111 protein-coding genes and 1 tRNA gene (1 of these 112 only partly in view) are annotated in these 113,573 nt (G+C 61.6%); 50 read left to right on the forward strand and 62 right to left on the reverse strand.

Annotated elements, in window-relative coordinates:
- The first annotated feature begins 126 nt into the window (after positions 1-126).
- Together A4A58_RS00290 and A4A58_RS00295 are read left to right on the forward strand one after the other, a co-directional pair.
- A complete protein-coding gene (locus tag A4A58_RS00290) occupies positions 127-1,143 on the forward strand; it encodes a Fe(3+) ABC transporter substrate-binding protein (RefSeq protein WP_068728758.1) in 1,017 nt (338 codons plus the stop codon).
- Between the two features lie 164 nt (positions 1,144-1,307).
- Positions 1,308-2,948 carry an ABC transporter permease gene (locus A4A58_RS00295; RefSeq protein ID WP_068728760.1) on the forward strand — a complete coding sequence of 547 codons (1,641 nt, stop codon included), beginning with the start codon at positions 1,308-1,310 and terminating at the stop codon, positions 2,946-2,948.
- A gap of 5 nt (positions 2,949-2,953) precedes the next feature.
- Here the strand turns inward: A4A58_RS00295 and A4A58_RS00300 are convergent, their stop codons facing one another.
- The 3 genes from A4A58_RS00300 to A4A58_RS00310 form a co-directional block, all read right to left on the reverse strand.
- Entirely contained in the window at positions 2,954-4,018 is a 1,065-nt protein-coding gene (locus A4A58_RS00300; RefSeq protein WP_068728762.1) for an AI-2E family transporter, read from the reverse strand.
- Positions 4,019-4,163: 145 nt separating this feature from the next.
- Entirely contained in the window at positions 4,164-4,814 is a 651-nt protein-coding gene (locus A4A58_RS00305; RefSeq protein ID WP_068728764.1) for a 3-oxoacid CoA-transferase subunit B, read from the reverse strand.
- 28 nt (positions 4,815-4,842) lie between these two features.
- Positions 4,843-5,547 carry a CoA transferase subunit A gene (locus A4A58_RS00310; protein ID WP_068728766.1) on the reverse strand — a complete coding sequence of 235 codons (705 nt, stop codon included), beginning with the start codon at positions 5,545-5,547 and terminating at the stop codon, positions 4,843-4,845.
- 265 nt (positions 5,548-5,812) lie between these two features.
- On the opposite strand from A4A58_RS00310, the gene A4A58_RS00315 reads away from it, so the two are divergent.
- On the forward strand, positions 5,813-7,741 hold the full coding sequence (locus A4A58_RS00315; protein ID WP_068728768.1) for an AsmA family protein: 1,929 nt from the start codon (positions 5,813-5,815) through the stop codon (positions 7,739-7,741).
- A 9-nt stretch (positions 7,742-7,750) separates the two neighbouring features.
- Here A4A58_RS00315 and A4A58_RS00320 read toward each other — a convergent pair whose 3' ends face one another.
- The 4 genes from A4A58_RS00320 to A4A58_RS00335 form a co-directional block, all read right to left on the reverse strand.
- Positions 7,751-8,566 (reverse strand): ABC transporter permease, encoded by an 816-nt coding sequence (locus A4A58_RS00320; protein ID WP_068728770.1) that lies wholly within the window; start codon positions 8,564-8,566, stop codon positions 7,751-7,753.
- A complete protein-coding gene (locus A4A58_RS00325) occupies positions 8,566-9,477 on the reverse strand; it encodes an ABC transporter permease (RefSeq protein ID WP_068728774.1) in 912 nt (303 codons plus the stop codon). Before A4A58_RS00325 ends, A4A58_RS00320 begins: the two co-directional genes overlap by 1 nt.
- Positions 9,474-10,640: an ABC transporter ATP-binding protein gene (locus tag A4A58_RS00330; RefSeq protein WP_068728776.1), complete on the reverse strand. Its 1,167-nt coding sequence runs from the start codon at positions 10,638-10,640 to the stop codon at positions 9,474-9,476. The genes A4A58_RS00325 and A4A58_RS00330 overlap by 4 nt, the downstream gene beginning before the upstream one ends.
- A 65-nt stretch (positions 10,641-10,705) precedes the next feature.
- Positions 10,706-13,375, reverse strand: coding sequence for a sensor domain-containing protein (locus tag A4A58_RS00335; protein WP_068728778.1), 2,670 nt, complete (start codon positions 13,373-13,375; stop codon positions 10,706-10,708).
- Between the two features lie 190 nt (positions 13,376-13,565).
- On the opposite strand from A4A58_RS00335, the gene A4A58_RS00340 reads away from it, so the two are divergent.
- A complete protein-coding gene (locus A4A58_RS00340; RefSeq protein WP_068728780.1) occupies positions 13,566-14,669 on the forward strand; it encodes an NAD(P)/FAD-dependent oxidoreductase in 1,104 nt (367 codons plus the stop codon).
- Between the two features lie 168 nt (positions 14,670-14,837).
- Here A4A58_RS00340 and A4A58_RS00345 read toward each other — a convergent pair whose 3' ends face one another.
- Entirely contained in the window at positions 14,838-15,023 is a 186-nt protein-coding gene (locus tag A4A58_RS00345; protein ID WP_068728781.1) for a YdcH family protein, read from the reverse strand.
- 249 nt (positions 15,024-15,272) lie between these two features.
- Here A4A58_RS00345 and A4A58_RS00350 point away from each other — a divergent pair, with 249 nt between their 5' ends.
- The 3 genes from A4A58_RS00350 to A4A58_RS00355 all read left to right on the forward strand — a co-directional run bounded on the left by A4A58_RS00350 (position 15,273) and on the right by A4A58_RS00355 (position 16,161).
- Entirely contained in the window at positions 15,273-15,479 is a 207-nt protein-coding gene (locus A4A58_RS00350) for a YdcH family protein (protein ID WP_068728782.1), read from the forward strand.
- Positions 15,480-15,751: 272 nt separating this feature from the next.
- Positions 15,752-15,901: a hypothetical protein gene (locus A4A58_RS30660; protein ID WP_158005628.1), complete on the forward strand. Its 150-nt coding sequence runs from the start codon at positions 15,752-15,754 to the stop codon at positions 15,899-15,901.
- A gap of 8 nt (positions 15,902-15,909) precedes the next feature.
- Positions 15,910-16,161, forward strand: a complete 252-nt coding sequence (locus A4A58_RS00355; protein WP_068728784.1) for a hypothetical protein — start codon at positions 15,910-15,912, stop codon at positions 16,159-16,161.
- A 26-nt stretch (positions 16,162-16,187) separates the two neighbouring features.
- Here A4A58_RS00355 and A4A58_RS00360 read toward each other — a convergent pair whose 3' ends face one another.
- The gene (locus A4A58_RS00360; RefSeq protein WP_244499615.1) at positions 16,188-16,802 is read right to left on the reverse strand and encodes a GGDEF domain-containing protein; all 615 of its coding nucleotides are present in this window, start codon (positions 16,800-16,802) and stop codon (positions 16,188-16,190) included.
- On the opposite strand from A4A58_RS00360, the gene A4A58_RS31235 reads away from it, so the two are divergent.
- The 3 genes from A4A58_RS31235 to A4A58_RS00370 are packed head-to-tail and all read left to right on the forward strand — an operon-like array spanning position 16,801 to position 18,571.
- Entirely contained in the window at positions 16,801-16,980 is a 180-nt protein-coding gene (locus A4A58_RS31235; RefSeq protein WP_170849526.1) for a hypothetical protein, read from the forward strand. The genes A4A58_RS00360 and A4A58_RS31235 overlap by 2 nt on opposite strands.
- Complete coding sequence (gene purE / locus A4A58_RS00365) at positions 16,977-17,465, forward strand: 5-(carboxyamino)imidazole ribonucleotide mutase (RefSeq protein ID WP_068728790.1); 489 nt, start codon at positions 16,977-16,979, stop codon at positions 17,463-17,465. Before A4A58_RS31235 ends, purE begins: the two co-directional genes overlap by 4 nt.
- 8 nt (positions 17,466-17,473) lie before the next feature.
- Complete coding sequence (locus A4A58_RS00370; RefSeq protein ID WP_283804884.1) at positions 17,474-18,571, forward strand: 5-(carboxyamino)imidazole ribonucleotide synthase; 1,098 nt, start codon at positions 17,474-17,476, stop codon at positions 18,569-18,571.
- Between the two features lie 26 nt (positions 18,572-18,597).
- On the opposite strand, the gene aqpZ is transcribed toward A4A58_RS00370, so the two are convergent.
- A complete protein-coding gene (gene aqpZ, locus A4A58_RS00375) occupies positions 18,598-19,320 on the reverse strand; it encodes an aquaporin Z (RefSeq protein ID WP_068728793.1) in 723 nt (240 codons plus the stop codon).
- Positions 19,321-19,602: 282 nt separating this feature from the next.
- On the opposite strand from aqpZ, the gene rpsU reads away from it, so the two are divergent.
- Both rpsU and A4A58_RS00385 read left to right on the forward strand, forming a co-directional pair.
- The gene (rpsU, locus tag A4A58_RS00380; RefSeq protein WP_068728794.1) at positions 19,603-19,899 is read left to right on the forward strand and encodes a 30S ribosomal protein S21; all 297 of its coding nucleotides are present in this window, start codon (positions 19,603-19,605) and stop codon (positions 19,897-19,899) included.
- A gap of 170 nt (positions 19,900-20,069) precedes the next feature.
- Entirely contained in the window at positions 20,070-20,729 is a 660-nt protein-coding gene (locus A4A58_RS00385; protein ID WP_068728802.1) for a tetratricopeptide repeat protein, read from the forward strand.
- A gap of 84 nt (positions 20,730-20,813) precedes the next feature.
- Here A4A58_RS00385 and A4A58_RS00390 read toward each other — a convergent pair whose 3' ends face one another.
- The 3 genes from A4A58_RS00390 to A4A58_RS00400 all read right to left on the reverse strand — a co-directional run bounded on the left by A4A58_RS00390 (position 20,814) and on the right by A4A58_RS00400 (position 23,228).
- Positions 20,814-21,653: a hypothetical protein gene (locus A4A58_RS00390; protein ID WP_068728804.1), complete on the reverse strand. Its 840-nt coding sequence runs from the start codon at positions 21,651-21,653 to the stop codon at positions 20,814-20,816.
- Between the two features lie 166 nt (positions 21,654-21,819).
- Positions 21,820-22,107 carry a cupin domain-containing protein gene (locus A4A58_RS00395; RefSeq protein ID WP_068730343.1) on the reverse strand — a complete coding sequence of 96 codons (288 nt, stop codon included), beginning with the start codon at positions 22,105-22,107 and terminating at the stop codon, positions 21,820-21,822.
- A gap of 20 nt (positions 22,108-22,127) precedes the next feature.
- A complete protein-coding gene (locus A4A58_RS00400) occupies positions 22,128-23,228 on the reverse strand; it encodes a calcium:proton antiporter (RefSeq protein WP_068730344.1) in 1,101 nt (366 codons plus the stop codon).
- Positions 23,229-23,400: 172 nt separating this feature from the next.
- Between A4A58_RS00400 and A4A58_RS00405 the strand changes: the two genes are divergently transcribed.
- Complete coding sequence (locus A4A58_RS00405) at positions 23,401-23,793, forward strand: VOC family protein (RefSeq protein WP_068728806.1); 393 nt, start codon at positions 23,401-23,403, stop codon at positions 23,791-23,793.
- 61 nt (positions 23,794-23,854) lie between these two features.
- On the opposite strand, the gene A4A58_RS00410 is transcribed toward A4A58_RS00405, so the two are convergent.
- From A4A58_RS00410 to A4A58_RS00450, 9 genes are all read right to left on the reverse strand, one after another.
- Positions 23,855-25,261 carry an NAD(P)(+) transhydrogenase (Re/Si-specific) subunit beta gene (locus A4A58_RS00410; protein ID WP_068728808.1) on the reverse strand — a complete coding sequence of 469 codons (1,407 nt, stop codon included), beginning with the start codon at positions 25,259-25,261 and terminating at the stop codon, positions 23,855-23,857.
- 10 nt (positions 25,262-25,271) lie between these two features.
- Entirely contained in the window at positions 25,272-25,586 is a 315-nt protein-coding gene (locus A4A58_RS00415; RefSeq protein WP_068728810.1) for a proton-translocating transhydrogenase family protein, read from the reverse strand.
- Positions 25,587-25,597: 11 nt separating this feature from the next.
- Positions 25,598-26,728, reverse strand: a complete 1,131-nt coding sequence (locus tag A4A58_RS00420; protein WP_068728812.1) for a Re/Si-specific NAD(P)(+) transhydrogenase subunit alpha — start codon at positions 26,726-26,728, stop codon at positions 25,598-25,600.
- Between the two features lie 82 nt (positions 26,729-26,810).
- Complete coding sequence (locus A4A58_RS00425; protein ID WP_068728814.1) at positions 26,811-26,963, reverse strand: aa3-type cytochrome c oxidase subunit IV; 153 nt, start codon at positions 26,961-26,963, stop codon at positions 26,811-26,813.
- A 108-nt stretch (positions 26,964-27,071) separates the two neighbouring features.
- The gene (locus A4A58_RS00430) at positions 27,072-27,464 is read right to left on the reverse strand and encodes a type II toxin-antitoxin system death-on-curing family toxin (RefSeq protein ID WP_068728816.1); all 393 of its coding nucleotides are present in this window, start codon (positions 27,462-27,464) and stop codon (positions 27,072-27,074) included.
- Complete coding sequence (locus tag A4A58_RS00435; protein ID WP_068728817.1) at positions 27,461-27,721, reverse strand: AbrB/MazE/SpoVT family DNA-binding domain-containing protein; 261 nt, start codon at positions 27,719-27,721, stop codon at positions 27,461-27,463. The genes A4A58_RS00430 and A4A58_RS00435 overlap by 4 nt, the downstream gene beginning before the upstream one ends.
- A 72-nt stretch (positions 27,722-27,793) precedes the next feature.
- Positions 27,794-29,704: a M3 family oligoendopeptidase gene (locus A4A58_RS00440; RefSeq protein WP_068728819.1), complete on the reverse strand. Its 1,911-nt coding sequence runs from the start codon at positions 29,702-29,704 to the stop codon at positions 27,794-27,796.
- A gap of 25 nt (positions 29,705-29,729) precedes the next feature.
- A complete protein-coding gene (locus tag A4A58_RS00445) occupies positions 29,730-30,167 on the reverse strand; it encodes a hypothetical protein (protein WP_068728820.1) in 438 nt (145 codons plus the stop codon).
- Positions 30,164-30,493, reverse strand: coding sequence for a helix-turn-helix domain-containing protein (locus A4A58_RS00450; protein WP_081421641.1), 330 nt, complete (start codon positions 30,491-30,493; stop codon positions 30,164-30,166). The genes A4A58_RS00445 and A4A58_RS00450 overlap by 4 nt, the downstream gene beginning before the upstream one ends.
- A 35-nt stretch (positions 30,494-30,528) precedes the next feature.
- Between A4A58_RS00450 and A4A58_RS00455 the strand changes: the two genes are divergently transcribed.
- The 5 genes from A4A58_RS00455 to A4A58_RS00475 all read left to right on the forward strand — a co-directional run bounded on the left by A4A58_RS00455 (position 30,529) and on the right by A4A58_RS00475 (position 37,740).
- Positions 30,529-30,945 (forward strand): hypothetical protein, encoded by a 417-nt coding sequence (locus A4A58_RS00455; protein ID WP_204378153.1) that lies wholly within the window; start codon positions 30,529-30,531, stop codon positions 30,943-30,945.
- A 140-nt stretch (positions 30,946-31,085) separates the two neighbouring features.
- Positions 31,086-31,739: a TerC family protein gene (locus A4A58_RS00460; protein WP_068728822.1), complete on the forward strand. Its 654-nt coding sequence runs from the start codon at positions 31,086-31,088 to the stop codon at positions 31,737-31,739.
- 62 nt (positions 31,740-31,801) lie between these two features.
- On the forward strand, positions 31,802-33,304 hold the full coding sequence (locus tag A4A58_RS00465) for a sigma-54-dependent transcriptional regulator (RefSeq protein ID WP_068728823.1): 1,503 nt from the start codon (positions 31,802-31,804) through the stop codon (positions 33,302-33,304).
- A gap of 314 nt (positions 33,305-33,618) precedes the next feature.
- Entirely contained in the window at positions 33,619-35,808 is a 2,190-nt protein-coding gene (locus tag A4A58_RS00470; RefSeq protein WP_068728825.1) for a L,D-transpeptidase family protein, read from the forward strand.
- 273 nt (positions 35,809-36,081) lie between these two features.
- Positions 36,082-37,740 (forward strand): DUF882 domain-containing protein, encoded by a 1,659-nt coding sequence (locus A4A58_RS00475; RefSeq protein ID WP_081421716.1) that lies wholly within the window; start codon positions 36,082-36,084, stop codon positions 37,738-37,740.
- 172 nt (positions 37,741-37,912) lie between these two features.
- Here A4A58_RS00475 and A4A58_RS00480 read toward each other — a convergent pair whose 3' ends face one another.
- Both A4A58_RS00480 and A4A58_RS00485 read right to left on the reverse strand, forming a co-directional pair.
- Positions 37,913-38,188 (reverse strand): DUF2312 domain-containing protein, encoded by a 276-nt coding sequence (locus tag A4A58_RS00480; protein WP_068728829.1) that lies wholly within the window; start codon positions 38,186-38,188, stop codon positions 37,913-37,915.
- A gap of 188 nt (positions 38,189-38,376) precedes the next feature.
- On the reverse strand, positions 38,377-38,679 hold the full coding sequence (locus tag A4A58_RS00485; protein ID WP_068728832.1) for a DUF1244 domain-containing protein: 303 nt from the start codon (positions 38,677-38,679) through the stop codon (positions 38,377-38,379).
- 177 nt (positions 38,680-38,856) lie between these two features.
- Between A4A58_RS00485 and A4A58_RS00490 the strand changes: the two genes are divergently transcribed.
- Both A4A58_RS00490 and pyk read left to right on the forward strand, forming a co-directional pair.
- Positions 38,857-39,465 carry a DUF1036 domain-containing protein gene (locus tag A4A58_RS00490; protein WP_068728834.1) on the forward strand — a complete coding sequence of 203 codons (609 nt, stop codon included), beginning with the start codon at positions 38,857-38,859 and terminating at the stop codon, positions 39,463-39,465.
- A complete protein-coding gene (gene pyk, locus A4A58_RS00495) occupies positions 39,462-40,895 on the forward strand; it encodes a pyruvate kinase (RefSeq protein ID WP_068728836.1) in 1,434 nt (477 codons plus the stop codon). The genes A4A58_RS00490 and pyk overlap by 4 nt, the downstream gene beginning before the upstream one ends.
- A 59-nt stretch (positions 40,896-40,954) precedes the next feature.
- On the opposite strand, the gene A4A58_RS00500 is transcribed toward pyk, so the two are convergent.
- From A4A58_RS00500 to A4A58_RS00510, 3 genes are all read right to left on the reverse strand, one after another.
- Complete coding sequence (locus A4A58_RS00500) at positions 40,955-41,383, reverse strand: OsmC family protein (protein WP_068728838.1); 429 nt, start codon at positions 41,381-41,383, stop codon at positions 40,955-40,957.
- Between the two features lie 42 nt (positions 41,384-41,425).
- On the reverse strand, positions 41,426-42,388 hold the full coding sequence (locus A4A58_RS00505; protein WP_068728840.1) for an alpha/beta fold hydrolase: 963 nt from the start codon (positions 42,386-42,388) through the stop codon (positions 41,426-41,428).
- A gap of 74 nt (positions 42,389-42,462) precedes the next feature.
- Positions 42,463-43,197: a DUF3750 domain-containing protein gene (locus tag A4A58_RS00510; RefSeq protein WP_244499617.1), complete on the reverse strand. Its 735-nt coding sequence runs from the start codon at positions 43,195-43,197 to the stop codon at positions 42,463-42,465.
- Between the two features lie 13 nt (positions 43,198-43,210).
- On the opposite strand from A4A58_RS00510, the gene A4A58_RS30665 reads away from it, so the two are divergent.
- Entirely contained in the window at positions 43,211-43,357 is a 147-nt protein-coding gene (locus A4A58_RS30665) for a hypothetical protein (RefSeq protein WP_158005629.1), read from the forward strand.
- A 28-nt stretch (positions 43,358-43,385) separates the two neighbouring features.
- Positions 43,386-43,568, forward strand: coding sequence for a hypothetical protein (locus A4A58_RS00515; RefSeq protein WP_068728843.1), 183 nt, complete (start codon positions 43,386-43,388; stop codon positions 43,566-43,568).
- 14 nt (positions 43,569-43,582) lie between these two features.
- Here the strand turns inward: A4A58_RS00515 and A4A58_RS31730 are convergent, their stop codons facing one another.
- The 7 genes from A4A58_RS31730 to A4A58_RS00545 form a co-directional block, all read right to left on the reverse strand.
- On the reverse strand, positions 43,583-43,951 hold the full coding sequence (locus tag A4A58_RS31730; RefSeq protein ID WP_349509561.1) for a hypothetical protein: 369 nt from the start codon (positions 43,949-43,951) through the stop codon (positions 43,583-43,585).
- On the reverse strand, positions 43,902-46,220 hold the full coding sequence (locus A4A58_RS00520) for a mechanosensitive ion channel domain-containing protein (protein WP_068728844.1): 2,319 nt from the start codon (positions 46,218-46,220) through the stop codon (positions 43,902-43,904). Before A4A58_RS00520 ends, A4A58_RS31730 begins: the two co-directional genes overlap by 50 nt.
- A gap of 215 nt (positions 46,221-46,435) precedes the next feature.
- Entirely contained in the window at positions 46,436-47,080 is a 645-nt protein-coding gene (locus A4A58_RS00525; RefSeq protein ID WP_068728845.1) for a tetratricopeptide repeat protein, read from the reverse strand.
- 101 nt (positions 47,081-47,181) lie between these two features.
- Positions 47,182-47,307 carry a type B 50S ribosomal protein L36 gene (gene ykgO, locus A4A58_RS00530; RefSeq protein WP_055038661.1) on the reverse strand — a complete coding sequence of 42 codons (126 nt, stop codon included), beginning with the start codon at positions 47,305-47,307 and terminating at the stop codon, positions 47,182-47,184.
- A gap of 240 nt (positions 47,308-47,547) precedes the next feature.
- Positions 47,548-48,519, reverse strand: a complete 972-nt coding sequence (locus A4A58_RS00535) for a Bug family tripartite tricarboxylate transporter substrate binding protein (protein ID WP_068728846.1) — start codon at positions 48,517-48,519, stop codon at positions 47,548-47,550.
- A 63-nt stretch (positions 48,520-48,582) separates the two neighbouring features.
- Positions 48,583-49,023: a MaoC family dehydratase gene (locus tag A4A58_RS00540; protein WP_068728848.1), complete on the reverse strand. Its 441-nt coding sequence runs from the start codon at positions 49,021-49,023 to the stop codon at positions 48,583-48,585.
- A 20-nt stretch (positions 49,024-49,043) separates the two neighbouring features.
- Entirely contained in the window at positions 49,044-49,520 is a 477-nt protein-coding gene (locus A4A58_RS00545; RefSeq protein WP_068728850.1) for a MaoC family dehydratase, read from the reverse strand.
- A gap of 106 nt (positions 49,521-49,626) precedes the next feature.
- Here A4A58_RS00545 and A4A58_RS00550 point away from each other — a divergent pair, with 106 nt between their 5' ends.
- From A4A58_RS00550 to A4A58_RS00560, 3 genes are all read left to right on the forward strand, one after another.
- The gene (locus A4A58_RS00550; protein WP_068728852.1) at positions 49,627-50,397 is read left to right on the forward strand and encodes an IclR family transcriptional regulator domain-containing protein; all 771 of its coding nucleotides are present in this window, start codon (positions 49,627-49,629) and stop codon (positions 50,395-50,397) included.
- A gap of 89 nt (positions 50,398-50,486) precedes the next feature.
- Positions 50,487-51,362 carry an amidohydrolase family protein gene (locus tag A4A58_RS00555; RefSeq protein WP_068728853.1) on the forward strand — a complete coding sequence of 292 codons (876 nt, stop codon included), beginning with the start codon at positions 50,487-50,489 and terminating at the stop codon, positions 51,360-51,362.
- Complete coding sequence (locus A4A58_RS00560) at positions 51,359-52,576, forward strand: O-antigen ligase family protein (protein WP_068728854.1); 1,218 nt, start codon at positions 51,359-51,361, stop codon at positions 52,574-52,576. The genes A4A58_RS00555 and A4A58_RS00560 overlap by 4 nt, the downstream gene beginning before the upstream one ends.
- 18 nt (positions 52,577-52,594) lie before the next feature.
- Here the strand turns inward: A4A58_RS00560 and A4A58_RS00565 are convergent, their stop codons facing one another.
- Positions 52,595-53,332 (reverse strand): glycosyltransferase family 25 protein, encoded by a 738-nt coding sequence (locus A4A58_RS00565; RefSeq protein ID WP_081421642.1) that lies wholly within the window; start codon positions 53,330-53,332, stop codon positions 52,595-52,597.
- Positions 53,333-53,490: 158 nt separating this feature from the next.
- Here A4A58_RS00565 and A4A58_RS00570 point away from each other — a divergent pair, with 158 nt between their 5' ends.
- The 3 genes from A4A58_RS00570 (at position 53,491) to A4A58_RS00580 (ending at position 55,798) form a co-directional block, all read left to right on the forward strand.
- Positions 53,491-53,988, forward strand: a complete 498-nt coding sequence (locus tag A4A58_RS00570; RefSeq protein WP_068728856.1) for a YbaK/EbsC family protein — start codon at positions 53,491-53,493, stop codon at positions 53,986-53,988.
- 432 nt (positions 53,989-54,420) lie between these two features.
- On the forward strand, positions 54,421-54,942 hold the full coding sequence (locus tag A4A58_RS00575; protein WP_068728858.1) for a hypothetical protein: 522 nt from the start codon (positions 54,421-54,423) through the stop codon (positions 54,940-54,942).
- A gap of 70 nt (positions 54,943-55,012) precedes the next feature.
- Positions 55,013-55,798 carry a FadR/GntR family transcriptional regulator gene (locus A4A58_RS00580; protein ID WP_081421643.1) on the forward strand — a complete coding sequence of 262 codons (786 nt, stop codon included), beginning with the start codon at positions 55,013-55,015 and terminating at the stop codon, positions 55,796-55,798.
- A gap of 1 nt (position 55,799) precedes the next feature.
- Here the strand turns inward: A4A58_RS00580 and A4A58_RS00585 are convergent, their stop codons facing one another.
- The 3 genes from A4A58_RS00585 to A4A58_RS00595 all read right to left on the reverse strand — a co-directional run bounded on the left by A4A58_RS00585 (position 55,800) and on the right by A4A58_RS00595 (position 58,796).
- On the reverse strand, positions 55,800-57,092 hold the full coding sequence (locus A4A58_RS00585; RefSeq protein ID WP_068728859.1) for a TRAP transporter large permease: 1,293 nt from the start codon (positions 57,090-57,092) through the stop codon (positions 55,800-55,802).
- A 40-nt stretch (positions 57,093-57,132) separates the two neighbouring features.
- Entirely contained in the window at positions 57,133-57,708 is a 576-nt protein-coding gene (locus A4A58_RS00590) for a TRAP transporter small permease (RefSeq protein WP_081421644.1), read from the reverse strand.
- Between the two features lie 83 nt (positions 57,709-57,791).
- Entirely contained in the window at positions 57,792-58,796 is a 1,005-nt protein-coding gene (locus A4A58_RS00595) for a TRAP transporter substrate-binding protein (RefSeq protein WP_068728860.1), read from the reverse strand.
- 348 nt (positions 58,797-59,144) lie between these two features.
- Between A4A58_RS00595 and A4A58_RS00600 the strand changes: the two genes are divergently transcribed.
- Complete coding sequence (locus A4A58_RS00600; protein WP_068728862.1) at positions 59,145-60,368, forward strand: bifunctional alpha/beta hydrolase/OsmC family protein; 1,224 nt, start codon at positions 59,145-59,147, stop codon at positions 60,366-60,368.
- 19 nt (positions 60,369-60,387) lie between these two features.
- Here A4A58_RS00600 and A4A58_RS00605 read toward each other — a convergent pair whose 3' ends face one another.
- Both A4A58_RS00605 and A4A58_RS00610 read right to left on the reverse strand, forming a co-directional pair.
- Positions 60,388-61,158 (reverse strand): esterase/lipase family protein, encoded by a 771-nt coding sequence (locus tag A4A58_RS00605; protein WP_068728863.1) that lies wholly within the window; start codon positions 61,156-61,158, stop codon positions 60,388-60,390.
- Between the two features lie 180 nt (positions 61,159-61,338).
- The gene (locus tag A4A58_RS00610) at positions 61,339-62,625 is read right to left on the reverse strand and encodes a DUF445 domain-containing protein (protein ID WP_068728866.1); all 1,287 of its coding nucleotides are present in this window, start codon (positions 62,623-62,625) and stop codon (positions 61,339-61,341) included.
- A 186-nt stretch (positions 62,626-62,811) separates the two neighbouring features.
- Here A4A58_RS00610 and A4A58_RS00615 point away from each other — a divergent pair, with 186 nt between their 5' ends.
- Positions 62,812-63,078, forward strand: a complete 267-nt coding sequence (locus A4A58_RS00615) for a hypothetical protein (RefSeq protein WP_068730348.1) — start codon at positions 62,812-62,814, stop codon at positions 63,076-63,078.
- Positions 63,079-63,134: 56 nt separating this feature from the next.
- On the opposite strand, the gene A4A58_RS00620 is transcribed toward A4A58_RS00615, so the two are convergent.
- Positions 63,135-64,469, reverse strand: coding sequence for a dihydroorotase (locus A4A58_RS00620; RefSeq protein ID WP_068728867.1), 1,335 nt, complete (start codon positions 64,467-64,469; stop codon positions 63,135-63,137).
- A gap of 150 nt (positions 64,470-64,619) precedes the next feature.
- Between A4A58_RS00620 and A4A58_RS00625 the strand changes: the two genes are divergently transcribed.
- From A4A58_RS00625 to A4A58_RS00675, 11 genes are all read left to right on the forward strand, one after another.
- A complete protein-coding gene (locus tag A4A58_RS00625; protein WP_068728869.1) occupies positions 64,620-65,504 on the forward strand; it encodes a YgfZ/GcvT domain-containing protein in 885 nt (294 codons plus the stop codon).
- A complete protein-coding gene (locus A4A58_RS00630; RefSeq protein WP_068728871.1) occupies positions 65,501-66,127 on the forward strand; it encodes a DNA-3-methyladenine glycosylase I in 627 nt (208 codons plus the stop codon). Before A4A58_RS00625 ends, A4A58_RS00630 begins: the two co-directional genes overlap by 4 nt.
- Positions 66,128-66,154: 27 nt before the next feature.
- Positions 66,155-66,769: a YfbR-like 5'-deoxynucleotidase gene (locus A4A58_RS00635; RefSeq protein WP_068728873.1), complete on the forward strand. Its 615-nt coding sequence runs from the start codon at positions 66,155-66,157 to the stop codon at positions 66,767-66,769.
- Between the two features lie 75 nt (positions 66,770-66,844).
- Positions 66,845-67,351, forward strand: a complete 507-nt coding sequence (locus tag A4A58_RS00640; protein ID WP_068728876.1) for a tyrosine phosphatase family protein — start codon at positions 66,845-66,847, stop codon at positions 67,349-67,351.
- A gap of 137 nt (positions 67,352-67,488) precedes the next feature.
- Complete coding sequence (locus tag A4A58_RS00645) at positions 67,489-70,179, forward strand: DUF2339 domain-containing protein (protein ID WP_068728877.1); 2,691 nt, start codon at positions 67,489-67,491, stop codon at positions 70,177-70,179.
- A gap of 143 nt (positions 70,180-70,322) precedes the next feature.
- The gene (locus A4A58_RS00650) at positions 70,323-71,831 is read left to right on the forward strand and encodes a flavin-containing monooxygenase (protein ID WP_068728879.1); all 1,509 of its coding nucleotides are present in this window, start codon (positions 70,323-70,325) and stop codon (positions 71,829-71,831) included.
- A 184-nt stretch (positions 71,832-72,015) separates the two neighbouring features.
- Positions 72,016-73,707: a thiamine pyrophosphate-dependent enzyme gene (locus A4A58_RS00655; RefSeq protein WP_068728882.1), complete on the forward strand. Its 1,692-nt coding sequence runs from the start codon at positions 72,016-72,018 to the stop codon at positions 73,705-73,707.
- A 197-nt stretch (positions 73,708-73,904) separates the two neighbouring features.
- Positions 73,905-74,687, forward strand: a complete 783-nt coding sequence (locus A4A58_RS00660; RefSeq protein WP_068728885.1) for an ABC transporter ATP-binding protein — start codon at positions 73,905-73,907, stop codon at positions 74,685-74,687.
- A complete protein-coding gene (locus A4A58_RS00665) occupies positions 74,684-75,541 on the forward strand; it encodes an ABC transporter permease (protein ID WP_068728887.1) in 858 nt (285 codons plus the stop codon). Before A4A58_RS00660 ends, A4A58_RS00665 begins: the two co-directional genes overlap by 4 nt.
- A 32-nt stretch (positions 75,542-75,573) precedes the next feature.
- Positions 75,574-76,542 (forward strand): ABC transporter substrate-binding protein, encoded by a 969-nt coding sequence (locus A4A58_RS00670; protein ID WP_068728888.1) that lies wholly within the window; start codon positions 75,574-75,576, stop codon positions 76,540-76,542.
- Between the two features lie 71 nt (positions 76,543-76,613).
- Positions 76,614-77,951 (forward strand): amidase, encoded by a 1,338-nt coding sequence (locus A4A58_RS00675; RefSeq protein WP_068728889.1) that lies wholly within the window; start codon positions 76,614-76,616, stop codon positions 77,949-77,951.
- Between the two features lie 45 nt (positions 77,952-77,996).
- Here the strand turns inward: A4A58_RS00675 and A4A58_RS00680 are convergent, their stop codons facing one another.
- Positions 77,997-78,527: a cupin domain-containing protein gene (locus tag A4A58_RS00680; RefSeq protein WP_068728890.1), complete on the reverse strand. Its 531-nt coding sequence runs from the start codon at positions 78,525-78,527 to the stop codon at positions 77,997-77,999.
- Positions 78,528-78,692: 165 nt separating this feature from the next.
- Here A4A58_RS00680 and A4A58_RS00685 point away from each other — a divergent pair, with 165 nt between their 5' ends.
- The 3 genes from A4A58_RS00685 (at position 78,693) to A4A58_RS00695 (ending at position 80,164) form a co-directional block, all read left to right on the forward strand.
- Positions 78,693-78,908, forward strand: coding sequence for a CsbD family protein (locus A4A58_RS00685; RefSeq protein WP_068728891.1), 216 nt, complete (start codon positions 78,693-78,695; stop codon positions 78,906-78,908).
- Positions 78,909-79,146: 238 nt separating this feature from the next.
- Positions 79,147-79,944 carry a rhodanese-related sulfurtransferase gene (locus tag A4A58_RS00690; protein ID WP_081421645.1) on the forward strand — a complete coding sequence of 266 codons (798 nt, stop codon included), beginning with the start codon at positions 79,147-79,149 and terminating at the stop codon, positions 79,942-79,944.
- The gene (locus A4A58_RS00695; RefSeq protein WP_068728893.1) at positions 79,937-80,164 is read left to right on the forward strand and encodes a SlyX family protein; all 228 of its coding nucleotides are present in this window, start codon (positions 79,937-79,939) and stop codon (positions 80,162-80,164) included. Before A4A58_RS00690 ends, A4A58_RS00695 begins: the two co-directional genes overlap by 8 nt.
- Positions 80,165-80,346: 182 nt before the next feature.
- On the opposite strand, the gene A4A58_RS00700 is transcribed toward A4A58_RS00695, so the two are convergent.
- Complete coding sequence (locus A4A58_RS00700; protein WP_068728894.1) at positions 80,347-81,885, reverse strand: class I adenylate-forming enzyme family protein; 1,539 nt, start codon at positions 81,883-81,885, stop codon at positions 80,347-80,349.
- A gap of 221 nt (positions 81,886-82,106) precedes the next feature.
- Positions 82,107-82,712: a nuclear transport factor 2 family protein gene (locus A4A58_RS00705; RefSeq protein WP_068728895.1), complete on the reverse strand. Its 606-nt coding sequence runs from the start codon at positions 82,710-82,712 to the stop codon at positions 82,107-82,109.
- An 83-nt stretch (positions 82,713-82,795) separates the two neighbouring features.
- Here A4A58_RS00705 and A4A58_RS00710 point away from each other — a divergent pair, with 83 nt between their 5' ends.
- Positions 82,796-84,895 carry a S9 family peptidase gene (locus A4A58_RS00710; RefSeq protein WP_068728898.1) on the forward strand — a complete coding sequence of 700 codons (2,100 nt, stop codon included), beginning with the start codon at positions 82,796-82,798 and terminating at the stop codon, positions 84,893-84,895.
- A 116-nt stretch (positions 84,896-85,011) separates the two neighbouring features.
- Here the strand turns inward: A4A58_RS00710 and hemC are convergent, their stop codons facing one another.
- The 5 genes from hemC to A4A58_RS00735 all read right to left on the reverse strand — a co-directional run bounded on the left by hemC (position 85,012) and on the right by A4A58_RS00735 (position 89,699).
- Positions 85,012-85,995: a hydroxymethylbilane synthase gene (hemC, locus tag A4A58_RS00715; RefSeq protein ID WP_192855872.1), complete on the reverse strand. Its 984-nt coding sequence runs from the start codon at positions 85,993-85,995 to the stop codon at positions 85,012-85,014.
- 109 nt (positions 85,996-86,104) lie between these two features.
- On the reverse strand, positions 86,105-87,592 hold the full coding sequence (mctP, locus tag A4A58_RS00720) for a monocarboxylate uptake permease MctP (RefSeq protein ID WP_068728900.1): 1,488 nt from the start codon (positions 87,590-87,592) through the stop codon (positions 86,105-86,107).
- Positions 87,582-87,767, reverse strand: coding sequence for a DUF3311 domain-containing protein (locus A4A58_RS00725; protein WP_068728902.1), 186 nt, complete (start codon positions 87,765-87,767; stop codon positions 87,582-87,584). Before A4A58_RS00725 ends, mctP begins: the two co-directional genes overlap by 11 nt.
- A gap of 255 nt (positions 87,768-88,022) precedes the next feature.
- Positions 88,023-89,135 (reverse strand): NADH:flavin oxidoreductase/NADH oxidase, encoded by a 1,113-nt coding sequence (locus A4A58_RS00730; RefSeq protein ID WP_068728904.1) that lies wholly within the window; start codon positions 89,133-89,135, stop codon positions 88,023-88,025.
- Positions 89,136-89,381: 246 nt separating this feature from the next.
- Complete coding sequence (locus tag A4A58_RS00735) at positions 89,382-89,699, reverse strand: hypothetical protein (protein ID WP_068728906.1); 318 nt, start codon at positions 89,697-89,699, stop codon at positions 89,382-89,384.
- 389 nt (positions 89,700-90,088) lie between these two features.
- Between A4A58_RS00735 and A4A58_RS00740 the strand changes: the two genes are divergently transcribed.
- Positions 90,089-91,891: a carbamoyltransferase family protein gene (locus tag A4A58_RS00740; RefSeq protein ID WP_068728908.1), complete on the forward strand. Its 1,803-nt coding sequence runs from the start codon at positions 90,089-90,091 to the stop codon at positions 91,889-91,891.
- A 40-nt stretch (positions 91,892-91,931) separates the two neighbouring features.
- On the opposite strand, the gene A4A58_RS00745 is transcribed toward A4A58_RS00740, so the two are convergent.
- The 10 genes from A4A58_RS00745 to A4A58_RS00790 all read right to left on the reverse strand — a co-directional run bounded on the left by A4A58_RS00745 (position 91,932) and on the right by A4A58_RS00790 (position 108,013).
- Positions 91,932-93,611, reverse strand: coding sequence for a methyl-accepting chemotaxis protein (locus A4A58_RS00745; protein ID WP_068728910.1), 1,680 nt, complete (start codon positions 93,609-93,611; stop codon positions 91,932-91,934).
- A 291-nt stretch (positions 93,612-93,902) separates the two neighbouring features.
- Positions 93,903-95,594, reverse strand: a complete 1,692-nt coding sequence (locus tag A4A58_RS00750; RefSeq protein WP_068728912.1) for a methyl-accepting chemotaxis protein — start codon at positions 95,592-95,594, stop codon at positions 93,903-93,905.
- 54 nt (positions 95,595-95,648) lie between these two features.
- Positions 95,649-97,409: a methyl-accepting chemotaxis protein gene (locus A4A58_RS00755; protein ID WP_068728913.1), complete on the reverse strand. Its 1,761-nt coding sequence runs from the start codon at positions 97,407-97,409 to the stop codon at positions 95,649-95,651.
- Between the two features lie 526 nt (positions 97,410-97,935).
- Positions 97,936-99,936 carry a methyl-accepting chemotaxis protein gene (locus A4A58_RS00760; protein WP_068728915.1) on the reverse strand — a complete coding sequence of 667 codons (2,001 nt, stop codon included), beginning with the start codon at positions 99,934-99,936 and terminating at the stop codon, positions 97,936-97,938.
- A 281-nt stretch (positions 99,937-100,217) separates the two neighbouring features.
- Positions 100,218-102,221, reverse strand: coding sequence for a methyl-accepting chemotaxis protein (locus tag A4A58_RS00765; protein ID WP_068730349.1), 2,004 nt, complete (start codon positions 102,219-102,221; stop codon positions 100,218-100,220).
- Between the two features lie 88 nt (positions 102,222-102,309).
- Positions 102,310-104,340: a methyl-accepting chemotaxis protein gene (locus tag A4A58_RS00770; RefSeq protein ID WP_139069762.1), complete on the reverse strand. Its 2,031-nt coding sequence runs from the start codon at positions 104,338-104,340 to the stop codon at positions 102,310-102,312.
- Between the two features lie 316 nt (positions 104,341-104,656).
- Positions 104,657-105,388 (reverse strand): amino acid ABC transporter ATP-binding protein, encoded by a 732-nt coding sequence (locus A4A58_RS00775; RefSeq protein ID WP_068730351.1) that lies wholly within the window; start codon positions 105,386-105,388, stop codon positions 104,657-104,659.
- Positions 105,389-105,438: 50 nt separating this feature from the next.
- A complete protein-coding gene (locus A4A58_RS00780; RefSeq protein WP_068728918.1) occupies positions 105,439-106,131 on the reverse strand; it encodes an amino acid ABC transporter permease in 693 nt (230 codons plus the stop codon).
- A gap of 3 nt (positions 106,132-106,134) precedes the next feature.
- Entirely contained in the window at positions 106,135-106,866 is a 732-nt protein-coding gene (locus tag A4A58_RS00785) for an amino acid ABC transporter permease (protein ID WP_068728920.1), read from the reverse strand.
- Positions 106,867-107,095: 229 nt separating this feature from the next.
- On the reverse strand, positions 107,096-108,013 hold the full coding sequence (locus A4A58_RS00790) for an amino acid ABC transporter substrate-binding protein (protein WP_068728922.1): 918 nt from the start codon (positions 108,011-108,013) through the stop codon (positions 107,096-107,098).
- Positions 108,014-108,174: 161 nt separating this feature from the next.
- Between A4A58_RS00790 and A4A58_RS00795 the strand changes: the two genes are divergently transcribed.
- Positions 108,175-109,593: an MFS transporter gene (locus tag A4A58_RS00795; protein ID WP_068728924.1), complete on the forward strand. Its 1,419-nt coding sequence runs from the start codon at positions 108,175-108,177 to the stop codon at positions 109,591-109,593.
- Here A4A58_RS00795 and A4A58_RS00800 read toward each other — a convergent pair.
- The 3 genes from A4A58_RS00800 to cpdR all read right to left on the reverse strand — a co-directional run bounded on the left by A4A58_RS00800 (position 109,553) and on the right by cpdR (position 111,111).
- A complete protein-coding gene (locus tag A4A58_RS00800; protein ID WP_068728926.1) occupies positions 109,553-110,374 on the reverse strand; it encodes a gamma-glutamyl-gamma-aminobutyrate hydrolase family protein in 822 nt (273 codons plus the stop codon). The genes A4A58_RS00795 and A4A58_RS00800 overlap by 41 nt on opposite strands.
- Before the next feature lie 174 nt (positions 110,375-110,548).
- Positions 110,549-110,623, reverse strand: a tRNA-Val gene (locus A4A58_RS00805).
- A 128-nt stretch (positions 110,624-110,751) separates the two neighbouring features.
- On the reverse strand, positions 110,752-111,111 hold the full coding sequence (gene cpdR / locus A4A58_RS00810; RefSeq protein WP_015669438.1) for a cell cycle two-component system response regulator CpdR: 360 nt from the start codon (positions 111,109-111,111) through the stop codon (positions 110,752-110,754).
- 292 nt (positions 111,112-111,403) lie between these two features.
- Here cpdR and A4A58_RS00815 point away from each other — a divergent pair, with 292 nt between their 5' ends.
- The 3 genes from A4A58_RS00815 to hisN form a co-directional block, all read left to right on the forward strand.
- A complete protein-coding gene (locus A4A58_RS00815) occupies positions 111,404-112,291 on the forward strand; it encodes an N-formylglutamate amidohydrolase (protein WP_068728928.1) in 888 nt (295 codons plus the stop codon).
- Positions 112,292-112,519: 228 nt separating this feature from the next.
- Positions 112,520-112,684, forward strand: a complete 165-nt coding sequence (locus tag A4A58_RS00820) for a Flp family type IVb pilin (protein WP_068728930.1) — start codon at positions 112,520-112,522, stop codon at positions 112,682-112,684.
- 622 nt (positions 112,685-113,306) lie between these two features.
- On the forward strand, positions 113,307-113,573 hold the 5' end (the start) of the coding sequence (gene hisN / locus A4A58_RS00825) for a histidinol-phosphatase (RefSeq protein WP_068728932.1). 516 nt of this gene lie beyond the right edge of the window; only the first 267 of its 783 coding nucleotides appear in the window; it begins with the start codon at positions 113,307-113,309; the stop codon falls past the right edge of the window.

Genomic DNA, 113,573 nt, shown 5'->3' on the forward strand with positions numbered 1-113,573 from the left:
TGCGGCCCACTTAAATCTGGAATCAATCTAATCTTTTGTCCACGCGACGTTCAGTCACTGACATTCGAACGCCCACTGCGCTACTCCACCTGACATTGTAGATACGCCCCTTGCCGGAGCCATTTCATGATCAAGCATCACGCCCTTGCCACCGCCGTCCTCTTCGCCGCCCTTGGCTCATCCGCGCTCCAGGCAGCGGAAGAAGTCAACGTCTATACCTATCGCGAAACCAAGCTCGTGCAGCCGATCTTCGAGGCCTTCACCAAGGACACCGGCGTGAAGGTCAATGTGATCTCGGCGAGCTCAGGCCTCGAGCAGCGCATGAAGGCCGAAGGCGTCAACAGCCCGGCGGACGTACTGCTGACGGTAGATATCGGCCGCATCGATGAAGCCGTGCAGGCGGGCGTGACGCAACCGATGAAATCCGAGGTGATCGAGAAGGTCGTGCCGGCGCAATATCGCGATCCCGACGGCCACTGGGCCGGCATTTCGATGCGCGCTCGCGTGATCTATGCGTCGAAGGATCGCGTCAAGCAGGACGCCATCACCTATGAGGAACTGGCCGATCCGAAGTGGAAGGGCAAGATCTGCATCCGCTCCGGCCAGCACATCTACAATAACGGGCTGTTCGCCGCCTATGTCGCCAAGCACGGCGAAGCCAAGGCCGAGGAATGGCTGCGCGGCGTGAAGGCCAATCTGGCGCAGAAGCCCTCGGGCGGCGACCGCGAAACCGCGCGGGACGTTGCGGCCGGCAAATGCGATCTCGGTATCGGCAACACCTATTACTGGGCGCTGATGATGAATGCCGATCCCGACAAAAAGCCCTGGGCGGAAGCCACCAAAGTGATCCTGCCGACCTTCGAAGGCGGCGGGACCCATGTGAACCTGTCCGGCGTGCTGCTGGCCAAACATGCGCCGAACAAGGCCAACGCCATGAAACTAATCGAATGGCTCGCCGGCGAGCATGCCCAGCAGGTCTATGCCGACGCCAATTATGAATATCCCGTGCGCGCCGGCATCACTGTGAACCCGACGATCGCGGGCTATGGCAAGCTCAATGCCGATCCGATGCCCATCGCCAAGATTGCCGCCAACCGCAAAGCCGCGTCGACGCTGGTGGACAAGGTCGGATTTGATAATTGAGGGTCACTGTCCACGTCGTCCCCGCGCAGGCGGGGACCAATAGTCTCCGAAGTAAAAATGAATCACTGGAACGGCCACAACGTCGAACCGAACCTTCGGTGTGTATGGGTCCCCGCCTGCGCGGGGACGACATGCGGAGAAAACCTGCGTAGCTTAATTCTCCCGTGACCCTCTCCCGCACCGAACTCACAGCAATCCTCATTGCACTCGCGACCACGCTCCTCGTGGCTGCGCCTGTCATCAGCATCGCGCTACTGGCGCTGCAGCCGGAGCCTGAGCTTTGGCAGCATCTGATCGCCTATGTATTGCCGCAGGCGCTGCGCGACACCGCAGCCCTCCTGATCGGCGTCGGTATCGTTACGCTCGCGGTCGGTGCCGGCACCGCATGGCTGGTCTCGGCGCACGATTTCCCCGGCCGCGCGCTCATGCTCTGGCTCTTGCCGCTGCCGCTGGCGATTCCGACCTATCTCGCCGCTTACGTCTATGTGGACCTGTTCGAGCCACTGGGTCTCGTCCATCGCGCATTGGCAACGGCAATGTCGTTGCCCGGCGCGATCGCGTGGCTGCCGAGCCTGCGTTCGTTGCCCGGCGCCGTCTTCGTGATCGGCATCGTGTTGTATCCTTACGTCTATCTCTCGGCCCGCGCGATGTTCCAGCATCGCAGCGCCGATTTTGCTGAAGCCGCGAAGATACTCGGTGCGGATCGCTGGACGACGTTCCGCCGTGTCTCGCTACCGATGGCGCGCCCCGCCCTCGCTGTGGGCCTCGCACTGGTATCGCTGGAAACGCTGAACGATATCGGCGCCAGCGAATATCTGGGCATTCGCACGCTCACCGTCTCGGTTTTCACGACCTGGCTCAACCGCGGCAGTCTTGCAGGTGCTGCGCAGCTGTCATTGTTCATGCTCGCCATCGTCGGGGTGCTGATCGCCATCGAGCGCTTCGGCCGCCGCGAAGGCAGCGTGGAATTCTCTTCGGAGAATCCGCGGTTGGCACCGCGCACGCCTTTGACGGGCGCATACGGATGGCTTGCTTTCACCGCCTGTCTCATCCCTGCCCTGCTCGGCTTCGCCGTGCCCTTGCTCTATCTGCTGCGTGAGAGCCTGCGCCGCGGTCTGCTATCGATGGAAACGACGGTTTGGCGCGATGCCGGCCACACCATAGCGCTGGCCGCAATTGCCACGGGAGCCGCGCTGCTTCTCGGGCTCGTGGTGATCGTCGCTCAGCGCTGGCGTGGTTCGCGGCTGACCAACCTGTCGGTCGCTGTCGCCCAGACCGGCTATGCGCTGCCCGGAACGGTGCTGGCGCTGGGTCTGCTGACGCCGGTGCTGTTCATCGACAATGGATTCAGCAAGCTCGCCGGATGGCTCAGTCTCGCATCGCCCGGGCTTGTCATGGTCGGCTCCGGCGCCGCCGTGGTGATCGCCTATGTGATCCGGTTCCTGGCGGTGCCGACCGGTTTCATCAAGGCCGGCTTCGAGCACATTCCCGTCGATTACGACGACAGCGCCCGCGCCGCCGGCGCGCCGGCAATCACCACACTGCGCGTGATTCAACTGCCGCTATTGCGTCCGGCATTGTTCGGCGCTGTCATCGTCGTCTTCGTAGATTGCCTGAAGGAATTGCCCGCAACGCTGTTACTGCGACCGCTCAATGTCGAAACGCTGGCGACTTCGATCTATCAATATGCGAGCCGTGGCAGCTTTGAAGAAGGCGCCCTGGCCGCACTTCTCATCGTCGCTGCCAGCATCGGCCCGGTGGTCTGGCTGACACGCTTTGCAGATGTGCCGCAGGGGCCAGTGTAACGCGCTTACGCAATCGGGACCTGACCGCTTTTGCGTGACTCCGCAAAGATCGCCCAGGCCGCCACGAACATCGCTGCAATGACGGGACCGACGACAAAGCCATTGAGGCCCAGCGCATCGATGCCCCCAAGCGTCGCGATCAGCACCAGATAATCCGGCAGCTTGGTATCCTTGCCCACCAGCATCGGCCGCAGGATGTTGTCGACCAAACCAATGACGAGAAATCCATAGGCAATCAGGATCACGCCCTGAACGACCGAGCCCGTAGCCAGCAGATAGAGCGCGACCGGCATCCAGACGAGGCCAGCGCCCACCGCCGGCAACAGCGACAGGAACGCCATCAACACGGCCCAGAGCAGCGCGGCGTTGATGCCAAGGATCGAGAAGATCAGCCCGCCGAGCGCACCCTGCGCCAGTGCGACCAGAATGCCGCCCTTCACCGTGGCCCGAATGACCACCGTGAACTTCTCCATCAGATCGTCACGTAACTCCGGCCGCAGCGGAATCGCATTCTTCACACGCTGCGACAACGCCTCGCCATCCTTGAACAGGAAGAACAGCAGATAGAGCATGATGCCGAGATTGATGATGAAGTCGAACGTGCTTTGGCCGATGTTCAGCGCCTGGGTGGCGATGTACTGACTGCCCTGGACCAGACCGTTCGAGATTTTCTCCTGTAGGCCGCCGAGATTGGCAATCCCGAAACGGTCGAGCAGGCTCTTGGCCCATTGCGGCGCTGCATCGAGAATCTGCTGCAGGAATCGCGCGAGATTGAATTCGCCTGATTTCATCTTGCCGACGACAGCCGCCGCTTCCTGCGCCAGCGATGCGCCAACCACTGTCAGCGGCAAGATCACGATCAGCACGATCAATCCCACGGTGAGCAAGGCGGCCGAGTTTGGATGCTTTGGCATCCGGCGCTCCACCCGCCGATGCATCGGCGCGAACATGATCGCGATGACGACGCCCCACAGGATCGCGCTGTAGAACGAGCTCATGATCCAGCCGAAGGCCAGCGTGACCACGACGATCAGAAGCAGGAAGAAACGGTCCTCGAGACTGGCGCGCATGTCGGCTTCCTAGAGCATGATCCGGAAAAGTGGAAACCGGTTTTCCGAAAGATCATGCTCAACTAAAGAGATGAGAAGGCAGATACTAACACGAATGCCCGGCACGAGGCCGGGCATCAGGTCAACGTTCGGAGCGCGCGATCGTTCAGGTGTTGGTCAGCGCGACCCGGAATTCAGCTTCGGTATTGGCCTTCACCTCATCAAGCGTCACGCCATCGGCGAGTTCGATCAGGGCCATGCCGTCATTGCCGTGCTTGTCGATGGTGAACACCGCCAGATCGGTCACGACCATGTCGACGACGCGCTCGCCGGTCAGCGGCAGGTTGCAGCTCTTCAGCAGCTTGGCGCCATCCTTGGCAGAATGTTCCATCACCACGACGACGCGCTTCACACCAGCGACAAGGTCCATCGCCCCGCCCATGCCCTTCACCATCTTACCGGGGATCATCCAGTTGGCGAGATCGCCATTCTGGGCCACCTGCATGGCGCCGAGGATCGACAGGTCGATATGGCCGCCGCGGACCATGCCGAAGGAATCCGCCGATGAGAAATAGCTGGTCTCCGGCAGTTCGGTTACGGTCTGCTTGCCGGCATTGATGAGGTCTGGATCTTCGTCGCCCTCATATGGGAAAGGGCCCATGCCGAGCATGCCGTTCTCGCTCTGCAGCTGAACGTCGACGCCTTCGGGAATGTAGTTTGACACCAGCGTCGGAATACCGATGCCGAGATTGACGTAATATCCGTCGCGCAGTTCTTTAGCCGCGCGCGCTGCCATTTGATCACGGGTCCAAGCCATCGTTCTCTCCTGTTTTTGCTTTTGGCGGTTACGCGGGACGCTGACGCGAGGTGACTTTTTCGATCCGCTTCTTGCCGGTACCAACCTCGACAATGCGCTTCACGAAGATGCCCGGCGTATGAATATGATCCGGATCGATTTCGCCAGCCGGCACCAGATGCTCGACTTCCGCAATGGTGATCTTGGCGGCGGTCGCCATCATCGGGTTAAAGTTGCGGGCGGTCTTGCGATAGACGAGGTTGCCTGCGGTATCGCCCTTCCAGGCGTGCACGATGGCAATGTCGGCAAACAGACCACGCTCGAGCATGTAGGTCTCGCCATTGAATTCCATGGTCGGCTTGCCTTCCGAGATCAGCGTGCCAACGCCGGTCTTGGTGTAAAAGCCCGGGATGCCCGCACCGCCGGCACGGATGCGCTCGGCCAGCGTACCCTGCGGGGAGAATTCGAGTTCCAGTTCGCCGGCCAGATACTGCTGGGCGAACAGCTTGTTCTCGCCGACATAGGACGAGATCATCTTCTTGATCTGGCGGGTTTCCAGCAGGCGAGACAGGCCGATGCCGTCAACGCCGGCGTTATTGGACACCACGGTGAGGTCCTTGACCCCGGAATCGCGCAAGGCGTCCGACAGGTCCTCGGCAATGCCGCAGAGGCCGAAGCCGCCGGACATGATCATCATGCCGTCCTTGAGAATGCCGTCGAGTGCCGATTTGGCGTCGGGGTAGACCTTGTTCATGGGAATCGACCTGATGCAGGAATGCGCTGAGAACCCAGCGGGCGCGGGCGGCTATGTCGTGGATTATTAGGCGGAAACTCCGCGGCAGGTCAATCGCGGGGGACTGCGACCCCATCACCCCCGCTATGGCCTTGAAAGCGTCAAGAAAACCCTTCAAATTGAGGGCCTTGGACGTGGGCGCACATGGATGCCGCCCCGCTATGTGTGACCACCAACCAACCCGGATAGTTCATTGACGAGTGCCCAAGGAATAAGACGCCTGGGGATGCCGATTGCGGCGCTCCTGGGTGTTGCAGTGATCGGGCTGTTTGCCATGTCGTGGCTGCTCAACCGCGATACGTTGCGTCATGCCGTGGAGGCACAGATCCGTGCCGTGACCGGGCTGGACTTCGTCGTCAACGGCGCGGTGGATGTCTCGGTCTTTCCGGGCAGCTATGTCTCGTTTCACGATGTCGGCCTGAAAGGCGGCGGGTCGATCGATCCCGCTTTGACGGTTGATGTGCTGACGGCCAATCTGCGGCTATTGCCGCTGCTGCTGCAGCGCTTCGAGATCGCCGACATGATGATGCTGCGGCCACGTATCCGCGTGATCCGCGAGGCCTCCGGCGAAAGCAACTGGACGCCATTCATCGAGTCCATCGCCCGCACCATGAGGCCAGGCGCTGAACAGCCACTATCCTTCTCCGAGATCCGCATCCAGGACGGCGTGCTGCATTATCAGGACCCGCATAACACCGAGCGTCTCGGCGACATCGACCTCTCACTGGCCTGGCCATCGATCTCGCGCTCATTCGCTGCAACCGGCCAGTTCGACTGGCGCGGCGAACGCATCGACGGCAGCCTCAGCGTCAGCGACTTCATTGCCGCACTGTCCGGTGAGCGCTCCGGCGTCAAGGCACGCATCGCCGGTGCGCCGATCAAGCTGGCCTTCGACGGCACCGTCGCCAACAAGGCCAGTCTGGTCATGGAAGGCACGCTGACCGCTGACAGCATGTCGCTGCGCAATGCGCTGCGCTGGGTCGGTCAGGCACCGCCCGGCTCCGGCGGTTTCGGCCGCTTTGCCCTGAAAGCGCGTGCCAGCCTGGTCGGTCCGTCGATCGCGCTGACCAACGTCAATGTCGAGCTCGACGGCAACAGCGCCGAAGGCGTCATGACCTACAGCAACACCGGCCGTCAGACGCTGCAGGCCACGCTGGCCGCCGGTGCGCTCGACTTCACACCCTATGTTTCGACAGTGCGACTTCTGGCGTCCGGCGCGCGTGACTGGAACCGGCAGCTGTTCGATCTGAACGCGCTGTCCACCACTGATCTCGATATGCGCCTGTCGGCCGCCAAGGTCACCGTCGGCTCCTCAGTGCTCGGCCGCACCGCGCTCGGCGCCAACCTGCGCGGCGGTACACTGGCGCTGTCGGTGGGTGAGGCGCAGATGTATGGCGGCATCGTCCGTGGTTCGTTCAACGTTGCCCATTCCGATGCCGTGGCCGATGTGAAGGCCCAGTTCCAGTTCAGCGATGTCGACCTGCAGGCCTGTGCCAGCGATCTGTTCGGCGTCAACAAGCTCACCGGACGCGGCAATCTCAGCATGATGCTGGAGGCCTCGGGCTCATCGCCCTTCGGCCTCGCGCAATCACTCGACGGCACCGCAACGCTGACGGGCCATGACGGGGCGATCAGCGGCTTCAACGTCGAACAGCTTTTGAAAAGGCTGGAGCGACGTCCGCTGTCCGGCGCCGGCAATTTCCGCTCGGGTTCGACGCCGTTCAACACGCTCAACATGTCCGTGAAATTCAACGACGGCATCGCTACCGCACAGGATATCCGGATCGATGGTCCCGCTGCGAAACTGACGCTGACCGGTACCGCGTCGGTGCCGTCGCGCGAATATGACCTCAAGGGCATTGCCAGTCTCAATCCGGCAACCAACGGCACAGGCGGCTTCGAGCTGCCTTTCGTGATTCAGGGCCCATGGGACGATCCGCTGATCTTCCCAGATCCGGAAAGCCTGATCCGTCGTTCGCCGGGAGCGGCGCCTTTGCTGGATGCGGTGAAGGATCGCAAGACCCGCGACGCCGTACGCTCGGTGATCGAGCGCTTTACGGGTGTGCCCAAACAGGCGCCGGTAGCAGAGCCGGATAAGCCCGCCGATGCGCCTAAGGCGGCAGCACCTGCGGATGCAGCACCGAAGGCGAATTAACTTTTCGCCTTACAACGGCGCAGCGCTTTCGCCCCGGGCGCTCGACAGTTTCGACACCAGCGATGCCAGCACGATAACGACGGCGATGAAACCGACGATCAGCGTGCAGATGGCGTTGATCTCCGGTTTCACGCCAAGACGCACTTCCGAATAGATCCGGATCGGCAGCGTTGCCGAGCCCGGCCCGGTTGTGAAACTGGCGATGACGAGATCGTCCAGCGACAGCGTGAAGGCCAGCATCCAGCCCGCTGCAATGGCCGGCCAGATCAGCGGCAACGTAACGGCTATAAATGCACGGAGCGGATCGCGGCCGAGATCCATAGCCGCTTCCTCGAGGCTGCGATCGATGCCGGCGAGACGCGACTGCACCACGACAGCGACAAAGCACATGGTGAGTGTGGTGTGGGCGATGGTCACCGTGACAAAGCCGCGCCCGGCATCCAGCGCCACGAACAAAAGCAACAACGACAGGCCGGTAATCACCTCGGGCATCACCAGCGGCGCGTAGAGCATCCCGGACATCAGCATGCGACCGCGAAATCCCGTGCCACGCGTCAACGCTATCGCGGCCAAAGTGCCGAGCAGCGTTGCGAGCGTTGCCGACACGACCCCCACGCGAAGACTCATCCAGGCAGCATCGAGCATCGCACGGTCGTTGAAGAATTCGGTGTACCAGCGCGTCGACCAGCCGCCCCACACGGTCACGAGGCGAGACGCGTTGAATGAATAGATGACCAGAATGACGATCGGCAGATAGAGAAACGCCAGGCCGAGCACCAGCGACGTGACGTTAAAGCGCGACAGGCGGAGCGGATGCACGGCCATCAGCGCGCTTCCAGCTGCCGGCGCTGCAGCCGGTCATAGACCAATAACGGGATCAACAGCAGCCCGAGCAACACAATCGCGGTAGCCGACGCCACCGGCCAATCCTTGTTGGTGAAGAATTCGAGCCACAGCGTCTGGCCGATCATCAGCGCATTCGATCCGGCGAGCAGATCGGGAATGACGAATTCGCCCATGATCGGGATGAAACACAGCAGTGCACCGGCGCCGACGCCGCGCAGGGACAACGGAACTGTTACCAGCCAGAAGGCGTCGATGCGCGAGACGCCGAGATCTGCCGCGGCTTCGATCAGCGACGGGTCCTGCTTCGCCAGCGTGGCATAGAGCGGCAGGATCATGAAAGGCAGATAGGAATAGACGATGCCGAGATACATCGCACTGTCGGTGGACAGCCACACGACTGGCGTCGATACGACGTGCAGCGCAAGAAGGACCTTATTGAGCAAGCCGTCATGCTGCAGGATGTTGATCCAGGCATAGATGCGGATCAGGAACGAGGTCCAGAACGGCACGATCACCAGCATCATCGCGATACCCTGCCAGCGTCGCGGCAGACGCGCCATGCCATAGGCGATGGGATAACCGACCGCGAGCAAGATCAGGGTCGATACGACGGCGACGAGGACGCTGCGCAGATAGGATGCGAGATAGAGATTGTCCGAAACGAGCAACCGAAAATTATCCAGCGACAGCGCGGCAAACGACGCTTTCAGTCCATCGATCCCCTCGGACAGCCCGAACACCGGCATATAAGGCGGCTGCGCAATCGCTGTCTGCGACAGGCTGATCTTCAGCACGAAACCGAACGGCACCAGAAAGAACAGCACCATCCAGACATAGGGCGGGATCGCAGCGAGCCGCGCCGGCGCCGTGAAGATGCGGCGCGCGCTCATTGAACCAGCACCACGCAATCATCGGGAGCAAACCATGCCGCGACGCGCTCCCCCATCGAATAGGCATCGACATCGAGCCGCGCCGTGTTGGCGAGAGCGACCCGCAATGTGGCTCCGCGGTCGAGCTTCACCTTGTAGAGCGAGCGACCGCCGAGATAGCCGACGTCGGAGATGACCCCCTCAAGGCTGTTCATGGCGCCGCTATTGACGAGGTCCGTCGCCGGCCCGCGACGCGACAACCGGATCTTCTCCGGGCGGATCGCAACGCAGATGACCGCATCGCCGACGGGCTGGCGCGGCTCGATCGCAAACAGGGTTCCTACATCGCGGCCTGCAATGGTCAGGCGATGACTGTCACGGTGCGTGATCCCGCCCTCGATGATGTTGATGTCGCCGACGAACTCCGCGACCCAGCGCGATGCGGGCGCCTCATAAAGCTGTCGCGGTGTCGCTACCTGTTGCAGGCGACCATCATTCATGACGCCGATGCGGTCGGCCATGGTCATCGCCTCCTCCTGATCGTGGGTGACGATCACGAAGGTGGTGCCGAGCTGACGCTGCAGCGCCATCAACTCGACCTGGGTTTCCTCGCGCAGTTTCTTGTCGAGAGCTGCCAGCGGCTCATCGAGCAGCAACAATTGCGGATGCCGCGCCAGTGCCCGGGCGAGCGCCACGCGTTGTTTCTGGCCGCCCGACAACTGATCCGGTCGGCGTTTCTCCAGTCCCTGGAGCTTGACCAGCGCCACCATCTCGGCAACCCGCGTATCGATGCCGAGACGCGTCAGGCCAGCACTCTTGAGACCGAAACCGATATTGTCGCGCACGTTGAGATGGGGAAACAGCGCGTAGTTCTGGAACATCATGTTGACGGGCCGCTGATGCGGCAAGACCGCGGCGATATCCTCGCCGTTCAACTCGATCTTGCCCGTGTCCGGCGCTTCGAAACCGGCCAGCATGCGCAGTAACGTGGTCTTGCCACAACCGCTCGGGCCGAGCAGCGCGAAGAATTCACCGGCCTTGATGTCCAAGGAGAGATCGTCGACTGCGCTATGCGCGCCGAATTTTTTGGTGACGCCGTCAATCCGCAGCAAGGGCGTGGGATAGGCGATGACCGGCGCATCGCTGGCCGCCGGATCCGCGACTGTCGCAGTGAGATTCGTCATAACCGCAAGCTAGCCGCGGAACGTCGCGGGCTCAACAGCATCAGCACTTCGCAACGGTCTGTCGCTCAACCGACCATGCGCGCGGCGGGCGTAGCGGCGGCAATCCGTCCGACCAGCGCAGCATATTGCGCAATCGGGGCAGGACGCCCGATGAAGTAGCCTTGTACGCCGTCGCAGCCTTCGCTGGCGAGGAAGCAGAGTTGCTCGTGGGTCTCGACGCCTTCCGCAACGATCGCGACGTCGAGGCCATGGCCAAGCCCGATGACCGCGCGCACGATGGCGGCGGACTGCGGATTGAGCCCCAGATTGATCACGAAAGCGCGGTCGATCTTGATCTTGTCGAACGGAAATGCCTGCAGATAGGTCAGCGAGGAATAGCCGGAGCCGAAGTCGTCCATCGAGATGCGCACACCGAGCGCCTTCAACCGCCGCAGCAACGCGACACCACGATCGAAATCCTCGATCAGCACACCCTCGGTGATTTCCAGCTCAAGGCGACCGGGCTGCAGGCCGGTTTCGAGCAGGATCGAATGCACGAGGCCGACGAGATCGCCGTGCATGAACTGCGCGGGCGACAGGTTGACCGCGATCTGCAGCGGTACCGGCCACGAGGCGGCCTCAAGGCAGGCCCGGCGCAGGATCCACTCACCCATCTCGACGATCAGGCCACTTTCTTCAGCCAGCGGAATAAAGTCTCCAGGCGGCACGAAACCGCGCGTCGGATGAATCCACCGCGCCAGCGCCTCGAAGCCCGTAATGTCGGCATCGACGACGGTCTGGCCGGCGCGTGCCTGGGGCTGGTAGTGCAGCGACAATTCGCCATTGCGGATCGCGGCCGAGAGGTCCTGATGCAGCACGCGGCGATCGCGCAGTTGCTGGTCCATTTGGGGCTCGAAGATGCTGATCGAACCGCGCGACTGCGACTTGGCACGGAACAGCGCCGCGCCGGAATTCGCCAGCAACGCGGCCGGGTCATGGCCGTCGCGCGGGAACAGCGAGATGCCCGTGGTGACGCCTGTACGCACCGATTTGCCCTCGATCGGGAATTCCTCCGCAAGGGCCGCGGCGATCCGCTCTGCGATCAACAGCCCGGCCGCGGGCTGCGCGCCGTCGATGATCACGCCGAACTCGTCACCGCCGAGCCGCGCCACAACTCCGCCGCCCACGGCTGCATCGACACGACGCGACACTTCGATCAGCAGCTTGTCACCGATGGCGTGACCGAAGACATCGTTGACCTCCTTCAGGCCGTCGAGATCGATCGACAGCACCGCGAATTCCTCGGAGGTCTCGCCGCAGGCATCGATCATCTGCGACAGAGCCTGCAAAAAGGCCGGGCGGTTCGGCAGATCGGTCAGGCCGTCGTGATAGGCCATATGCGCCATCCGCGCCTCGGTCTGGCGGCGGTCGGTGACATCTTCGTGGGTCTTGATCAGATATTGCGGCTCGCCTGCTTCGTCGAGGACGGTGACCCGGCGGGTCAGGAACAGCCGCAATCCGTCGCGCGTGCTGATCGGATGCTCTTCCGCAATCGGTGTTCGGCCCCTGATCGCAGCCTGATCGCGACTGACAATCAGCTTCGCTTCTTCCGGGCGAAGCATTTCGGGAACGGTCAGACCGATAGCGTCTTCGCGTTTGCGACCCAGAATGACTTCTGCGCCGCGGTTGGCAAACAGATAACGGCCGGTGCTGATCTGCTGCACCATCAGCGACACAGGAATATTGTCGAGTACGGTCTCAAGGAATTTCTTGGCGTTCTCCAGTTCCTTGGACAGCGACTTGCGGTCGGTCACATCCTCGAACAGCGCAATCAGGAATGCCGGCTCATTGCGTTCGTTAAAGGCAATCACGCGATTGCTATCCAGCGTGCGGACGTCTGAACCAATCTCTACATTGAACTCGCTGCGACACTGACTGCGTGTTTCCACTGCCAGGGCATCGGCTTCGGCAATCGCTTTCGCAGACTGTGCGGAGAATATCTGATCCGGTCGCTTGCCGACGATCTGATCGCGCGAGAGCCGAGAGAAGGTCTCGAAAGCCCGGTTGGCGAAGATATAGCGGCCATCGTCAATGGTCTTGGCCGCGACGCAGATCGGGACGTGATCAAGGACAGATTCGAGGAACTGCTTGGTGGTCGCAAGCTCGCGCTGCAGGAAACGCTGCTCGGTGCAGTCCTCATGAATGCCGATGGCGCCGCCATTGGGAAGCCGGCTGAACTTGACGTGAACGGATTGCCCACCGGGCATTTCAGCAATGTACTCGCCGGCGGAAACAGTCTGCTCGTAGAAGCTCTGGGTGGCCAGATCGAGCTTGCCACGCTGGCGGCGTAACTCACGCAATCCTGGACCGGTAATATCCTTGGTGATGTCGGCGCGCGTCAGGTCGTAGATCTCAAGATAGCGATCATTGCAAAACACGACCCGCTTCTGGTCGTCGAGCATCACGATGCCTTGGCCGAGATGATTGAGGGCAGAACCGACAAACGCATTGCGACGCTGCTGCTCGCGACGCACATTGCGCAGTGCCGAGGCGACCCACAGCACAATGGCGGCGAGAAATGCCAGCGCGACAAACCCACCGATGAGAATCTGCCAGATCATTTGCGGGTCGAGTTCGCTGATATAATGAACCGCCGGGGATTCTGCATGGGCTCCGGTAGTGCAGCCAAGAAGGCACGCGACCGCGATGACGGACACTGCCGCCTTGCTGTCTGATCGCCCGATCTTGCCAGTCATTACACACCCGCGTATTCGCAGCGTGAGTGTTTGGTTACAGGTATGTGGATCAGGTAAATGCGTATCGTCGCACCTGCGGAATGCGGCGAAATTTGGTGGTAATTAGCTGTGATGCTTAATGTTTTACTAATGCGCCACATGCGCAAGGTCGAACCGCGGATGACCGGCGCAGCAAACTATCGGACGCGACATGGACAAGGTTGAATGCGTGGTGGTGGGCGCCGGCGTCGTGGGTCTTGCGATCGCCCGGCGACTGGCGGAAGCGGGACGCGAGGTCATCGTGCTGGAGGCTGCGGACGCGATTGGTACCGTAACCTCGTCGCGCAACAGCGAGGTCATCCATGCCGGCATCTATTATCCGGCCGGCAGCCTGATGGCGCGGCTCTGCGTCGCTGGAAAACAGGCTCTCTATGATTATTGCCGGGATCGCGGCATCCCACATCGCAACTCCGGGAAACTGATCGTCGCCACACGTCCGGAGGAGATCGCCAAACTGGCGTCGATCAAAGCGCATGCCGAAGCCAATGGCGTCGCCGACCTCAAGCAATTATCCGGGACAGGGGCACGGGCGCTGGAGCCCGCACTGGCTTGCGAAGCCGCGCTGTTGTCCCCCTCCACCGGAATCGTCGACAGCCACAGCTACATGTTGTCGCTGCGCGGTGAAGCGGAAGCCGCCGGCGCGGCCTTCGCATTCCTCGCGCCGCTGGAACGTGGCCGGGTCACCGCCGACGGTTTCGAACTGGATGTCGGCGGTGAGGCTCCGATGACACTCAGCTGCGACATGCTGATCAATTCCGCAGGCCTGTCCGCAACCGCGATCGCCCGCATGCTCGACGGCATGCCGCTCGACCTGATACCGCCCGCTTATCTGGCGAAAGGCTGCTACTTCAGCTGCAATGCGAAAGCACCGTTCTCGCGGCTGATCTATCCCGTGCCGGAACCGGGCGGCCTCGGGGTGCATCTGACGCTCGATCTGGCCGGTCAGGCGCGTTTCGGCCCTGACGTCGAGTGGGTGGATCATATCGACTACACAGTCGATCCGGCACGCGGAGAGAGGTTCTATCCGGCCATCAGGCGCTACTGGCCGAGTTTGCCGGACGGCGCATTGATGCCAAGCTATTCCGGAATGCGGCCGAAGATCGTGCCGCCCGCAGTCGCGGTGCAGGATTTCATGATCCAGGGTGCCCAGACCCATGGCGTGCCGGGCCTTATCAACCTGTTCGGCATCGAGTCACCGGGGCTGACATCATCGCTGGCCATCGCGGACTACGTGGCTGAGATGGCGGGACATTGAACGCGAAAGGTTGCAGGCGAAGTGATCCAGGCCAACCGAATACTGGAGCTTCGTCGCAAACCTATCGCGGGATGAGGGGAAGACGTCATCGCACCTACGCAAAAGCAGTGACGTAGACGGCGATGTCGATGCTGTGATTTATCGTTCGCTGATCAGTGCAGCCGTTGATCAGTGCACCGTTTCGCTGGCCCCGTTTTTGAGACGCTGGATTTCGTCCCTGACCATCAGTTTTCGACGCTTGAGTTCGACGATGCGGAGATCGTCGGTAGACAGGTGCACGAGCGCTTCGTGCAATTCGCTTTCGAGAACTTTGTGCTTGCGTTCCAGTTCGACGAGATGCGCCTGTAGTGCCATTCGAAAACTCCTCGGTAGGATTGAACCTCAGGATACGTTCGGTTGGACGATGAATTCTACATGACAGTGGACATCTGTCGATGGGTATTGAAAAGTGTATTTTGAGTTTCGGGTATCGTCTGAAACGAATCGTGACCTGATTGCGCCGCAAAAACCTGGAACCGGACGGCTTGCGTGGTGCGCCTGCACCGGCGATAGTCATTCTAGAAATCCCTCGCAAATGACTTGCGAATCCAGTCAGCTAGAAACATGAACGACGACGAAGATCGCGAACTCCCGTTAGAACTCGCCCGATTGCAGCAGGAACATCGCGACCTCGACGCCGCTATCGATGCCTTGCAACATTCACCGGCACCCGATCTTTTACGACTGCAACGGTTGAAGAAGAGGAAGCTTCAACTGAAAGACCGGATCTCCTTCATCGAAGACCAGATCACCCCGGATATTATTGCCTGAGACAACGCGTCGCGCTGTGGCTGTGGGTTGAAGAACGACCAGGGCTGCGAACTCAACGCGTGACGATCAATGGATCGGCTTTCTTTGCCTCGCGGTGAATGCAGCGGGCGGAGCGTTGAAACTGGCCCATCATCAAAATCCAGCTTCGCGACCGGCCGGCATCGCGATGTGGCGCGGCGGAAGTTTGCGCGTGCGCGGCACATCATTCCACGCCTGTTGCTTGTATCGTTCGCCAACATCTTTGCCTGGATGGGCTGCGCGAATTGATCGCGATGACGCTCACGCTGGGCGGCCTGACGCCGGCGCAGCGCAAGCCGGCTTCGGCGGATCAAGACGCGCGACGGGAAGATCGCCACAGGGCGCCGAACTTGACAAAAGAACAAAATAAGAACAAACTTGCGCCGAGATCAATCGACTCGTGAGGGGCGCCATGGCCGATATCACCTATTATGTCGCACTGCCCTTCCTGCACGACGACTCTGGTTCGCCGGCCGCCGGTGCTGCCGAAGAATGTCAGAGCGCGTCCGGCGCCATCCGCCGCGCCGAACTATTGTCCCGTGCGCCGGGCTCGATCGGCGCACTGGCCTTCAGCCGCACCGGCGATCCGATGATCGGCGAGTTCGGCGACGCCCAGGTGATCCGCGCCTTTGGCGAAGTGCCAAGCGACCTCAGCGCATTGTAAGGGCGCCAACGCCGACGATCGGCTAACTACACTTTCGCACGTCGCGCGGTCTTGCGCACATACATCGCCTTGTCGGCCTGAACCAACGCGGCTTCACCATCGGCCTCAGGACCCAGCAGTGCGACGCCTGCGGAGGCGCCGGCCGACACGTTGATGTCGCGGAAGACGAAAGTGAGCTGGTCGATCGCGGCTTCCAAAACCTGCGCCTTGGCGCGTGCATCAGCCTCGCTGACATTCCACAGCAGCAGCACGAATTCATCACCACCCAGTCGCCCGATCACGTCGGATGCGCGGACATGCCGCCGGAGCACGCCAACCACAGCCTTGAGCACGATGTCGCCGGCCGCGTGACCGAAGGCGTCGTTGATCGGCTTGAGGCGGTCGACATCGAGCACAATCAGTGCACCCGTCGCGCCATAGCGGGCGATGAAGGCCACGGCGCGGGTCAGCTCGCGGGCAAAGCCACGGCGGTTGAGAATGTCGAGCAGGAAGTCGGTTTCCGCCGAAGCGCGCAATTCGGCAATCTTCGCCTGCGCCTCCGTGAGTTGCACCTCCAGCCGCCGGATCGTCAGCGCGGCCGCCGGCCCGCGGCTTTTCGGCAGCGACACCAACGCCTTGGAACCGCGCAACGCCAGCTTCATGGAGCGTTTGACCGACTTTGCAGCAGGCGTTCGGGTTTTCTTTTGCATGGGATTTGTTACAAGGCTTGCCAGTCTTCACCAAGACGAGATCATGTTTGCCACGCTCCTTGCCACGCAAGGGGACGACATTGTATTTCCAGCCTATCTTTCTGGATTCGCGAAAGAAAATACGGAATGACCGCGCCCGTCGCCATTATTATGGGAAGCCAGTCGGACTGGGAAACCATGCGCCACGCCGCCGAAACGCTGACCGCGCTCGGCGTATCCCATGAGGCGCGCATCGTCTCGGCCCACCGCACGCCGGACCGGCTGGTCGCATTCGCCAAAGGCGCCAAGGCAGCGGGCTTCCAGATCATCATCGCCGGTGCCGGCGGCGCTGCGCATTTGCCCGGCATGGCCGCGGCGCTGACGGAGCTCCCGGTGTTCGGCGTGCCCGTGGAATCCAAGGCGCTGTCCGGCGTCGATTCGTTGTATTCGATCGTACAGATGCCGGGCGGCGTGCCCGTCGGCACGCTGGCCATCGGCAAGCCCGGCGCTATCAATGCGGCACTGCTCGCGGCGAGCGTGCTGGCGCTGCACGACACGGCACTGGCGACAAAGCTCGCCGCCTGGCGCAAGGCGCAGACCGATGCCGTGGCTGAAAAGCCGGAAGGTGCGGCGTGAGCGCTGTGGTGACGAAGGTTCTCAAGCCGGGCGATACGATCGGCATTCTCGGTGGCGGCCAGCTCGGTCGCATGTTGGCGATGTCCGCAGCACGCCTCGGCCTCCGCTGTCAGGTTTTTTCACCGGATCCGGATTCGCCGGCTTTCGATGTGGTGCAGAACGCAACTTGTGCTGAATATGCAGATGTCGAGGCGCTCGAACTGTTCGCCAGTGATTGCGACGTCATCACCTACGAATTCGAGAACGTGCCGGCCGCCACCGCGATGATCCTCGACGCGCGGCGCCCGGTGCTGCCGGCACAGGCCATCCTGCAGACCACGCAGGACCGCCTGGCCGAGAAGGATTTTGTAACGTCACTGGGTATCGGCACGGCCGGTTACGCAGGCGTTGCGAATGCTGGCGAGCTTCATGCAGCGGTCAAGAAGATCGGTCTGCCAGCTGTCATCAAGACGCGTCGCTTCGGTTATGACGGCAAGGGCCAGGCAATCATCCGCGAGGGTGACGATCTCGATCAGGTCTGGAAGGATCTCGGCACCAACTCCGCGATCCTTGAAGCCTTCGTGCCATTCGAACGCGAGGTCTCGGTCATCGCTGCACGCGGCGCCGACGGCCATGTCGAATGTTTCGAAGTCACCGAAAACGAGCATCGCGATCACATCCTGAAATTCTCCTATGCGCCCGCGCACATCTCCGACGCGCTTGCCGCGAAGGCACGCGAGATCGCCGAGAAGATCGGCACTGCGCTGGGCTATGTCGGCGTCTTTGCCGTCGAACTGTTTGTCGTGCCAGGCCCAAAGGACGCCATTGACGGCGCGACGCTTGTCGTGAACGAAATTGCGCCGCGCGTGCACAATTCCGGCCACTGGACGCTCGATGGCGCCTCGGTGTCGCAATTCGAACAGCACATCCGCGCCATCGCCGGCTGGCCGCTCGCCAAACCCGTCCGCCACGGCCAGGTCACCATGATCAACCTGATCGGCGACGACATTCTCGATTATGGCAAGTGGCTCACCGTCCCCGGCGCCACCGTGCACCTCTATGGCAAGGGCGCACCGAAGCCTGGCCGCAAGATGGGCCATGTGGTTGAGGTGAAGCCGGCGACGTAACGCCGCCGGCTTCACCGCCTCATTCGTCAGGTGGCCGACTTACCTTCCACCACACCGGCGGGCTCGTCACTCAGCCAGCGATAGATCGCGCCGCCGAGAACACCGCCAACCAGCGGCGCCACCCAGAACAGCCACAACTGCTGCAGTGCCCAGCCGCCGACAAACAATGCCGGCCCGGTGCTGCGCGCCGGATTCACCGACGTGTTGGTGACTGGAATGCTGACGAGGTGGATCATCACCAGCGCAAGCCCGATCGCCAGCGGCGCGAAGCCCGCAGGCGCCTTGCCATGTGTGGAGCCCATGATGATGAACAGGAACATCATGGTCATCACCACTTCCATGATGAAGCCCGCCACCATGCTGTATTTGCCGGGCGAATGATCGCCGTAGCCGTTCGAGGCAAAGCCCTTGGCAAGATCGAAACCGGCAGCGCCGCTGGCGATGACATACAACACGGCCGCCCCCGCTATCGCACCGACGACCTGCGCAATCACATAAGGGAGAATCTGGCCGGCGGGAAAACGTCCACCCGCCGCAAGGCCCACGGTGACCGCAGGATTGAGATGGCAGCCCGAAACGTGGCCGATGGCATAGGCCATGGTCACGACGCTGAGGCCGAAGGCGAGCGAGACCCCGACGAGACCGATACCAACCTGCGGAAATGCTGCCGCGATTACGGCACTGCCGCAGCCTGCAAATGTGAGCCAAAAGGTGCCGATCAGTTCGGCCGCGTATTTTTTCCCATTCATGATGCTCTCCGGTCGTAATCGGCGTCCCGGCTGAGTCGCCGCGGGAATTATGCGTCCGTGCTCCAATACCTGTCGAGACAGGGAACCTGCCCTATCCCCACCCGAGAAAATTCGAAAAAACACGCTATTTTCCCGGCCCAAGAGGTTAAAATGACGGCGCCGCAAGGTGGACATTCACCATTTCATCTGGTACATCGGCGCCCTTGAGGTTAAGGGCATGGCTTTTGTCGGCCCTTCGCTTTACCGAAATTCAAATCCGATCAATTGAAAAGAGGATGCCGCGTGCAGGTTCTCGTTCGCGATAATAACGTCGATCAGGCTCTCAAGGCGCTGAAGAAGAAGATGCAGCGTGAGGGTATTTTCCGCGAGATGAAGCTCCGCGGTCACTACGAGAAGCCCTCTGAGAAGAAGGCTCGCGAGAAGGCTGAGGCCGTGCGTCGCGCACGCAAGCTGGCTCGCAAGAAGCTGCAGCGCGAAGGCCTGCTGCCGATGAAGCCGAAGCCGGTGTTCGGCGCGGGTCCTGGCGCCGATCGTGGCGGCCGTCCCGGCGCAGGCGCTGCTCCGCGCACACCGCGCTAAATTCGCGTCATCATTTGAGTTCGATAACGCGGGCCCAAGCCCGCGTTATTTTTTTTGCGCAGTTGCTTTTGCGCGAGCTACTCCCTTGGCGCGCTGGTCTTGATCAGGTGCATTTTGCCCGATGTCGCGCTACCAATAGGTCATTGGTCGCTGCGTGAGATTTGCCCTGCATGGAATGTCCCGTCCGCAAGTGCTCGTCCCGCTTCGGCGCCCGCGGCCTTACCGCGATTGCCCTTGTCGTTGCGGGTCTGTGCGGCACCGGATGCTCGTTCAACCTGTCGTCACTGACACCCGGGTCTGACAAGGACGAACCGAAGACGACGGCTCTGGCGCCCCCGCCGCCCGCGAATGCCGGCAAGACCAATCCGCAGGATGCACAGATCCACGCTGCACGCGCGCAGGCGCTCGCACAATCCGGCAAGCCCGATGACGCGCTGCTGGCCTTCAGTCAGGCACTCGACCTCGATCCGCACAGTGCGCAGACCTTCTACCAACGCGGGCTGCTTTATCAGTCCGAGAAGAAGTATGAATTCGCCATCGCGGATTTTACGTCAGCCAACGGCCTGACGCCGCAGCAGGCGGATCCCCTGCTCGGCCGCGCGCAATGCTATCTCGCCCTCGGCAAAAACCAGGAAGCCGCAGCGGATCTCGACGAGGCTTCGCAGGTGGCACCGGGCAATGCGCAGGTCTGGCTGACCCGCGGCGCGACCTATGAGAAGCTTGGCGACAGGGCCAGGGCTGCGGACTCCTACAGCCGCGCTGTCGCACTCCGTCCGAAGGACAACGCCGCGCGGAGCGGCCTCGCCCGCACGGGTGGACGCGCGGGCTAGCTAAAGCTGGCAAGGGTCAGGCTGATAGCAATACGGCGTCGCCCTGCATACGTGAGAGCAACGCTCGGACGATCCACGCTTCCCTTAGCGCTCGAACGGGCGCGGAATCACCGAATTGAACACCGACTTTGCCGCAGACAGCACGTCTTCGGCCACGTTAGTGCGCTCAGATCGCGGTGTGCCAGCAGCATCCGCCTGCAGGTCCATCGGCTGCGGTGCCGGGATCTCGCCGGGCGGACGCATGCGCCGCGCTTCGGAACGCTCAGAGTGCGGCGAAGGCATAGGATCGAACTTCTCGACGCTTGGCGTCGCCACCACGATCGGCGGCGGCAGCTGCTGCATCGACGGAGGGGAAACAGTCCGTGCGGCTTCCTGCACCCGCGGCGCCTCCGGTGCACGCGGAGTCTCAAGCGCACGGGCAGCTTCCTGGGGTCGCGGTTCGCTGCGGTTCAGGCGCTCGATGGCAGCACGGGCGAGATCGTTGGCGTCGCGGCGTTCATCCGCGCTGGCATTCGCCGCCGGCGCGGTGCCCACGGTGGCAAGGACGGGCGCAGGCGCGGCCGGAGCCGGCGCGGGTTTGGCAGCTGCCTTCTCGCGCAATGCCGGCTGATGGCGGCGCGGCTCGGGTGTCGTGGCCGCCTCAGGCTTTTCGATGCTGGCCTTCTCGACCACCGGCTTGTCGCCGGCCTTGGCCGGGGCCGATTCGGGCAGATTGGCGAGGTCGGCAGAATTCTCGGCGGGCTTGGCTGTCGCTGCCTTGGTGTCAGGCTTCGGCTCGGCAGGCGTCGATGCGACAGCCGCAGCGGGCCGATCCGGGCTCGCCTTCGGGATGATGTAGTGATTGACGATATAGGCACCCACGATCGTCGCCAGAATCGATGGCAAGATATCGATGGTGAACTTCGAGAGATACTTGTGCAGCATGGACCGGCCTCTTCCGCAAGCTGCTTCATGCTGGGAGTTTGAGGCTGATTCAGGGATCAATCGCGACGGATCGAAGGCAAAGTTCCAATCCGTCGCATTGAATTGTTTCAGGTGGTCCTCAGCAGGCTAAACACAATGAACCGGCAGCCGCTGGAGGCAGATAAGGTTAAGCTTTCTTAACCTCGACCTCGAGAAACACGATTTCCTTGTCGGTTTCATTCAGAACGTCATGCTCGACGCCTGCCTTGCGGAAATAGGATTTGCCGGTCGTGATCGGCGCCTGCGAGCGGGTGCCGTCCGGCGCAACGATGGTCATCACGCTCGTGGTGATCGGAACGATCACATAGTCCATCCCATGGGTGTGGTGACCAGTCGCCGCGCCAGGCGCGAGTCGCCATTCGGTGACGCGAACTTCGGGCGTGTCCTGCTGAACGTCGGACTGGGCAGCGAGCATCGTCTCATTCTCCAAAGTGGTCACGGCACAAACACCATGAAGATGAATACCGCAAACACCACCAAATGGACCAGCCCGAACAGGATGTTCGTGCGCCCGGTGCCAAAGGTCAGCATGCTCAGCACGAAGGTCATCACCAGCAGCACCATCTTCTGCGCACTGAGACCGAGCACCAGTTCCTTGTCTAACGCATAGGCCGCCACTGCAACCGCAGGGATCGTCAGTCCGATGGTGGCGAGCGATGAACCAAGTGCGAGGTTGATGCTCTTCTGCAGATCGTTGCCACGCGCGGCAGAAATGGCGGCGACGCTTTCCGGCAGCAAGATCAGCAGCGCCACGAGGATACCGGCAAAGGCTTCCGGCGCGCCGATCCGTTCAATGCCGGCATCTACCACCAGCGAGAATTTCTTCGCCAGCAGCACCACCGCCAGCAACGAGACCAGCAGCAAAATGGCGCTGATGGCCAGAAGACGGTTGGAAACATGCCCGCCTGCGGCACCTTCGCTACTTCCGTCTGCGACGAAGTAATCCTGATGTCGGATGGTCTGTGTGTAGAGAAACACCGCATAGAGCATGATGGTGGCGACGCTGACAAAAGCGAGCTGTGCGTTCGAATAGAAAGGTCCCGGAGTGGTCAGGGTGTAATTCGGCAGGATTAGCGTGATCGTCGCCATCACAATCAGTACGCTGAGATAAATATTCGACCCCGTGACCTGAAAATCCTGCTCTCGGTAACGTAACCCTCCGACGAGGATGCAGATGCCAACCAGACCGTTGCAAACGATCATCACCACCGCGAAGACGGTATCGCGCGCCAGTGTCGGAACGGCCTTGTCACCCAGCATGATGGAGGCGATCAGCGCCACCTCGATGATGGTCACGGCCAGTGTCAGCAACAGCGTGCCGAACGGTTCGCCGATCTTGTGTGCGATGACTTCGGCATGATGCACGGCGGCGAACACCGTGCCGAACAGGATGACCAGCAGAACAACCGCGAACACAATGCCAGCAGTCGTCTCCGTGAATCCGATCCCGAGCGAAGGAATCGACGTCGCGATAAAAAGCAGAACGGCCAACGTGGGGAAAATCCAGGACGATCTGGGCATGGGATGTGCTGACATCAAGCAAGTGTCCTGATTGAAAACGGGTTCGGCAGCAAGCGACACGCCGCCATTGCAGACCCACAAGAGCGATTGCGCGGCAGGGTCATGCCGTCTCGCCAAACTGCATATGATGCGTATAGTTGCGTATCACCTGAAGGTGAGTTTGCAAGAAACCGGGAGAGGAAGCGAGATGTTTTCACATGTCATGATCGGCACCAACGACCTCGAAGCCGCGAAGTCGTTTTATGACAAGCTGCTCGGCACACTGGGCGTCCCGCCCGGCGCCGTCGATCGCCACCGGGTTTTCTACCGCACCAAAACCGGCACTTTCTCGGTGTCGAAGCCGATCAATGGCGAGCCGGCCACGCCCGCCAACGGCGGCACCATCGGCTTTCTCGCCAAATCGCAGGACGAAGCCGAAGCCTGGCACGCCGCCGGCATCGCCAATGGCGCCACCACCTGCGAAGAGCCGCCGGGCATCCGCGAAGGTGGCGTGAAGCTCTATCTCGCCTATCTCAGGGATCCCGATGGCAACAAGCTGTGCGCGCTATATCGCTTGCCGAAAGAGGATGCTGCGAGCTGACCTTCCAAACGGAAAACGCCCGGCTTGTAGCCGGGCGTTTAATGAGATCCATGCGGGCCAGTTACATCGCCTTGACGATGTTCTCGGTGACCTTCTTCGCGTCACCCAGCAGCATCATGGTGTTGTCGCGATAGAACAGCGGATTGTCGATGCCGGCATAGCCCGAGGCGAGCGAGCGCTTGATGAACATCACGGTGCCGGCCTTCCACACCTGCAGCACCGGCATGCCGTAGATCGGTGAGGTCTTGTCGTCTTCCGCCGCCGGATTGGTGACGTCGTTGGCGCCGATCACGAAGGCGATGTCAGCCTGCGCGAATTCCGAATTGATGTCCTCGAGTTCGAACACCTCGTCATAAGGCACGTTGGCTTCGGCGAGCAGTACGTTCATGTGGCCGGGCATACGGCCGGCGACCGGGTGAATGGCATATTTCACCTCGACGCCTTCCTTCTTCAGCGTGTCGGCCATTTCGCGCAGCGCATGCTGTGCCTGCGCCACCGCCATGCCATAGCCGGGCACGATAATGACCTTCTGCGCATTCTTCAAAATGAAAGCTGCGTCGTCGGCCGAACCGAGCTTGACCGGGCGCACTTCGCCACCGGCGCCACCACCCGCCGCAGCGGTCTCGCCGCCGAAGCCGCCGAGGATCACCGAGATGAACGAGCGGTTCATCGCGTGGCACATGATGTAGGACAGGATCGCACCCGACGAGCCAACCAGTGCGCCGGTGATGATCAGCGCCGAATTGCCCAGCGTGAAGCCGATGCCGGCGGCGGCCCAACCCGAATACGAGTTCAGCATCGAGATCACGACCGGCATGTCGGCACCGCCGATCGGAATGATCAGCAAGGCACCGAGCACCAGCGCGAGGATGGTGATCATCCAGAAGTCGACCGCGCTACCGGAATGCACCAGGCCATAGATGAAGAACACCAGCGCCAGAGCGAGCACGATGTTGATGATGTGACGCGCCGGCAGGATGATCGGCGAGCCGCTCATGCGGCCGGAGAGCTTGGCGAACGCGATCACCGAGCCGGTGAAGGTCAGCGCGCCGATGGCAACGCCGAGCGACATTTCGACGAGGCTGGCGCCGACGATCTTCTTGGTCACCGGATCGAGAATGCCGAAGGCTTCCGGCGCGTAGAACGCGCCGGCGGCAACCAGCACAGCGGCCATGCCGACCAGTGAGTGGAACGCCGCGACCAGTTCGGGCATCGAGGTCATCGGTACGCGCTTGGCAATGACCGCGCCGATGCCGCCACCGATGGCGATACCGAGGATCACCAGGACCCAGCCGAGCGCATCGGCCGGCGGATGCGCGGCCAGCGTGGTGCCCACGGCGATGACCATGCCGGCCATGCCGAGGAAATTGCCCTGCCGGCTGGACGCCGGGCTGGACAGCCCGCGCAGCGACAGGATGAAGAGGATGCCCGCGACGAGATAGAGCAGTGCGGCGAGATTGGCGTTCATCGGGCTGCCCTTACTTCTTTTTCTTCTGGTACATCGCAAGCATGCGCTGCGTGACCAGGAAGCCGCCGAAAATATTGACGCATGCAAAGACCAGCGCGACGAAGCCGAAGCCGCGCGCCAAGGCACCGCCGCTGCCGACCATATTGACGCCGACCGCGAGCAGTGCGCCGACCACGATCACCGAAGAAATCGCATTGGTCACCGACATCAACGGCGTATGCAGCGCGGGCGTCACCGACCACACCACGAAATACCCGACGAACACGGCGAGCACGAAGATCGAGAGCTGAAATACGAACGGGCTGACCAGCGAGGCATGATCCATGGCAGCGCTCCTTAAGCGGTCTTCGGCTGAAAGTTCGGATGAATGACGGCGCCGTCCTTGGTCAAAGCCGTTGCCTTGACCAGTTCGTCGTCCCAGTTCACCGCGAGCGCCTTGGTCTCTTTGTTGACCAGCGTTTCGATGAACGAGAACAGGTTGCGCGCATAGAGGCTCGACGCCGAGGCGGCGACGCGGCCGGCGACATTGGTATAACCAACGATCTTGATGCCGTTGACGTCAGCGACTTCGCCGGGCTTGGCGCCTTCGACATTGCCACCGCGTTCGACCGCGAGATCGACCAGCACCGAACCGGGCTTCATGGACGCCACCATCTCGGCAGTGACGAGGCGCGGCGCGGGCCGGCCAGGAATCAGCGCGGTGGTGATGATGATGTCCTGCTTCTTGATATGCTCGGCGGTGAGCGCGGCCTGCTTGGCCTGATATTCCTTGGACATTTCCTTGGCGTAACCGCCGGCGGTCTGCGCGTTCTTGAACTCATCGTCTTCTACGGCCAGGAATTTCGCGCCGAGGCTTTCGACCTGCTCTTTGGTGGCCGGGCGCACATCCGTCGCGGTGACCACGGCGCCGAGGCGGCGCGCGGTCGCGATCGCCTGCAGGCCGGCGACGCCGACGCCCATGACGAATACCTTGGCGGCCGGAATGGTGCCGGCGGCTGTCATCATCATCGGGAAGGCGCGGCCGAAGCTTTCGGCGGCCTCAATGACGGCGCGGTAGCCGGCGAGATTGGCCTGGCTCGACAGCACGTCCATCACCTGCGCGCGGGTGATGCGCGGCATCAGCTCCATCGCAAAGGCCGACACGCCGGCATCCGCCATCGCCTTCAGCGCCGCGTCGTTGCCATAGGGATCCATGATCGCGATCACCAGCGCACCGCGCTTGTAACCGGCGAGTTCGGAAACCTCGGGACGCTTCACCTTGATGACGATATCGGCATCCTTCACCGCATCGGCGCTGATGGTGGCGCCCACGGTAATGTATTCCGAGTCCGGCAGGCCGGACTTGATGCCGGCGCCGGGCTCGATAGCGACATCGACGCCGAGCGCCTTGAACTTCTTCACCGTGTCCGGCGAGATCGCCACACGCGGTTCAGACGGATCGATTTCCTTGGCAACGGCAATCTTCATGGAGCCTCCGGCGGCGCATGGCCCGCGCGTGAGCAAATAGGACAGGACGCCACCCGAGCCGGGCGGCGCAATCGGCGATAGATCAGGTGAGGAAGATGCCCATTAGGGCCACGATGGCGACGACGCCGATGGTGCCCCACTTCACCAGCACGAGAAAGCCCTCATAGGTCTGCTCATGCGCCGGATAGTCGTTGCCATCGGCCGTGGTGTAAGCGACTTCGCTGTGATCGGACATCAGGGTCTCCCGCCTCGTATTTCGTATGTTGCCACGGAATTAGCGCAATTGGATATGGAGAGCAACGGTTCGTGGCATACCACGGCAATCTTTGCATACCGCAGTGCGTCAGGCGGGCCAGTTGTCGCGAATCCAGCGCGTGAGCGATTGCTCGCTGACTTCGCCGGCAGCAAGGGCAAGAATGATCTCTGTAGCCTGGCCGGGATCTGGGGCGAACGAGATATCATTCATGCGCAAGAACACCATCATCGCATGAAAGGCGATGCGTTTGTTGCCATCAACGAACGCATGATTTTTGGCGAGACCATATCCATAAGCTGCAGCAAGCGCCGCCATATCAGTCTCGCCGTAATGCCATTGATTGATCGGCCGTAGCACCGCCGACTCAAGGAGGCCGTGGTCCCGAACACCTTCGGGACCACCAAACATAGCAAGCTGTTCCGCGTGCATGTCGATGACTTCATCGACATCAAGCCACAATGGCTCGAGTGTCGCGTTCATTTGGCCAGCGCGGCGAACGTATCCCTGTATTCGTGCATCACCTTGCGGGCGATTTCCATCGTCCGCGCATGCTTCGGATTGAAGGGAGACAGCCGCAAGCTTCCGTCTGGCTGTTCAACCGGATAGAATTTGTCGCCCTCCTTCAAATTGAGGCGCGCGAGCAATTCCTTCGGCAAAATCACGCCCACCGAATTACCAATTTTACGAATTTGAAGCGCCGTTGCCTCGAATTTGGGACTCCGGACAGTTCCATTCATAGGTCCAACTCCCTGTTGTACGAAATGTATAACAGAAAGCTCGCGTACGTACAACAAATGTTTTACGTACGCCTAACCCATCGCCTCCAGTTCATCGATCATCCCGGCGATGACTGACAGGCCGCCGTCCCAGAAGGTCGGGTCTTTGGCGTCGAGTCCAAAGGGCTTGAGCAATTCGGAATAGTGCTTGGTGCCGCCGGCGGCGAGCATCGCGAGGTAGCGATCCACAAACCCTTCCTGGGCGTTCTCGTAGACCGCATAGAGCGAGTTCACGAGACAATCGCCGAAGGCATAGGCATAGACGTAGAACGGCGAATGGATGAAGTGCGGGATGTACATCCAGAAGTTCTCGTAACCCGGCTTGATCTCGATCGCGGGCCCGAGGCTCTCCGTCTGCACGCTGAGCCAGAGTTCGCCGAGCCGCTGCGCGGTGAGTTCGCCGTGGCGACGCTCGGTGTGAACAGCGCGCTCGAATGAATAGAACGCGATCTGCCGCACCACCGTGTTGATCATGTCCTCGACCTTGCCCGCGAGCAATGCCTGGCGCTGCTTGGCACTCCTGGTCTGCGACAGCAGCCGCTTGAAGGTCAGCATTTCACCGAACACGCTGGCGGTTTCAGCCAGCGTCAGCGGCGTCGGCGCCATCAGCGCGCCGTTGCGGGCAGCAAGCACCTGATGCACGCCGTGGCCGAGTTCATGGGCGAGCGTCATCACGTCGCGCGGCTTGCCCTGATAGTTCATCAGCACATAGGGATGAGCCGACGGCGTGGTCGGATGCGAGAAGGCGCCGGGCGCCTTGCCCGGCCGCACCGGTGCATCAATCCAGCGATCGGTGAAGAAGCGTCTGGCAATATTGGCCATGTCGGGTGAAAACGCGCCATAGGCGGTCAGCACCATGTCCTGCGCGTCCGACCATGGAATCGTGCCGGTCGGTGCGAATGGCAGCGGCGCGTTGCGGTCCCAATGGGCGAGCTTCTTCTTGCCGAACCAGCGCGCCTTCAATTGATAATAGCGATGCGACAGCCGCGGATAGGCCGCGCGCACCGACGACACCAGTGCATCGACCACTTCGCGCTCGACGCGATTGTTGAGATGGCGGGAATCCGCAATATCCTGGAAACCGCGCCAGCGGTCGGAGATTTCCTTGTCCTTGGCCAGAGTGTTGGTGATCAGCGCAAAGGTGCGCTCATTGGCCTTGAAGGTCTTCGCCAGCGCCTGCCCCGCCGCCTTGCGCTTGGCCGGCGCGCGGTCCTGCAGCATGGTCAACGTTGGCTCGATCGCCAGCTCCTTGCCGCCAAGCTTGAAGCGAAGCCCCGCGATTGTCTGATCAAACAGGCGGTTGAAGGCGCCATAACCGGTCTGGGACTTCTCGTGAAACAGCTGCTCGACGCGGTCTTCGAGCTGATAGGGCTTGTCCTTGCGGCTGTCTTCGATCCACGGCCGGTAGTGGCCAAGCTCGGGCGTCTGCATCGCCTGCTCGATCACAGCGTCATCGATGCGGTTGAGCTCGAGACCGAAAAACAGCAGATGCACCGACGCCGCGGTGATGCGTTCGGAGACATCGCCGTAGAATTTCGAAATCGCGGGATCGACGCTATCGCCGGCATGGACGAGACCGGCATAGGAGCCAAGCCGGCCGGCGAGATCGTCGATCGCCTCATAACGGCGAACAGCTCCCGCGAGCCACACACCGCCGCCGGGCCGGGCCGTCTCTTCCGCGAGCTTGCCCTTGTAATCCGCTTCGAAGGCCGCGCATTCGGCGTCGATCTTGTCGAGATCCCCGGCAATCTCCGGCGCGTCGATCGCCGTGTAGAGATCCGCGAGATTCCATTCCGGCAGCTTGCCCCTCGGCGATTTGGCCGATGATTTCGACGCCACCTTGCTCACCGCTTTTTTGGCCGGAGCGGATTTGCGCGAAACAGTTTTGCGAGAAGCGGTCTTTCGAGAAGGCTTGGCAGTCCGGGCAGTCGCAGATTTAGTCATGAATACTTTCGGTTGGATGCAGCCGTCACACGAAAGCAGCGAGCTGCGGAGCGAAATGGACAAGCAGTTCTTCGCCCTCGGTCATCAAGGGTTCGATCTCGTCATGAAGCATATGGCGAATCGTACACCACACCATGACAATCCGTGCGACAAGCCACCATCGCGTCCCGCGCAGCGCAGTGCGGGCATGCGCCGCCACCAGCGGCAGACTGCGATGCTCGAACAACAGACGCCCGGTACCGTCTTCGAGAATGTACCGGCCGCCCACGCGCGATACGCACAATTCGCAGGCTTGCTCCGGCTGCGGTCCCAGCAGATAGAGCTGCGCATCGCCGTTCTCGGTGATGCCAGTCTCCCATTCGCGGCCGCGATGCCCGAGATTGATCGTGTCGGCAAGCGTGACGAGCTCGGTCTCGCTCCACGCGGCCTGCAGCGGTTTGCGCTGAAATGCGATGACGTTCATTTGGGTGCTCCAAACAGCAGCCGGTGCAATTCCGGCTCGTAATAGATCAGCAAATGTTTTGCGAAGGCGGCCGGCTCCAGACCGAGCTGAATGGCCCATGCTTCCATCGTTTCGGTGGGCACCCGACTGAAGCCGTTCTCAACCTGCGAGATGAACGTGTAATATTTGAGACCAAGTTTTGCGGCGAGATCGACCTGCGACAGGCCGGCTTCCGCGCGTCGCGCTTTTAGCCAATCCCCAGCCTGTTTTCGCAACTGCCGCGCTTCCGGCAAGGCTTTGCCGCGCTGCGCTCCAGCGAAATTCTCTTGATTTTCGCCACGTTTCATGATTACGAAACTATCCAATACGAATTTAAGATCCGATGACTTCCCGTAGCACGACTATCGAGCTGCAGGAACGTTGCGGACGGGATGAAACGATACCCGACAGGACAACGATGGCCTTTACGGATCGCAACAGCAACGGCCGCAAGTATGCGCCTCCTGCCCCTCACCGGGTCAAGGAGCTGTTTGCCGCAAGCCTCCTGCTGGCACTGACTGCGGCACTGGCCTTGCGCGCATTTGTCTCGCTCGATGCGCTGGCGCCGATGGTCGCCACCCTGATATTCGCACTTGCAGCATTAATGGCCGGTGGCGCGTTGATTCCGCGAAACTTCGCGCGGCGCGCGACCTGGTTCGATGTCGCCGGCGTCCTGACCTTTATCGGGATCGGCATCACCATCCTCATCGAGCCCGACCAGATGGTTCGGCTCGTCACCCTCTCGGATCAACCCGAGTAACAGATCGGATCAACTGCGGCATCAAACCCGCATGTTTTTGCAAAGCACGACTTTTTAACAAAGCACGTCCTGGCCCGGGCCCCTCTGGCAGTTCACCTGAACTGTGATGTCGGACAGCACGTTCATACGGAGTGGCCCACATGACAGAGCTCTTCACCGCTGAAGCTATGACTGCACTTTTCCAGGTCGTGATGATCGATCTGGTCCTCGCCGGCGACAATGCCATCGTCATCGGCCTCGCCGCCGCCGGCCTTCCCAAGGAACAGCGCGGCAAAGCGATCCTGATCGGTATCATCGCTGCCACCATCCTGCGTATCGGCTTCGCCAGCATTACCGTTCAACTGCTGCAGATCATCGGCCTCCTGCTGGCCGGCGGCATCCTCTTGCTGTGGGTGTGCTGGAAGATGTGGCGCGAATTGCGCACCGAGCATGAGCACGATCTCGACGCGCTCGAAAACCAGCTCAACACCGATGGTACGACCAACGGACCGCGCAAGACGCTCGGCCAGGCGGTCTGGCAGATCACCGTCGCCGATGTGTCGATGTCGCTGGACAATGTGCTCGCAGTCGCCGGTGCGGCGCGCGAACACCCGACCATCCTGATCTTCGGCCTCGTGCTGTCGATCGCGCTGATGGGTCTCGCCGCCTCCTTCATCGCCAAGCTGCTGCAGAAGCACCGCTGGATCGCCTATGTCGGCCTCGCCATCATTCTCTATGTGGCAGGTGACATGATCTATCGCGGTGCCCGCGAAGTCTGGCCCTATGCGACGGCTTACCTCGCCCCGGTGTTATGAAAGCATTAAGGCTTTGATCGCCATGGTGGCTCAAATCGGGACATACCCGCTCTGGAGTTGCCATGGCCGAACGAATCCTCATCGCCGATGACGACGCCGTCCAGCGCCGCCTCCTCGAAAACATGGTACAGCGCTGCGGCTATGAGGCCATCACGGTCGATAGCGGCGACGCTGCCATGGCCCGGCTGATTGATCCCGAAGCGGCCGCCATCGACGCGCTGGTCCTCGACCTGATGATGCCCGGCCTCGACGGCATGGGCGTGCTCGACAAGATCCGCGATAGCGGCCTCAGCATCCCCGTCATCGTCCAGACCGCCCATGGCGGTATCGAGAATGTTGTGTCCGCCATGCGTGCCGGCGCACATGATTTCGTCGTAAAACCTGTCGGCGTCGAACGTCTGCAGGTGAGCCTGCGCAATGCGCTCAATACCAGTGCGTTGAAAGGCGAATTGCAGCGCATCAGGCACAGCCGCGAAGGCAAGCTCACTTTTGCCGACATCGTCACACGCAATGCCGGCATGGACGCCGTGCTGCGCACGGCACGCAAGGCGGCTACCTCCACGATCCCCGTGCTGATCGAAGGCGAGTCCGGCGTCGGCAAGGAATTGATCGCACGCGCCATCCACGGCTCGGGCGAACGCAGCAGCAAGCCGTTCGTGGCCGTGAATTGCGGCGCCATTCCCGACAACCTCGTGGAGTCGATCCTGTTCGGCCACGAGAAGGGCGCCTTTACCGGCGCCACCGACCGGCATCTCGGCAAGTTTGTCGAGGCTCACGGCGGCACGCTGTTTCTCGACGAAGTCGGCGAGCTGCCGTTATCGGCACAAGTGAAGCTGCTGCGCGCGCTTCAGGAAGGTTCGGTCGAGGCCGTGGGCGGACGCAAGCCGGTCAAGGTCGACGTCCGCATCATCTCGGCCACCAACCGCAAGCTGCTCGATCTCGTCAAAGCCGGGCAATTCCGCGAAGACCTGTTCTATCGCCTGCATGTGCTGCCGCTCACGGTGCCGCCGCTCCGGGCGCGCCGCGAGGACATTCCGTATCTGCTGCGACATTTCCTGGCGCGTTTCTGCGCCGAGGAGAACAAACCGATTACCAGCATCGCTGGCGACGCCATGACGATGCTCACGCAGCTCGACTGGCCGGGCAATATCCGGCAGCTGGAAAATGCCGTCTACCGCGCCGTGGTGATGAGCGAAGGCGATCAACTCGGACTGGCCGACTTCCCGCAAACGACTGCGCACGCTCCATCGATCGTGGCATCGGCGGTCGCGCCGCTGATTGTAGAACCCGTCTTCCACACGATGGCGCCGACCATGGTACCGGGCATCGACGCAGCCCCGATATCGCTCGCCGCCGGAAGCCTGTCCATGCTGACAGCCGAGAACGAGGTAAGGGCACTGGAAGAGCTCGAATCCGAGATCATCCGCTTTGCCATTGCGCACTATCGCGGCCAGATGTCGGAAGTCGCACGGCGCCTCAAAATCGGCCGGTCGACGCTCTACCGCAAGCTCGATGAGGCAGCGGAGAAAGATTCATCGATTGCGGATTCCGCACCGTCGAACTGAACTTCTCGCCTCCCACGCTATTGAACATGTTGTTGCGATCGCTATGGAACTTGAACCGTTGCGGTCTGGTGACACACAAAGTCAAAAGCATCGGTGAAACCTCGGTATGCGTTGCAAACCGGGGGAGGTTGAGGTCAGTTTGTTGTGACTTGTCCGACAAGCGCTAGCGCTTGTGCCGGGCGCGTGTATCGTCTGCACAGAAAGAGCTCTGAATCGGAGCGCGCAGGCAAACAACGCGACTGCTTCAGCCGAAGCTGGTGATGTCAGACTAGAACTGTTCCATGCCGGAGCAGCTCACCTAACGAGGTGCGAGAATGCGAGACTATTCCAAGGGCCGTTCCGGATTCGACCACGTGCTGATGGCCGTGGCCGCAACATTCCTGACGGTCTCCGCTGGCGCCGCTGCTGCTGCCCAGAGCGCATCGCCCCGCGACAGTGTCTCCGAACTCGCCATCGATGCGGCGGTGCCGCGCCCGGAACCCGCCAACGTAGCCCCGCCGACTGCCGCCGACTTCAAGGCCGATGCACCAAAGGCCGAGACCACCGCGTCCGTGCCGGACGCGACCCGGACGTCCGAGAAAACCATCGGCTCGACCTCGACCGATATGCCAAAGGCAACCGAGGCCGCGCAAGCGCCTGCGGATGTGAAGCCGAGCGAGGCTGTAACCGCGCCCGCCGCCGCGACACCGCCGGCCGCGACTGCTGTGGCACCTCCTGCGCCCGCAGCCGAGCCGCCGAAGGATGTCGCCAAGGACATCGCCAAGCCCGCGACCACCGTTGCGTCCAGCGATCAGCCCGTCGCCGAGAAACTGCGCGATATGTTTGGCGCCAAGTCCACTCGCTATTTCGACCGCAAGGGCGAGCGCGCCGCGGTCGAGAAGTTCTACACCGCACGTGACTTCGCACCGATCTGGACCCAGGGCGGCGCAACGACCCCTGCCGCCAAGGGCGTAATTGCGCGTCTCAAGGACGCTGCTTCTGACGGCCTCGACGCCGCCGATTATCCCGTGCCGGATTTCACCGCGGCGAATACGCCCGATGCGCTCGCCGAGGCGGAGCTGAAGCTCACCGCCAGCATGCTCGACTATGCCCGCCAGGCACAGAGCGGCCGCATGCACTGGTCGCAGGTGACTGGCGACATCATGTATCCGGAGCACCCGACGGATCCGACGGAAGTGCTCGCCAATATCTCGACGGCGAAGAACGCTTCGGCAGCCCTCGACGCCTACAACCCGCCGCACAAGGGCTATCAGGAACTGAAGAAGAAGCTTACTGAACTGCGCGGCGAAACCGCAACGCCAGTACAGCCGATCGGCGAGGGCCCGGCTCTGCGTTTCGCCAAGGCCACGAAGAAAAATCCGAACCCGACCGTGATGGACGACCCGCGCGTGCCGTTGCTGCGCGCTCGCCTCAACGTCGAGAATCCAAGCGAGACCAAATACGACGCTGCCGTCGCCGAAGCCGTTCGCAAGTATCAGGCCAGCAACGATCTGAAGGCCACCGGCGTGCTGGACGAGGCCACCGTGCGCGCGATGAATTCGCCGAAGCGCGATCGCCACATCGATACGGTGTTGGTCAACATGGAGCGTTGGCGCTGGCTGCCACGCCAGCTCGGCGCGTCCGCAGTCGGCAATGCCTATGTGATGCTGAACATCCCGGACTATACGCTGAAAGTGATGCAGAACGGCGCGCAGGTCTGGACCACACGTGTCGTCGTCGGCAAGCCGGGCAATCACGCCACGCCGCTGATGACCGAGACGATGAAGTACATCACGGTCAACCCGACCTGGAACGTGCCGCCGTCGATCATCTACAATGAATACCTGCCTGCTCTGCAGCAGGACCCGACCGTGCTTGACCGCATGGGTCTCAAACTGACGCGCAACGCCGACGGCAGCATCCACATTGCGCAGCCTCCCGGTGAAGCCAACGCGCTGGGCCGCATCCGCTTCAACTTCCCGAACAAGTTCCTCGTCTATCAGCACGATACACCGGACAAGAACCTGTTCGGCCGCGACGAGCGCGCCTTCAGCCACGGCTGCATGCGCGTGCAAAATCCGGATCAGTATGCCGCGACGCTGCTGAACATCACGATGCCGAACGACCACTACACGCCGGAGAAAATTCGCGGCATGTATGGCCGCAGCGAGATCGACCTGAAATTCCCGACGCCTATCCCGGTGAACATCACTTACCAGACAGCCTTCGTCGATGACGCTGGCAAGCTGCAGCTACGCAAGGACATCTACGGACGCGACGCGCAGATGATGCAGCTGCTGCGCGGCGGCAAGAACAAGGATCTGGAGCAGGTCGTTGCCCGGGCCCAGCCGAGCTATTCGCGCCCGCGCGCAGATATCCCGCAGGGCGTGGCCTTCAACGACAACGGCTCGCGCATGGCCAGCAATGGCGGCCTGTCCTTCTTCGAGCGCCTGTTCGGCGGCGGTGCCCCGGCACCACAGCCGATGGCACCCGGCCAGAAGCCGCGCCGGACGGTGACTCGCTAAACAGCGTCGGCATCGTAAAAATTCGAGAGGGTTATCAAGGGCTTCATCTTCCGGTGGAGCCCTTTTTACGTTTCGCCCTCTATCCAGATTAACCATCGTCCATCTGGAACCCGGCAGCGGGCTATTTTTCGCCATACTCAATAGGTTAAGTTTAATGGCTGGCTGAAAAGCCCGCTTGGGGGGATGGGTTGTAAATCTCGGTTAACCCTCCCGTTTTAAGAGTACGTTCACTCTCTGTCGCCGCATGGGGTAGCGAGAGAGTTGTCGACTTGGGTGGGTTCATACGTGCTGAGCGGTTTCGCACGCAAAACGAGATTGCGGACATCGCGCGCTGGCTTTCATGCCGGCCTCGCTTCAGTCCTGCTGATCGCAGGTGCAAGCTCTGTCCATAACGCCACCGCTCTCGACGAAACCCGCACCCTCTCGTTCCACCACACTCATTCAGGCGAAGACCTCACCGTCACGTTCAAGCGCAACGGCCGTTATGACGACGACGCGATGAAGAAGATCAACTACTTCCTCCGCGACTGGCGCAGCCAGGACCAGACCAACATGGATCGTCGCCTGTTCGACATCCTCTGGGAGGTCTACCGCGACGTCGACGGCAAGGCGCCGATCCAGATTATCTCCGCCTATCGCTCTCCCACCACCAACGCCATGCTCCGCCGCCGCTCGTCCGGCGTCGCTCGCGCCAGCCAGCATATGCTCGGCCACGCGATGGACTTCTTCATTCCCGGCGTGGCGCTGGAAAAGATCCGCTTTGCCGGTTTGCGCCTGCAGCGCGGCGGCGTCGGCTTCTATCCGACCTCCGGCTCGCCTTTCGTGCATCTCGACACTGGCAGCATCCGTCACTGGCCGCGCATGACGCATGACCAGCTGGCGCGCGTCTTCCCCGACGGCCGCACCGTGCATCTCCCCACCGACGGCCGTCCATTGGCTGGCTATCAGCTGGCGATGGCTGAGATCGAGAAGCGCGGCGATGGCGATAGTGCAGCTTTTGCCAAGAGCAAGCCGGGCTTGTTCGCCTCGCTGTTCCGTGGCGGCAAGTCGAATGACGACGAAGACGAGAGCGCAGCAGCCGCGATCGCACCCGCCAAGCCTTCACCTGTGGGCATGATGGCCGCCGCGATGCCCGCGAAACCGGTCGACACGAAGCAGGCTGAAATGAAGTCTTCGGACCCCGTCCCGATGCCGCGCTCCAAGCCGGCCGCAGTGGCGACCTACCAGCTTGCCTCGGCTGACACCGAAACCGTCCCGCTGCCGCGCCCGAAGGCGCCGATTCCGCCCGCTCCCGCAGCGAAGGCCGATAACAGGCCACAGACGCCGGCGGACATCATCAACGCCCGCGGCTTCTGGGATGACATGCCGGCGCCGAAGCAGGCCACGCCGCAACAGGTCGCCGCGATCACCGCACGCCAGGCCTTGGCCAATGTGGTCGATCCGCAGCCGGCCGCCACCGAGTCCAGCTTCGCCAAGGCGATGGCCTATGCGCCGCCGGCCAACTCCCCGGTTGATCGCGCCAATGTCGTTGCCGCCAGTGCGCCGATCCCGCGTAGCATGCGTCCGGCCTCCGTGGCCAAGAACCCGATGGCGGTGAATAACATCACGACCGTCGTCGCGAAGGGCGCTCAGGGCCAGAACAGCACCGTTACCGTAGCGACCCGCCTCACTGCCGCTGCCATTCCTGACAACCATGTCTGGATGCGCGCGATGATCCTGGCGCCGAGCGCGACCACGTCGATGTCGGCATCGGTGATGGGCGACGGCGACATGACCATCCTGCGCGCACACTTCGTCAAGCCGCAGGCGGTGGTGGCGATGACTTTCTCGGATGATCCGCAGCTCGGTCTGGTCTGCGAGCGCTTCACCGGCTCGGCAACGGCCTCGCTTGCGACGACAGTATTTGTGATGCGCACGGCGTCGCTGCGCTAAGCGCGCGAATTTCTCAGACTATAATGGTGTCATGGCCGGGCTTGACCCGGCCATCCATCGCTATCTTTGTGGCTAGATGGATACGCGGGTCGTCTAGCGCGAAGACGCGCTTCGCGCTTTTGCCCGCGTATGACACCTGAGTGTTTGGCTGAGTATTGGCGCGCTAAGCGCCTTACAGCATTCCCAAGGCCTGCAGATAGGTCTCCAGGATCGTCTCCTGCTCGGCCCGCTCGTTGGCGTCCTGCTTGCGCATGCGGATGATGGTGCGCAGCGCCTTCACGTCGTAGCCGTTGCCCTTGGCTTCGCCATAGACGTCCTTGATGTCGTCGGAGATCGTCTTCTTTTCTTCTTCAAGGCGCTCGATACGCTCGACGATAGCCTTGAGCTGATCCTTGGCGAAAGAATGTGTCGCCTGATCGTCCAGCACGGACGCAGCAGAGGTGGCCATCGAAAACTCCTGGTGAACTGATGTTGGTTTAGGCGGATATGGGGTGGGTTTGAGTGCGCAGCGTTATGCGCGCATTAATCTTAAGGAAATGACACTCAAGACCACGGCGCCTTGCGTCAAGGCGCCTTCGCGGTCATCCACAGCGCCCACACAGCTTTGATTTCATGCCTCAAAAAGACGAGAAATCGTCAGTGCCCGCTGTGCGCTTTCTTCATGGCCTCAATTTGTTCGGGTTTGGCCTCGGCCTGATGCAGCGATTTCCAGGTCTCGTAAGGCATGCCGTAAATCGCTTCGCGGCTCTCATCCTTGGTCATCGCCACGCCCTTGGCGTCGGCAGCGTCCTTCAGCCAGTTTGACAGGCAGTTCCGACAGAAGCCGGCCAGATTCATCAGGTCGATATTCTGCACATCGGTGCGACCGCGCAAATGGTCAACGAGCCGGCGAAAGGCGGCGGCCTCGAGTTCGGTCTGGATCTTGTCGTCAATCGCCATGAATGGTCTCGCTGTTGCACCCGATACCGGCCTGTCGTCTTCGTGTAACATGGGCGCTGTCACAGATTTTGCCATATCACAACGCAAACCGCCTGGCGGAACAGAATTGGTTCCGCGACCGTTGACAGGCCCGCCGGGTCAAGCGAAATCGTCAACGAATTGAGATAGCTTCGCCGCATGACCGCAAGAGATTCCCATTCCCGATCATTTCGACGCGTCCCCCTCGCCGGCCTGTTGCCGGTGCTGGCGCTGGCCTTGTCGTGCCTATGGGCGAGCCCCGCAGCGGCCGATTTCCGGCTGTGCAACAACACCTCGAGCCGGGTCGGGATCGCGCTGGGCTACAAGGATGCCGAAGGCTGGACCACCGAGGGCTGGTGGAACGTCTCATCCCGAGCCTGCGAGACCTTGCTGCGCGGAACCCTGGTTGCGCGGTATTATTATATCTACGCACTCGATTACGACCGGGGCGGTGAGTGGTCGGGTCAGGCCTTCATGTGCTCCCGCGACAAGGAATTCACCATCAAAGGCACGGAAAACTGCCTCGCGCGCGGCTTTGACCGGACCGGCTTTTTTGAGGTCGACACCGGCGAACAGCGTGCCTGGACGGTGCAACTGACTGAAACCAACGAACAACCGCCGAAGCTGCCGGGCATTCCGGGGCCAACCGGACCGCCTCCGGGCGCCCCCGGTGCGGGCTTCCCCGGTCTGCCCAACACGCCAGGTGGCGCGCCCCCGGGCGGGTCAACGACCCTGCCGCCATCAGTACCGCCGGGAGGCAAACAATGAGACGTCAACGCCGCATCAAGATTCTGGCCACGCTCGGCCCCGCCTCCTCGGACAGCGCGATGATCCGCAAGCTGTTCGAGGCTGGTGCCGACGTGTTCCGCATCAATATGAGCCACACGCCGCATGACAAGATGCGCGAGTTGGTGAAGACCATCCGCAATGTCGAGAGCAGCTACGGCCGCCCCATCGGCATTCTGGTCGATCTGCAGGGCCCGAAGCTGCGCGTCGGCGCCTTTGCCGAAGGCGGCGTGCAGCTCAAGAACGGCGAGAGCTTCGTGCTGGATTCCGATCCTGCCCCCGGCGACGCCACCCGCGTGCACCTGCCACATCCGGAAATTCTCGCTGCACTTCGCCCGGGCCATGCGCTGCTGATCGACGACGGCAAGCTGCGGCTGATTGCCGAGGAGACATCGAACGACCGCGCGGTGACGCGCGTGGTGGTCGGCGGCCGCATCTCCGACCGCAAGGGCGTCAGCCTGCCCGATACAGACCTGCCGGTGTCGGCCATGACGCCGAAGGACCGCCTGGATCTGGAAGCCGCACTCGAGACCGGCATCGACTGGATAGCCCTGTCCTTCGTGCAGCGCGCCGAGGACGTGCATGAGGCCAAGCGGCTGGTGCGCGGCCGCGCATCCATCATGTCGAAGATCGAGAAACCACAGGCCATCGACCGTCTCGACAGCATTCTCGAAGCCTCCGACGCGCTGATGGTCGCGCGCGGCGATCTCGGCGTCGAACTGCCGCTGGAACGGGTACCAAGTCTACAAAAGCGCATGACGCGCATGGCGCGCCGCGCCGGCAAACCCGTCGTCGTCGCTACGCAGATGCTGGAGTCGATGATCCAGAGTCCGGTGCCGACCCGTGCCGAAGTCTCCGACGTCGCGACGGCCATCTACGAGGGCGCGGATGCCGTCATGCTGTCGGCCGAATCCGCCGCCGGCAAATTCCCGGTCGAAGCCGTCTCGACGATGAACCGCATCGGCGAGGAAGTGGAGCGCGATCCGACCTATCGCACCGTGCTGATGGCCCAGCGCCCCGAGCCCGAGCCCACAGCTGGTGACGCCATTGCGGACGCCGCACGACAGATCGCGGAGACGCTGGATCTGTCTGCGATCATTTGCTGGACCAGCTCAGGATCCACCGCCGTGCGCGTCGCCCGTGAACGGCCGAAGCCGCCGGTGGTAGCGATCACGCCGAACCTCGCCGCCGGTCGCAAGCTGTCGGTCGTGTGGGGCGTACACTGCGTGGTGGCGGAGGATGCAAAGGACCTCGACGACATGGTCGATCGCGCCGGACGCATCGCCTTCCGTGACGGCTTCGCCAAAGCGGGCCAGCGCATTATCATTGTCGCTGGTGTGCCGCTCGGCACACCAGGTGCGACCAACATGGTCCGCATCGCTTATGTCGGGCCAAACGACGCGGATATGTAGTTCACTGATACAATCTCTCCCCGCAATGGCGAGGAGAGATTGTGTCCGCCGCCTGAGGCTTAACCCACCAGTGTCGCGTCGAGCGTGATTTCTGCGTTCAGCACCTTCGACACCGGGCAGCCGGCCTTTGCCATGGCGGTGAGTTCGTCGAACTTCGTCTTGTCGGCGCCGGGAATAGAGGCCGAGAGCGTGAGGTGCACTTTGGTAATGGCGAAGCCGTCACCCTGCTTCTCCAGCGTCACATCCGCCTTGGTTTCCATATTGTCGGCTTTGAACCCTGCTTCGCCAAGGATCAGCGACAGCGCCATGGTAAAACAGGCTGCATGGGCCGCGCCGATCAGCTCTTCAGGATTGGAGCCCGGCTTGCCTTCGAAGCGGCTGGCGAAACCGTACGGATAGTCGCTGAGCGCGCCGCTCTTGGTGGAAATCGATCCCTTGCCGTCCTTGATGCCACCCTGCCATTTGGCCGAACCGAAAGTCGTGGTCATGCAATTCTCCTCAATTTAGGTTGAAGTCGATCGAACGGGAGGTTAGCGCAAGGCGGCCTTCGGTTTTGTGTCAGCGGCCGAGATCATGCCCTCGATCTCCCTCATGATAAGATCAGGTGCAGCATTTTGCACCATGTGACCAACGTTCGGCAGCACGATTAGTTTGGCGCCGGGCACCGTTTTCGCGAAATGACGCGAATGAATCTCCGGCGATACGATGGTGTCGGCAGAGCCTGTGATCACCACGGTCGGAGCTTTGATATCGGCATAGCGCGATGCCTGCGCCACAACGGAGGGCTTCAACGTTACCAGATCCCAGGCATTGGCGAGGAAGTTGCGCGGCCGCAGTACAAGTTGCGTCGCGGTCTGCGCGATATAGCCTTCCGGCATCGGCTGCGGCGCAAACACTGCGCGTCCGCCCATATCCGTCAGGAAATAGCCAAGCGGCAGCGTAATCGTATAGGCCAGCAGCTTGCCGATGGCCGGAGTGGTGACGGCCTCGTTATAGATGCCAACGCTACCGGGCCAGGGATAAGTGACACCCGCCAGCATGACCAGTCCTGCGAAACGCTGCGGATAGTCCAGCGCCATCAGCGCGCCGAGTGCGCCGGCAAGCGAATGCACCACAACGATCGCCTGATCGACGCCGAGTTTTTCAAGCGCTTCGTCGATCATCCTCGCCTGCATCGCCGGAGAAGAGTTCGACAAATCGTCACGCGTGCTCCAGCCAAAGCCGGGACGGTCGATCAGGATAACGCGGTGTTTTTCTGCCAGCATATTGCCGAGCGGCAGCCGCATGGTTTCCATATTCGACGTGGCGCCATGGATGAGGACAATCGGCGGGCCGGATGCATCGCGCGATCCGATCTGCACCACATGCAGACGGCCGCCCGTAACATCGACAAGCTCACCCGTTGGCGAATATTTGCGCTCGAATACGAGCACGCCGACCTGTGTGGCCACGGCCAGCACGCATAGCGCGACTACCACAGTGACTGAGATCATTGCCAATATCCGGGGACTTTTGTGCACGATCCAGCTACGCGACGGTACCCTGAGGGTTTCGCGCCGCGCGCCACTTACGCGCTGACGCCAAGACGACCAATACCCGGCAGTTTGATCGCGGGCCGGCGAATGTCGAGGCCGAATACGGCACCGAGCAGATTGAGCTCGAGCCCTTCGACCCAGCCTGCGGTGACACCGAGATAGCCGCCCAGCGTGGCGCGCACGCCGGTGCCGGAAGGTGTCCAGCCAAAGGCACTGCCGGCATAGGGAAAATCCTTGCCGATGGCGGTGGGCGGCAATGCCACCTGCAATTCGGGCACGGCGGCCAGAACGGCCGCGACAAAGGTGTTGGAGTTCGGCCCCGGCCAAGCCCGATAGTCGCCGTAAGAGCGCCAAGAGTAGCCGGCGATCGCCGCTTGAATCTTCGGGATCATCGCCGTGGCCGCGTCACCATCGGCGGATGCGATGGCACTCGGCACGTCACCGAACCAGCGGCCGTCAGCGGCAAAACCATTCAGGCGGATCGGCTCGCCCCACGCCGTATAATCGTAGCGGGTATAACGCAACGCGCCCTTTTCCTTGAATACGATCCAGCTATGGACCGCAAAAATACCGCGCCAGCGCACCGTCCGCGCCGCAAAGACGCGCACCAGCGCCTCGGGATGCGCGGCGGGCGGTGGCAACAGGCCGGCGCTGGAACGATCCGCGCTCTGCCAATCTACCGAGCGATCACCCATCCAGTATCTGGCGGCCGACACAACGATGGGAACGACGAGTAGCGCGAGCAGCACAATCACAAATTTTCTCACTGAGGAAAGGCCCGTGGCGGGAAACAATATTGTGGATATGGGGGCGTTTGGCGGCTTTGCCACGGCGATCGCGACAAACGGCCTGCAAGGACTGTCCACGCTATCCACAGGAACGCATTCGTTCCCGCCCGGTTATCGCCACGATCAGGCGGCGGACTGACGCCATGATCTGAACTGGAGATAGTTCCATGACTGCCCGCCCAACCGATGCTGTGATCGACGAAATCATTTCTACCTGCAATGGCGACTTGCGCGGCGCGCTCAAGGCTTTGCTGATGGTCAACGAGCAACTGGAAGCGGAATTGCAGCAACTCTATGCCGCTTCACCCCAGTTCGGAGCTATCCGGCCCGGCAATAACGTCCTGCACTAGATCGACAGACGCACCTATTCTGGATCGTCCTTGTCTTCCGGCTCGTCTTTGTCGTCCACTTTCGGACACTGCGGAATGGTGGAACGCGCGAGCTTCGCGTCCTTCTTGGATTGATAGGGACCGCTGCTGAAAAAACGCGGGCCGACGACGTCTAGCGTTGGATTGCTCGTGACGATCTCGCAGGTGCTGGTCTGGTTGTTGCCACCGACCCAGAAGCCACCATCTGCCAGAGAGGCCGTGGCCAGATCGCAGAGGCCGTGGCCAGATCGCGAATATGGGTGCCATCGCGTCCCACATAGCCCTTTGGTTAGTCCGGAGCGGCAGCGATAATGACTAGCTCGCGCGGCGCTGCGCTGACTTGCTCTGCTGGATATCTGCGTCATTGTCCTCTGCAGCTTCAGTGGTCGGCGGAGGCAACTGCATCAGGACGGTCTGTCCGGGTGACGCGATCTCGATACCTTCTTCCTGGAAGCGAATTTTCATGCGGCGATTGAATTCGCGCTGCACCGCCCAGCGGCCGGAATCGGTACACCTGATCTGCCCAACGATCGTCGCCATCGAACCATCGACCTTGTCGACGCCCCACAATTCGAGATCGCTGCGGATCAGCGGCTTGAAAGCTGCCTCATTGCGCATCTGCTCGACGATGTCCTTCAGCAACTGGCCGGCGCGGTCGGTATCTTCCTTGTAAGCGACGCTGACGCTGACGGCCGCGTTGCCTGCACCGCGGCTGGCATTGGTGATGGTGGTCACCGCGCTGAAGGGAATGATGTGAACCGAACCATCGCCGGCACGCAGCCGGATGGTACGGATCGAGACGTTTTCGACGACACCTGACAGGCCCGACACCGTGACGTTGTCTCCAACCTGCACGGTGCTTTCCAACAGCAGAAACAGGCCGGTAATCACGTCCTGCACCAGCTTCTGCGAACCGAAGCCGATAGCGATACCGAGGATGCCGGCACCAGCGAGCAGCGGCGCAACATTGACACCGATCTCGCTCAGCGCGGTGAGCGCAACCACCGCGATGATTACACCGAGCAATGTCGTGCGCAGCATCGGCTGGAACGTGCGCAGACGCGCCGCGCGGGCGAAATGAGCATCGCGCGTCAGCGCCGCGAGCTGACGCTCCATCAGCGCATTGCTACCTTCCCACACGACCGCAGCGACAATGGCAGCGATGCCGACGGTGATGACAGCCGAGACGACCCGACTGCCGATCTGGCCGCCATAGAACCAGACAATGGCATTGACGCCCCACACTTCCAGCAAGGCAACCAGGCCGATCACCGTGATGATCGTTGCGACGACCTTGCGCAACAGTGGCAGATAACGATTGGCACGCGTCTCAAGACCCGGAAAGCGCTGCAGGATTTCCGGTTTGATGCGGAAACCGCGATCGATGAGGCTCAGCGCAATCATCGAGACGAGCCGGGTCACCAGCGCGACAATGACCGTGCCGACGATATATCGCAGCAGCAATGCATAGCCGTTCTGGATATTGAGCGCCCAGATGGTCCAAGCCGCCATCACGACGACAATCGCCAGCACATGCCAGAGACTGGCGAGGCGATTGCGCATCGCGCTCAGGAAGCCCGTAGCGCCGATCGGCGCGCGGAGTGCATCGGCAACGGGCTTCCGGCACTGCAGGACGATGACGACGACAAACAGATGCACGACCAGCATCACGAGCTTGATCAGCGCGAAATGCGCCGAGCGATAGAGGCCCATCATCAGGGCGACATTGGCGATTGCGATGCCGGTGGCGCCAACGCCGACGATGCGACGCGTCCAGATTTCGAGATAGGCTGCGGTCTCCTCCTTCACCCTGAACAGAGCGAGCGGCCCGAACAACGCGCGCATCGCGCAGATGATGGCGCGCGCCACCACATAGCTGTTTACGATCGCAAGGATCGCGAGGCGGGTGATCCCGGCATCGCCGATCTGGGTGCCGAGCAACAGCGACACCGTGCCGGTGAAGACGAAAATCGGAAACAATTCGAGGAGAAGACGCCCGACGACATAGGGAAGCCGCAGCAGCGATTGCCAGGCCCGGGTCAGGCTGCGCCGCCGTTTGTTGAGATCGGGCGCCTCGGTGAAGTCGGCCGTGGACGACGGTGGATCGGCACGTTCGATGAGCGAGGACGGCGCACGGGCGACGAAAGGAATGCGCGCCTCGAGCGCGGCCTGCGGCTTGCGCAGCAGCCAGACCATGAGCCATTCCGCCGCCAGCGCACCGCCGAATACGACAACAAGCTTCCAGGCGATGTCGAACAGGAGATGATAGGTGGCGGGATCGTTCGCGCTGCGCTGTAGCCAGTACCACAGGGCCGGAAAGCGCGTGACCGATTGCACGGCTGTCGAGACCTCGCGCGTGATATCGCCGAGCTGATCGGAAATCGTCACCAGCAATTGCGCACCCAGACTGTCGGCGTCGAGCGGAATGGCAGGCTTCTTCTCCGGCGATGCGGGTGTCGCCGCGGCGATCGCCCGCAGCGTATCGATCATCTCTTTGCGCTTGACGTCGTCTTGCAATGTGTCGAGCGCAGCCTTGGCCTGATCGGGGGACAGCGTCGAAGCTGCAGGCGCCGGCGGCGCATCAGCTTTCTGCGCCAGCGCAGGGCTGGTCACAGCAGCCATCGGTGCGGCCATCAACACACATAGCAAAGCGAATAGCGGAAATGACTTCGGCGCCAAAAGGTGTCCCTTCCTGTGGCTCGGAAAACGCCCTTTTCGCCCGTTTCCTGTGTCAGAAGTTTGATTCCCCGGCGACGATGTCTTGTTTTTCCATCGCGGGCAGCAGGGATGCATCAAAGCAGGGCGATGTTCCCGCGATGTCCCGCGAGCGTCCCAGCTTTCAGGGAATCTCAGATATCGCGGCCTTCGACCTTTTCGGTCAGGGTCTTGACCAGCTCCGGCACCTTTTCGAGATGCGGATTGACCGCAAGCGCCTTGCGGAACGCATCAAGCGCACGCTTGTCGTCGCCCAGCTCCTGCATGATCATGCCGAGCCCTGCCAGAGCACCGAAATGCCGGGGTTCGCGTATCAGCACCTGCTCGATATCCTGCAGCGACCGGGTGTAATCGTTCTGCAGGTAATACAGCGTCGCGCGCCGATTCCAACCCTCGACATAATCCGGGCGCAGCTTCACCACCGCGCTCAACAACTGCAGCGACAGATCGACCTGCTTGGCGTCCAGCGCCGTCTTGGCGCGGGTCATCAGCAGCGCGGTCGTATCGCTCGTGGTCTGCGACCACAGGGCCCAGATGCGGCCTTCGACGTGTTTGGCACTGGCTTCGTCCGGCGCCGCTTTCAGCGCACCAAACAGGAAATCAAGACCGCGCGTCTTGTCGGCATTGACCTTCGGCAATTTGGCGGGCGGCTCGGGAATCTTCTTCGGCGCATCCGGGGTCACGACCTGCGGATCTCGCACCTGCGCATAGACGGGAACTGCAGCCAGAAGTGCGCTCAGCAGAATGCCAAAACCTGCGGCCGGGATTCTCAATGCCATGCCGCAAGTCTAGACACGAAAAAACGCGCTGCAAAGCAGCAGCGCGTCAAACACCTGTGATGTCGTGAGGCCAGCCGGCAAAATGCCGGCCGAGCAGCAACTCAACCCTGGCGAGCCTTGAAACGGCGCTGGGTCTTGTTGATCACGTAGACGCGGCCCTTGCGGCGGACCAGGCGGTTGTCGCGGTGACGACCACGCAGCGATTTCAACGAGTTACGGACTTTCATCGGTCAATCCTGATAGCTTGCGATACTGACGTCAAAGGCCGTGCGCAGCAGGCCGAAATCAGCGAAAATGAGCTTGAACCCGCTGGCGACCAAGTCGCCCGGGACCCGCGGTTTCTAAGCCATCGGGCGCCGGACTGTCAATCCGATCCAGGCATCTGGCGACCACCAGATCGATATTTGCAGGTATTTTGGTGGCTTGGGGGTCCGGGAACAGCCACCGGACCCTCAAACCCGTGCGGATCACTCTTGCGGAACATTCGCGGTTTTCACCACTGCGCCCCACTTCTTGATCTCCGAATCGACGAAAGCCGTGAATTCAGCTCCCGTCAGCTTGCCCGGCTCGACGCCTTGGGTGGCGAATTTCTCGCGGGTCGCGGGTGCCGCCAGAATTTCCTTCATGGCCGCGACCAGCTTCGTATAGGCCGGGCTGCCATTGGCTTGCGGCATATACATGCCGAACCAGGCGGTCGCCTCGAACCCCTTTACGCCGGCCTCATCAAGGGTCGGGGCATTGGGCAGCGACGCCGCGCGTTGCGCGCTGGTGACAGCGAGCACGCGGATGTTGCCCGCTTCGGCAGCAGGCAGAACAGTCGGCAACGTATCGAACATGATCGGAATATGACCGCCGATCAGGTCGTTCATCGCCGGCGCGGCACCCTTGTAAGGGATGTGCTCGATATTGATTCCAGCCATCTGCTTAAACAATTCACCCGACAGATGATTGGCGCCGCCGACGCCGGCCGATCCGAAGGACAGCTTGCCGGGCTGCTTCTTCGCCAGATCGATCAACTCGGCGACCGACTTCGCCGGAAAGTCCTTGGTCACAACAAGCGCATTTGGCGCCGTCGCGATCAGGGCGATCGGCGAGAAGTCCTTCTGTGTCTCGTAAGGCAGACTCTTGCGCAGGCTCGGATTGATCACGTGATGCGTGGCCGTGACCAACAACACGCTGCCATCGGCGGGCGACTTCACGACAACTTCCGAACCGATCGTGCCCGATGCGCCGGGCCGGTTCTCGACGATCGTGGTGACGCCGAGCTTCTCGCCCAGATATTGCGCAATGAACCGTGCGAGGATGTCCGTCGTGCCCCCCGCTGGAAACGGCACGATGATCTTGATCTGACTGACTGGAAAATTCTGCGCCAGCGCGCCCGACAACATGACAAAAGTCATCGCCAGACACGACAGGGCGAGCCTCGTGAGCTTCTTCATTTCGATCCCTTGCCTGTTCTTGTCCGGCGTGCGGACTATGCCGCACACCGTTGCATTGAGCCACTAGGCTGTCAGCGGAAATTCAACCATCGCCTCGCCAACAGCGACCTTCTCGTCGTTCTGGTTCTTCACCAGCACGTCGATCAGCACCCAGCGCGACTTCTCGGTGGTCTGCTTGGCCTTGATGATGCCAACCGGCTGGATCGTGTCGCCGGGCTTCACCGGCTTGACCCAGCGTGTTTCGAGACGGCGATGGATTGCACCCGCAGGATAGGCCCAGTCGGTCAGCATCCGGGTGATCAGCCCGAAATTATTCATGCCATGCATGATGATGCCGCCGAAATTGGTCTTGCCGAACGAGTTCTTCATGTAGTTGTCGTCGAGATGCAGCGGATTGTAGTCGAGCGATCCATCGCAGAAGAGCCGGATCGACTCGCGCGACACTGCGAAGCTCGGACCGTCGATGGTGTCGCCGGTGGAGAGTTTATCAAAGCTGGTTGTCATGGTTGATCTCCTTGCCACGCTCACATCGGGCGGATGGTCTGGCCGCGGCCAGAACAGATGACGTCGCCGCGCTGGTTGAAGAACACGTTGTCGTGGACCACGAACAGCCGCTCGCGCTTGATGAACTTGTCGAGCGCGCGGGCCTGCAGGGTGACGGTGTCTCCGGGCCGTGCCGGGATGTTGTAGCTCCAGGACTGGCCGGCATTGACGGTGCCAGGTGTGCGCATCCAGTCGTCGGCCGGCGTGCAGGAGAACATCAGCAGAATGTGGATCGATGGCGGCGCGATCAGACCGCCATAGGGCGACGCCTTCGCGTAAGCCTCGTCGAAATACAATGGGTGGTTCTCGCCAACCGAGCGGCAATAAAGCTGGATCGCCTCCCTCGTCAGGACATAAGGCAGCGTCTTGCGTAGCTCGCCCGGGACGATCTCGTCCCAGACCTTGCGCAGGTTCGCGTCCTTCCAGAAATCGGTTTCAAAAACTTCCGCTTGCGCCATAGCGCCTTCTCCACTAGCGTTCACCAGGCGAACTTTATGGCCGCCTTACGAACAAATATAGGCGCGGTTTCCCGGGACTGACAAGTCCGAACCGGTAGGATGGTGCATGGCCAAAGACAGTGACGGTTTCGTTCGGGCGATCGCCCGTGGTTTTGCGGCCGTCGAAGCGCTGGGTCGCCCACCGGGTCGGCACACGCTCTCGGAAGTCGCCGCGATCGCGGGCCTCAGCCGCGCGACGGCGCGCCGGATGCTGGCGACGCTGATCGTGATGAAATATTGCGAAGCCGATGGTCGCTATTTCAGCCTACGCCCGCGGGCGCTGGGGCTTGGCCTTTCCTACCTCAATGCACTGCCTTACTGGGGCTACGCGCAACGCGCTTTGGAAGACCTGCGCAACGAAATCGGCGAATCCTGCTCGCTGGCCGTGCTGGACGAGACCGAGATCGTCTATGCGCTGCGATTGCCGGCGCAGCGCATTCTCTCGGCCAATCTCGCCGTCGGCAGCCGCCTGCCCGCCCACGTGGTGTCGCTCGGCCGGGTCCTGCTGGCAGCCCTGCCGCCGGACCAGCGCACGCACTATCTCGCCACCACCGAATTCAAGCAGATCACCCCACGCACCATCACAGATCCCGCGCTGCTGGAACGCGAGCTCGAACGCGTCGAGGCCGAAGGCTATGGCTGGATCGATGGCGAGCTCGATCCAGCGATCTGCGGCATCGCCGTCCCCGTCCGCGACCACGGCGGCCGGGTCGTCGCGGCGATCAGCGTGAATGCGATCTCGGGCACGATGGACGAGGCGACGGCAAAGGAGAAATACCTGACCGCGCTCCGCCGCACTGCGCAGGATATCCGGACACAGTCCTTCTCCAACGGCTAGGCCGACAGCGTTCCGCGCCTTTCATTCAGCAGGCCGGTTTGCTAGAGCAACCGCCAACGATAATGATGAAATTACGGGAGACGCGGGACATGAAATTGCTCAATCCGGACGACTTGGTCGCCATCGACATCCACACCCATGCGGAAGAGCCATGCGGCTGCCACGCGGACGATGGCTATGATGATTTCCAGGCCCGCATGGCCGAGTATTTCAAGTCACCGCACAAGCATCCGCCGACCGTGCAGGAAACCGCCGCCTATTACCGCGAGAAGAAGATCGCCGCAGTGATCTTCCCGGTGGATGCCGAGCGCGAGACCGGTTTCCGCCGCTACAGCAACTACGAGATGCTGGAGATCGCCAAAGAAAACGCTGACGTGCTGATCCCGTTCGCGTCGATTGATCCGCACAAGGGCAAGCTCGGCGTGCGCGAGGCGCGCAAGCTGATCTCCGAATACGGCGTCAAGGGTTTCAAGTTCCACCCGACCATGCAGGGCTTCTACGCCAATGACCGCATGGCCTATCCGCTCTATGAAGCGATCCAGGAAGGCGGCGCCATCGCGCTGTTCCATACCGGCCAGACCGGCGTCGGCTCCGGTATGCCCGGCGGCATGGGAATGCGGCTGAAATATTCCAACCCGATGTATATGGACGACGTTGCGGTGGATTTTCCGGACATGAAGATCATTCTCGCGCATCCCTCCTTCCCCTGGCAGGAAGAAGCGCTGTCGGTCGCGACCCACAAGCCCAACGTGTATATCGACCTGTCTGGCTGGTCGCCGAAATACTTCCCACCGATTCTGGTGCGCTACATCAATTCGATCCTGCAGGATAAGATGCTGTTCGGCTCCGACTGGCCGGTGATCATGCCGGATCGCTGGATGGCCGACTTCGCCAAGCTCGACATTCGCGACGAGGTGCGTCCGAAGGTCCTGAAGAACAACGCACGGAAACTCCTGGGCATATGACGAACAACGATCTGCCGCGCAAACTTGCGGATGCCCGGCAGATCGCTGCCATTGCCACCGGCTTCTCGCTGCCGTTCTCAACCAGCGGTCAGGCTATTGCGGTGTCGATCTTTGCAGTGCTCGCGCTGCTGACACTCGACCGCGATCGTTTCATCGCCACATTGCGGAGGCCTGCGGCCTATCTGCCGGTCGCGCTGTTCGTGCTGATCCTGGTCGGCGTGCTCTGGTCGATACAGCCGCTCAGCGGCGCGATCAGATGGGTTGGTCCCTACGCCAAGCTGCTGCTGATCCCATTGGTAATGGCAACGGCATTTACGCCGAAACAGGCGTTACAAATCGCTTATGGCTTTCTTGCCGCCTGTATATGTCTTCTCGCCCTGTCATGGGCTGCATTCCTGTGGCCCACGGGACCGTGGGGGTGGTTCAAAGCGCCCGGCGTGCCCTTCAAGGACAACGCGGTTCAATCCGGCTGCTTCGCACTTTGTGCCTTCGCTCTGGCGGTCGGCGCGATGCGTATCTGGGTGCAGGACACCCGCCGCGCCATTGCGATGGTCGTGCTCGCGCTTCTGTTCTTTGCCGACATTTTCCTGATCTATGTGTCGAAGACCGGCGCGATCATGGCCACCGCATTGCTCGGTTTATTCGTCATCCATGCCGGCGGCTGGCGCCGCTCTGCCATGGTCGCGGTCGCAGCCATGATCGTGATCGGCATCGCATTGCTGACCTCGCCACAAGCCCAGCGCCGGATTGCAGAGATCAACTCGGACATCAACGCCAATAGCGGCCAGACCGCCGCCGGCGAAACAGTTTCGACCGCATCGCGGCTGGATTTCTGGAGCAAGGCAGTCGGCTTCGTGAAGGCCTCGCCCATCGTCGGCCACGGCACCGGGAGCATCAAGCCGCTGTATCAGAGCATGGAGGCGACGAAGCCGTCGCCCTATGGCCAAGCCACGCCCGATCCGCACAATCAAACGCTGCATACCGTGCTGCAGGTCGGCCTGATCGGCGGGCTGCTGCTATGGGCCATGTGGATCGCGCATGCACGGCTTTTTCTCGCGCGCGATTATGTCAGCATCATCGGCCAGGCGGTTGTATTGCAGAACGTGATTGGCTCTCTATTCAACAGCCACATCTCGGCGGTGACGCAGGGGATGCTGTACTGTCTGGCAGTGGGATTGCTCGGCGCGTTGGTGCGCAATGCGCATTCGGAATGACCGGCCGGAAGCCGCCAATTACTTCAGCTTCAGCCACCGCTTCAAATAACGCCGCCTGAACTTCTGCACGGCAAACTGTATGCGCAGCTGCAATTGCGCATGCCCTTTGCGATCAAGCGAGCTCTTGAACACGCCGTTGAGCGAGCCTTGCTCGGCAAGCGGCGGTTCTGGCCACAGGAACGGGATGCCCATGGCGGGATCGCCGGTGTTGAAGGCGATGTCGATAGGCTCATGCATCGGATGCCGCGCGATCCAGTCAAGTCGCGCCGAAGCCTCGGGTGCACCCAACACATAGGCTTCCATATTACGCACGCGATTGCCGGGATAGACAATTTGGCCCGGGCGCAACGCCGACGCCGGGGTGTAAAAATTGGTCGCGGCGCCAAGATGCAGAATGCGCGGCCGCGGCCACTTTTCGGCTTCATCAAGCACGTGCTTCAACCGTTCGCAAAAATCCGGTACCAGCAGAGCGTCGTCTTCAAACACCAGCGCCAGATCCTGGCCGCGCTCGCGGATGCGCTGCATGGCGACCACATGTTTCAGCGCGCAGGATTTCTGCCGCAGCGTGAGGTCGGCGCCTTCGGCGAAATAAGCCCGATCGACATCGGAGGTGATCTCATCGGCATCGAAATCCAGGACCCACTCGAACGTGATGCCCGCACGGTCGAGCTCGCACTGGATATGCTCCGTGCGCTCGGGCAACGACTTGGCATGGATCACATAGGCCGGCAGCATCGAGGGTAAGCTCCAGAACATCGCCCGGCACGGTCAGCCAGACAAGAGCCCGTATAAGGTCAAAACTGGCGTGAGGGAATGGCGCGGCAGCGCCGCCCCAGTTCCCCAATGCACAGATGTGACTTCACTTTGTTGGCGACATGTGAGAGGGCGTGGCGGTATGTCACCGAGACCGCATCATGAGCCTTGAGTCCGTCCGCGCCTTTCTCACCACCAACGCCCCCGAATTATCCGTCACCGTCACTGAAAAAAGCTCGGCCACGGTCCTTCTCGCCGCCGAGGCGTTGGGCGTCGAGCCCGGCCAAATCGCCAAGACACTGTCGGTGCGGGTCGGCGACCGGGTGGTGCTGGTGGTGACCAAGGGTACAGCGCGGCTCGACAACAAGAAGGCACGCGATGCACTTGGCGGCAAGCCCCGCATGCTGGGGGCCGACGAGGTCGTTGCCCTCACCGGCCATCCGGTCGGCGGCGTCTGCCCGTTCGGCCTGGCAATGCCATTACAAGTCTACTGCGACGTGTCGCTGAAGGAATTCGCCGAGGTGTGGCCGGCGGCGGGCTCGGTCAACAGTTCGGTGCAGATGTCCCCGGCACGGATGGCCGAACTGACCGGGGCCAGCTGGGTCGATGTTTGCCAGGAGCCGGCGTCAGTGCAGGAGCAAGCTCCCGCGATGGGTTGAGGCAGCGAGAATAATTCACTGCCGTTCATTGCCGGCAGAGAACAAGCCAACCGCCGTCCGGCACGAGAGCAGCGCGGGTATTGCTATTTTTGCCGGGGGATCGACTTCCCCCGCGCAAGGCACGATTTTCCGGGTGTCGTCCCTGAGGACGCTCGGCCGCGCAGCAACATGTGCGGCCCAACCGGACAAGGACCATGCGCTTCAAAGCCTCGTCTCATCGCCCACAGTCGTCGAAGACCTGGAAGCAGGTCGTGGCGTCGATCGTGGCCGCAGCTGCAGCCGGACTACAGTCCGCTGGCGCCTGAACGCGCTCTGTAGACGTCCGCTGGAGCGCAAACGCCGCTGGCGCCAGGTTCCCGCGTTATCAAAATCTTGAGGGTATATAGCTAGGGTTGCATCCGGCCGTGTGTAAATCGGCGGGGGGACCTCGAGATGCGGCTCGTGCCGATCACCGACGCCGACAGAAGCTGGGCTTCGCTGAAGTCGCAGTGGCGTAAGGCTGCCGAGGCAGCCGAGGAAGACTTCTCCACTTACACCCAGGGTATTTTCGCGGCGTTGGACCCTGTCATGCAGGGCGGCAAGGGTGGGTTGTACGGCCTCTACGACGGCACCGTTCCGCAGGCCTTCTGTCAGGTCAGCAAACTTCTGATGCCCAAATTCGAAGGTCCCGTGCTGCGTTGCCGCTTCATGACCGTGTCGCCGACCTACGACTTCGGGAGTGCCGGTCTCGATAAATACGGACAACTGCTGATCGAGCTGTTTTCCGGCATGGTCTGGCTGTCGCGCAACGCCCTCTCCGCCAGCCATATCCAGTTTCACCTGCGCAGCCCTGCCGACGCGCAGTTCCTCGCACCATTGCAGGCTCCGGTGCCCGACTCGCCGTTCCAGCGCTTCACCATTAACGGCGCCTGGGTCGAATGCGATCTCAAGCTGCCCGAACTCGAAACAATGTAAGAGCGTGCAGCGCAATACCGCGTGCCGCAAGCTTGCGCAGCGACATCGGCGATGATAGCCCGGTTGTACGATGACCGGACAAGCTAAGCCACGCACCAGGCGCAAGACACCCAATGGGGCCGCAGGCACGCCTTTGCTGCGACCGCTCAATCCCGTGCGCCGCCGCACCGAGGAGGTGGTCGAGCGTATCGCCGCCCAGATCACTGAAGGTCGCTTGCCAGCAGGCGCGCGCCTGCCGACCGAGCAGGCCATGATGGCGGCCATGGGCGTCAGCCGCACGGTCGTTCGCGAGGCGATTGCGGCACTCCGCGCCCGGGGTCTTGTAACCACCCGGCAAGGCGCTGGCGCCTTCGTCAACAGCGAACCCGATCAGCAGCCTTATGCCATCGACCCCGACGGTCTGGGCTCAATCGGCAGCGTGATCGAAATTCTTGAACTGCGCACGGCCATCGAGATGGAGGCCGCGGCTATAGCCAGCGAGCGCGCCACCGCTGCCCAGATCAGAGCCATTGCCAAGGCCGCGGCTACCTTCAGCCGCGCCATCGCCAATGGCGACCGTGCGGTGAAGGAGGACTTTGACTTCCACTTCGCCATTGCCGTCGCCACGCAGAATGCGCGCTTCGTCGGCTTTCTGGAATTCCTTGGCGGTCTTATCATCCCGCGCCAGAGCATCCGCACCTTCGATGGCAAGGTCGAATTGCAGAAGCGCTATCTCGAGAGCATCGAGAAAGAGCATCAAGTCATCGTCAATGCGATCAGCGCCCGTTCACCGCGCAAGGCTCGCGATGCGATGCGCCGGCATTTGCTGAACGGTAAGGAACGCTACAAGCAGTTGTCAGTCGATCCGGTCCAGTAGCTCACCTGAAGCCGAACGCGTGCGGCAGCGCCATCGAGAACCACGGTACGTAAGTCACCAGCATCAAGACGGCGAACATCACCCAGTAAAACGGCCAGATCCCGCGCATCACTTCGTCCACCGAGACTTTGCCAATGGCGCAGCCGACGAACAGCGTGGTACCGACCGGCGGCGTCAGCAGGCCGATGCCGAGATTGAGCAGCATCACGATGCCGAAATGCACGGGGTCGATCCCGAAACTCTTCACCACCGGCAGCAGGATCGGCGTGCAGATCAGCAGCAGCGGCGCGAGATCGAGCGCAGTGCCGAGAATCAGCAGCATGATGTTGAGCCACATCAGCAGCACATATTTGTTCGACGAGATCGCGACGAAGAACTCGGTCATGTGCATCGGCATCTGCATCATCGCCGCGACATAGCCGAAGCATGACGCGGTCGCGACCAGCGTCAGCACCATCGCCACCGTCTGGAGCGTCCGGTAGGTCAGCATCGGCAGCTCGGACCATTTGTAGTCGCGATAGATGAACATCGTGACGAAGAAGGCCCAGACGCACGCCACAGCGCCAGCCTCGATTGGCGTGAACACGCCAGTGAGAATGCCGCCGAGCACAATCACCAGCGTGACGATGCCCCAGGTGGCATCCCCCAGCATCTTCAGCGCCTGCTTCACTGGCACCGGCTCGCCCTTCGGATGACCATCGCGATAGGCAAAGTAGAGACACAACAGCATGATCGCGAAGCCAAGCAACAGACCGGGCACGATACCTGCCAGGAACAGGCTGGTGATCGAGACCACGCCGCCGGTCGCCAGCGAATAGATCACCGCATTGTGGCTCGGCGGCACCAGGATCGCCTGGACCGAGGCGGAGATGGTCACATTGGTGGCGAACACCCGTGGATAACCCTTCGCCGCCATCTGCGGGATCATCACCGAGCCAATCGCCGACGTATCTGCGACCGACGAGCCGGAGATTCCGGACATGATGGTGGTGGCCAGAATATTGACTTGCGACAGGCCGCCGCGGATGCGCGTGAAGCCGACCACGACGGCTGCAAAATCCACCAGCCTTCGGGCCATGCCGCCTTCTGCCATGATGGCGCCGGCCAGCACGAAGAACGGCACGGTCAGCATCGACACCTTGCCGACGCCGCTGGAGAGTTGCTGCATCACCGCTGCAACGGGCAGATCGATCCACAGCGCGCCGACCAGCGCCGAAAGCGCCAGCGCAAAGGCGATCGGCATGCCGACGGCGAAGAACAGACACATGCTGAGCAGAAGAACGGCGATGTCCACGTCGGATTTTCTTTGTTCTGGCTGGAGCTGATCGGCGAAACTAGTCGAGAGGTATGTGTGCGTCGCTGCCATCCTGCGGCGGCGGACCGATGGTCAGGCGTTCGACAACAAAGAGAAACATCATCGCGCCGGAAACGGGGATCGGCATGTAGGTGATCCCGACAGATAACCAGGGAAATTCATCCACCGAATTGCCCCAGGTGGCCATCACCAGCTTCATGCCCCAGATCACCATGAACAGCGCCACTGCAGCCATCAGCAGCTCGCTGATAAAGGCGGCTACGACACGCGCGTGAGGCGGCAGCAGGTTGGTACCTACCGTCATGTTCATGTGGATACGCTGGCGATAGCAGTTGGCAGCGCCGATGAAAGTCACCGCTATCGTCAGCAACACCGCCAGAGGCTCCGGCCATGACGCCGCGCTGTTCAAAATGTAGCGGGTGTAAACAGCCCAAGGGATAATCGCGGAGATCAGCACAAGCGCCAGGCAAGAAAACACAGCACCGGACCAGTACAGTGCGTTCATGGCGCGGCGGAACGCGTAAGCCGCACCATGGCTGGCCGTATCTGCGTGATGATTGGATGCAGCCGGCAGTTTGGAAATAACGTCAGACATGAAGACCTCAGGTAACGCGACGGAAGCGCAGGCCTATCCTGTCGTCCCCGCGAAAGCGGGGACGACAGAATGAGAATATGCCGCTAGCTCACCGCAGCAATGCGCTTGGTCATCTCGGCGTATTTCGCGCCGTATTTGTCCCACACCGGCTTCACGGCATCGCGGAACGGCTGCTTGTCGATGGACGTGACGATGTCGGTGCCGACTTCCTTCATCTTGTCGAGCGCGGTCTTCTCCGCCTCATACCAGAGCACGCGCTGTTCGAGCTGCGCTTCCCGGCCGAATTTCTTCAGCAGCGCCTGATCGTCCGGTGTGAGCTTCGCCCATGACGCTTTCGAGAACACCAGCAATTCCGGAATGATCAGATGCTCGGTCATCGAGAAATACTTGGCGACCTGGAAATGGTTCTGCGCCACGAAGGATGGCAAGTTGTTCTCGGCCCCATCGACGACGCCGGTCTGCATGGCGCTAAACACCTGATCGAAGCCCATGGCGACGCCGTTGCCACCTAGCGCATTCATGGTGTCGATAAACAACGGATTGCCGATCATCCGGATCTTGAGACCCTTGAGATCGGCGAGCGTCTTGATCGGGCGTTTGCTGTTATAGATGTTGCGCGAGCCGGCATTCATCCAGCCAAGCGCGACCAGACCGGTTTTTTCATTAGCCGTGATCTTGTTCAGCAGCTCGGTGCCGATCTCGCCATCGAGGACCGCCTCCATGTGCTTCGAATCGCGGAACACGAACGGCATGTTGAAGACGTTGACGTCATCGACCACGGGGCCGACCGCACCGACAGAGATGCGGGCGATCTGCAGAGCGCCGACCTGGGCCTGCTCGATGGCTTCCTTCTCGCCGCCAAGCTGCATGGACGGATACATCTGGATGGTGAGCCGGCCGCTCGTGGCGGCATCCAGCTTCTTGCCCATCCGGACCACGGATTCGACCGTGGGATAGCCGAGCGGGTGGACGTCGGAAGCTTTCAGCACCATCTTGGTCTGCGCTTGCGCAGGCGTGAGCCGCCCGAGGCCGGTCGCTCCGACGGCAAGTGCGGCCAGTCCGCCTTTGACGACATCTCTTCTCTTCATGGACGAAATCCTCCCTGTGAATTTCCCGATGCGGCGCGTTGGCCATTATTCTGGTTCGCCCCTTTGCGGGGTCGATCTTGTCACAATTCTAGGAGCGTGCCGGCCCGCCGTCCATCAGCTTGTGCCGGCAGCGCACCCCAAAAGTTGTACGATGACCCGACATCTAGCACCGACATCGGAGGCCGGCAAGCGCGTGCTCGAGCGGCCGCGCAGAACTAAAGTTCAACCCGAGGTGCAGCGCGAAGAGAGCGGCAGCTCGGCCTCATTTTCGCACGGGGTGTTGGGTACCCGCTGATTGATTGGATGGAATCGGTGTAGAAAGAGACATCTGTCATGACAGGAGCCCACGTGCCAACTGAACGCTTTCAATTCCCCGGCGCGGCCGGCCATATGCTGGCGGCGGCGCTTGACCTGCCCGATGGCGATATCCATGCGTATGCGTTGTTCGCGCATTGCTTCACCTGCGGCAAGGATGTGCTTGCGGCGCGGCGCATCTCCGCGGCGCTGACGCTCAAGGGCATCGCCGTGCTGCGCTTCGACTTCACCGGCCTCGGCTCCAGCGAGGGCGATTTCGCCAATAGCACGTTCTCGTCGAATGTCGCCGATCTCGTAAAGGCCGCCGACCATTTGCGCGAGATGCGACAGGCGCCGGCGATCCTGATCGGCCACAGCCTCGGCGGCGCAGCGATCCTCGCCGCCGCTGAACAGGTGCCGGAAGCCAAGGCCGTTGTCGCCATCGCGGCGCCCTCCGATCCCGCGCATGTCACCGACATGTTCGCCGAACATGTCGACGCGATCCGCGAAAAGGGCGAGGTCGAGGTCAAGCTCGCCGGTCGGCCATTCAGCATCAAGCGTGAATTCCTCGACGATATCGCCGAGCACAATCTGATCGCCAAGGTCGCCAGGCTGCACAGGGCGCTGCTGATCATGCATGCGCCCACCGACGACACAGTAGGCATTGACAACGCCACGAAGATTTTCGTCGCTGCCAAACATCCCAAGAGCTTCGTCTCGCTGGCCGGCGCCGATCATCTGCTCACGCAAAAGCATGACGCGATCTATGTCGCCGATGTCATCGCTGCCTGGGCCGGGCGCTATCTCAATGCGGTCGCCGTCACGCCCGGAGCGATCCTGCCTGAAGAGCCGCGCAAGGTGGAGGTGAGCGAGACGCGCACCAGCAAATTCCAGCAGGTCATCACTGTCGGCCCGCATCAGATACTCGCCGACGAGCCGATCGCCGCCGGCGGCGAGGACACCGGACCCGGTCCGTATGATCTGCTGCTCAGCGCGCTCGGAGCCTGCACCGCGATGACCATGCGGCTCTATGCCGAACGCAAGGCATTGCCGATGGACCACGTCACGGTGACGCTGAACCACAAGAAGATCTACGCTAGGGATTGCGAGGAATGCGAGACCAAGGACGGTATGCTCGACCAGATCGAGCGCGTCATCACGATCGACGGCAAGCTCGACGCCGAGCAGCGCACAAAGCTCATGGAGATCGCGGACAAGTGCCCGGTACACCGGACACTGACATCTGAGATCAGGATCGTGACGACAGCAGCAGAGTAAGCGCGTCGCTGACGCGCCTTTATCTGTTAGGATCCGGATAGACCAGGCTGCGCCAGCCTGAGCGATCGAACGGCGCCCACGCGCCTTCCTTCTGCGCGAGACGCTCCGCCACTGCATAGACGACAGCGGGGTGATGCCCCATCCCGCAATGGCTGCTCTCGACCTCGATGCTCTCGGACATCGCCGATGACTTCTCCATGCAGCCCTCCCAGGCACAGACACCGTCGGTGCGGCTGTAGATCGCGGTGGTCGGGACTGGCGGCGTATCGGCAAGCGAACCACCGAAATCGTCGTCGGTGTCATCGGCGCGTTTGCCACTGGCGAATTCATAGACGCGCCAGGCATTGGTGGATTTCGGATGGCCGGCAAACGGGCTCCCCAGCGTGATCACCGAACGGACGCGGTCCGGCATCATCTTGGCGAGCTGGCGTGCGTAAAGGCCGCCGAGACTCCAGCCGACCAGACTCACCTTGCGGCCGTGGGTCTCGTTCATCTCTTTCAGCAATTCGACCATGCTGCCCTGCACACCGTCGCGCAAACCGAGATTCCGGCCCTGCTTCCAGCCGCTGACGGCATAGCCGCGGCCCTTAAGGAAGGTGCGGAGCGGACCTGTCGAAACATCCGAGGCCACAAGGCCCGGCAGTACCAGTACCGGATGACCATCGCCACGCGGCGCGAGATTCAGCAACGGCAGCGCACCAAGAAACGCGCCGAATTCGTGGACCGCACGGCCTTCAAGGAACATCAGGGTTTTCGATGGGGGACGTTGCGCCTGGGCCGTAGCCGACATCTGATTTCCTCTCGCCGGCGCGTTGGCCGGTCATATCGATTGATTTGAAAGCAGCCTCACAGGGAGGGAATCACACAACGCGCCGCAAGTATCAGTTCACTCAAGTTAAGGTCGGGTTTGCGGCAGTTCAAGCACATCCCGATACCCCCGGCGCCTCACTTCCGCAATGCGGAACTGCTCTCACAGCAGTCGCAACAAATATTCGATCGTGTAGAGCGCCAGCCCGGCGAGCCCGCCGATCAGCGAGCCGTTGAAGCGGATATATTGCAGATCGCGGCCTATATTGACTTCGATGACACCGATCAACTGCTGCATGTCCCAGCCCTTCACCTGATCGGCGATAAAACTAGACACGCCGCTTTTCTGATCGGCGATGAACGTGCGCAGCACCACGGCGATGCCCTGGTTGATCTCGCCGCGCATCTCGGCATCGGCGCGCAGCGCTGCGCCGGCCTCGACGAACACATTGGCGAGATGATGTGCCAGTACATTGCTTTCACCCGATGCACTGCGCTCGATGAAGCTGCGCGCATTGTTCCAGAGATTACGCCCAAGTTCGGCAAGCTCGGGGCGCGCAAGCAGATCGCGCTTCAACCCATCAATGCGACCGGTGAAGCCGGGCTCGGTCTCCAGCCGATCGACGAAGGACAACAGCATGCGATCGAACTCACCACGGAACGGATGCGCAGGATCCTTGCGTACATCGTCGAAGAAGGTCGTGGCCGACGCGACGATGCGCTTTAGCAGGAACGCATCGGCGCGATAGAGTTTGAGCAATGTCGGCAGCTCGTCGCGAATCTTGTTCTTGATGACGGCCAGCGTGTCCGGCTCGGTCAGCGCGCCATGCATGGCGCCGAGCAGATTGTCGAGCAGGCCCTGATGGCGACCATCGCGAATGAAGCCGCGCATGGTGCCGGCAGCGATGGGCGCGAGATCAACCGACTGCAGCTGGGTCATCACGCGGCGCGTGATGAAGGTTTTGAGACCAGACGTTTCCGTCGCCGACATCGCCTCCGGCAACAGCCGCAGCAAGAAACGCGCGAGATCCGCGCTACGCTTTTTATCGCTCAACCAGTCTGCAACGAAACTCGCAAAATCCACCTCACGTAATTTAGCCTCGACCGGCGCGGCTTCGAGGAAATGCACCTCGATGAATTCACCCAGCTTGTCGGCAATGCGATTTTGGTTCGCCTGGATGATCGCGGTGTGTGGAATCGGCAGACCCAGCGGCCGACGGAACAGCGCGACAACGGCGTACCAGTCCGCCAATCCGCCGATGGTCGCGGCTTCCGCAAAGGCCGCAACGAATCCGAACACGGGATGAGTCGGCAGCAGGATTTTTGCCGCTATGAACACCACCAGACAGCTCGCCAGCACCAGGGCCGCGATCGCCTTGACGCGGCGCAACTCTGCTGCGCGCGCAGCGTCGCCGGGACTCGCGAAAGACGAAAAACTGTTTGCGTCCATAGGCTTCCTCAACCGGTCAAGATGGCCGGTTCCCGCTGTTAACATAATGTCGGACAATGTGAGTCGCTGTTGTTAACCTTTCCTAAAGATGTCGCTCGCGGAACCTGCTCCGCGTGGTAAATCTCGATTCGAACTTGCGAGGCGCGCTTCGCTTTGATGCGCGCCGAAGACCGTTTTGGGAATTTCATGAGCGAATCATTGTCGTACCGCCCCGCCCGCGATCCGCTACCGGATCAGGAACAGAAGCAGGCCGCGCTGAGCTATCTCAACGAAGCCTGGGCGGAAGCACGGCATGACGGCGTCGATGGCGATTGCCTCGCGCAGGCCAGCCTGTTCGCAGCCTTTGCCGAGCTCGTCGGCACCTATGGCGAGGACGCCGTGGCGAAGTTTGTCGAGGGTCTTCCGGGCCGCGTGCGCAATGGCGAGTTCTCGCTGACACTGGCACGGCAGTAGTCACATAGCTCTGACTGTCGTCGCCCGCTTTCGCGGGCGATCCAGCCTGAGATAGCTTACGCCTTCAGCGTTTCCAGGAATTTCACCGTCTCGCCCTGCGACGGCGTAACCAGCTCGCCCTGCCACATCACGCGGCGGCCGCGCACAAAGGTGCCGACGGGCCAGCCGGTGACTTTCACACCGTCATAGGGCGTCCAGCCGGCTTTCGAGGCTACCCAGTCATTGGTGATGGTCTCGGTGCGCTTGAGATCCACGATGGTGAAGTCGGCGTCATAGCCCGCCGCGATGCGGCCTTTCATGGCGATGTTGTAGAGCCGCGCGGGACCGGCACTCGACAGATCGACGAAGCGTGCCAGCGACAGGCGGCCGGCGTTGACGTGATCCAGCATGATCGGCACCAGCGTCTGCACGCCGGTCATTCCCGAGGGCGACGCCGGATAGATTTTCTTCTTTTCCTCGCGCGTGTGCGGCGCGTGGTCGGAGCCGAGCACATCGATGATGCCCTGACTGATGCCATTCCAGATGCCGTCGCGATGGCTGGCATCCCGCACCGGCGGGTTCATCTGCGCCAACGTGCCGAGGCGTTCGTAGCATTCTGGCGCCGCCATGGTCAGATGATGCGGCGTCGCTTCGCACGAAGCCACGTCCTTGTGGTCGCGCAGATAGTCGATCTCTTCTTTCGTTGAGATATGCAGCACATGGATGCGCTTGCCGGTCTCGCGCGCAAGGTTGACCAACCGCTGCGTCGCCATCAGCGCCGCAGTCTCGTCGCGCCACACCGGGTGCGAACGGGTGTCGCCTTCGATGCGCAGGTTCTTGCGTTCATTGAGGCGATATTCGTCCTCGGCATGAAACGCCGCACGGCGCTTGATGACCTGGAAGATGCGGCGCAGGCTGTCGTCATCCTCGACCAGCAGCGCGCCGGTCGACGAGCCGATGAACACCTTCACGCCGGCGCAGCCGGGCGCACGTTCCAGCTCCGGCAGGTCCTGCACGTTCTCGCGGGTCCCGCCGATGAAGAAGGCATAGTCGCAATGCATGCGATGATGACCCCGCTTCACCTTGTCGGTGAAGGTCGCCTCGTCGATGGTCAGCGGATTGGTATTCGGCATCTCGAACACGCCGGTGACGCCGCCCATCACGGCGCTGCGTGATCCGGTCTCCAGGTCTTCCTTCTGCTCTAGGCCCGGCTCGCGGAAATGCACCTGGGTGTCGATCACGCCGGGCAGGATGTGCAGCCCCTTGCAGTCGATCACTTCAGCGGCCGAGGCAGCACCGAGCGATCCGATGGCCGCGATTCGGCCATTGCGAATGCCGATATCGCGCACACCCTCGCCGTCCTGATTGACGACGGTGCCGTTCTTCAAAATCGTATCGAATGTCTGGGTCATCTGGTCTCGTCACAGCCTGTGAATGCCGCGCAGGATGAGCGCGGGCCTTGTTGTCGGCATCTTAGCGGCTTAACTTTAGCTGTCATATCCGCCAGCCGTGATTCACCCTCGTTTCCTGGCTCGTTTATTGGATTTTTCGAGATTTTCCCAATGAAAGCAGCGTTTCTCCCCGATCGGGGTGTGGTGAAAATCGCCGGCGACGACGCCCGCGGTTTCCTCAACAACCTCGTGACTTCCGAGATCGAGGTGGTGACGCCTGGCACCGCGCGGTTCGGCGCGCTGCTGACGCCGCAGGGCAAAATCATCGCCGACTTCCTCATCACCGAAGCGCCGGCCGGCCATGGCGGCGGGCTCCTGATCGACTGCCCGCGCGAACTGGCACAACCGCTGGCCACCAAGCTCGGCTTCTACAAGCTGCGCGCCAAGGTGACCGTGGAAAATCTCTCCGACGCGCTCGGCGTGCTCGCGGTGTGGGACGGCGAGCCCGGCATGAAGCCGGACCTCGCCTTTGCCGATCCGCGCAACGCTGCGCTCGGCTATCGCATCCTCGTGCCGGCGGATCTCGCCGCTAAGACGGCGGCGCTGGTTGGGGCCGAATTGGTCGATGCGTCGGCCTATGAAGCGCATCGCATCAGCCTCGGCGTGCCGCGTGGGGGCGCCGACTTTGCCTATGGCGACGCGTTCCCGCACGAAGCCAATATGGACAAGCTCTCCGGCGTCGATTTCGACAAGGGCTGTTACATCGGCCAGGAGGTCGTCTCCCGCATGCAGCATCGCGGCACCGCGCGCACGCGCATTGTCGGCGTCACGCTGGATGGCGCGGCGCCGGCCGCCGGCACTGAAATCCGCGCTGCAGACAAGCCGATCGGCACCATGGGCTCGTCTGCCGATGGCCGTGGCCTCGCCATGATCCGCACCGACCGCGCCAGTGATGCGCTCGATGCCGATGCCGCTTTCACGGCCGGCGACATCGCCATTCATCTGGCCGACGCCGCTGCGGTGCGTGCACTGGCCACGAAGAAGACCCCCGCATGACCAAGCCCGCGATCACGCATGCCGACGGCAAGACGCGCTGCCCGTGGCCCGGTGAAGATCCATTCTATGTCGCCTATCACGACACCGAATGGGGCGTCCCGGAATATGACGACCGCGCGCTCTACGAGAAGCTGATCCTCGATGGCTTCCAGGCCGGCCTCTCCTGGATCACGATCCTGCGCAAGCGCGACAATTTCCGCAAAGCATTCGATGACTTTCAGCCGGAGAAGATCGCGCGCTACAGCGAGAAGAAAGTTCATGCGCTGATGAGCGATGCCGGCATCGTGCGCAACCGCGCCAAGATCGAAGGCGCGATCCTCAGCGCCAAGGGCTATCTGAAAATCATGGAAGAAGGCGCCGGCTTCTCGAAATATCTGTGGGACTTCGTCGACGGCAAACCGCTGGTCAACAATTTCAAGACCCATGGCAGCGTGCCTGCCTCGACACCGCTATCGGCCAAGATTTCGAAAGACCTGCAGGCACGCGGCTTCAAATTCGTCGGCCCGACCATCGTCTATGCCTTTATGGAGGCCACAGGCATGGTCAACGATCATCTCGTGACCTGCTTTTGCCACGAGGCCTGCATGGGCCTGAAGCGTAAGCCGCGCCTCAAGACGAAGTAGCAGTAAGAAACTCAAGACCAAGAACAGATGGCCAAATCGAAATTCTCCACTGACGTCGCTACCCGCGCCTGGCAACGCATGCTGTCGGGCCGGCGGCTTGATCTGCTCGATCCCTCGCCGCTCGATATCGAAATTGCCGATATTGCCCACGGGCTAGCGCGCGTCGCGCGCTGGAACGGGCAGACCCACGGCGCGCATATTTTCTCGGTGGCACAGCACACGCTTCTCGTGGAAGCCGTGTTGCGCGAGCAAATGCCGCGCGCCGACGAGCGCGTGCGGCTCGCGGCCCTGCTGCACGACGCACCGGAATATGTCGTCGGCGACATGATCTCGCCGTTCAAGGCGGTGATCGGCGGCGATTACAAGGTAATCGAGAATCGCCTGCTCGGCGCCATCCACATCCGCTTCGGCCTGCCGCCGGCGCTGGCAGCGGAGATCACCAAACAGATCAAGGCCGCCGATATGGGCGCCGCCTATCTGGAAGCCACACGCCTTGCAGGCTTCAAGGAAGCCGAGGCAAAGCGTCTGTTCGGCAAGGATCCCGGCCTCTCGGAAGCCATGGTGGAAGATTACCTGACGCCGTGGTCGGCGGGGAAGGCTGAGAAGCGGTTTCTGGCAAGGTTTGAGGCGCTGCTGGCGTAATTTAAACTCCGTCATGCCCGGGCATGACGTGGAGAGAACGGAGCGTTATAACGACGCTCAACAAAAGGTTCACCGATGATCCACGTCTGCTCGCTCGCCGATCTGCATCCCACCGTGAAGGACACGGCCGCGAGCCACGTGCTCACCATCATGGCCAATGTCGCCCAGGTGCAGCGGCCGCCGTCGATCAGCGAGGCCAATCATCTCAGGGTTCAGGTCGACGACATCACCGAGGCGATGGACGGCTTTGTCGCGCCCAACGAAGGCCACATCACGCAGGTGCTAGACTTCGTCCGCGGCTGGGATCGCGCCTCGCCGCTGGTGATCCATTGCTATGCCGGCATCTCGCGTTCCACCGCCAGCGCCTTTGCCGCCGCCTGCTTGCTTAATCCAGACCGCGACGAGCGCGACATCGCGCTGCGAATCCGCGCGGCCTCGCCGATCGCCTCCCCCAACCGCCTGCTCGTGACCCTCGCCGACAAGGCGCTCGGCCGCGGCGGCCGCATGGTCCGCGCGCTCGACGAGATGGGTCCCGGCAATCTGACCGTGATCGGCAAGCCGTTCCGCCTCGATCTGGATTAATTCCAGCAATTGCGCGCCAAATACACGCAGCGCGTGAACTAAAGTTCTCCACGACAACACATAGAGTTGCCATGTCCCCGGACGTCGTTCCGGGGCATGATTGGCGCGCGTCCTGCTCTCTGAGAGTTTGATAGTCGATGTTCGATGATTTCGGTTTCGTCACGCTGGTGATTGCTATCGTTGCCTTCATCTTCGCGCGCAAGGCGCGCAATGAGGTGAAGGTGCTGCGCGCCCGACTCGACGCCTTCGAAGCGACACCGCATGTGGCTGCGACGACCGCCGCAGCAACACCGGACCTCACAGCGACCGCACCGGACATTGCATCCGCGCCTGCTCTCTCAGAGACATCGACCGAGGTAATCCGCGAGGCCGCACCCTCGATCCAGCCAGATGTCCCTGCTCACACTGCGCCCGAACCCGCCACGCCTGTGGAAGCCCCTGCGGCTGGCCCCGGCTTCGAGGAACGCATCGGCACGCGCTGGGTGGTCTGGGTCGGCGGCCTCACGCTGGCACTCGGCGGCTTCTTCATGGTCCGCTATTCCATTGAGGCTGGACTGCTCGGCCCGGAAGTGCGCGTGCTGCTCGGCGGGTTGTTCGCGCTGGCGCTACTTGGGGTCGGCGAGTTCGCGCGCCGCAAGGAAAGCCTCTCGGCAATCGCACCGCTGCCTATCGCCAATATTCCGGCGATCCTCACCGCCGCCGGCACGGCGGTGGCCTTTGCCACCGTCTACGCCGCCTATGCGCTATACGACTTCCTGGTCCCCGCCACGGCCTTCATCCTGCTCGGCATCGTCGCCATGTGCACCATGGCCGCGGCATTGTTACACGGCCCGGCGCTCGCGGGCCTCGGCATCGCAGCCGCTTTCGTTACGCCGGTGCTAGTATCCTCCGGCAAGCCGGATTACTGGGCGCTGTATATCTATCTCGCCATCGTCATGGCGGCCGCCTTCAGTCTCGCGCGTATCCGGCTGTGGCGCTGGCTGGCGCTGACCACCATCACCTTCGCAACGCTATGGACCCTGCCAGGCCTCGACGCCGGCACGCCGTCCCTCGCGCCGCACGCCTTCCATGTGCTCGCAGGTTTCATCCTGGCCTCGCTACTGGTCGTCTGCGGCTTCCTGTATGGTCCGCCGGCCCAAGATGGCCGCATCGAAGGCATCTCATCGGGCGCACTCAGTGCGAGCCTGCTCAGCGCGACGCTGGTCGTACTTTCCAGTTTTCATGCTGACATCGCCATGGTGACCTTCGCTCTCATCGTCGCCGGCACGCTGTTCGTCGCGTGGTATGCCCAAGCGGCCACCGCGGCTGTTGCCGTGGCCGCAGGCTTCGTCGCCGTCGTATTTCTGGAACGGGCCATCCAGGGCAATCTCGACATGCTGGTGCTGCCCGGCGGGCCGCTGGCGGGGATCGGCGCCAGCCCGGTGGAAAGCTCGGTGTCGCTGCATCTCGCATCCGCCGCGCTCTTCGCCATCGGCTTCGGCGTACTCGGCTTCCTCGCCCAGGGCCGCTCCGTCAGTGCCGTCATTCCGGTGATCTGGTCGGGCGCCGCGGTGTTCACGCCGCTGGCGCTGTTGATCGCGCTCTATGCCCGCATCGCGCATCTCGATCGCTCGATTCCCTTCGCCATTCTCGCCGTCATCATCGGCGCCGTTTTTGCCGTGGCCACCGAACTGCTCGGCAAGCGCGAGCCACGTCCGGGCCTCGCAATCTCCACCGCGCTGTTCGCCACTGGGACGCTCGGCGCGCTGGCACTGGGGCTGACCTTTGCACTGGAAAAAGGCTGGCTCACCATCGCGCTATCGCTGATGGCACTCGGCACCGCCTGGATCTCCATGCAGCGGCCGATCCCGTTCCTGCGCTGGCTCGCAGCCATCCTCGCCGGCATCGTCGTCGCCCGCATGGGCTGGGAACCCCGCGTGGTCGGCGATCTCGTCGGCACCACGCCGATTTTCAACTGGCTGCTGTGGGGCTATGGCGTGCCGGCAGCCTCGTTCTGGGCTGCCAGCATCCTGATGCGCCGACGCGGCGATGACGCGCCGCTGCGCATGGTGGAATCCGCTGCCATCCTGTTTACGGTACTGCTGGCCTTCATGGAGATCCGCCACTTCGTGAATGGCGGCAATGTCTATCGCTCGTCGTCGGATCTCACCGAAGTCGCGCTGCAGGTCTGCGTCGCGCTGGCCATGGCGATCGGGCTAGAGCGCCTGTGGGAGCGGAGCCGCAGCATCGTGCACAGCGTCAGTGCCGGGCTGCTGACATTGTTCGCCGGCATCGCAAGCTTCGGAGGATTGCTGTTCCTCACCAATCCCGGCATCTGGCACATCGATGTGGGTGGGATGGTCATCAACCTGCTGCTGCTCGGCTATGCCCTGCCCGCAGTGCTCGCTTTGCTGCTGTCCTACGCCGTCGCCGGCCGTCGCAAGCCGGCCTATGGCAACACCATCGCCGGTGGTGCGCTGGTGCTAGCCCTGATGTATGTGACACTGGAAATCCGCCGCATCTATCACGGTCCGATCTTCTACAACGCTTCAATCACCGACGCCGAGCAATATACGCTGTCGATCGCGTGGCTCGGCTTTGGCGTCGTGCTGCTCGGCATCGGCATCCTGTTCAACTCGCAGCGCGCACGCCTCGCCTCTGCCGTGGTGATTGCACTGACGATCCTCAAAGCGTTCCTGGTCGACATGTCGTCGCTCACCGGCGTCTATCGTGCGCTGTCCTTCATGTGCCTCGGCCTCGTGCTGGTGGCCATTGGCTGGCTGTATCAGCGCATCCTGTTCTCGAGACGCGCACAGCCACTCGCGGCGGCCCCTGCAGCAGAAAGCTGACGCCTCTCCAGCGCAATTCCCACTTGCGCATTCCCTGTGATCGTTAATGATACCGATCGCGGCGATCCCCGGCCTTAGGCCGGGGATCGCCGCATAAAAGCATCCGCGCACCAAGCGCGAGAGCCAAAAAAGATCGGGAGCCCATGAACGTCCAGGGAAAGATCGCCACAGATCCATCCGTCGAAAGCGCCGCCGAGCATGTCGATGTCATCGTCGTCGGCGCTGGCATCTCCGGCATCGGCGCCGCCTATCATCTGACGAAGCAAAATCCAGATACGCGTTTTCTGATTTTGGAAACTCAGGATAGTTTTGGCGGCACCTGGCACACCCATCGCTATCCCGGCATCCGCTCCGACAGTGACCTGCACACCTTCGGCTATCGCTTCAAGCCATGGACCTCGGCGCCCATCGCCACCGCGGCAGAGATACTGCGCTATATGGGCGACGTCATCACGGAGAACGGCCTCGACGCGCATATCCGCTATCGGCACAAGATCCTCTCCGCCAACTGGTCGAATGACGACAAGCTCTGGACGCTGACTGTCGTCCGCCACGACACCGGCGAAACGCTGCTCTTCACCACGCGTTTTCTCTGGATGTGCCAAGGCTATTACAACCACAGTCAGGGCTACACGCCGCAATGGCCGGGCATGAACCGGTTCAAGGGCCGCATGGTACATCCACAGACCTGGCCGGAGGATCTCGACGTCACCGGCAAGAAAGTCGTGGTGATCGGCTCTGGCGCCACAGCGGCGACTCTGGTGCCGGCCATCGCCGACAAATGCGCCGAAGTCACCATGCTGCAGCGCTCGCCGACCTTCTTCATCACCGGCCGCAATGCCAACGCTCTGGCTGAGACGCTGCGCGAGCTGGATGTCGACGAAGAATGGGTCCACGAGATCGTCCGCCGCAAGATCCTGTTCGATCAGCAGGCCTTTACCAAGCGGACTAACAGTGAACCGGAGGTGGTGAAAGAGGAACTGCTCAAGGGAGTACAGACCTATCTCGGCAAGGACTACGACATCGCCACACATTTCACGCCGCGCTACCGGCCATGGCGGCAGCGTATCGCCTTCATTCCCGATGGCGACCTGTTCCAGAGCATCAAGGCCGGCAAGGCGAGTGTCGTCACCGATGAGATCGAGACCTTCACCGAACACGGCATCACGCTGAAATCAGGCAAGACGATCGACGCCGACGTCGTCGTCACCGCCACTGGCTTCAATCTCAACATGCTCGGCGATATCACCTTCTCCATCAATGACGCACCGCTGAATTTCTCGGATACCGTGACTTATCGCGGCATGATGTTCACCGGTGTGCCGAACATGGTGTGGATCTTCGGCTACCTGCGCGCCAGCTGGACATTGCGTGTCGACCTCGTCGCCGACTTCGTCTGCGGGTTGCTGAAACACATGGAGGAGACCGGCACAACCGTGGTGACGCCGATGCTGCGGCCGGAAGACAGCGACATGCCGCTGCTGCCCTGGATCGATCCCGAAGACTTCAACCCGGGCTATATCATGCGCGGGATGCACCTGTTGCCGAAGCGCGGCGACAAGCAGGAGTGGCAGCACAACCAGGACTACTGGAGCGACAAGAACCTGTTTCCGGCCATCGACTATGACGATCCGATCTTCAGATACGCGTAACAAACGTCCAACACATCGCGCATTTGTCCAAGCATTGCGCAAACTTAATTGACCATCATGAAACCGTTTCGCGGTTCAGTTATTGCCGCAATGCGGTCGATCGGTTCCCATGCCGGGATCGCCGAACACATTGCCGTCGTGCCCGCTTCACGGCGGAGAACCATTTCAGGAAATTGGAGCCCCCATGTCGAAAACTGTCGCGGATGAGATTGTCCATGTGCTTGAGACGATTGGCGTACAGCAAATTTTCGGCCTGATCGCCGACTCGCTTAATCCTTTGGCGGACTCAGTCCGGCGCAGCAAGATCGAATGGGTCGGGGTACGGCACGAGGAAGGCGCGGCGCTGGCCGCCGCAGGCCAGGCCAAGCTCACCGGCAAGCTCGGCGTCTGCGCTGGCTCCACAGGGCCCGGCAGCACGCATCTCGTCGCCGGCCTCTATGAGGCTGCGCGCGATCATGCCCCGGTGCTGGCGCTCTCTGGTGAAATGGCGCGAGCAGCAAAAGGCGTCGACTTTTTCCAGACCACCGAGCCGGACCTGCTGTTTCGCGACGTCACACTCTACACCCAGACCATCACCACCGCCGCGCAGGCGCCCGGCGTTATCCATCAGGCCATCTCCACCGCCTATGCAGGGCCTGGCGTCGCGCATCTGACGTTGCCTGTCGACGTGCTGTCGTCGAAAGCCGAAGGGGCGACAGCGAGTCTTGCCACGCTGGTGCCGCGCGGCGAGATCCTGCCGAATGATGCCGCCATACAGGAAGCCGCCCGCCGCATCGACGAGGCCGGCAGCGTAGTCATCATGTGCGGCCATGGCGCCATCGGCACGGCCGAATTGCTGCGTGCGCTCAGCGACAAGCTGAAGGCGCCACTGGTGCATTCGGTGCGCGGCAAGGAGATCATGGCGTTCGATGACGTCAGATGGATGGGCGGTCTCGGCATGATCGGCACCAAGGCCGTCTACAATGCCGTGCATGATTGCGACCTGCTGGTGATGGTCGGGACTGACTATCCCTATTCGAATTTCCTGCCGAAGAAGGGCAACGTGATCCAGATCGACGTGCGCGCCGAAGCACTGGGACGGCGCACGCCGACATCGCTCGGCGTGATCGGCTCGACGCGGCCAGCGCTGAAGATGCTGCTGGACAAGGTGCAGACCAAGACCGACGGCCAGTTCTTCGAGACGACCAGTCACGCCCGCAAGAGGTGGGATGAGATGCTCGACAAGCAGGCCGATCCCGCGCGCAGCAAGGACAAGATCCACCCGCAGGCCGTCGCGCGCATCGCCAGCGATCTGGCACGGCCCGATGCAATCTTCGTGTTCGACACCGGATTGAACACGCTGTGGTCGGCAAACTGGATCCGCCAGAACGGCACCCAGCGCATCATCGGCTCGTTCAACAATGCCGCGGTCGGCACCTCCGTCGGCCAGGGCAACGGCGTGCAGATCCTCGATCGCAGCAAGCAGGTGATCGTGCTCACCGGCGACGGCGGCTTCAACATGCTGATGGGCGAATTCATGACGGCTGTGCAGCACAAGCTGCCCATCAAGGTCATCGTCTATAACAACTCCGCCCTCGGCCTGATCACGCTGGAAGCCGAAAGCATCGGCCTGGCGCCCTTCCGCGAAGCCATCGAATTCCCCAATCCCGATTTCGCCGCACTGGCACGCGCCTGCGGCGCGCAGGGCTTTACGGCCAAGCAGCCGGGTGATCTGAAGAAGGCCATCGCCGACGCGCTGGCCTGTGACGGACCCGCCATCGTCGATTGCGTGGTCGCTGCCGACGAGCTCCCGAACCTGCCGCATGTGGACGCCGCCATGGTCGGCAATTACGCGCTGGCGAAGATCAAGGAAGCAGTGATGGCCGTAACGGGCTAACGCAAAGTGTTCGCCAAAAATACACTTCGCCACACCTGCTCAATTTATCGCCGAGAATAAATCCAGCCTGCCCAAAGCCGGGGCAGAACACTTCAAGCCTCAAGCTATCCGCAGAAAACCTGCGCGATTGCTTGAAGCTTTTTCGCGCCCAAGATGGCACGCAGCTTGCGTATGTGCGGTACCCAGGAAACCGCATCATGCCGCCGAAACAAATTCAGCTCACCGTCCAGAACATCAGCAAGTCGTTTGCCGGCAAGGGCGGCGACGTCAATGTGCTCGACGACCTCTCCTTCACCATCAACGAGCGCGATTTCGTCAGCATTATTGGCCCCAGCGGCTGCGGTAAGACAACCATCTTCAACATCATCGCCGGCCTGCTGGAGCCCGATGGCGGCACTATTACCTATCGCGGCAAGGAAATCGAAAGCCTGCGCGGCCGCGTCGGCTACATGATGCAGAAAGACCTGCTGTTTCCGTGGCGCACAGTGATGGGCAATGTGCTGCTCGGGCTGGAGACTCGCGGCGTCGACCAGAAGGAGGCCGAGGAGAAGGCGCGCGAGTATCTCAAGCAGTTCGGCCTCGCCGGCTTCGAGAACGCCTATCCCAAGACCCTGTCCGGCGGCATGCGCCAGCGCGTGGCGCTGATCCGTACGCTGATCATGGACCCCGACATCCTGCTGCTCGACGAGCCGTTCTCGGCGCTCGACTACCAGACGCGGCTCTATCTCGAAGGCGTGCTGAAAGACGCCGTCCAGACCTATAACAAGACCGTCATCCTCGTGACTCACGACATCGACGAGGCCGTCGCACTGTCGAAGCGCGTCGTGGTGCTCTCCGGCCGCCCGGCACGGGTGAAGGTCGTGCACGAGATCGATATCGAGGCAACGTCGCCCATCACCGCGCGCAACGACGTGAAATTCTCGACCTATTTCAAGACGCTTTGCGCCGAACTCGATATCCAGACGGAGACAACATCATGAGCCTCGTGATGTCCGGTACGTCCGCGCGCAAAAAAGCCGTTCCGCGCAAGTCCCGCAAGAAGCGCTCCACCTTCGATACCACGCTCGGCCGCGCGGTGTTGCAACTGCTCGGCGTCGCGATCTTCTTCGCGCTGTGGGAAGCCGGCGTGCATGCCGGTTATATCTCCGCCTTCCTGATGGGATCGCCCTCCGGCATCTTCGCCACGTTCTACAAACTGATCCTGAGCGGCGAACTGCTGTCGGATTCCTGGTACACGCTGTTCGAGGCCATTCTGGGCTTCATCATCGGCACCATCTTCGGATCGCTGTTCGGCCTGGCGCTATGGTACTCGGTGTTCGTCGCCAAACTGGTCGAGCCCTTCATCGTCGCCATCAATTCCGTGCCGAAGATCGCGCTCGCGCCCATCGTGGTGCTGTGGTTCGGCACCGGCCTGATCTCAAAGGTCGCACTCGCCGTTTCACTCACTGCACTGGTAGCGCTGATCGCCGCTTATCAGGCGGCCAAGGATGCCGACGTCGATCTGCAGTCGCTGATGATCTCCATGGGCGCCGACAAGCACCAGGTGTTCTGGAAGGCTGTAGTGCCATCCACACTGCCGTCGATCATCGCCACCTTCCGCATCAATATCGGTTTCGGCCTGGTCGGCGCCGTGGTCGGCGAATTCATCTCGTCGCAGCGCGGCCTCGGCCACATGATCTTCCTCGCCTCCAGCCTGTACGACCTCAACTCGGTCTGGGTCGGGCTGTTCACGCTGATGATCCTCGGCTTCGTGCTCTATTACGTCATCGACATCATCGAGCGTACCTCGCTGCCATGGAAGCAGGCGACCACCTCGCATCAGGTCCAGGTTTAATCCCTCCCTTTCCACCATAACGGAGACGTTCTATGTCGTTGTTGAAGCGTATCACCGGCGCAGTCGCGCTGGCTGGAGTCCTGCTCGCCACGCCAGCGATGGCGCAGAACAAGAAGGTGGTGTTGTCGCAGGCCTTCCAGTCGATGCTGTACCTGCCGCTCTATGTCGCCATTAACGAGGGCTTCTTCACCGCGCAGGGCCTCGACCTCACCAAGGAAACCGCAGGCTCGCCCACGGTCGCACTCTCGGCGGTCATCTCCGGCAGCGCACAGTTCTCGATCCATGGCCCGGAATGGACAGCCATTGCGGCCTCCAAGGGCGCGCCGGTCGGCATCATCGCCAATGTTGTCAACGGCGCCGCGGTGTGGATCGCCACCGCGCCGGATTTCAAGTTCACTGACGTCAAGAGCCTGAAGGGCCAGAAGGTGGTCGTTGGCACCATGCCGACCACCAGCACCTCGCTGTTCCTGAAGCTCCTGAAAGAGAACGGCATGGACGGCAAGACCGATGTGGAGATGATCCCCGTCGCGATCGGCAGCGAACCGGGCCCGTTTCTCGCCAAGCAGGCTGACGTCGCCGTGATGTATGAACCCGGCCTAGATCAGGTCGTCGCCAAGGGCATGAAGGTGGTCTACGGCTTCCCGAAGAGCTACGGCGCCTATGCGTTCTCGTCGGTGACGGCGCGCAACGATGTCAATCCGGATCTGGCACAGCGCGTCACCAACGGCATGGAAATGGCGATGCGTTTCATGAAGAAGGATCCGGCCAAGACTGTCACAATCGCGCAGAAGGAATTCCCGACGCTGGACCCGGCCGTGATCGAATCCGCCGTCAAGCGCATGCTGGCCGACGGCGTCTATCCGGACAGCGTCGATATTTCTGCACCCTCGCTGAAGATCTCCATGGACACCCAGATCGCGCTCGGCAATCTCGCGGCTCAGCCGGACTATGACAAGTTTGTGGTGAAGAAATACATCGAGCCTGCACTGGCGATGAAGTAATATCGAAGGCGCGCGGCCTAGCGGCTGCGCGCCTCTCTTGATCTCAGAAGAAACGTTCAGGACGACACCACATGACGAATGCAACCGCGCGCACCGCAACATCTGGCGCGGGGGTTCTGGACCTGCTCCGCCTCTTCAAGGGCAACACCTCTGCAGCGGACCATTACGCATCAGAGCGGCTCGCACAGGCCAAGGCTGCCGAGCCCATACTGAAGGCTTTTGAGGTCCTCCCCACCGACACTGTGCGCAAACCGGGGCCGCTCTCCGGCATTCCCGTCGCCATAAAGGACATCATCGCCACCACCGACATGCCGACAACCAACGGCTCGGCCGTCTATGCCGATCACGTTCCATCGGCCGATGCCTGGGTGGTCGAACGGTTGCGCAATCTCGGCGCCACCATCTTCGGAAAGACCGTCTCCACCGAATTCGCCTGGCGCCATCCCGGCCCGACCACCAATCCATGGAACAGCAAGCACACACCGGGCGGCTCGTCTTCGGGCTCGGCCGCCTCGGTCGCCGCCGGCATCGTGCCCCTGGCGCTGGGCACGCAGACGCTGGGCTCCATCATCCGTCCCGCTGCCTTCAACGGCGTCGTCGGCTTCAAGCCGAGCTTCGGCGCTATCCCCCGCAGCGGCGCGCACCACCTCAGCCAGTCGCTCGACCACATCGGCTTCTTCGCGCGCAAGGTCGATGACGTCGCCTATGCCCTGTCGCTGATCGCAGGCACCAGCGACAGCGACCTGCATGGCGCGCCGGTGCCGGGTTTCGAAATCTCCGTCGAGCGCGGCGTGTTACCGCTGCCGTCACCGCGTCTCGCCGTGGTGCGCTTTGCCAAATTCGCCAAGGCGGAGAGCGAGCAGCAGCAGGTGTTCGAAGCCTCCGTCGCGCGGCTGCGCGGCGCCGGCGCGATAATCGAAGAACTTGAACTGCCCGAACTGGATCGCAGCAACTGGGATGCGATCAACATCATTCTGGCCGCCGAAGGCGCGGTGATCTTCGGCGATCTCGTCGCGCGCTATCCTGACAAGACCAGCGATCACCTGAAGAAGCTGGTAGAGACCGGCAGTGCCATCAGCGCGGCAGCCTATCTCAAGGCCAAGGCGTTGCAGATGAAGCTGCGCACGGACTTCACCGCGCAGATGACGAATTACGATGCGGTGCTGACGCTGCCGGCCTATGGCGAAGCACCGGAAGGGCTGAGCTATACCGGCGATGCCGAATATTGCGCGCCATGGACCCTGATCGGCGTGCCCGCGCTGTCGCTGCCGGCCGGGTTCGGCAAGAACCATCTGCCACTCGGCCTGCAGGTGGTCGGCCCCTATCTGAACGACTTGCACACACTGCGTGTTGCGAAGTGGATCGAGAGCGCGCTGGCGTTCTCGCCGGGACTGCCCGAGATCAAATAGCAAAAAGCCCTCGCCCAATCTCAGGCGAGGGCCTCAGCTTGATGCTTACTTCTTCACCGCGCCATCGGGATGCGTGGGATCGACCCAGAGCACGGTCTCCGGCTTCTCAACCGGCTCGATGTCGATATTGATGGCGACCGCCTCGCCGTCGCTGCGCACCAGCACGCATTCCAGCACTTCGTCGGCACTCGCATTGATTTCCTGATGCGGCACGTAAGGCGGAACGAAGATGAAATCGCCAGGACCGGCCTCCGCGGTAAACTGCAGGCGATCGCCCCAGCGCATCCGAGCCTTGCCCTTCACCACATAGATGACGCTTTCGAGATGGCCGTGATGATGCGCACCGGTCTTGGCATCCGGCTGGATCGACACGGTGCCGGCCCAAAGTTTCTGCGCTCCGACGCGCGCGAAATTGATAGCCGCCGCACGGTCCATGCCTTTGGTCGATGGCACGTTGGTATCGAGGTTGTCGGCCGGAATGACGCGAATGCCGTCATGCTTCCAGCGATCCGGGTCATGATCGTGGTCGTGTGAATGATCATGCGGATGAGTGTGATCGTGGCCGTGACCGGACATTTCAATGCCTTCTTAGGTTCCGCGGAAATGATGCCCCATCGTGCGGCGTCACGTCCCCGGGAGTGAGGAACATTCAATTGAGCTGGCAATTGTCTCTGCGAAGCTCAAGCAGCGCGTATCGAGAATGGTCTCGGAACTGCGTCTGCAGCATGACAGGAGTATCCCATGGGTGCCACCGCAGACAAGATCAAGGGAACCGCAAACGAAGCCATCGGCAAGGCCAAGCAGGGCGTCGGTGAAGCCGTCGGGTCGGAGCGCCTGCAGGGCGAAGGCCTGATCCAGGAAGGCAAGGGCCATGCGCAGAAGGCCGTGGGCGATGCCAAACAGGCAGCCAAGGACGCTGTCGACAAGGCGTCAGACTTCGCGCAACGCAAGCTTTAGTTAATTTTAGCCGGCGGAGTTTTGACTCCCCGCCGGTCGCAGGTGACGCTGCAAAAGAAGCCGGTCCCAAGAGGGGCCGGCTTTTTTGCTGTCCGTCAGCGCGTTACGCCAACCCGCCCGGAATGACATAGGTCAATACCTGTGCAGGGGAGCATCCGGCCCAAAGCCCTGATGGCAACGATATTTCGGCCAGTTCCCGGACTTCCCCCTTGCTGGTCCGGCTGGTAAACCCCCCGCCATGTTCAAGGTCGCCGCCCTCTATCAATTCGCCGCGCTGCCGGATTTCCGGCAATTGCGCGAGCCGCTGCGCGCCTATTGCGCCAATCTCGGCATCAAAGGCTCGATCCTGCTGGCCGAGGAAGGCATCAACGGCACCATTGCCGGCACCGACGCTGCCATCGATGCGCTGGTGCGCGAACTCGAGACCGGTGTGATGTTCAGCGATCGGCTGAACCATCTCGAGCTGAAATTCTCCCGCGCCAGCCTGATGCCGTTCCTGCACATGAAGGTGCGGCTGAAGAAGGAGATCGTCACCCTCGGCGATCCCGAGACCGATCCGACCAAGACGGTTGGTACCTATGTGGATGCTGCCGACTGGAACGATCTGATCGCGGACGAGAACACGCTGGTGCTCGATACGCGCAATACGTTCGAAGTCGCGATGGGCACGTTCGAGGGCGCGGTCGATCCGGAGATCGCAAGCTTCGGCCAGTTCAAGGATTTCGTCGCGCGCACGCTCGATCCAACCAAGCATACGAAAATCGCAATGTTCTGCACCGGCGGAATCCGCTGCGAGAAAGCGAGTTCGTATCTGTTGTCGCGCGGCTTCGCTGACGTTTATCACCTCAAGGGTGGCATCCTGAAATATCTCGAGGAGATCCCTGAGGCCGAGAGCCGCTGGCGCGGCGAATGCTTCGTGTTCGACCAGCGCGTCGCGCTCGGTCATGGCCTCGTCGAAAGCCAGTCGATCAAGCCTGACCTGCCGATCAATTCGGAAGATTTTGCGATGCTGCGGGAGAGCGCATCCGATGAGTGAGACCGCAAAAGACCTGACAGGCTTGCGCGAACGTATCGACGCACTCGAAACTCGCGTCGCCTATCAGGACGATACGATCGAGACGCTGAATGCGACGATCACCGCCCAGTGGAAACAGATCGACATGCTGACGCGGCAGGTCGCCACGCTCGGCGAGCGGCTGCAGGAAGCCGAAAGCAACAGCGGTGCGCCGCGGAATGAACCGCCGCCGCATTATTGAGGCAGCCTCTTACTTCCCCTCTCCCCCAGCGCAGCGGAGCTGCGCGCAGTGGGAGAGGGTGGATCGAACACGCGGAGCGGGTTCGAGACGGGAGAGGGCCTGAGTACGCCGCGCCCCTCTCCCGGCACAGACTTCGTCCGCGCCACCCTCTCCCATAAGGGGGAGAGGGAAAGAAAGAAGCGCTAAGCCGACAAATCCGCCGCTAACTTACGATCCCTGAGCTCGCGCTTCAGCACCTTGCCGATGGCGCTGCGCGGCAACACATCGACCAGCACGACATCGTTGAGTCGCTGGAACTTGCCGACACGCTCATTCGTCCAAACCTTCAGCCCCGGCGCATCGACTGAGGCACCCGCCTTCATCACCACGAAGGCGACCGGTGTCTCACCCCACTCTTCCGACGGCATGGCCACGACAGCGGCTTCAAGCACGTCGTCGTGTTTCGTCAGCACGGCTTCGAGATCACTCGGATAGATGTTGAAACCGCCGGAAATGATCATGTCCTTCTTACGGTCCATCAGCTCCAGAAAGCCGTCTTCGTCAAAGCGCCCGACATCGCCAGTCCGCACATAGCGTTTGCCGGAGGCATCGTGCCAGAACGTCTCCGCGGTCTTGCCGGGCTGGTTGAGATAGCCCTGCATGATGACAGGCGAATGCCCGACGACTTCGCCGATTTCGCCCTGAGTTAGGAAATTGCCATCTTCGTCGATCAGGCGAATGTCGTGATCCGGTGCCGGCTGGCCGACCGTGTGCAGCTTGGTCGGGTGTTCATGCGCAAGCAACACGCAGGTGCCGCCGCCCTCAGTCATCCCGTAATATTCGGTCAGCCCGCCTGGCCAGCGTTTCAACACATCTGCCTTCAGCGCGCCGCCGAATGGTGCCGAGGTCGAGAACTTCATCACGAAAGACCTGAGATCGAAACTGTCGAAATCTTCAACGGCCATGATGCGGCGATACTGCACCGGCACCAGCATCGCGTGGGTCGCACGATGCTTCGCGCTCAGTTCAAGAAAGCCTCGCGCATCAAACTTCTTCATCAGCACCAGGGTGCCGCCACCGGCGAGTGTCGGATTGAAACAGACCAGCGTGGTGTTGGAATAGAGCGGCGTCGACAGCACGGTGACCGCATCCGGCCCGTAGCCGAGCGGATCGAGCTGGCCATATTGCCGCCAGCGCATCCAGCAGGTGTGGATGATGCCCTTCGGCGTACCGGTCGTGCCCGAGGAATAGATGATATTGAAGACCCACTCCGGATCGATCGTCACCGGCGCTGGCTTCGCACCTTCCAGCGCTAGCCATTGCGCAAACGGCTTGCCGGCCTTTCCGCCGTCGAGCGCGACGCGCTGGACCGACGGATCGATCGCTGCATCCGCAAAGGAGGCCACCGTCGCGTCATCCATGAACAGGATTTTTGCCGCTGCATCCTTCACCATTGCGGCGAAATCCGCGGGTGTCGATGACGGCGCCAGCGGAGCGACCGCCACACCGGCGCGCAGCGCGCCGAGGAAGACCGCAGCATATTCGATCGACGATAGCGCACAGATGGAGATCGCGTCGCGCGGCTTGAGGCCACTGGCTTGCAATGACGCGGCGATACGGTCGATCAGTGCGTCGAACGCGGCGTAGTCGATCTGGCGATCAGCGTCGATCACGGCGATCTTGGTCGGCTTGGACGCGGCGGTGTTACGGACCAGTGCATCGAGGGTGATGAAGTCGGGCATGTGTTTCCTTCCGTTTCTTCTTTGTTTAGTTGAATTCCGAAGCCGGCGGCCTTTCCCTCCCCCTTGTGGGGAGGGTGGCCGGCCGAAGGCCGGTCGGGTGGGGGTGCCCCCACACTCAGTTGTGTATGTGGCACCCCGCCCGTCACGCTTTCTCGCTGCGCTCGCAAGCGCGCCACCCTCCCCGCTGCGCGCAGCTTCGCTGCGCTTGAGGGAGGGAGAAGCTACCTGTCCAGCTTTTCGCCGTTCAGCCATTTCTTCCCGCTGGCATACAGCGCTTCGACTGCCGCGCCCCGCAGGCCGGGCATATCAGGCTTGATCTGATAGCCAATCTGGCTCTGCAGATAAGCGAGATGGCGATAGCCCTCAGGGAAGCTCGCGAGCAAATCCGCATCGAGCTTCAGAGGCGCGCCCGGCACCACCGGATCCATGCGATCCTTCTCGTAGATCGGCTGACGTAGCACCATGCCCCATTTGCCGTCGCGCTTTTCGAGAAAGTCGTAGAACCGTCCGGTGAGCATCACGTCGACATTGACGCCGTGCACCAGCGCGCGCTGGGCAATGGTCATCTTGGTCTGCGAAATTGCGCGGGTGCCTGCGAGATCGATCGACTGCGCGCCGAGGAAATGCATGATCGAGACGCCCTTGGCCCAGCCGGCCTTGCTCATGGCGATGAACTCGTCAGCCGTGCCCTGGGTCCAGGTGGCCACCATGCGGCCATCGTCAAACCAGACGGTGCGAAAGCGATCCCAGTCGCCGGCGTCGCGCCAGACCACCCAGTTTTCAATGAGATCGCGGATGGCAAGGCGGTCGATAATCTCTATATCCATGGAATATCCAATATGCGGGGCAGGCGCCGATGCGCGCGTGTGACGCAATCATATCCGATCAGGCTTCCGCGAAAAGAGCGTTCATGACAAAGCAGACATCCTCCATACCCGCGCCGGTTGCGCCGCGTCATCCGCATTCCTTCACGACCCACGGCATCACCGTGGCCGATGACTATGCCTGGCTGAAGGATGCCAAATGGCAGGAGGTGTTGCGCGACCCCAGCGTGCTGGAGCCGGAGATCCGCACCTATCTCAACGCCGAGAACGCCTATACCGACAGCCTGCTCGGCGGCACGTCGGCGCTGCAGGCAAGGCTGGTCGCGGAAATGCGCGGCCGCATCAAGGAGGACGATTCCAGCGTCCCGTCGCCGGATGGCCCCTATGCTTATTTGCGGAAATTCCGCGAGGGCGGCCAGCACGAATTGTTCGGCCGCATGCCGCGGAATGGCGGCGAGGCCACCATCATTCTCGACGGCGACAAGCTCGCGGCCAACCACAAATATTTCAAGTTCGGCGGCGCCCGCCATTCCCCCGACCACGCGCTGGAAGCCTGGAGCGCCGACGTCAAGGGCTCGGAATATTTCACCATCCGCGTGCGTGACTGGGCCACCGGCAACGATCTCGACGACGTGGTCGAGGAGACCGATGGCGGCGTGGTGTGGACACTTGACTGCAAGGCTTTCTTCTATGTGAAGCTCGACGACAACCATCGCCCGATGCAGGTCTGGCTGCACAGGCTCGGCACCAGGCAGGCAGATGACAGGCTCATCTTCGAGGAGCAGGATTCCGGCTGGTTCACCCATATCCATGAAAGCGCCAGCGGCCGCTTTTGCGTCATCGCCGGCGGCGATCATGAGACCTCCGAACAGCAGTTGATTGATCTGGCCACGCCTGATGCGCCGCCGCGCCTCGTGGCGAAGCGCGAAGACGGCGTGCAATATTCGCTGGCCGATCGCGGCGACGAGCTGTTCATCCTGACCAATGCCGATGGCGCCATCGACTTCAAGATCGTCACCGCACCGCTGGCGTCGCCCGCGCGCGCCAACTGGAAGGACCTGATCGCCTATCGTGAAGGCATCTATGTCCTCGACATGGATCTCACTGCCGGCCATCTCGTCCGTCTGGAGCGCGCCAATGCGCTGCCGTCGATTGTGATTCGGGATTTCACCACCAAAGACGAACACGCCATCGCCTTCGACGAAGCCGCCTATTCGCTCGACACCATGGGTGGCTACGAATTCGACACGACCACGCTGAGGTTTGCCTATTCGTCGATGACGACGCCGTCGGAAGTCTATGACTACGACATGGCAACGCGCGAACGGACGTTGCGCAAGCGCCAGGAGATTCCGTCGGGCCACAATCCCGCCGACTATGTCACCACGCGCATCATGGCCAGAGCGCATGACGGCGCCGAGGTGCCGGTGTCGATCCTGCATCGCAAAGACCTCAAGCATGACGGCCAGGCTCCGCTGCTGCTCTATGGCTATGGTTCCTACGGCATGGCAATGCCGGCGTCGTTCTCCGCCAATCGGCTGTCGCTGGTCGATCGCGGCTTCGTCTATGCCATCGCGCATATCCGCGGCGGCGCCGACAAGGGCTGGGGCTGGTATCTCGACGGCAAGCGCGACAAGAAGACGAACTCGTTCGACGATTTCGCCGCAGCTGCACGCGCATTGATCGGCGCGAAATATACGTCCGAGAAAAAGATTGTGGGCCATGGCGGCAGCGCCGGTGGCATGCTGATGGGCGCCGTCGCCAATCGCTCCGGCGAGCTGTTCTCGGGCATTGTCGCCGAAGTACCGTTCGTCGATGTGCTCAACACCATGCTCGACGACACCCTGCCGTTGACGCCGCCCGAATGGCCCGAATGGGGCAACCCGATCGAGAGCGCCGACGATTTCAAGACGATCCTGTCCTACTCGCCTTACGATCAGGTGGTGGCCAAGGACTATCCGAAGATCCTGGCCATGGGCGGCCTCACCGATCCCCGCGTCACCTATTGGGAGCCGGCGAAATGGATCGCACGGCTGCGCGCGACGATGACGGGTGGAGGCCCGGTGCTGTTACGCACCAACATGGGCGCCGGCCACGGCGGCGCGTCCGGGCGTTTCAACCGGCTGGATGAGATCGCGATCGTCTATGCGTTTGCACTGTGGTCGGTGGGGATGGCGGAGGGGTAGTTGCCACACACTCCGTCATGGCCGGGCCTGACCCGGCCATCCAACTTCACTGTCGTACATCAAAAGATGGATGCCCGGGACAAGCCCGGCCATGACGTGAATAGGTTCGCGGTTGACTACTCCGCTGGCCGATTGGCCTCGATCAGCGCACCGGCGCCCTTGTCCAGCAGCTCCAGCCCGACAGCGCGCCCCAGCTCGCGCGGACGATCCGCTGGCCCTATGCGCGTCACCTCGATGAATTGCCCGCCGGCTTCATCCAGCACCGATGCGGTCAGTGACATCTCACCACCCGAGATCACCGAATAGCCGGCGATCGGCGAATTGCAGTGGCCGTTCAGCACCCAAAGCACCTCGCGCTCGGCATCGCAGGACAGATGTGCCGCAGGGTCGTCGATCAGTGACAGATGACGCCGCGAGGCCCAATCATGCGCCGCGCATTCGACAGCGACGATGCCCTGCCCCACGGCCGGCAACATTTCCTGCGGCGTGAAATCACGTGCGATGCGGCTCGCCAATCCAACACGCTCGAGACCCGAGCGCGCCATGATCAGCGCGTCGGCGGGACCGACCTCGCCGCCGTCAGGCAGCCGCTGCATCTCGCCATTGTCGAGTTTGCGCACGCGCGTGTCGGCAGCGCCACGGAAGTGGATCACCTCGATCTCGGGAAACAGCCGGCGGATATAGGCGGCACGGCGTACGGCATTGGTGCCGATCTTGAAGCCCTTGCCATGCGTGCGCTTGAGGTCGTCGAGGCTGACGCCTTCGCGCAGCACCAGCGCATCGGTCGGCGGATCGCGCACCAGCGTGGCGCCGATCACGAGACCCGGCGTGTCTTCATTGCCGGGCATGTCCTTCAGTGAATGCATCGCCGCATGCAGCGCTCCCTTGAGCACGGCCGCGCGAATTTCGCCGACGAAAGCGCCGCCCTTGCCGCCATGCTTCAGGAGATTGCTGGTCTGGTCGCGGTCGCCGACCGGCTCGAATTTCACGATCTCGACGGCCAGTTCCGGCGCGACCACCGCCAGCCGGCGCGCGATCTCTTCGGTCTGGGCCAGCGCCATGGTGCTTTTGCGCGTGCCGATGCGCATCGATTCAGTCACTCAGGCAAGCTCCATCCGGCGGTCCCGCACAGGGTGGCGGGCGTTCGCGCGGACAATAAAGCCAGCGCGCGCCGGAAACAATGCGCGCGCGGGCTTTACGGGGAGGCCTTTAAGTGCTCACCGCCTCGGCCGTTGCCACCGGCTTCGGCACCACGAGATTGACCAGCATTGCGACCGCGATATTAACGACGAGCGCGATCAGGCCGACATAGACCGTCGCCTGGAAGCTGCCGATCGACAGCAAGTGCAGCGGCTTGAGGCCGTCCGTCCAGGCCAGATATGTGCCGCCGAACAGGCCGACCACCCATCCGGCCAGCAATGCCGGCGCGGTGAACCAGCGGGTGAACAGGCCGAAGATCAAGGCCGGCAGCGTCTGCAGAATCCACAAGCCTCCGAGAAGCTGCAGGTCGAGCGCGAACTGCGTCGGCAGATAGATGATCACCAGCAGCGCACCGACCTTCACCACCAGCGACGCGATCTTGGCCACCGCGGCTTCGCCCGCCGTATCGACTTGCGGGTTAACATAGGCCTTCCAGAAATTACGGGTGAAGAGATTGGCAGCACCGATGCTCATCACGGCCGCAGGGACCAGCGCGCCGATGGCGATCGCCGCAAAAGCGAAGCCAGCGAACCAACTCGGAAACAGCGTCTGGAACAGCGCCGGCACCACGTCATTGTTGCTGGCAAGCTTCAACTTGGCAGCGTGACCCATATAGCCGAGCAGCGCCAGCAGGCCGAGCATCAGCGTATAGGCCGGCAACAGCACCGCATTCTTGCGGATCGTCGTGGCGCTTTTGCTGGCGAAGATGCCGGTCAGCGTGTGCGGATACATGAAGGCCGCGAGCGCCGAACCAAGTGCCAGTGTGGCGTAAGCGACATACTGGCTGGGCTGCAGCAGGATGCTGCCGGAGCCCTTGGCCTTGAACGCCTCGTCTGCCGCATTGAACACATTGGCATAGCCCCCCAGTTTGCCGGGGATGACCGAGATCGCCGCGATAACGGCGATGTAGATCATGATGTCCTTGACGAAGGCGATCAGCGCCGGCGCGCGCAGACCCGACGAATAGGTATAAAGCGCGAGCACGACGAACGCCGCGATCAGCGGAAGTTCACCTTCGAAGCCGAGCGCCTTCACCGCGGTGGCCATGCCGATCAGCTGCAGCGCGATATAGGGCATGGTGGCGACGACACCGGTGATGGCGACTGCTGCTTCCAGCATGCGCGAACCATAGCGGCCATGCACAACGTCGGCGGCAGTGACATGACCGTTGTCCTTGGCGACCTGCCACAGCCTCGGCATCACCATGAACACGATGGGATAGACCAAGATCGTATAAGGCAGCGCGAAGAAGCCATAGGCACCCACCGAATAGACCAGTGCCGGCACGGCAATCACCGTATAGGCGGTATAGAAATCGCCGCCGACCAGAAACCAGGTGATCCAGGTGCCGAACTGGCGGCCAACAAGGCCCCATTCGTCGAGACTGGCCAGCGTTTTCGGGCGGCGCCACTTCGAGGCGACGAAGCCCATCACGGTGACGAGCGCGAAGAAAAACAGAAACACCGCAACGGCGGGAATATCGAGCTCAGTCTTCATTGGGGTAAGTCCGGTAAGCGAGCCAGGTCAGAAAGGCGGTCGCCGGCACCCAGGCGAGCTGGTACCAGTAGAAGAACGGAAAGCCGAACAGCACCGGATCGTGAAAGTTGTAGAACGGGACCCAGAGCAGGCCGACGAAGGGGATCAGCAGAAGCCATAAGAAATGGCGGCCCATGGCGGGCTCCTCTCGATAGGCGGGCAGCGCCAGATGCCACGGTTATTTTACGGCGCAGAATTTTGCGCTGTGTAGGTGCGACATTCTGTCATGTAAACACGATGCTGCCGCAGGGCTGCCATTCGCGAGGCGGGCATAAGGACGGACTTCGATCGGCGTGCTGCAGTGCAAACACCCACACACCGCTCCCGGCTCGCGGGACGATGTGTGGGTGTTGAATCTGAGACGTATTGATCTGAGGCGTCTTGAAGTGGCTCAGCGGCCGCCGAAAGTCGTTTCGCCGAACAGCGCTTTCTGCGTCGATGGCTGCGAGCGCCAGTATTGCGGCGGCGCCTGCACCTGGCCGCCGAGATGTGCCGCCGCGTGCCACGGCCAGCGCGGATCGTAGAGAATGCCACGCGCGATGGCGACCAGATCGGCCTTGCCGGAGGCCACGATGTCTTCAGCCTGCTGCGCGTCGGTGATCAACCCCACCGCAATCGTCGGCAGTCCCGTCGCCGCTTTCACAGCTTCGGCGAACGGCACCTGATAACCCGGCCCGAGCGTGATCTTCTGCTGCGGCGAGACACCGCCGGACGACACATCCATCCAGTCGACGCCGCGCTTCTTCAACTCATTGGCGAAGACGATGGTCTGCTCGATATCCCAGCCGCCCTCGACCCAGTCCGAGGCCGATACGCGGACGCCCACAGGCTTGTGCGCGGGAAAAGCCGCGCGTACCGCGTCGAACACTTCGAGTGGAAACCGGATCCGGTTCTCCAGCGAACCACCGTAATTGTCGGTGCGCTGGTTGGAGATCGGTGAAAGAAACTCGTGCAGCAGATAGCCATGTGCACCGTGGATTTCGAGCGCATCGATGCCGAGCCGCTTGGCGCGCTTCGCTGTGGCCACGAAGGCATCGCGGATGCGCTTGAGGCCGGCAACGTCGATCTCCTGCGGCGCCAGTTCGCCAGGTTTCTGCGGAATGGCCGAGGGTGCCTGGGCGACCCAGCCGCCCTTGTCGAGCGGGACCTGCTGGCCGCCATCCCATGGGGCGTGGCTCGACGCCTTGCGGCCTGCATGGGCGATCTGCATGGCAACGGCAATGTTCGAATGCTTGCGGATCGCCGCCAGCACCGGCTTCAACGCGGCTTCGGTCGCGTCGTTATAGAGGCCGAGATCGCCGGGTGTGATGCGGCCGATGGCTTCCACGGCAGTCGCTTCGATCACCAGCATGGCGGCGCCCGACAGGGCCATATTGCCGAGATGGATCATGTGCCACTCGGTGGCCCGGCCATCTTCGGCAGAATACTGGCACATCGGCGCAATGACGATGCGGTTCGGCAGCGTGAGGTCGCGCAGCTTGAAAGGGGAAAACAAGGTGCTCATGCAAATTCCGGAGTGGGAGGACTGAATTGCCATGCGCGGGAACGCCGGCCTGCCGTCCCGACATTGGAACTCTGAGCGCAAAACACAAGATGCCCGCTAAAAAGCGACCTCAGCATTATGCAAAAAGACAGCGGCTTTCGACACACGCTTTCTTGAAAAGCAAAAGGCCCCCTGAAAGGCAAAAGGCACCCCGGTTGCCCGGAGCGCCTCTTGATCTCATCGCTCGGCGCCGCAGCGCCAAACAACTCAGTACGGGCAAACCACCCGGCCCCAGCGACGGCTGAAATAGCAGCCCGGCGCCACGAAGCGCGGCCCACCGTAGAAGCCATAGCCGCGACCATAGCCACGACCGCCGCCACGGTAGAACCCGCCGCCACGTCCACGGCCGCCGCCCCAGCCACGACCGCCGCCGCGACCACCGCCACGGGCCTCGGCCGAGGTGCTGCTCGTGGTGAGCAACACCGTGGACGCGCCAATCAGGCCGACACAGTAGACAGACACAAGCGCCATCGCTGCCAGGCAGCGAGTCACGATATTGTGGCGCGTCGTTTTGGTTTGAGCCATTCTTGGGATCTCCATTCTGCGGAAGCACGGCTTTAGAATGCTTCCGACCTCGAATTGTTCAGTGAGCAATTCTTGATTCACACGCGTGCTGAAACCAGAATAGTAATATGGCCATCACAAGGCGTGCACGTATCAACAGCATCAGAATAGGGTCAAGCTCGAACGCCGGTCAAGTTGCCGGCAGCGCTGTCACTGCGAACGAATACGCACCTTCACCCGTCACCTCGCTTTTGACCTCCTGCCGTTCATCTTCTCTTCATATTGCCTCGCACTATGCTGATCGCTGCACCTCGCACCTGCGAATATGCGGTCCGTCCCACCCACCGCGCCTGCGTCAGCAGCTCGATCCCATCGTCCGTCCCTTCCCGCGAATTGTCAGAAGCTGATTCATGCCCAACCCCGGCTACATCCTCGGTCTCAACACCTACGATCACGACGTCAGCGCCTGCCTGCTGCGTGACGGCGCGCTGGCCTATGCGATCGAGAAGGAGCGGATTACCCGCGACAAGCACGCGACCGGATTTTACAAGGAAGTGGTCGACTACGTCCTCGATGCCGAAGGTATCACGCTGGATGATGTCGAACTGGTGGTGAGCAATTGCTACATCCTGCCGGTTCCGGAAATGGAAGACCGCCTGATCTATCAGGACATGCCGGGCTTCCTGCCCGAATATGAACGGCAGGACGCCAGCGTCCATCCGCTGTTCCGCTCCCGCACCGGCAAGGTCAAAACGATCTCGCATCATCTGGCGCACGCCTATAGCGCGTTTGCCGTCTGCCCCTTCGAAGAGGGGGCGATCATGATCGTCGACGGCGTCGGCAGCTATCGCTCCGATGCGATGGAGGCCTATCCCGGTGACGAGCCAGGCTCGAAGCTCGCCAGGGAATCCGAGAGCTATTACACGTTCAAGGGCACGCAGCTTGATTGCCTGAAGAAGGTCTGGATGGAGCCGGATCGCGGCTTTCTCAGCGACGAATTTTACAATATGCCGGGCCTTGGGGCGCTCTACAGCCGGGCCTCGACCTATGTGTTCGGCGACTGGAACAAATGCGGCGAACTGATGGGGCTAGCGCCCTACGGCCGCCGCGACCAGGTCAAACCGCTGATGGACATCACCGACAACGTGCTCAGCGTGCCGCGCTGGACCCCCGAATATGGCCAGCCCTATGTCGCCGACAGCGACGGCAAATGGGACACCCATCCCTCGATGCGGCACTGGGAAGATCTCGCCTGGCGCGTCCAGGACGACACCGAGAAGGTGCTGCTGGCCCGCGCACGCTGGTTGCGCGAGACGACCGGCGCGAAGAACCTCTGCATTGCCGGCGGCGTCGCGCTGAACTGCGTTGCCAATGGTCGCATCGCCCGCGAAGCCGGCTTCGAAAATGTCTGGATCCAGCCCGCTGCCGGCGACAACGGCATCGCGATCGGCTGCGCCTATTACGGCCTGCTCGAAGTGCAAAAGCAGCCGCGCTCATATGTGATGACGCATTCCTACACCGGCAGGAACTATACCGATCGCGACATCACGGCGGCTACCCAGCGCACGCTGGTCAAGGCGCAGACCAGTGCGGTACGCAGCGACAATATCTGCCGCGATACGGCCAGGCTGCTCGCCGACCAGAAAGTGATCGGCTGGTTTCAGGGTCGCTCGGAATACGGCCCGCGTGCGCTCGGCAATCGCAGCATCATCGCCGATCCGCGCCGGCCGGAGATGAAGGACATCCTCAATTCACGCGTGAAGCACCGTCAGCCATTCCGGCCATTCGCGCCGATTGTGCTCGCCGAGCGCGCCAGAGAGATTTTCGAAAGCGATCAGGATTCGCCGTTCATGCTGATCGCCGCCCCGGTGCGCCCCGAATGGCGCGAGAAGATTCCGGCCATCGTGCACATCGATGGAACGGCGCGCATCCAGACCGTCACAGAAGACACCAATCCTGTGCTCTATCGGCTGCTGAAGGAATTCGATGCGCTCACCGGCGTGCCGGTGCTGCTCAACACCTCGTTCAACGTGAAGGGCGAGCCGATCGTCGAGACTCCCCGCGACGCCATGGCGTGTTTCATCAATACCGGCATCGACCACCTGATCCTGCACGACACGCTGGTGTCAAAGACATCAGCGCATCGTTTCGTCGCCCCGCTGGTGCGCACCTATATGGACGTCGCGGGACTGGTCATGTCGAATGTGAAGTAGCGGTCTCGACGCTCTCCCGTATGCGGGGAGAGCGCGAATATTACGCTGCCCGCACCGCGTTCAGGAACTTGCTGACTTCATCCTTCAGTCGCGTGCTGTCCGAGGACAGTGATTGCGCCGCAGCGAGAACCTGAGTCGAGGCAGATCCAGTCTCTGTTGCACCACGCTGCACATCGACGATGTTCGATGAGACCTGCATCGTGCCCTGCGCCGCCTGCTGGACATTACGCGAAATCTCCTGCGTCGCGGCGCCCTGCTCTTCCACCGCCGATGCGATGGTCGAGGCAATCTCGGACATGCGGCCGATGGTGTCGCCGATCTCCTTGATAGCGCCAACCGATTCCTGCGTCGCCGCCTGGATACCGGAGATCTGCGTCGAGATCTCGCCAGTCGCCTTGGCAGTCTGCTCAGCGAGTGCCTTCACTTCAGAGGCCACGACTGCGAAACCGCGACCGGCTTCGCCGGCCCGTGCTGCCTCGATGGTGGCATTGAGCGCCAACAGGTTTGTCTGGCCTGCGATGTTATTGATCAGCTCGACCACATCGCCGATGCGCGATGCAGCGCTGGCAAGCTCGCCGACGCGATCATTCGTCTTACGCGCCTGATCCACCGCCTGCCCTGCGATCGCAGCCGACTCCTGAACCTGACGGCTGATCTCGTTGACCGACGAGGCCATCTCCTCGGTCGCCGATGCTACCGACTGAACGTTGGTCGAGGCTTCTTCCGAGGCAGCGGCGACGGTCGTCGTCAGTTCCTGCGAACGCTCCGCCGTGGCGGTCAGCGTCCCTGCCGAAGCTTCCAGCTCGGTCGATGCCGACGACACCGTCTCGACGATCTCACCGATCATCGATTCGAAGTTACGGGTGATGCTGTCGACGCGGCGGCCGCGCTCGATCTTGGCTTCGGCATCGGCCGCTGCGGCTTCATCCGCCGCGCGCTTGTCGATCAGCGCCTGTTTGAACACCTGAAGCGAATCCGCCATCGTACCGATTTCGGTCTTCTCGCCCTGATGCGGAACATTTGCTGTCAGATCTCCTGTGCCAAGCGCCTGCATCGGCAGCACGATCGACGTGATACCGGCGGAGACATCGCGCACCAGCAGGATAGCCGCACCGACGCCGACAACAACCGCAAGCAAGAGCGAACCGATCACCATCTTGATGGCGCCCCCAAAGCTGTCCGTCGCCAGTTCTCCGGCCGTCAAAGCTCCCTTGTTGTTGAGCTCGACATCCTTCTGCAGGGCTTCGTCCGCCTTGAAGCCAATCTGGTTGACCTTCACGTTCATATCTCGCGCTTCATCACGAGCGTTCTTGCGCGACAACGCAAGAACCGGCTGCAATGCGACGATATATTCGCTCCAGAGTTTGCTGAATTCGTTGTACATCGCGCGCTCCTCGGGCGACGAAATCATCGGCTCATAGCTCTTGCGCGCCTTGTCGAGCATCTCGGCGTAACGCACCAGCGTGTCGTCCTGGACCTTCGTATCTGCGGCATCGGTCGCAAGCAGATGTCCACGAACCACCGAACGATAGCTGATCGTTGCAGCGCGGACTTCACCCAGAGCGCGCACGCTCGGCAGCCAACTCGTGACGATGTCGGATGTCGCACCGTTGATGGTGTACATCTGCTTGATGGCCAGCGCGCCCATTGCAGCCATGGCGAGCAGCAGGAACGAGACGACAAGAGTGATCTTGGTGCGGATGGACAGGCTGGCAAACATAGGTGATGGTCCCTCGGTTTTCGACCGTTGGCGCGCAACTGCACGAATGGCATTTTCTGGGTTTGAAGGCGCGGCATGCATTGGAGCTGCCGGCCGAGCGTCGATAGCTCTCAGCGATCAACGATCTCGTGATCGAGATTGTCCGGATAAAGTTAAGGAGCGGTGCATCATGACTGCTTCTTGTGCATGGCTTCTTGAGCGAACGTAGCGCACGCGCATAACAACACTATCACGCAAGAAAGCCGACGCTCACGCGCCGGCTTTTACGTTGTACACTTATGTTAAAGCCCGTTAGGCAGCGCGCACTGAGTTCAGGAACTTGCCCACTTCGTTCTTGAGACGTGTGCTGTCCGATGACAGTGAACGCGCGGCCGAAAGCACTTGTGACGACGCAGAGCCAGTCTCGGATGCTCCGCGCTGCACGTCGGTGATGTTCGACGAGACCTGCATGGTACCCTGTGCCGCCTGCTGGACGTTACGCGAAATCTCTTGCGTCGCGGCGCCCTGCTCTTCCACCGCCGATGCGATGGTCGAGGCAATCTCGGACATGCGGCCGATGGTGTCGCCGATCTCCTTGATGGCGCCGACCGACTCCTGCGTCGCCGCCTGGATACCGGAAATCTGCGTCGAGATCTCGCCGGTCGCCTTGGCAGTCTGCTCAGCGAGGGCCTTCACTTCGGAAGCCACGACCGCGAAGCCCCGACCCGCCTCGCCGGCACGTGCCGCCTCGATGGTTGCGTTGAGCGCCAGCAGATTGGTCTGGCCGGCGATATTGTTGATGAGCTCGACGACGTCCCCGATGCGCGACGCAGCGCTGGCGAGTTCGCTGACTCGATCGTTGGTGCGGCGCGCCTGATCGACCGCCTGATGGGCGATGCTCGCCGATTCCTGCACCTGTCGGCTGATCTCGTTGACCGACGAGGCCATTTCTTCAGTGGCCGATGCCACCGACTGGACGTTGGTGGAGGCTTCTTCGGACGCTGCCGCCACTGTGGTAGCCAGGTCCTGGGAACGTTCGGCCGTCGCGGTCAGCGTGCTTGCGGAGGCTTCGAGTTCGGTCGATGCCGACGATACGGTCTCCACGATCTCGCCGATCATCGATTCGAATTCGCGGGTGATGTTGTCAACGCGGCGGCCGCGCTCGATCTTGGCTTCGGCGTCGGCAGAGGCAGCTTCATCTGCCGCGCGCTTGTCGATCAGCGCCTGCTTGAACACCTGAAGCGTGTCGGCCATCGCGCCGATCTCGGTCTTTTCGCCCTGATGCGCCACATGCGCCGTGAGATCGCCGGTGCTCAGCGCCTGCATCGGCTGCACGATCGAAGCGATACCCGACGATACGTCCTTGACCAGATAAATACCGACACCGATGCCGATGACCGCGGTCGCTGCAATGATCGCGATGACCGTCATCAGCGCCGAACCATAGCTGTCATCGGCCTTCTGTCCCGATGCCGCCGCGCCCTTGTCGTTGAATTCAATGGCCTTGCGCAGGATGAAGTCGGCCTTTGATCCCAGCGGGTTGATCACATTCAGATTAAGCTCATGGGCTTCCTGACTGCCTTTGCCGAGATTCTTGCGATCGAGCACAAAGATTTCCTGGCTGCGTGATACGTAGTTGTCCCACTCCTTGCTCCAGTCGTTGAAGATTGCGCGCTCTTCGGGGCTCGATATCAACCTGTCATAGGCAGTCCGCTCATCGGCGGCCCGCTTGACGATGGTGTCGATACCAGCCTCGGTCTTCTGCATCTGGTCAGCATTGGCTGCGAGGATGTGTGCGCGCACCAGATTGCGATAATCGATGGTCGTCGCCCGCAGCCCGCCGAGAACACGGACGCTTGGAAGCCAGTTCTTCTGGATGTCCGACGCATTGGCGTTAATCGTCTGCATCTTGCTGACAGCAAGCGCCCCCATCCCCGTCATCGCGATTAACAGAAAAGCGATAACGATGGTGATCTTGGCTTTGATAGAGATGTTCGAGAGCATGGCTGGACGTCCTGTTATCGCTCGATAGAATGATCAGTTCTGATCCCGCATCGCCTAGGCCGCGCGAACAGAGTCGAGGAACCGCGCGACTTCGACCTTTAGCCGCGCGCCGTCCGACGACAGCGACTGTGCTGCCGAGAGAACCTGCGACGAGGCCGACCCGGTCTCGCTGGCGCCGCGCTGCACATCCGTAATGTTGGACGAGACCTGCTGGGTGCCATGCGCGGCTTGCTGCACGTTGCGGGAAATCTCCTGGGTGGCGGCGCCCTGCTCTTCGACGGCCGAAGCAATCGTGGACGAAATTTCCGACATCCGGCCGATGGTGACGCCGATCTCGCGGATGGCACTGACCGATTCGTCCGTGGCGGACTGGATGCTGCCTATCTGCGTGCTGATCTCGCCGGTCGCCTTGGCGGTCTGTTCCGCGAGCGTCTTTACCTCGGCCGCCACCACGGCGAAGCCACGGCCGGCTTCACCGGCGCGGGCGGCTTCGATGGTCGCGTTGAGCGCCAGAAGGTTGGTCTGCCCCGCGATGCTGTTGATCAGCTCGACCACGTCGCCGATACGGCTGGCCGCCTTGGATAGCTCGCCGACACGGTCGTTGGTCTTCTGGGCCTGCTGCACGGCCTCGCTGGCGATGCGCGCAGATTCCTGAACCTGGCGGCTGATCTCGTTGACCGATGACGCCATTTCCTCGGTCGCCGATGCCACGGATTGTACGTTCGTCGAGGCCTCTTCCGAAGCGGCCGCCACCATGGTGGTCAAATGCTGCGAACGCTCGGCAGACGACGTCAGCGTGCCAGCCGACGCTTCGAGCTCGGTCGATGCCGACGATACTGTTTCGACGATCTCGCCGACCGCGCTCTCAAAATCGTTCGCCAGCTTGATCATCTCGCGCTTGCGCTGCTCGGCGGCGATCTGCTCCTGCTGCTTTTGAGCGTCGGCTTCGGCGCGGGCGCGCTCCTGTGCCTTGACCTTGAACTTCTCCACGGCGCCAGCGACGTCGCCGATCTCGTCCTTGCGGCCCAGGCCCTGCAACACCACGCCGAAATCACCCTCGGCGAGTTCTTCCATCGAACGGCTCAGCGCGCGCATCGGACGCCCGATGGTGAACACCGAGAACACGCAGGTCCCGATCAGCATCAGGGCGACCACACCACCAAGAATCAGCGATTCTCGCTCGGTCGCAGCGGCCTCGTTCGCCGCAGCGTTCGTCTGCTGCTCGACCTTCTCCTTAGCCAGATTGACGATCGTATCGGCCAGCTTGTCGAGTTCTACACTCATGGGTAGCAGCACGTCGGTGCGGAGCTTCACGATTTCCGCGCCCAGTGTGGTGATGCGCGCGGAGGCATCCGCAGACAATTCGCCAGCTTCGTTGCGCGTCGCCTGCAGATTCAAGATATCTGCGCGGATTACACCGATCTTGTCGCCGCCCTTACCGAGGGTCGTCATCATGTCGAGGAATTTGCCGATACGCTCGCGCTCGTCCGATGCGGTCGCAAGCTTGAGCATCTGAGCTGAGAATTTAAGACCAGCGGCAGTACGCGCCGTGAAATAATCAGCAGCCTTCTGGACGTCCGCCACCTTCGTCGCGCCGAGGAAATCCCGCACGCCGATCTGCATCCCACGGAACGAGGCTTTCGCCTCAGCAGCGTTCAGCGCAATCCCCTGATAGACGCCGGATGTCTGATAGGCTTGGCGCACCACTGCGCTCCCGGTCGACTGCATAAAGATCATCAAGCCCACGAGAATGATGCCGAGCACGGACGCAATCGCGAGCTTGGTGCCGATGCGCAGATTCTGAATGAAGGCCATGACGGTCCCTGGGAATAAAGTGGCAGGAAAATGAGTCGGGTTGTCCTTCGCCGGACAGAGTCCGGCGTCGCGTGAAATGGTCAAATGCTAAGCGGTTGTCATTTTTGGCGCGGCCCGGCGGCAATCCGACGGGCACGCGAAGCTTGGCGTGAGATCCTGAACGAGAAACGTCATCGGCTCATATGAGCGGGCGATACGTTCGATGATCGATCAAATCACCTGCTCATGGGCAGGAACCTACCACCGCGCTTCTGACACAAACGTTAACGCGCCGATGATGCGGTCACTCAAATTGAGCCGGTATAGCAATGGTAATCGGGCAATCCGGGCTTTTCAGACAGTGATGGGGTCCGAGTTCAGGCATCGGAGGTTCTGAATTAACGATCTAAAATTGCACTCTCACCGTGCGATGCGCTGCACGGGATATTTCGAGACCCTGAGTTCTTTCGGAGCGTACAGCAGCTTGAGTGGCGGTGTGCGGAGAACGCACCGTTACTCAAGCCGGTAAATTGCGATGTTGGAGAACTCAGGCAGCGCGGACCGAGTTAAGGAAGCGACTGACTTCATGCTTCAGACGGTTGCTATCTGACGAGAGCGACTGCGCTGCCGACAGCACCTGAGACGACGCGCCGCCGGTCTCGCTCGCGCCGCGCTGCACGTCGACGATGTTGGACGAGACCTGCATCGTACCCTGCGCAGCCTGCTGCACGTTGCGGGAGATCTCCTGCGTCGCCGCGCCCTGCTCTTCGACAGCCGAAGCGATCGTGGACGCGATCTCCGACATCTTGCCGATGGTCGCGCCGATCTCGCGGATCGCCGAGACCGAATCATCGGTCGCAGTCTGGATGCTCGCGATCTGCTGGCTGATCTCGCCGGTGGCCTTGGCGGTCTGCTCGGCGAGCGCCTTCACCTCGGACGCGACTACTGCGAAACCGCGACCGGCATCGCCGGCACGTGCCGCCTCGATGGTGGCATTGAGCGCCAGCAGGTTGGTCTGCCCCGCAATGGTATTGATCAATTCGACCACCGCGCCAATGCGGCCGGCAGCTTTCGACAGTTCGCCGACGCGATCATTGGTCTTCTGCGCCTGGTCCACGGCCTCATTGGCAATACGTGCCGACTCCTGAACCTGACGGCCGATCTCGGTGATGGACGACGCCATTTCTTCGGTGGCAGACGCCACCGACTGCACATTGGTGGAGGCTTCTTCCGATGCCGCGGCGACGACCGTGGTGAGCTGCTGCGAACGATCCGCGGTCGATGTCAGCGTGCCGGCCGATGTTTCCAGTTCACTCGATGCGGACGACACCGCCTCGACGATCTCGCCGACGGTCCCTTCAAAATCATCCGCCAGCCGGATCATGTCCTGCTTTCGTTGCAGCGCTGCCGCCTGATCCTGCGTGATCCGTGCCTCGGCTTCCGCCTGGGCTTTCTCTTCTGCCTTGACCTTGAAGGTCTCGACGGCCTGCGCCATGTCGCCGACCTCGTCCTTGCGGCCCAGCCCCGGCAGCACCACGCCGAAATTCCCCTCTGCGAGCTGCTTCATGCCGGCCGTCAGGCCGGACAGCGGCCGGATGATGCCCCGCGCGATCAGGAACGCAATCAGCAGACCGGTGATGGTCGCCGCGCCGGCCACGATCTGCTGCAGCGTGATCGTACTGGAAATGCGCTGCTCGTTGGCTGTCGTCGCGCTCACGACCTCCTGCTGGATCGCTGCCTTGATGCCGTCGGTCTTGCGGATGGCGCTGACCACCATCGGCGTGATCGTATTGTAATAGAGCTGATCCATCTTCAGCAGATTGGCCGACGCCTTATCGAACCCGCTGGAATAGCTGACCAGGCCTTTCTTGATCGATTCGAACAGCGCTGAAAGACTCGGCGCCATATCAAATTTTTCCATCTCCGCGATCTGTTGCTGGGCGTTCTTCAAGCTGTTGGCAAACAACGTCACATTGTCCTGATCGCGGCCTGCAAAGAACCGCCAATTTGCCATCTGAACCAGCAGGGTTTCGGATTGCAGGGTGGTCGACCCTTGTGCGAATGGCGAGCTACGCGTCGCGAGCACGAGCTTCTTCAAGTCGGCCTGAAGCTTTTCACCTTCAGCAAACAGCGCCTTGCGGCTGGCGAGCATCTCCTTGACGGTGTTACCGAGATCGACGCGCCTGCTCTTCAGATCGGCGATCGTCTTCTCGACTTCGCGGTAGATCGTGCGGCGCTCCTCCGAGCTCGCTTTGATCGCCTCCTCCAACACGCCACCAACCTGAGCCAGCAGTTTCTCGGATTCGGCGAATGACGCTTCATCCTGATCGAACGTATAGCGCAGCATCGCGCGGCGAAGCGCCTGGAGCTCCGCCGAAATCTCCATCGAGCGCATCGCATTGGCTGATTGGGCATTCATCGCCGAGACGTCGTCACGAATGTCCGTGAGTTTCCATACAGCGAAACCTGCCATGCCCAACCCGAACAGGACGAGCGCACCGAAGCCTCCATACAGCCTGCCACGGATGCGGAGAGTGAATAGCGACATGCGACGTGCCCTTCTTGGGAGAACCACTGACAGCCGACCTTGCACGTCGCGAATCGCACTCGCAATGCAAGAGGCAATCTTGCTTCAGACCATCGTCAGGTTGCGAAAACTTCAGGTTAATTTTGGCGTCGCAAACGCTTCAGAATAGGATGACTTTTTGTCGCGCATGTCATCGCATTACTCATAGAACAAATAGCCCGGATGCGATGACGCATCCGGGCTATTTGACATTTCTGTTAGCTTCGTCGGGCGAAGCCGCGAGAGGCGTGCGACGTTTTGGCTTATGCCGCGCGGACGGAGTCAAGGAATTTGCCGACCTCGCGCTTCAATCGCGCGCTTTCGCCGGACAGCGATTGCGCAGCGGACAGGACCTGCGACGACGCCGAACCCGTGTTGCTCGCCCCGCGCTGCACATCCAGAATGTTCGAGCTCACCTGCATCGTGCCTTGCGCCGCCTGCTGAACGTTGCGCGAGATCTCCTGTGTCGCCGCGCCCTGCTGCTCGACGGCCGATGCGATGGTCGAGGCGATCTCCGACATGCGGCCGATAGTGTCGCCGATTTCCTTGATGGCACCGACGGATTCTTGGGTCGCCGCCTGGATGCCGTTGATCTGATGGCTGATGTCGCCGGTTGCCCTGGCCGTCTGTTCGGCGAGCGCCTTTACTTCCGATGCAACGACCGCGAAGCCGCGACCGGCATCGCCTGCACGTGCTGCTTCGATAGTGGCATTGAGCGCCAGCAGATTGGTTTGACCGGCAATCGTGTTGATCAGCTCGACGACATCGCCGATCCGCGCCGCCGCCTTGGCGAGCTCAGCCACGCGATCATTGGTCTTCCGGGCCTGTGCAACGGCGGAGTTGGCGATGTTCGCCGACTCCTGAACCTGCCGGCTGATCTCGTTGACCGAGGACGACATCTCTTCAGTGGAGGACGCCACCGCCTGAACATTGGTCGACGCCTCGTCGGAGGCGGCGGCCACCATGGCGGTGAGCTGTCGGGATTGTTCGGCGGTCGCGGTCAGCCCGCCCGCCGACTCTTCGAGCTGGCTCGAAGCCGATGACACGTTTTCCACGATACTGCCGACGGCGCCCTCGAAATCGTCTGCGAGACGGATCATATCGTTGCGGCGCTGGATCGCTGCCTGCTGCTCCTGCGTCAGCTTGGCTTCAGCCTCTGCACGGGCCTTTTCCTCGGCCCGCACCTTGAAGGTCTCGACCGCCCGCGCCATGTCGCCGACTTCGTCCTTGCGGGCGACACCCGGCAGCACCACGCTGAAGTCGCCGTCGGCGAGCCGCTTCATGCCAGCCGTCAAGCCCGACAATGGACCGATAATGCCACGCGCGATCAGGAAGGCGATCGCTAGACCGACTACAGTAGCGACGCCGGCCACGATCTGCTGCAGCATGCTCGTCGTCGACATGCGGTTGCTGGTTGCGGCGACCGTCTGCGACTGAACTTGCTGAATGCCGGACTTGATGGTCTCGACCTTGCCGATCGCTTTCACGACGATCGGGCTGATCGACTTGTTGAAGATACCATCTGCCGTCTGCAGGCTGGCGGCGGCCTTCTCGAACTGGGCGGCGTAGCTCTTCAGGTTGCTGCGGATGGTGCCGAACAACGCACTGAGCGTCGGCGGCATCTGCATCTTCTCCATCTCGCCGATTTGCTGTTCGGCGATCCGGACATGATCCTTGAAGGATTCGATATGCTTCTCGTCGCGGCTGACGAAGAAGCGCCAATTCGCAATCTGCACCATCAGCGTGTCGGATTCGAGCTTCGTCGAACCCTGGCCATACATGGTGTTACGCGTGCTGATCACCAGCTTGCGCAGGCTGGATGACAGCTTGTCGCCGGCTTCCTGCAGCACTTCCCGGCCGGCGACCATCTGCTTGATCGCATCGCCAAGCGCCTGGCGCTGCGCCTTCACATCGGCCACGTCCTTCTCGATGGTGCGGTAGGCCGCACGGCGCTCTTCCGAACGGCTACTCTTGATCACTGTATCCAGGCTGGCGGTGAGGCCCGCGAGACGCTTGTCGGCATCCGCAAGCGCCGCTTCATCCTGATCGAAGGAATATCGCAGGACAGCACCGCGGATCGCATGCAGTTCGGAGGCGATTTCCGAGGCCCGAATCGTGTTGGACGACAGAATGCTCAGCGAGTCGACCTGCGTCCCGACTTCGTTCATCTGCCAGACGGCAAAGCCCGAACTGGCGAGACCGAACAGAACCAGCGCGCCAAAGCCACCGTAGAGGCGGCCGCGGATACGGAGATTGAGCAGCGACATCATTGGCTTCCTAGGTGAGACTTGATCTGGCTTCGGCGACGGGCGCCGTCTTCGTTGCTGCTTCCCCCATATGGGAGAGGCATGAATTTTACGCGGCCCGGACGGAGTCCAGGAACTTGCCGACTTCGAGCTTGAGCCGCGCGCTTTCGCCGGACAGCGACTGCGCCGCCGACAGCACCTGCGTCGAAGCCGACCCGGTCGCGCTGGCGCCGCGCTGCACATCGGTGATGTTCGACGTTACCTGCATCGTGCCCTGCGCTGCCTGCTGAACGTTGCGGGAGATTTCCTGCGTGGCCGCGCCCTGTTGCTCCACCGCCGAGGCGATGGTCGAGGCGATCTCCGACATGCGGCCGATGGTGTCGCCGATTTCCTTGATGGCGCCGACGGATTCCTGGGTCGCCGCCTGGATGCCGTTGATCTGATGGCTGATGTCGCCGGTTGCCTTGGCCGTCTGCTCGGCCAGTGCCTTCACTTCCGATGCTACGACCGCGAAGCCGCGGCCGGCATCGCCGGCGCGCGCCGCTTCGATGGTGGCGTTGAGCGCCAGCAGATTGGTCTGGCCGGCGATTGTGTTGATGAGCTCGACGACATCGCCGATCCGCGCCGCCGCCTTGGCAAGCTCAGCCACGCGATCATTGGTCTTGCGCGCCTGCGCTACGGCCGAGTTGGCGATATTCGCCGACTCTTGCACCTGGCGGCTGATCTCGTTCACCGAGGACGACATTTCCTCGGTCGATGACGCCACCGCCTGCACATTGGTGGACGCTTCGTCCGATGCGGCAGCGACGGCGGCCGTCAGTTCCTTGGCCTGTTCGGCCGTCGCCGTCAGCGCGCCCGCGGATTCCTCGAGCTGAGTCGATGCCGACGAGACATTGTCCACGATATTGCCGACGGCGCGTTCGAATGTATCGGCGAGCTGCACCATTTCGCGCTTCCGCGACGCCGCCGCCAGACTGTCCTGGTCGAGGCGCGCCGCGGCCTCGTCGCGGGCCTTCTGTTCAGCATTTTCGCGGATGACCGCCACTGTCTTGGCGATATCGCCGATTTCGTCGCCGCGCCTGGCACCGGGGATCACGACATCGAGATCGCCGGCCGCCATCTTGCCCATGGCGCCATTCAGACGCGTCATCGGCCGAGCAACGCCGACAAAGGAGAACACCATGGTGCAGATCAGTACCAGCACGACCGCCAGTCCAAGTGCGAGATTGACCTGACCGGAGCGTGTCATTTCCTCGGCGGCCTGCGCCCGGGCCTCTCCGACCGCAGCCTTGGCCGACGATACCGATTGCGCAACCAGTTGAGACGCCGCCGCCGCGGTAGGCATGATCCTGGTGCGGACGATATCGGTCTTCTGGTCGTTGTTGCTGATTGCTTCATCGGTGGCCGCCATGAACTTCTTCATGTCGGTGCCGAGCTGGATCAGGCCGCTCTGCACGAGCTCGCTGTCTTCGAACACGCTGGCCTTGGCCAGCGCATCGGTCAGCACCTTCGCCCGGCTGACAATCTGGCCCTTCTGCGTGACTTCATTCATCGATGCGTAGCGCCATGCGGCGGCCTGCACGGCGTTGATGGCATTGTCCGCGATCTTGAGCTGTCCATCGACTTCAGGCCAGTTCGTCGCCTCCGTTACAGCGGTGGTGAGGCGCATCTGGTCCAGATGCCGGTTCCAGTCGATCACCGCGACGTTCCGGTTGCGATAGAGTTCGAGCAGTTTCTTCTGCAGACCGGCGATCTCGTCGGCAGCGGCGACATAGGTCGAGGTCAGTGCCTTGATCTTCGCGAAATTGTCCTTGTATTCCGGCCTGGTCGCCAGCGCGGACGCGGCATCGATGACGCGGTCCTGCGCGGCCTTAGCCGCGCGTATTTCGGCAGCATTCTTGTCGATTTCCGGCGTCGTGATCGCCATGCGCAGGCCCTGGCTGGCCAGTTGCATGCCGCGCATCTGGCCCTCGGCCTCGAGCGCGCTGTCAGCGATCTTCTGCTGCACATCCGCCAGACGGTTGACCTCCGAGATCGCGGTCTCGGTTCTCATCTGGTTCGCCACGACGCCCGCCGAGAGCAAGATGCCAACGAGACCGGCAAGACCCAGTTTGTTGCCGACACTGTTGATCTTGATCATGCGATACACTTTCCGGAGAAGGGCCAAGTCAGGACGCGCGCAAGCGTGGCTTGCGCAGCCTCGGCTCGGGTCGTTGGAAGACGGTCAGAGAAGCATTGGGCAGAGGCCGAGAACGTGGCGTCGTGGAATTGTCCGTGAGGACAAAGACCCGATCGCTCCGGTGGAGTTCAATCAGCGGACCAACAGGCCCTCGCCCTCACGGTTGAAGGATACCACTTCATTTCTGACACATTCGTTAATTGCCCCGTCACGCAGCATTCAAGAATCTGCATAAACTTGCGGCACTTGCACGATGCTGTATGCGCCCGGTTTTGCGTCAGTGCGAGAGGATCTTCGACAGGAACTGCTGGGCCCGATCGCTGCGCGGATGGCCGAAGAAGTCTTCCTTCTGCGCATCTTCCACGATCTCGCCGGCATCCATGAAGATGACGCGGTTGGCGACCTTCTTGGCGAAACCCATTTCGTGGGTCACCACCATCATGGTCATGCCCTCCTTTGCGAGTTCGACCATGACGTCGAGCACTTCGTTGATCATTTCGGGATCGAGCGCCGAGGTCGGTTCGTCGAACAGCATGCAGATCGGATCCATCACCAGCGCGCGCGCAATGGCGACGCGCTGCTGCTGACCGCCGGAGAGCTGGCCGGGATATTTCTGCGCATGCGCCGTGAGGCCGACGCGCTCCAGCATCTTCATGGCCTTGGCCTTCGCCGCATCTTCGGAGCGGCCGAGCACGATGGTCTGGCCGAGACACAGGTTCTCGACGATCTTCAGATGTGGAAACAGTTCGAAGTGCTGAAACACCATGCCGACGCGCGAACGCAGCTTCGGCAGGTCCTTCTTCATCGTCGTCACATTGAGCCCGTCCACCATGATGGTACCCGCCTGCACGGGCTCCAGCGCATTCACGGTCTTGATCAGCGTCGACTTGCCCGAGCCCGAAGGACCGCAGACGACGACCACCTCGCCTTTCTCGACAGCCGTCGTGCAGTTCTTCAGCACCTGGAACTGCGGATTGTACCACTTGCTGACTTTTTCGATGGTGATCATGGGCATGATGAGCGACCGACAGTTGGAGGCAAAGACTGAAAGCGAAGTGGCTAACGGATGATACTGATGCGCTTCTGCAAGCGCTTCACGAAGAACGAGGCGGTGAAGCAGATCAGGAAGTAGACCAGCGCCGCGAATAGATACATTTCGGTGAGACGACCGTCGCGCTGCGCGACCTTGGATGCCGCCCCGAGAAAGTCAGTGATCGACAGCACGTAGACCAGCGATGTGTCCTGGAACAGCACGATGGTCTGGGTGAAGATCACCGGCAGCATGTTGCGGAACGCCTGCGGCAGCACGACATGGCGCATCACCTCACGATAGTTGAGGCCGATGGCATAGCCGGCCATCACCTGCCCCCGCGGCACCGACTGGATGCCGGCCCGCATGATCTCCGAGAAATAGGCAGCCTCGAACAACGTGAAGGTGACGATGGTCGATGCATAGGCGCCGACCTGCACCGGCTGATCGGATCGGATGATCCACTGCCCGACATAGGGCATCAGGAAGTAGAACAGGAAGATCACCAGCACGAGCGGCAGCGAGCGCATCAGATTGACGTAGCTCACCGCAAAGCCCGACAGCACGGCACTGGACGATAGCCGCATCATCGCAATCAAGGTGCCGAGGATGAGACCGAAGACCGTCGCAATTGCCGTCAGCGTGAGGGTGAACGCCATGCCCTGCTGAAACAGGTAAGGCAGGCTGCGCCAGATGACGTCGTAATCGAAATTGCTGAACATCGCTTATTTCCCCTCGTTGAAGCCGGGGATCGCCAGGCGCTTTTCGAGGATGCGCATTCCGATCGTCACGACGGCGCTGAGGACGAGGTAGATGGCGGCAGCAGCCGAGAAGGCCTCGAACACCTGGAACGAGAATTCCTGCATGGATCGCGCCCGTGCCGTCAGCTCAAGCACACCGATGGTCAGCGCCGGCGCCGTGTTCTTGATGGTGTTGAGAAATTCGGACGTCAGCGGCGGAAAGATGATGCGATAGGCTAGCGGAAGCAGGATGTAGCGATAGGTCTGCCAGGTGGTGAGGCCAATGGCCGTGCCGGCCATGCGCTGGCCCTTTGGCAGTGCATTGATGCCGGCGGTGATCTGTGCGGCGACACGCGAGGACATATAGAAACCAAGCCCGAGCATCGCGGCGATGAACGGCCCGTTGCGCAGTTGCTTGATCCAGATGCCGAGATCGCCGGGCAAAAGTTCGGGAACGACGAAGAACCAGATGAACAGCTGCACCAGCAGCGGAATGTTGCGAAACATCTCGATATAGGCATTACCGACAAACACCGCCCAGCGCGCAGGCAGGGTCCGCATGATGCCGATCAGAGAGCCCATCACGAACGCGATGAACCAGGCGCAGAGTGCGAGCAGGATCGTGACCTGAAGGCCGCTCATCAGCGAGCCAAAATAGGTCCCCGTCGCATCAGGCGTCTGATCCCAGAAGATTCCCCAATTCCAGTTATAGTTCACGCATTCACCCCCACGCGCCGTCCCAAGCCAAAAGCCCATGCAATGGCCGGGCCATTGCTTCTTCCCTCGCCCCGCCTGCGGGGAGAGGGTGGATCGAACGACCGAAGGTCGTTCGAGACGGGTGAGGGGGAGCCAGTGTTTTACTCGCTGCCTCCCCCTCACCCGTCTTACACGCGCTACGCGCATGTAAGACGACCTCTCCCCGCAGGCGAGGAGAGGTAAGCAAGGGTTAGTTGGCTGCGTAGGCGTCGGGATCAGGCGAATCCGACGGGCTGGTGAAGGCCTTCTTCTGTTCTGCTCCCATCGGGACGTTCAGATTGAGGCCCTTCGGCGGGATCTTCTGCGTGAACCACTTGTCATAGATCTTGGCGCCTTCCGGGCTCTTGTAGAGCTCGGCAGTGGCCGCATCGACAACCTTCTTGAACGGCGCATCCTCCTTGCGCAGCATGATGCCGTAAGGTTCGGCCTTGGAGAATGCGTCCTTCGAGATCACATAGGCACTCGGATCGCGCGCACCGGCAGCAAGGCTGGCGAGCAGAATGTCATCCATCACGAAGGCTACAGCGCGGTCGGTCTCGACCATCAGGAATGCTTCAGCGTGATCCTTGGCGGGAATGACGTTGATGCCGAGATTGCGGGCGGCATTGGCTTCGGTGAGCTGCTTGATGTTGGTGGTGCCGGAGGTCGAGACCACCGACTTGCCCTTCAGATCGTCGATCTTGTCGAGCTTGGCGGCCTTCTTCGACACGAAGCGGCTGGCGGTCAGGAAGTGCGTATTGGTGAAGGCAACCTGCTTCTGGCGATCGGCATTGTTGGTGGTCGAACCGCATTCGAGATCGACGGTGCCGTTGGCAATCAGCGGAATACGGGTGGCCGAGGTGACCGGATTGAGCTTCACCTCGATCTTGTCGTTCTTCAGCTCTTTCTTCACCGCATCGACGATCTTGTAGCAGATGTCCATGGCGAAGCCGACGGGCTTCTGGTTGTCATCGAGATAAGAGAACGGCACCGAGGAATCGCGGAAGCCGATGGTGATGGCGCCGGTGTCCTTGATCTTCTTGAGCGTGCCGGTGAGCTCCTGAGCGCCCGCCTGCGTCGTGCAGACCGCCGCGGCGATCATGGTCCCCAACAGAAAAATTCGTTTCATAGTCCCTCTCCTCAACACAGTCCGATCTCACGCCGAACGACTCTCTTTCCGAGCGCCCCGGCGCGACCGCCCGGGATGCTTGCACAATCGGGGCCAAAACGGAATTGCCCGATCGGACGACAATAGTTTGTTCTAAACTCCCGTTCCCGTACAACCCGGTCATGAGCAACGCCCTGCATGCGCTTTGTGACGCAGGCGCCGCCGGCGCCACGGAAAAGATCGATGATATCAGCCATCCCCGCCTGGTAATCGCCACCACGATTCTGGCCTCCAGCGTGGCCTTTATCGACGGATCGGTGGTGAATGTCGGACTTCCTGCCATTGCAGCGAGTTTTCAGGCCGATGCCGTCGACCTGCAATGGGTGATCAATGCCTATCTGTTGCCGCTCAGTGCACTTCTTTTGCTCGGCGGTGCAGCAGGCGACCGCTTCGGCCGCCGCAGACTTCTGATCTGGGGCGTTGGCCTGTTTGCGCTGGCCTCGCTGGCCTGCGCTGTGGCGCCCAGCCTGCCTCTGCTGTTGGCCGCCCGTTTTTTGCAGGGTGTCAGCGCGGCGATGCTGATGCCGAACAGCCTGACGATCCTCGGCCAGACGTTTTCCGGCGAAGCCAAGGGGCGCGCCATCGGCATCTGGGCTGCCAGCGGCGCTGCTGCAGGCGCACTCGGCCCGGTGTTGGGCGGATGGCTGATCGACATCGGCAGCTGGCATCTCATCTTTCTCATCAATGTGCCGATCGCGCTGGCGGCGATGGCGCTTGCCTGGCTTGGCATCCCCCGCGACCGACACGACAGCGACGAGCCGCTCGATAGTTTCGGCGCCATCCTCGCGACTGCGGGACTTGGCCTGACCACCTGGAGTCTGACCGAAGCTACGTCACATGATTGGGCGGGTTTCACGCTCGGCGCGCTGGTCGCTGGGCTCCTGCTGTTGCTTGTGTTCGTGTGGGTGGAAGGCCGCAAAGGCGAACGCGCGATGATGCCGCTTGCACTGTTCGGGTCGGCGAGCTTCGTCGGCCTGACGCTACTGACATTCTTGTTGTACGGCGCACTCGGCGGGCTGTTCGTCCTGATGCCTTATCTCCTGATCGAAGCCGTCGGCTACACGGCGACGCAGGCTGGTGCCGCGCTACTGCCTTTGCCGCTTGTCATCTCTTTGACATCACCGCTCGCCGGTTCGCTCGCAGCCAGAACCGGCCCGAGGATCATGCTGACGCTGGGACCGGTGATTGTGGCGTTGGGTTTTCTGCTGGCGCTCCGGATTGGTCCCGACACCAGCTACTGGACCAGTGTCTTCCCCGCCATGGTCGTCATCGCCATCGGCATGGCCGGCGCCGTCGCGCCTCTGACGACGGCCGTGCTGATGTCAGTCGATGCGCGTCACACCGGGTCAGCATCGGGCTTCAACAGCGCGGTCGCACGCACTGGCGGCCTTGTGGTCACGGCGCTGATCGGATCAGTCATGGCGGCAAAGGGACCGGCGCTGATCAGCGCCTTTGCAGCAGCGACAGTGGCGGGTGCTGTGCTCTGCGTCGCAGCGGCGCTCAGCGCGTTGCTGTTGATAGCGGCGCGACCGCAGCCATGACGCCGCCGCGCTGCCTGCGGCCGGCCACCGCCTCGCCGAAGGCCTGAAACAGCGTACGATTGATCGGATTGATCTGCGGGTCGTATTCGGCATGCCATTGCACACCGAGCGCGAAGCTCGGCGCATCGGCAATACGGATAGCCTCGATGGTACCGTCCTCGGCTATGCCCTCGATCACCACCCGCTCGCCGGGGATGTCGATGCCCTGACCATGCAGGGAATTGACCGTGATGGTCTCGCGCCCCAACAGGCTGGCGAAGGTGCCGTTGCTGGTCAGATGCACTTCGTGGCGATCGGCGAATACAACGGCCGGATCGGGATGGATCTCGCCGCTCTCGAGCCTGGGCATACGGTGATTGATACGGCCGGGAATTTCGCGGATCTCGGGATGCAGCGAACCGCCGAACGCAACGTTCATCTCTTGCAATCCGCGGCAGATACCGAAGATCGGCACCCCGCGCGCGACACAGGCTTCGATCATGGCCAGAGCCACCGCATCGCGGCCATTGTCATAGGGCTCGTGACGGGCATGGGCTTCCATGCCGAACCGGGTCGGGTGGACATTGGCCCGCGCGCCAGTGAGCAGGATGCCATCGACCAGATCGAGCACCTGGCCTATATCGGTGATGTCGGGGGTGCCGGCAAACATCATCGGCAGGGCATTGGCCACTTCCGCGACCGCACGAAGGTTGTTTTCTCCGACCGCCTGGACGGAGAACCTGTTCTCAATGCGATACGCGTTGCCGATCACGCCGATTACCGGCCGGGTCTTCGTTGGCATCAGCTTCCGGTCGAAAAGTCCTGGACCATTGAGCTATAGCCGAGTCACGGCGTGAACACGACTGGTTCCGAAACAAAACTGTCACCAAACGGAGCATTCGGGAAAGAAACGTCTCCGGACGCCTGAAAAGGCACCAATCTGGCAGTATTCGGAGGATTAGCTGACGGTTTTGGATGGTGGGCGCGACAGGGATCGAACCTGTGACCCCTTCCATGTCAAGGAAGTGCTCTCCCGCTGAGCTACGCGCCCTAAGAACCGGTCGTTACGGGTGTGGGGTCTATAACGAGTCAAACCCGGACAAGCAAGGATGCCGAAGGGCCAATCCTTGCCTCATTTGCAGGAAATCCAAGAAAGAAATCCAGGAAAGCGGGCTGCCCTCAGGCAGCCAGCATCTTGTTCACTTCGCTGACCAATTCGCGCAGGTGGACCGGCTTGGACAGCACCTTGGCGTTTTTCGGCGCTTCCGAGTCGGAATTCAGCGCCACCGCGGCGAAACCGGTGATGAACATGATCTTGATGTCGGGGTCGAGTTCGCTGGCGCGGCGCGCCAGTTCGATCCCGTCCATCTCCGGCATCACGATGTCCGTTAGAAGCATTTCAAAGGGTTCCTCGCGGAGTCTCTGATAGGCTGACATCCCGTTATCGTGGTGCGACACCTGAAAACCGGCGTTTTCCAACGCCTTCACCAGGAAGCGGCGCATGTCGTTGTCGTCTTCTGCGAGAAGGATTTTGTGCATGGCGGTTGGATGTCGAACCCGAATGAGAGGACCTGTTCGCCCACTAAGCCCGAGGTCTGGTAAATTTCGGGTGAAGGTGATCAGCGCAGACTGTGCATAAGCGTCTCAAGATGGTGCGCCAGAACGCCGTGAAACACAACAAATGAGCGCGTTTCTCGCGATCGCCGCGCCTGCGGAAGGTTTTTAACTTGGCAGACTTGTTTCGGTTATCGACAATGCAGCCTCACAATGTGCCGGTTTTCTGCCAGACTGGGCAAACCGAAGAACGCGGCTGCAGGGACGATGCGCGACGATGACCCAGTTTGACGGTGAGCTGTCGCCTCCCTTCGAGATCGTCGAGCCTGCCAACTGGCGCGCACCGATCATTTTCAATTCCCCGCATTCCGGCTCGGTCTATCCGGCGGAATTCCTCAGTGCGTCCCGCATCGACGTGACCGCGCTGCGCCGCTCGGAAGATTCATTCATGGACGAATTGATCGCCGGATTGAGCGATCGCGGCTTTCCGGTGGTCCGGGTGCATTTCCCGCGCTCCTATGTGGACGTCAATCGCGAGCCCTATGAGCTCGATCCGCGGATGTTCAACGGCCGACTGCCCAGTTTTGCCAATACCCGCTCGATGCGGGTCGCGGGTGGCCTCGGCACGATTCCCCGGGTGGTCGGCGACGGCCAGGAGATTTACCGCGAGCGACTGGACGTCGATGACGCCCTCACCCGGATCGAGGCGCTGTACAAGCCGTACCACCGCGCCCTGCGTCGCCTGATCAACAAGGCGCACCAGACATTCGGCACGGTGATCCTGGTGGATTGCCACTCGATGCCCTCGATCGGAATTTCCCGTGAGGAACCGCGCCGCCCGGACGTGGTCGTCGGTGACCGCTATGGCACCAGCTGCGCCACTATCCTGGCCGAGGTGGTCGAACACACATTCGGCGGCCTCGGCTATTCCCTGGGCCGTAACAAGCCCTATGCCGGCGGCTTCATTACCGAGCATTACGGCAACCCGGCCAGTGGGCTGCATGCCATCCAGATCGAGCTGAACCGGGCGATCTATATGGACGAACGCCGCCGCGAGCGGACCGCCCGCTTCAACCAGATTGCTGCCGATTTCACCGTTCTGGCCGATGCGCTGGCGAAGATCCCGCTGGACAGCCTCGGCCCATTCCAGGCCGCCGCCGAATAGGCTGGGGCCAAACATCTCGCCGGGGTTCGAACCGTCACTCAATCAGATGTGGTATTTAGAACCGTGACCGCTGGGTCATAATAGGTGCTTATTTCCTGCGACAAATTGTCAATTGCCGCTGGATTTAGAGATGGGGCAGAGTTTTACCACTGGGATTCATGCAACCTTAGGTTATTCCCACCACCGTGGTTCCGCGGATTGGAACCGCGCAACATGGCAGGAGAGAACATGAAGAACATGATCAAGAAATTCTGGTCGGACGAATCGGGAGCGACTGCGATCGAATACGGGCTGATTGCCGCTGGCATCTCGCTGGCCATCATTGCCGTCGTCAACGGCCTCGGCACCAACCTCAATGGCAAGTTCACCGACATCAATACGTCGCTGAAGTAGCCTCTGCGACGACGTGGACACCGGCTTGAGGTTCTCAGCCGAATAAGTCTTGCTTGATGACTGACGTCGCAATGGGCCCGAGGCTGTCGGGGTGCCAGACGACGAACAGGCCAGGCGACACAAAGACAATTGCCGGCAGCCACGTCGGCACGCCGTGATGCAAAACTCCTCCGACAAGAAAAAAGGACCGCTTGCGATAGCAAGCGGTCCAAGTCTAGGGAGGAAACGCCCAAGGAGGGCAGCGATAGCGCAAGCGCTACCGCACCGCAACAATATGCAGCCGCGACGCACCAAGTGCAAGAGTTTTCGGGCAAATTTCCATGCAAATTTCGCATGGTGATCGCACCGTTCAGGCATAGGCGTCATAATTTCTATAAGCAGAATCAATGCGATATAGAAATGACAGTAGCTTTGACCCATTTAAGGAATGATCTTAAATTCATTCTATTGGCCAATTTCTGATGCCGGACATCAGGAATCTTAGGGAAATCGCAACCCGATTCAGCGCCGTGGTTTAGGGGAATCGCAGAGAGATTTCGATCACCGCAGATGCGAGTCGTTGCCCTGCGCTGTATAGGAAGCGACACGTCCCCATCCAGCAGCCGCAACAAAGGACCTCTCCGTGACGGTCATCGACTTCAACGCCTTCATTGGTCGTCTTGCGACCTCGTCGGGCGAGACCATCCTGCCGTTCTTTCGCACCTCGCTGAGTATCGACAACAAGAACAGCACCGATTTCGACCCGGTCACGGAAGCCGACCGCGCCGCCGAAGCGGTGATGCGCCGGCTGATCAAGGCCAACTTCCCCCAGCACGGCATTGTTGGCGAGGAATTCGGTACCGAACGCGAAGACGCCGAATATGTCTGGGTGCTCGACCCGATCGACGGC

Source organism: Tardiphaga robiniae, from assembly GCF_001618955.1.
Taxonomy (GTDB): Bacteria; Pseudomonadota; Alphaproteobacteria; order Rhizobiales; family Xanthobacteraceae; genus Tardiphaga; species Tardiphaga robiniae_A.

Coding starts and splice junctions, on each gene's coding strand:
- A4A58_RS00725 (WP_068728902.1), bottom strand. CDS start 87,767: ATGGGCCGCCATTTCTTATGGCTTCTGCTGATCCCCTTCGTCGGCCTG.
- A4A58_RS00395 (WP_068730343.1), bottom strand. CDS start 22,107: ATGCTCGCTGCCCAGTCCGACGTTCAGCAGGACACGCCCGAAGTTCGC.
- A4A58_RS00670 (WP_068728888.1), top strand. CDS start 75,574: ATGTCGTTGTTGAAGCGTATCACCGGCGCAGTCGCGCTGGCTGGAGTC.
- A4A58_RS00385 (WP_068728802.1), top strand. CDS start 20,070: ATGGAATGTCCCGTCCGCAAGTGCTCGTCCCGCTTCGGCGCCCGCGGC.
- A4A58_RS00340 (WP_068728780.1), top strand. CDS start 13,566: ATGGACAAGGTTGAATGCGTGGTGGTGGGCGCCGGCGTCGTGGGTCTT.
- A4A58_RS00300 (WP_068728762.1), bottom strand. CDS start 4,018: ATGCGCGCCAGTCTCGAGGACCGTTTCTTCCTGCTTCTGATCGTCGTG.
- A4A58_RS00480 (WP_068728829.1), bottom strand. CDS start 38,188: ATGGCCACCTCTGCTGCGTCCGTGCTGGACGATCAGGCGACACATTCT.
- A4A58_RS00330 (WP_068728776.1), bottom strand. CDS start 10,640: ATGACGAATCTCACTGCGACAGTCGCGGATCCGGCGGCCAGCGATGCG.
- A4A58_RS00610 (WP_068728866.1), bottom strand. CDS start 62,625: ATGGACGCAAACAGTTTTTCGTCTTTCGCGAGTCCCGGCGACGCTGCG.
- A4A58_RS00390 (WP_068728804.1), bottom strand. CDS start 21,653: ATGCTGCACAAGTATCTCTCGAAGTTCACCATCGATATCTTGCCATCG.
- A4A58_RS00660 (WP_068728885.1), top strand. CDS start 73,905: ATGCCGCCGAAACAAATTCAGCTCACCGTCCAGAACATCAGCAAGTCG.
- A4A58_RS00750 (WP_068728912.1), bottom strand. CDS start 95,594: ATGCTCTCGAACATCTCTATCAAAGCCAAGATCACCATCGTTATCGCT.
- A4A58_RS00695 (WP_068728893.1), top strand. CDS start 79,937: ATGAGTGAGACCGCAAAAGACCTGACAGGCTTGCGCGAACGTATCGAC.
- A4A58_RS00605 (WP_068728863.1), bottom strand. CDS start 61,158: ATGTCGGCTACGGCCCAGGCGCAACGTCCCCCATCGAAAACCCTGATG.
- A4A58_RS00630 (WP_068728871.1), top strand. CDS start 65,501: ATGACCAAGCCCGCGATCACGCATGCCGACGGCAAGACGCGCTGCCCG.
- A4A58_RS00645 (WP_068728877.1), top strand. CDS start 67,489: ATGTTCGATGATTTCGGTTTCGTCACGCTGGTGATTGCTATCGTTGCC.
- A4A58_RS00320 (WP_068728770.1), bottom strand. CDS start 8,566: ATGGCCGTGCATCCGCTCCGCCTGTCGCGCTTTAACGTCACGTCGCTG.
- A4A58_RS00775 (WP_068730351.1), bottom strand. CDS start 105,388: ATGATCACCATCGAAAAAGTCAGCAAGTGGTACAATCCGCAGTTCCAG.
- A4A58_RS00710 (WP_068728898.1), top strand. CDS start 82,796: ATGACAAAGCAGACATCCTCCATACCCGCGCCGGTTGCGCCGCGTCAT.
- A4A58_RS00400 (WP_068730344.1), bottom strand. CDS start 23,228: ATGTCAGCACATCCCATGCCCAGATCGTCCTGGATTTTCCCCACGTTG.
- A4A58_RS00665 (WP_068728887.1), top strand. CDS start 74,684: ATGAGCCTCGTGATGTCCGGTACGTCCGCGCGCAAAAAAGCCGTTCCG.
- A4A58_RS00735 (WP_068728906.1), bottom strand. CDS start 89,699: ATGGCTCAAACCAAAACGACGCGCCACAATATCGTGACTCGCTGCCTG.
- A4A58_RS00755 (WP_068728913.1), bottom strand. CDS start 97,409: ATGGCCTTCATTCAGAATCTGCGCATCGGCACCAAGCTCGCGATTGCG.
- A4A58_RS00520 (WP_068728844.1), bottom strand. CDS start 46,220: ATGGCCGCACCGATGGCTGCTGTGACCAGCCCTGCGCTGGCGCAGAAA.
- aqpZ (WP_068728793.1), bottom strand. CDS start 19,320: ATGAATGGGAAAAAATACGCGGCCGAACTGATCGGCACCTTTTGGCTC.
- A4A58_RS00795 (WP_068728924.1), top strand. CDS start 108,175: ATGAGCAACGCCCTGCATGCGCTTTGTGACGCAGGCGCCGCCGGCGCC.
- A4A58_RS00440 (WP_068728819.1), bottom strand. CDS start 29,704: ATGACTAAATCTGCGACTGCCCGGACTGCCAAGCCTTCTCGAAAGACC.
- A4A58_RS00355 (WP_068728784.1), top strand. CDS start 15,910: ATGGCCGATATCACCTATTATGTCGCACTGCCCTTCCTGCACGACGAC.
- A4A58_RS00445 (WP_068728820.1), bottom strand. CDS start 30,167: ATGAACGTCATCGCATTTCAGCGCAAACCGCTGCAGGCCGCGTGGAGC.
- A4A58_RS00565 (WP_081421642.1), bottom strand. CDS start 53,332: ATGTTCTGGAGCTTACCCTCGATGCTGCCGGCCTATGTGATCCATGCC.
- A4A58_RS31730 (WP_349509561.1), bottom strand. CDS start 43,951: ATGACGCAGATATCCAGCAGAGCAAGTCAGCGCAGCGCCGCGCGAGCT.
- A4A58_RS00700 (WP_068728894.1), bottom strand. CDS start 81,885: ATGCCCGACTTCATCACCCTCGATGCACTGGTCCGTAACACCGCCGCG.
- A4A58_RS00500 (WP_068728838.1), bottom strand. CDS start 41,383: ATGACCACGACTTTCGGTTCGGCCAAATGGCAGGGTGGCATCAAGGAC.
- A4A58_RS00675 (WP_068728889.1), top strand. CDS start 76,614: ATGACGAATGCAACCGCGCGCACCGCAACATCTGGCGCGGGGGTTCTG.
- A4A58_RS00815 (WP_068728928.1), top strand. CDS start 111,404: ATGACCCAGTTTGACGGTGAGCTGTCGCCTCCCTTCGAGATCGTCGAG.
- A4A58_RS00360 (WP_244499615.1), bottom strand. CDS start 16,802: ATGAAGCTGGCGTTGCGCGGTTCCAAGGCGTTGGTGTCGCTGCCGAAA.
- A4A58_RS00455 (WP_204378153.1), top strand. CDS start 30,529: ATGACTTCCCGTAGCACGACTATCGAGCTGCAGGAACGTTGCGGACGG.
- A4A58_RS00780 (WP_068728918.1), bottom strand. CDS start 106,131: ATGTTCAGCAATTTCGATTACGACGTCATCTGGCGCAGCCTGCCTTAC.
- A4A58_RS00450 (WP_081421641.1), bottom strand. CDS start 30,493: ATGAAACGTGGCGAAAATCAAGAGAATTTCGCTGGAGCGCAGCGCGGC.
- A4A58_RS00405 (WP_068728806.1), top strand. CDS start 23,401: ATGTTTTCACATGTCATGATCGGCACCAACGACCTCGAAGCCGCGAAG.
- pyk (WP_068728836.1), top strand. CDS start 39,462: ATGAGACGTCAACGCCGCATCAAGATTCTGGCCACGCTCGGCCCCGCC.
- cpdR (WP_015669438.1), bottom strand. CDS start 111,111: ATGCACAAAATCCTTCTCGCAGAAGACGACAACGACATGCGCCGCTTC.
- A4A58_RS00790 (WP_068728922.1), bottom strand. CDS start 108,013: ATGAAACGAATTTTTCTGTTGGGGACCATGATCGCCGCGGCGGTCTGC.
- A4A58_RS00680 (WP_068728890.1), bottom strand. CDS start 78,527: ATGTCCGGTCACGGCCACGATCACACTCATCCGCATGATCATTCACAC.
- A4A58_RS00545 (WP_068728850.1), bottom strand. CDS start 49,520: ATGGCGCAAGCGGAAGTTTTTGAAACCGATTTCTGGAAGGACGCGAAC.
- A4A58_RS00615 (WP_068730348.1), top strand. CDS start 62,812: ATGAGCGAATCATTGTCGTACCGCCCCGCCCGCGATCCGCTACCGGAT.
- A4A58_RS00570 (WP_068728856.1), top strand. CDS start 53,491: ATGAGCCTTGAGTCCGTCCGCGCCTTTCTCACCACCAACGCCCCCGAA.
- A4A58_RS00465 (WP_068728823.1), top strand. CDS start 31,802: ATGGCCGAACGAATCCTCATCGCCGATGACGACGCCGTCCAGCGCCGC.
- purE (WP_068728790.1), top strand. CDS start 16,977: ATGACCGCGCCCGTCGCCATTATTATGGGAAGCCAGTCGGACTGGGAA.
- A4A58_RS00635 (WP_068728873.1), top strand. CDS start 66,155: ATGGCCAAATCGAAATTCTCCACTGACGTCGCTACCCGCGCCTGGCAA.
- A4A58_RS00485 (WP_068728832.1), bottom strand. CDS start 38,679: ATGGCGATTGACGACAAGATCCAGACCGAACTCGAGGCCGCCGCCTTT.
- A4A58_RS00770 (WP_139069762.1), bottom strand. CDS start 104,340: ATGATCAAGATCAACAGTGTCGGCAACAAACTGGGTCTTGCCGGTCTC.
- A4A58_RS00705 (WP_068728895.1), bottom strand. CDS start 82,712: ATGGATATAGAGATTATCGACCGCCTTGCCATCCGCGATCTCATTGAA.
- A4A58_RS00470 (WP_068728825.1), top strand. CDS start 33,619: ATGCGAGACTATTCCAAGGGCCGTTCCGGATTCGACCACGTGCTGATG.
- A4A58_RS00460 (WP_068728822.1), top strand. CDS start 31,086: ATGACAGAGCTCTTCACCGCTGAAGCTATGACTGCACTTTTCCAGGTC.
- A4A58_RS00425 (WP_068728814.1), bottom strand. CDS start 26,963: ATGTCCGATCACAGCGAAGTCGCTTACACCACGGCCGATGGCAACGAC.
- A4A58_RS00540 (WP_068728848.1), bottom strand. CDS start 49,023: ATGACAACCAGCTTTGATAAACTCTCCACCGGCGACACCATCGACGGT.
- A4A58_RS00650 (WP_068728879.1), top strand. CDS start 70,323: ATGAACGTCCAGGGAAAGATCGCCACAGATCCATCCGTCGAAAGCGCC.
- A4A58_RS31235 (WP_170849526.1), top strand. CDS start 16,801: ATGGAGCGTTTGACCGACTTTGCAGCAGGCGTTCGGGTTTTCTTTTGC.
- A4A58_RS00730 (WP_068728904.1), bottom strand. CDS start 89,135: ATGAGCACCTTGTTTTCCCCTTTCAAGCTGCGCGACCTCACGCTGCCG.
- A4A58_RS00290 (WP_068728758.1), top strand. CDS start 127: ATGATCAAGCATCACGCCCTTGCCACCGCCGTCCTCTTCGCCGCCCTT.
- A4A58_RS00595 (WP_068728860.1), bottom strand. CDS start 58,796: ATGAAGAGAAGAGATGTCGTCAAAGGCGGACTGGCCGCACTTGCCGTC.
- A4A58_RS00345 (WP_068728781.1), bottom strand. CDS start 15,023: ATGGCACTACAGGCGCATCTCGTCGAACTGGAACGCAAGCACAAAGTT.
- A4A58_RS00535 (WP_068728846.1), bottom strand. CDS start 48,519: ATGAAGAAGCTCACGAGGCTCGCCCTGTCGTGTCTGGCGATGACTTTT.
- A4A58_RS00625 (WP_068728869.1), top strand. CDS start 64,620: ATGAAAGCAGCGTTTCTCCCCGATCGGGGTGTGGTGAAAATCGCCGGC.
- A4A58_RS00555 (WP_068728853.1), top strand. CDS start 50,487: ATGAAATTGCTCAATCCGGACGACTTGGTCGCCATCGACATCCACACC.
- A4A58_RS00505 (WP_068728840.1), bottom strand. CDS start 42,388: ATGATCTCAGTCACTGTGGTAGTCGCGCTATGCGTGCTGGCCGTGGCC.
- A4A58_RS00580 (WP_081421643.1), top strand. CDS start 55,013: ATGACCGGACAAGCTAAGCCACGCACCAGGCGCAAGACACCCAATGGG.
- A4A58_RS00515 (WP_068728843.1), top strand. CDS start 43,386: ATGACTGCCCGCCCAACCGATGCTGTGATCGACGAAATCATTTCTACC.
- A4A58_RS00765 (WP_068730349.1), bottom strand. CDS start 102,221: ATGTCGCTGCTCAATCTCCGTATCCGCGGCCGCCTCTACGGTGGCTTT.
- A4A58_RS00305 (WP_068728764.1), bottom strand. CDS start 4,814: ATGGCTTGGACCCGTGATCAAATGGCAGCGCGCGCGGCTAAAGAACTG.
- A4A58_RS00655 (WP_068728882.1), top strand. CDS start 72,016: ATGTCGAAAACTGTCGCGGATGAGATTGTCCATGTGCTTGAGACGATT.
- A4A58_RS00575 (WP_068728858.1), top strand. CDS start 54,421: ATGCGGCTCGTGCCGATCACCGACGCCGACAGAAGCTGGGCTTCGCTG.
- A4A58_RS00560 (WP_068728854.1), top strand. CDS start 51,359: ATGACGAACAACGATCTGCCGCGCAAACTTGCGGATGCCCGGCAGATC.
- A4A58_RS00490 (WP_068728834.1), top strand. CDS start 38,857: ATGACCGCAAGAGATTCCCATTCCCGATCATTTCGACGCGTCCCCCTC.
- A4A58_RS00640 (WP_068728876.1), top strand. CDS start 66,845: ATGATCCACGTCTGCTCGCTCGCCGATCTGCATCCCACCGTGAAGGAC.
- A4A58_RS00310 (WP_068728766.1), bottom strand. CDS start 5,547: ATGAACAAGGTCTACCCCGACGCCAAATCGGCACTCGACGGCATTCTC.
- mctP (WP_068728900.1), bottom strand. CDS start 87,592: ATGAAGACTGAGCTCGATATTCCCGCCGTTGCGGTGTTTCTGTTTTTC.
- A4A58_RS30660 (WP_158005628.1), top strand. CDS start 15,752: ATGACGCTCACGCTGGGCGGCCTGACGCCGGCGCAGCGCAAGCCGGCT.
- A4A58_RS00550 (WP_068728852.1), top strand. CDS start 49,627: ATGGCCAAAGACAGTGACGGTTTCGTTCGGGCGATCGCCCGTGGTTTT.
- A4A58_RS00620 (WP_068728867.1), bottom strand. CDS start 64,469: ATGACCCAGACATTCGATACGATTTTGAAGAACGGCACCGTCGTCAAT.
- A4A58_RS00420 (WP_068728812.1), bottom strand. CDS start 26,728: ATGAAGATTGCCGTTGCCAAGGAAATCGATCCGTCTGAACCGCGTGTG.
- A4A58_RS00410 (WP_068728808.1), bottom strand. CDS start 25,261: ATGAACGCCAATCTCGCCGCACTGCTCTATCTCGTCGCGGGCATCCTC.
- A4A58_RS00430 (WP_068728816.1), bottom strand. CDS start 27,464: ATGAACGCGACACTCGAGCCATTGTGGCTTGATGTCGATGAAGTCATC.
- A4A58_RS00800 (WP_068728926.1), bottom strand. CDS start 110,374: ATGCCAACGAAGACCCGGCCGGTAATCGGCGTGATCGGCAACGCGTAT.
- A4A58_RS00525 (WP_068728845.1), bottom strand. CDS start 47,080: ATGGCATTGAGAATCCCGGCCGCAGGTTTTGGCATTCTGCTGAGCGCA.
- A4A58_RS00435 (WP_068728817.1), bottom strand. CDS start 27,721: ATGAATGGAACTGTCCGGAGTCCCAAATTCGAGGCAACGGCGCTTCAA.
- A4A58_RS00745 (WP_068728910.1), bottom strand. CDS start 93,611: ATGTTTGCCAGCCTGTCCATCCGCACCAAGATCACTCTTGTCGTCTCG.
- A4A58_RS00760 (WP_068728915.1), bottom strand. CDS start 99,936: ATGTCGCTATTCACTCTCCGCATCCGTGGCAGGCTGTATGGAGGCTTC.
- A4A58_RS00325 (WP_068728774.1), bottom strand. CDS start 9,477: ATGAGCGCGCGCCGCATCTTCACGGCGCCGGCGCGGCTCGCTGCGATC.
- A4A58_RS00350 (WP_068728782.1), top strand. CDS start 15,273: ATGAACGACGACGAAGATCGCGAACTCCCGTTAGAACTCGCCCGATTG.
- A4A58_RS00335 (WP_068728778.1), bottom strand. CDS start 13,375: ATGACTGGCAAGATCGGGCGATCAGACAGCAAGGCGGCAGTGTCCGTC.
- A4A58_RS00415 (WP_068728810.1), bottom strand. CDS start 25,586: ATGGATCATGCCTCGCTGGTCAGCCCGTTCGTATTTCAGCTCTCGATC.
- A4A58_RS00820 (WP_068728930.1), top strand. CDS start 112,520: ATGAAGAACATGATCAAGAAATTCTGGTCGGACGAATCGGGAGCGACT.
- ykgO (WP_055038661.1), bottom strand. CDS start 47,307: ATGAAAGTCCGTAACTCGTTGAAATCGCTGCGTGGTCGTCACCGCGAC.
- A4A58_RS00740 (WP_068728908.1), top strand. CDS start 90,089: ATGCCCAACCCCGGCTACATCCTCGGTCTCAACACCTACGATCACGAC.
- A4A58_RS00590 (WP_081421644.1), bottom strand. CDS start 57,708: ATGTCTGACGTTATTTCCAAACTGCCGGCTGCATCCAATCATCACGCA.
- A4A58_RS00685 (WP_068728891.1), top strand. CDS start 78,693: ATGGGTGCCACCGCAGACAAGATCAAGGGAACCGCAAACGAAGCCATC.
- A4A58_RS00690 (WP_081421645.1), top strand. CDS start 79,147: ATGTTCAAGGTCGCCGCCCTCTATCAATTCGCCGCGCTGCCGGATTTC.
- A4A58_RS00315 (WP_068728768.1), top strand. CDS start 5,813: ATGCCGATTGCGGCGCTCCTGGGTGTTGCAGTGATCGGGCTGTTTGCC.